Annotated in this window: 105 protein-coding genes, 1 tRNA gene and 3 pseudogenes (1 of these 109 running past the window's edge); 68 read left to right on the top strand and 41 right to left on the bottom strand. The window is 60.8% G+C overall.

The window, feature by feature from the left end; genetic code table 11:
- Nucleotides 1-1163, bottom strand: the 5' portion of a protein-coding gene (locus HX814_RS24005; protein WP_177009155.1) for an MFS transporter. Its footprint begins 139 nt before the window's first position; 1163 of the gene's 1302 nt are visible here — the first part of the coding sequence; the start codon lies at nt 1161-1163; its stop codon lies off the left edge, out of view.
- Between the two features lie 156 nt (nt 1164-1319).
- Nucleotides 1320-2465, bottom strand: coding sequence for a mandelate racemase/muconate lactonizing enzyme family protein (locus HX814_RS24000; RefSeq protein ID WP_177009156.1), 1146 nt, complete (start codon nt 2463-2465; stop codon nt 1320-1322).
- A gap of 154 nt (nt 2466-2619) precedes the next feature.
- On the opposite strand from HX814_RS24000, the gene HX814_RS23995 reads away from it, so the two are divergent.
- Nucleotides 2620-3300 carry a GntR family transcriptional regulator gene (locus HX814_RS23995; RefSeq protein WP_177009157.1) on the top strand — a complete coding sequence of 227 codons (681 nt, stop codon included), beginning with the start codon at nt 2620-2622 and terminating at the stop codon, nt 3298-3300.
- Between the two features lie 247 nt (nt 3301-3547).
- On the opposite strand, the pseudogene HX814_RS23990 reads toward HX814_RS23995, so the two are convergent.
- Both HX814_RS23990 and HX814_RS23985 read right to left on the bottom strand, forming a co-directional pair.
- Nucleotides 3548-4697: pseudogene (locus HX814_RS23990) on the bottom strand (IS3 family transposase).
- A 1468-nt stretch (nt 4698-6165) separates the two neighbouring features.
- A tRNA-Ser gene (locus tag HX814_RS23985) sits at nt 6166-6253 on the bottom strand.
- A 285-nt stretch (nt 6254-6538) separates the two neighbouring features.
- Between HX814_RS23985 and HX814_RS23980 the strand changes: the two genes are divergently transcribed.
- The 7 genes from HX814_RS23980 (at nt 6539) to HX814_RS23950 (ending at nt 10751) form a co-directional block, all read left to right on the top strand.
- Nucleotides 6539-7210, top strand: coding sequence for a Bax inhibitor-1/YccA family protein (locus HX814_RS23980; protein ID WP_003219636.1), 672 nt, complete (start codon nt 6539-6541; stop codon nt 7208-7210).
- 89 nt (nt 7211-7299) lie between these two features.
- Nucleotides 7300-7692 carry a sulfurtransferase complex subunit TusD gene (gene tusD / locus HX814_RS23975; protein WP_003219632.1) on the top strand — a complete coding sequence of 131 codons (393 nt, stop codon included), beginning with the start codon at nt 7300-7302 and terminating at the stop codon, nt 7690-7692.
- 1 nt (nt 7693) lies between these two features.
- Nucleotides 7694-8044 carry a sulfurtransferase complex subunit TusC gene (gene tusC, locus HX814_RS23970; protein WP_087693046.1) on the top strand — a complete coding sequence of 117 codons (351 nt, stop codon included), beginning with the start codon at nt 7694-7696 and terminating at the stop codon, nt 8042-8044.
- The gene (gene tusB, locus HX814_RS23965; RefSeq protein ID WP_003219628.1) at nt 8044-8337 is read left to right on the top strand and encodes a sulfurtransferase complex subunit TusB; all 294 of its coding nucleotides are present in this window, start codon (nt 8044-8046) and stop codon (nt 8335-8337) included. Before tusC ends, tusB begins: the two co-directional genes overlap by 1 nt.
- Entirely contained in the window at nt 8334-8669 is a 336-nt protein-coding gene (locus HX814_RS23960) for a TusE/DsrC/DsvC family sulfur relay protein (protein WP_102369434.1), read from the top strand. The genes tusB and HX814_RS23960 overlap by 4 nt, the downstream gene beginning before the upstream one ends.
- Nucleotides 8666-9667, top strand: coding sequence for a glycosyl transferase family protein (locus HX814_RS23955; protein ID WP_102369435.1), 1002 nt, complete (start codon nt 8666-8668; stop codon nt 9665-9667). Before HX814_RS23960 ends, HX814_RS23955 begins: the two co-directional genes overlap by 4 nt.
- Before the next feature lie 88 nt (nt 9668-9755).
- A complete protein-coding gene (locus HX814_RS23950) occupies nt 9756-10751 on the top strand; it encodes a glutathione S-transferase family protein (RefSeq protein ID WP_177009158.1) in 996 nt (331 codons plus the stop codon).
- 128 nt (nt 10752-10879) lie between these two features.
- On the opposite strand, the gene cysG is transcribed toward HX814_RS23950, so the two are convergent.
- Genes cysG through ftsK form a run of 6 tightly spaced genes read right to left on the bottom strand, consistent with a single transcriptional unit; the run spans nt 10880 to nt 18385 of the window.
- The gene (gene cysG, locus HX814_RS23945) at nt 10880-12274 is read right to left on the bottom strand and encodes a siroheme synthase CysG (protein WP_003219620.1); all 1395 of its coding nucleotides are present in this window, start codon (nt 12272-12274) and stop codon (nt 10880-10882) included.
- Nucleotides 12275-13555, bottom strand: coding sequence for a serine--tRNA ligase (serS, locus tag HX814_RS23940; protein WP_177009159.1), 1281 nt, complete (start codon nt 13553-13555; stop codon nt 12275-12277).
- Nucleotides 13556-13571: 16 nt separating this feature from the next.
- Entirely contained in the window at nt 13572-13946 is a 375-nt protein-coding gene (gene crcB, locus HX814_RS23935; protein ID WP_008431560.1) for a fluoride efflux transporter CrcB, read from the bottom strand.
- The gene (locus HX814_RS23930) at nt 13946-15268 is read right to left on the bottom strand and encodes a replication-associated recombination protein A (protein WP_003219616.1); all 1323 of its coding nucleotides are present in this window, start codon (nt 15266-15268) and stop codon (nt 13946-13948) included. Before HX814_RS23930 ends, crcB begins: the two co-directional genes overlap by 1 nt.
- A gap of 27 nt (nt 15269-15295) precedes the next feature.
- Complete coding sequence (gene lolA / locus HX814_RS23925) at nt 15296-15919, bottom strand: outer membrane lipoprotein chaperone LolA (protein WP_003219615.1); 624 nt, start codon at nt 15917-15919, stop codon at nt 15296-15298.
- A gap of 57 nt (nt 15920-15976) precedes the next feature.
- Nucleotides 15977-18385, bottom strand: a complete 2409-nt coding sequence (gene ftsK, locus HX814_RS23920; RefSeq protein ID WP_003219614.1) for a DNA translocase FtsK — start codon at nt 18383-18385, stop codon at nt 15977-15979.
- A gap of 487 nt (nt 18386-18872) precedes the next feature.
- Here ftsK and aat point away from each other — a divergent pair, with 487 nt between their 5' ends.
- The 3 genes from aat to infA all read left to right on the top strand — a co-directional run bounded on the left by aat (nt 18873) and on the right by infA (nt 20635).
- The gene (gene aat, locus HX814_RS23915; protein ID WP_177009160.1) at nt 18873-19553 is read left to right on the top strand and encodes a leucyl/phenylalanyl-tRNA--protein transferase; all 681 of its coding nucleotides are present in this window, start codon (nt 18873-18875) and stop codon (nt 19551-19553) included.
- 55 nt (nt 19554-19608) lie between these two features.
- Nucleotides 19609-20316: an arginyltransferase gene (locus HX814_RS23910; RefSeq protein WP_003219609.1), complete on the top strand. Its 708-nt coding sequence runs from the start codon at nt 19609-19611 to the stop codon at nt 20314-20316.
- A gap of 100 nt (nt 20317-20416) precedes the next feature.
- On the top strand, nt 20417-20635 hold the full coding sequence (infA, locus tag HX814_RS23905) for a translation initiation factor IF-1 (RefSeq protein ID WP_002553999.1): 219 nt from the start codon (nt 20417-20419) through the stop codon (nt 20633-20635).
- 174 nt (nt 20636-20809) lie between these two features.
- Here infA and clpA read toward each other — a convergent pair whose 3' ends face one another.
- Both clpA and clpS read right to left on the bottom strand, forming a co-directional pair.
- On the bottom strand, nt 20810-23080 hold the full coding sequence (gene clpA, locus HX814_RS23900; protein WP_003219606.1) for an ATP-dependent Clp protease ATP-binding subunit ClpA: 2271 nt from the start codon (nt 23078-23080) through the stop codon (nt 20810-20812).
- Between the two features lie 29 nt (nt 23081-23109).
- Nucleotides 23110-23478 carry an ATP-dependent Clp protease adapter ClpS gene (clpS, locus tag HX814_RS23895; RefSeq protein WP_003219604.1) on the bottom strand — a complete coding sequence of 123 codons (369 nt, stop codon included), beginning with the start codon at nt 23476-23478 and terminating at the stop codon, nt 23110-23112.
- A 224-nt stretch (nt 23479-23702) separates the two neighbouring features.
- Between clpS and cspD the strand changes: the two genes are divergently transcribed.
- Nucleotides 23703-23963: a cold shock domain-containing protein CspD gene (cspD, locus tag HX814_RS23890; protein WP_023658953.1), complete on the top strand. Its 261-nt coding sequence runs from the start codon at nt 23703-23705 to the stop codon at nt 23961-23963.
- Nucleotides 23964-24033: 70 nt separating this feature from the next.
- On the opposite strand, the gene icd is transcribed toward cspD, so the two are convergent.
- Nucleotides 24034-25290: an NADP-dependent isocitrate dehydrogenase gene (gene icd / locus HX814_RS23885; protein WP_003219599.1), complete on the bottom strand. Its 1257-nt coding sequence runs from the start codon at nt 25288-25290 to the stop codon at nt 24034-24036.
- 494 nt (nt 25291-25784) lie between these two features.
- On the opposite strand from icd, the gene HX814_RS23880 reads away from it, so the two are divergent.
- The 24 genes from HX814_RS23880 to HX814_RS23765 all read left to right on the top strand — a co-directional run bounded on the left by HX814_RS23880 (nt 25785) and on the right by HX814_RS23765 (nt 52947).
- On the top strand, nt 25785-28010 hold the full coding sequence (locus HX814_RS23880) for an NADP-dependent isocitrate dehydrogenase (protein WP_177009161.1): 2226 nt from the start codon (nt 25785-25787) through the stop codon (nt 28008-28010).
- A 228-nt stretch (nt 28011-28238) separates the two neighbouring features.
- The gene (locus HX814_RS23875) at nt 28239-28685 is read left to right on the top strand and encodes an NUDIX hydrolase (protein ID WP_008431568.1); all 447 of its coding nucleotides are present in this window, start codon (nt 28239-28241) and stop codon (nt 28683-28685) included.
- A 59-nt stretch (nt 28686-28744) separates the two neighbouring features.
- Nucleotides 28745-29869: a tRNA 2-thiouridine(34) synthase MnmA gene (gene mnmA / locus HX814_RS23870; protein ID WP_003219588.1), complete on the top strand. Its 1125-nt coding sequence runs from the start codon at nt 28745-28747 to the stop codon at nt 29867-29869.
- Nucleotides 29866-30489: a high frequency lysogenization protein HflD gene (hflD, locus tag HX814_RS23865; RefSeq protein ID WP_003219586.1), complete on the top strand. Its 624-nt coding sequence runs from the start codon at nt 29866-29868 to the stop codon at nt 30487-30489. The genes mnmA and hflD overlap by 4 nt, the downstream gene beginning before the upstream one ends.
- A gap of 123 nt (nt 30490-30612) precedes the next feature.
- Nucleotides 30613-31983, top strand: a complete 1371-nt coding sequence (purB, locus tag HX814_RS23860; RefSeq protein ID WP_003219584.1) for an adenylosuccinate lyase — start codon at nt 30613-30615, stop codon at nt 31981-31983.
- Nucleotides 31984-32067: 84 nt separating this feature from the next.
- Nucleotides 32068-33234, top strand: coding sequence for a cupin domain-containing protein (locus HX814_RS23855; protein ID WP_003219582.1), 1167 nt, complete (start codon nt 32068-32070; stop codon nt 33232-33234).
- Complete coding sequence (locus tag HX814_RS23850; protein ID WP_003219580.1) at nt 33227-33649, top strand: GNAT family N-acetyltransferase; 423 nt, start codon at nt 33227-33229, stop codon at nt 33647-33649. Before HX814_RS23855 ends, HX814_RS23850 begins: the two co-directional genes overlap by 8 nt.
- A 239-nt stretch (nt 33650-33888) precedes the next feature.
- Complete coding sequence (locus HX814_RS23845) at nt 33889-34626, top strand: secretin N-terminal domain-containing protein (RefSeq protein ID WP_003219578.1); 738 nt, start codon at nt 33889-33891, stop codon at nt 34624-34626.
- 494 nt (nt 34627-35120) lie between these two features.
- Nucleotides 35121-36446 carry an isocitrate lyase gene (gene aceA, locus HX814_RS23840; RefSeq protein WP_003219577.1) on the top strand — a complete coding sequence of 442 codons (1326 nt, stop codon included), beginning with the start codon at nt 35121-35123 and terminating at the stop codon, nt 36444-36446.
- A gap of 659 nt (nt 36447-37105) precedes the next feature.
- Nucleotides 37106-37519, top strand: coding sequence for an NADH-quinone oxidoreductase subunit A (locus tag HX814_RS23835; protein WP_003219575.1), 414 nt, complete (start codon nt 37106-37108; stop codon nt 37517-37519).
- 10 nt (nt 37520-37529) lie between these two features.
- The gene (locus HX814_RS23830) at nt 37530-38204 is read left to right on the top strand and encodes an NADH-quinone oxidoreductase subunit B family protein (protein ID WP_003219572.1); all 675 of its coding nucleotides are present in this window, start codon (nt 37530-37532) and stop codon (nt 38202-38204) included.
- A gap of 72 nt (nt 38205-38276) precedes the next feature.
- Nucleotides 38277-40061 (top strand): NADH-quinone oxidoreductase subunit C/D, encoded by a 1785-nt coding sequence (gene nuoC, locus HX814_RS23825; protein WP_003219570.1) that lies wholly within the window; start codon nt 38277-38279, stop codon nt 40059-40061.
- A 2-nt stretch (nt 40062-40063) separates the two neighbouring features.
- Entirely contained in the window at nt 40064-40561 is a 498-nt protein-coding gene (gene nuoE, locus HX814_RS23820) for an NADH-quinone oxidoreductase subunit NuoE (protein ID WP_003219568.1), read from the top strand.
- Complete coding sequence (nuoF, locus tag HX814_RS23815) at nt 40558-41913, top strand: NADH-quinone oxidoreductase subunit NuoF (protein ID WP_003219566.1); 1356 nt, start codon at nt 40558-40560, stop codon at nt 41911-41913. The genes nuoE and nuoF overlap by 4 nt, the downstream gene beginning before the upstream one ends.
- Nucleotides 41914-42048: 135 nt before the next feature.
- Nucleotides 42049-44763, top strand: a complete 2715-nt coding sequence (gene nuoG, locus HX814_RS23810; RefSeq protein WP_177009162.1) for an NADH-quinone oxidoreductase subunit NuoG — start codon at nt 42049-42051, stop codon at nt 44761-44763.
- Nucleotides 44760-45767 (top strand): NADH-quinone oxidoreductase subunit NuoH, encoded by a 1008-nt coding sequence (nuoH, locus tag HX814_RS23805; RefSeq protein WP_003219563.1) that lies wholly within the window; start codon nt 44760-44762, stop codon nt 45765-45767. The genes nuoG and nuoH overlap by 4 nt, the downstream gene beginning before the upstream one ends.
- An 11-nt stretch (nt 45768-45778) precedes the next feature.
- Nucleotides 45779-46327, top strand: a complete 549-nt coding sequence (nuoI, locus tag HX814_RS23800) for an NADH-quinone oxidoreductase subunit NuoI (protein WP_003174725.1) — start codon at nt 45779-45781, stop codon at nt 46325-46327.
- 9 nt (nt 46328-46336) lie between these two features.
- Nucleotides 46337-46840: an NADH-quinone oxidoreductase subunit J gene (gene nuoJ / locus HX814_RS23795; RefSeq protein ID WP_003219561.1), complete on the top strand. Its 504-nt coding sequence runs from the start codon at nt 46337-46339 to the stop codon at nt 46838-46840.
- A gap of 2 nt (nt 46841-46842) precedes the next feature.
- The gene (gene nuoK / locus HX814_RS23790) at nt 46843-47151 is read left to right on the top strand and encodes an NADH-quinone oxidoreductase subunit NuoK (RefSeq protein WP_003219560.1); all 309 of its coding nucleotides are present in this window, start codon (nt 46843-46845) and stop codon (nt 47149-47151) included.
- Nucleotides 47148-49001 carry an NADH-quinone oxidoreductase subunit L gene (gene nuoL, locus HX814_RS23785; protein WP_003219559.1) on the top strand — a complete coding sequence of 618 codons (1854 nt, stop codon included), beginning with the start codon at nt 47148-47150 and terminating at the stop codon, nt 48999-49001. Before nuoK ends, nuoL begins: the two co-directional genes overlap by 4 nt.
- Nucleotides 49002-49050: 49 nt before the next feature.
- The gene (gene nuoM / locus HX814_RS23780) at nt 49051-50583 is read left to right on the top strand and encodes an NADH-quinone oxidoreductase subunit M (RefSeq protein WP_003219558.1); all 1533 of its coding nucleotides are present in this window, start codon (nt 49051-49053) and stop codon (nt 50581-50583) included.
- Nucleotides 50584-50590: 7 nt separating this feature from the next.
- Nucleotides 50591-52054, top strand: coding sequence for an NADH-quinone oxidoreductase subunit NuoN (nuoN, locus tag HX814_RS23775; RefSeq protein WP_003219557.1), 1464 nt, complete (start codon nt 50591-50593; stop codon nt 52052-52054).
- Nucleotides 52055-52292: 238 nt separating this feature from the next.
- Nucleotides 52293-52643: a toxin gene (locus HX814_RS23770; protein WP_177009164.1), complete on the top strand. Its 351-nt coding sequence runs from the start codon at nt 52293-52295 to the stop codon at nt 52641-52643.
- Nucleotides 52633-52947 carry a DNA-binding transcriptional regulator gene (locus tag HX814_RS23765; RefSeq protein WP_003219555.1) on the top strand — a complete coding sequence of 105 codons (315 nt, stop codon included), beginning with the start codon at nt 52633-52635 and terminating at the stop codon, nt 52945-52947. The genes HX814_RS23770 and HX814_RS23765 overlap by 11 nt, the downstream gene beginning before the upstream one ends.
- Before the next feature lie 59 nt (nt 52948-53006).
- Here HX814_RS23765 and HX814_RS31790 read toward each other — a convergent pair whose 3' ends face one another.
- From HX814_RS31790 to HX814_RS23755, 3 genes and pseudogenes are all read right to left on the bottom strand, one after another.
- A complete protein-coding gene (locus tag HX814_RS31790; protein WP_371132964.1) occupies nt 53007-53762 on the bottom strand; it encodes a methyl-accepting chemotaxis protein in 756 nt (251 codons plus the stop codon).
- 102 nt (nt 53763-53864) lie between these two features.
- Nucleotides 53865-54686, bottom strand: a pseudogene (locus HX814_RS31785) (cache domain-containing protein); the annotation flags it as partial.
- A gap of 70 nt (nt 54687-54756) precedes the next feature.
- Nucleotides 54757-56076 (bottom strand): Na+/H+ antiporter family protein, encoded by a 1320-nt coding sequence (locus HX814_RS23755; protein ID WP_161635727.1) that lies wholly within the window; start codon nt 56074-56076, stop codon nt 54757-54759.
- A 374-nt stretch (nt 56077-56450) separates the two neighbouring features.
- Here HX814_RS23755 and HX814_RS31780 point away from each other — a divergent pair.
- Together HX814_RS31780 and HX814_RS31775 are read left to right on the top strand one after the other, a co-directional pair.
- Nucleotides 56451-57740 (top strand): annotated as a pseudogene (locus tag HX814_RS31780) (HAMP domain-containing protein); the annotation flags it as partial.
- A gap of 102 nt (nt 57741-57842) precedes the next feature.
- The gene (locus tag HX814_RS31775; RefSeq protein WP_371132963.1) at nt 57843-58598 is read left to right on the top strand and encodes a methyl-accepting chemotaxis protein; all 756 of its coding nucleotides are present in this window, start codon (nt 57843-57845) and stop codon (nt 58596-58598) included.
- Between the two features lie 89 nt (nt 58599-58687).
- Here the strand turns inward: HX814_RS31775 and HX814_RS23745 are convergent, their stop codons facing one another.
- Genes HX814_RS23745 through HX814_RS23730 form a run of 4 tightly spaced genes read right to left on the bottom strand, consistent with a single transcriptional unit; the run spans nt 58688 to nt 61300 of the window.
- On the bottom strand, nt 58688-60004 hold the full coding sequence (locus HX814_RS23745) for a sensor histidine kinase (RefSeq protein ID WP_008432791.1): 1317 nt from the start codon (nt 60002-60004) through the stop codon (nt 58688-58690).
- Nucleotides 60001-60669: a response regulator transcription factor gene (locus HX814_RS23740; protein ID WP_003219550.1), complete on the bottom strand. Its 669-nt coding sequence runs from the start codon at nt 60667-60669 to the stop codon at nt 60001-60003. The genes HX814_RS23745 and HX814_RS23740 overlap by 4 nt, the downstream gene beginning before the upstream one ends.
- The gene (locus HX814_RS23735; RefSeq protein WP_102369441.1) at nt 60669-60992 is read right to left on the bottom strand and encodes a PepSY domain-containing protein; all 324 of its coding nucleotides are present in this window, start codon (nt 60990-60992) and stop codon (nt 60669-60671) included. The genes HX814_RS23740 and HX814_RS23735 overlap by 1 nt, the downstream gene beginning before the upstream one ends.
- Nucleotides 60992-61300 (bottom strand): PepSY domain-containing protein, encoded by a 309-nt coding sequence (locus HX814_RS23730; RefSeq protein WP_003219548.1) that lies wholly within the window; start codon nt 61298-61300, stop codon nt 60992-60994. Before HX814_RS23730 ends, HX814_RS23735 begins: the two co-directional genes overlap by 1 nt.
- Before the next feature lie 159 nt (nt 61301-61459).
- Here HX814_RS23730 and HX814_RS23725 point away from each other — a divergent pair, with 159 nt between their 5' ends.
- From HX814_RS23725 to codA, 7 genes are all read left to right on the top strand, one after another.
- The gene (locus HX814_RS23725) at nt 61460-62539 is read left to right on the top strand and encodes a hypothetical protein (RefSeq protein ID WP_003219547.1); all 1080 of its coding nucleotides are present in this window, start codon (nt 61460-61462) and stop codon (nt 62537-62539) included.
- Between the two features lie 180 nt (nt 62540-62719).
- Nucleotides 62720-63076 (top strand): 6-carboxytetrahydropterin synthase QueD, encoded by a 357-nt coding sequence (queD, locus tag HX814_RS23720; RefSeq protein WP_003190259.1) that lies wholly within the window; start codon nt 62720-62722, stop codon nt 63074-63076.
- Nucleotides 63077-63165: 89 nt separating this feature from the next.
- Entirely contained in the window at nt 63166-63618 is a 453-nt protein-coding gene (locus HX814_RS23715) for a GNAT family N-acetyltransferase (protein WP_177009167.1), read from the top strand.
- A 10-nt stretch (nt 63619-63628) separates the two neighbouring features.
- The gene (locus HX814_RS23710) at nt 63629-64252 is read left to right on the top strand and encodes an NUDIX hydrolase (protein ID WP_177015432.1); all 624 of its coding nucleotides are present in this window, start codon (nt 63629-63631) and stop codon (nt 64250-64252) included.
- Between the two features lie 201 nt (nt 64253-64453).
- A complete protein-coding gene (codB, locus tag HX814_RS23705; protein WP_003219542.1) occupies nt 64454-65722 on the top strand; it encodes a cytosine permease in 1269 nt (422 codons plus the stop codon).
- Nucleotides 65719-66936: a PucR family transcriptional regulator ligand-binding domain-containing protein gene (locus HX814_RS23700; protein ID WP_177009168.1), complete on the top strand. Its 1218-nt coding sequence runs from the start codon at nt 65719-65721 to the stop codon at nt 66934-66936. Before codB ends, HX814_RS23700 begins: the two co-directional genes overlap by 4 nt.
- 27 nt (nt 66937-66963) lie before the next feature.
- Nucleotides 66964-68199, top strand: coding sequence for a cytosine deaminase (gene codA / locus HX814_RS23695; RefSeq protein WP_003219538.1), 1236 nt, complete (start codon nt 66964-66966; stop codon nt 68197-68199).
- Nucleotides 68200-68201: 2 nt separating this feature from the next.
- Here the strand turns inward: codA and HX814_RS23690 are convergent, their stop codons facing one another.
- From HX814_RS23690 to HX814_RS23665, 6 genes are all read right to left on the bottom strand, one after another.
- Nucleotides 68202-70352 (bottom strand): lipase family protein, encoded by a 2151-nt coding sequence (locus HX814_RS23690; RefSeq protein WP_177015431.1) that lies wholly within the window; start codon nt 70350-70352, stop codon nt 68202-68204.
- 11 nt (nt 70353-70363) lie between these two features.
- Nucleotides 70364-71158, bottom strand: a complete 795-nt coding sequence (locus tag HX814_RS23685; RefSeq protein ID WP_177009170.1) for a hypothetical protein — start codon at nt 71156-71158, stop codon at nt 70364-70366.
- Entirely contained in the window at nt 71151-71993 is an 843-nt protein-coding gene (locus HX814_RS23680) for a DUF4123 domain-containing protein (protein WP_177009171.1), read from the bottom strand. The genes HX814_RS23685 and HX814_RS23680 overlap by 8 nt, the downstream gene beginning before the upstream one ends.
- Entirely contained in the window at nt 71993-74035 is a 2043-nt protein-coding gene (locus HX814_RS23675) for a type VI secretion system tip protein VgrG (RefSeq protein ID WP_177009172.1), read from the bottom strand. Before HX814_RS23675 ends, HX814_RS23680 begins: the two co-directional genes overlap by 1 nt.
- A gap of 311 nt (nt 74036-74346) precedes the next feature.
- Nucleotides 74347-75336, bottom strand: coding sequence for a diaminopimelate epimerase (locus HX814_RS23670; RefSeq protein ID WP_177009173.1), 990 nt, complete (start codon nt 75334-75336; stop codon nt 74347-74349).
- Nucleotides 75333-76094, bottom strand: coding sequence for a FadR/GntR family transcriptional regulator (locus HX814_RS23665; RefSeq protein WP_087693068.1), 762 nt, complete (start codon nt 76092-76094; stop codon nt 75333-75335). Before HX814_RS23665 ends, HX814_RS23670 begins: the two co-directional genes overlap by 4 nt.
- A 234-nt stretch (nt 76095-76328) precedes the next feature.
- On the opposite strand from HX814_RS23665, the gene HX814_RS23660 reads away from it, so the two are divergent.
- Genes HX814_RS23660 through HX814_RS23630 form a run of 7 tightly spaced genes read left to right on the top strand, consistent with a single transcriptional unit; the run spans nt 76329 to nt 82525 of the window.
- On the top strand, nt 76329-77069 hold the full coding sequence (locus tag HX814_RS23660; RefSeq protein WP_008432765.1) for an SDR family oxidoreductase: 741 nt from the start codon (nt 76329-76331) through the stop codon (nt 77067-77069).
- A gap of 28 nt (nt 77070-77097) precedes the next feature.
- Nucleotides 77098-77943 (top strand): ureidoglycolate lyase, encoded by an 846-nt coding sequence (locus HX814_RS23655; protein WP_008432763.1) that lies wholly within the window; start codon nt 77098-77100, stop codon nt 77941-77943.
- Between the two features lie 20 nt (nt 77944-77963).
- Entirely contained in the window at nt 77964-79241 is a 1278-nt protein-coding gene (locus tag HX814_RS23650; protein WP_003219522.1) for an L-fuconate dehydratase, read from the top strand.
- A 37-nt stretch (nt 79242-79278) separates the two neighbouring features.
- Complete coding sequence (locus HX814_RS23645) at nt 79279-80139, top strand: amidohydrolase (RefSeq protein ID WP_023658957.1); 861 nt, start codon at nt 79279-79281, stop codon at nt 80137-80139.
- Nucleotides 80136-80909 carry an SDR family oxidoreductase gene (locus tag HX814_RS23640; RefSeq protein ID WP_177009174.1) on the top strand — a complete coding sequence of 258 codons (774 nt, stop codon included), beginning with the start codon at nt 80136-80138 and terminating at the stop codon, nt 80907-80909. Before HX814_RS23645 ends, HX814_RS23640 begins: the two co-directional genes overlap by 4 nt.
- Nucleotides 80906-81253, top strand: a complete 348-nt coding sequence (locus tag HX814_RS23635) for an L-rhamnose mutarotase (protein WP_003219515.1) — start codon at nt 80906-80908, stop codon at nt 81251-81253. Before HX814_RS23640 ends, HX814_RS23635 begins: the two co-directional genes overlap by 4 nt.
- 51 nt (nt 81254-81304) lie before the next feature.
- A complete protein-coding gene (locus tag HX814_RS23630) occupies nt 81305-82525 on the top strand; it encodes a sugar MFS transporter (protein WP_177009175.1) in 1221 nt (406 codons plus the stop codon).
- On the opposite strand, the gene HX814_RS23625 is transcribed toward HX814_RS23630, so the two are convergent.
- Nucleotides 82467-83288, bottom strand: coding sequence for a helix-turn-helix domain-containing protein (locus tag HX814_RS23625; protein ID WP_177009176.1), 822 nt, complete (start codon nt 83286-83288; stop codon nt 82467-82469). The two genes, HX814_RS23630 and HX814_RS23625, sit on opposite strands and share 59 nt — an antisense overlap.
- Before the next feature lie 92 nt (nt 83289-83380).
- Here HX814_RS23625 and HX814_RS23620 point away from each other — a divergent pair, with 92 nt between their 5' ends.
- Nucleotides 83381-83626 (top strand): hypothetical protein, encoded by a 246-nt coding sequence (locus HX814_RS23620; protein ID WP_102369456.1) that lies wholly within the window; start codon nt 83381-83383, stop codon nt 83624-83626.
- A 278-nt stretch (nt 83627-83904) separates the two neighbouring features.
- Entirely contained in the window at nt 83905-85056 is a 1152-nt protein-coding gene (locus HX814_RS23615; RefSeq protein ID WP_087693074.1) for an MFS transporter, read from the top strand.
- A gap of 46 nt (nt 85057-85102) precedes the next feature.
- Here the strand turns inward: HX814_RS23615 and HX814_RS23610 are convergent, their stop codons facing one another.
- From HX814_RS23610 to HX814_RS23580, 7 genes are all read right to left on the bottom strand, one after another.
- Nucleotides 85103-85717, bottom strand: a complete 615-nt coding sequence (locus HX814_RS23610) for a hypothetical protein (RefSeq protein WP_008432744.1) — start codon at nt 85715-85717, stop codon at nt 85103-85105.
- A 497-nt stretch (nt 85718-86214) separates the two neighbouring features.
- Complete coding sequence (locus HX814_RS23605) at nt 86215-86559, bottom strand: hypothetical protein (protein WP_023658960.1); 345 nt, start codon at nt 86557-86559, stop codon at nt 86215-86217.
- Between the two features lie 84 nt (nt 86560-86643).
- The gene (locus HX814_RS23600) at nt 86644-87615 is read right to left on the bottom strand and encodes a type III secretion protein (protein ID WP_177009177.1); all 972 of its coding nucleotides are present in this window, start codon (nt 87613-87615) and stop codon (nt 86644-86646) included.
- A 222-nt stretch (nt 87616-87837) separates the two neighbouring features.
- Nucleotides 87838-90243, bottom strand: coding sequence for a TonB-dependent receptor (locus tag HX814_RS23595; protein WP_177009178.1), 2406 nt, complete (start codon nt 90241-90243; stop codon nt 87838-87840).
- A gap of 96 nt (nt 90244-90339) precedes the next feature.
- Nucleotides 90340-91314: a FecR family protein gene (locus HX814_RS23590; RefSeq protein ID WP_087693093.1), complete on the bottom strand. Its 975-nt coding sequence runs from the start codon at nt 91312-91314 to the stop codon at nt 90340-90342.
- A gap of 32 nt (nt 91315-91346) precedes the next feature.
- The gene (locus HX814_RS23585) at nt 91347-91847 is read right to left on the bottom strand and encodes a sigma-70 family RNA polymerase sigma factor (protein ID WP_003219490.1); all 501 of its coding nucleotides are present in this window, start codon (nt 91845-91847) and stop codon (nt 91347-91349) included.
- A gap of 67 nt (nt 91848-91914) precedes the next feature.
- Nucleotides 91915-93663, bottom strand: coding sequence for a helix-turn-helix domain-containing protein (locus tag HX814_RS23580; RefSeq protein ID WP_003219488.1), 1749 nt, complete (start codon nt 93661-93663; stop codon nt 91915-91917).
- A gap of 189 nt (nt 93664-93852) precedes the next feature.
- Between HX814_RS23580 and HX814_RS23575 the strand changes: the two genes are divergently transcribed.
- The 13 genes from HX814_RS23575 (at nt 93853) to HX814_RS23515 (ending at nt 107234) form a co-directional block, all read left to right on the top strand.
- Nucleotides 93853-94452 (top strand): amino acid synthesis family protein, encoded by a 600-nt coding sequence (locus HX814_RS23575; RefSeq protein ID WP_003219487.1) that lies wholly within the window; start codon nt 93853-93855, stop codon nt 94450-94452.
- Nucleotides 94453-94750: 298 nt separating this feature from the next.
- Nucleotides 94751-95698, top strand: a complete 948-nt coding sequence (locus tag HX814_RS23570) for a flavin reductase family protein (protein ID WP_003219486.1) — start codon at nt 94751-94753, stop codon at nt 95696-95698.
- 22 nt (nt 95699-95720) lie between these two features.
- Nucleotides 95721-97232: an aldehyde dehydrogenase gene (locus tag HX814_RS23565; RefSeq protein WP_177009179.1), complete on the top strand. Its 1512-nt coding sequence runs from the start codon at nt 95721-95723 to the stop codon at nt 97230-97232.
- An 18-nt stretch (nt 97233-97250) separates the two neighbouring features.
- Nucleotides 97251-98327: an LLM class flavin-dependent oxidoreductase gene (locus HX814_RS23560; RefSeq protein WP_177009180.1), complete on the top strand. Its 1077-nt coding sequence runs from the start codon at nt 97251-97253 to the stop codon at nt 98325-98327.
- The gene (locus HX814_RS23555) at nt 98327-99139 is read left to right on the top strand and encodes an alpha/beta fold hydrolase (RefSeq protein WP_102369460.1); all 813 of its coding nucleotides are present in this window, start codon (nt 98327-98329) and stop codon (nt 99137-99139) included. The genes HX814_RS23560 and HX814_RS23555 overlap by 1 nt, the downstream gene beginning before the upstream one ends.
- Complete coding sequence (locus tag HX814_RS23550; RefSeq protein WP_003219479.1) at nt 99132-99527, top strand: carboxymuconolactone decarboxylase family protein; 396 nt, start codon at nt 99132-99134, stop codon at nt 99525-99527. The genes HX814_RS23555 and HX814_RS23550 overlap by 8 nt, the downstream gene beginning before the upstream one ends.
- Nucleotides 99528-99706: 179 nt before the next feature.
- Nucleotides 99707-100903 (top strand): glycine betaine/L-proline ABC transporter ATP-binding protein, encoded by a 1197-nt coding sequence (locus tag HX814_RS23545; RefSeq protein ID WP_173883048.1) that lies wholly within the window; start codon nt 99707-99709, stop codon nt 100901-100903.
- On the top strand, nt 100896-101792 hold the full coding sequence (locus HX814_RS23540) for a proline/glycine betaine ABC transporter permease (RefSeq protein ID WP_177009181.1): 897 nt from the start codon (nt 100896-100898) through the stop codon (nt 101790-101792). Before HX814_RS23545 ends, HX814_RS23540 begins: the two co-directional genes overlap by 8 nt.
- Before the next feature lie 71 nt (nt 101793-101863).
- Nucleotides 101864-102889 carry a glycine betaine/L-proline ABC transporter substrate-binding protein ProX gene (gene proX, locus HX814_RS23535; protein ID WP_023842851.1) on the top strand — a complete coding sequence of 342 codons (1026 nt, stop codon included), beginning with the start codon at nt 101864-101866 and terminating at the stop codon, nt 102887-102889.
- Between the two features lie 226 nt (nt 102890-103115).
- A complete protein-coding gene (locus HX814_RS23530) occupies nt 103116-104603 on the top strand; it encodes an NAD-dependent succinate-semialdehyde dehydrogenase (protein ID WP_087693083.1) in 1488 nt (495 codons plus the stop codon).
- Complete coding sequence (locus tag HX814_RS23525) at nt 104600-105985, top strand: aspartate aminotransferase family protein (RefSeq protein ID WP_177009182.1); 1386 nt, start codon at nt 104600-104602, stop codon at nt 105983-105985. The genes HX814_RS23530 and HX814_RS23525 overlap by 4 nt, the downstream gene beginning before the upstream one ends.
- A 139-nt stretch (nt 105986-106124) precedes the next feature.
- Nucleotides 106125-106613 carry an Lrp/AsnC family transcriptional regulator gene (locus HX814_RS23520; RefSeq protein ID WP_003219468.1) on the top strand — a complete coding sequence of 163 codons (489 nt, stop codon included), beginning with the start codon at nt 106125-106127 and terminating at the stop codon, nt 106611-106613.
- Between the two features lie 39 nt (nt 106614-106652).
- The gene (locus tag HX814_RS23515; protein ID WP_003219466.1) at nt 106653-107234 is read left to right on the top strand and encodes a GNAT family N-acetyltransferase; all 582 of its coding nucleotides are present in this window, start codon (nt 106653-106655) and stop codon (nt 107232-107234) included.
- On the opposite strand, the gene HX814_RS23510 is transcribed toward HX814_RS23515, so the two are convergent.
- Entirely contained in the window at nt 107212-108096 is an 885-nt protein-coding gene (locus HX814_RS23510; RefSeq protein WP_177009183.1) for an EamA family transporter, read from the bottom strand. The two genes, HX814_RS23515 and HX814_RS23510, sit on opposite strands and share 23 nt — an antisense overlap.
- A gap of 115 nt (nt 108097-108211) precedes the next feature.
- Here HX814_RS23510 and HX814_RS23505 point away from each other — a divergent pair, with 115 nt between their 5' ends.
- Nucleotides 108212-109018, top strand: coding sequence for a helix-turn-helix transcriptional regulator (locus tag HX814_RS23505; RefSeq protein WP_177009184.1), 807 nt, complete (start codon nt 108212-108214; stop codon nt 109016-109018).
- 589 nt (nt 109019-109607) lie between these two features.
- On the opposite strand, the gene HX814_RS23500 is transcribed toward HX814_RS23505, so the two are convergent.
- From HX814_RS23500 to fmdA, 6 genes are read right to left on the bottom strand one after another with little or no spacing between them, the layout of a single operon-like run.
- A complete protein-coding gene (locus tag HX814_RS23500; RefSeq protein ID WP_087693088.1) occupies nt 109608-110963 on the bottom strand; it encodes an MATE family efflux transporter in 1356 nt (451 codons plus the stop codon).
- 21 nt (nt 110964-110984) lie between these two features.
- On the bottom strand, nt 110985-111548 hold the full coding sequence (locus HX814_RS23495) for a DUF2239 family protein (protein WP_177009185.1): 564 nt from the start codon (nt 111546-111548) through the stop codon (nt 110985-110987).
- Between the two features lie 50 nt (nt 111549-111598).
- Nucleotides 111599-112555 (bottom strand): AAA family ATPase, encoded by a 957-nt coding sequence (locus tag HX814_RS23490; RefSeq protein WP_087693090.1) that lies wholly within the window; start codon nt 112553-112555, stop codon nt 111599-111601.
- Between the two features lie 3 nt (nt 112556-112558).
- A complete protein-coding gene (locus HX814_RS23485) occupies nt 112559-113602 on the bottom strand; it encodes an aliphatic amidase (protein WP_003218599.1) in 1044 nt (347 codons plus the stop codon).
- 15 nt (nt 113603-113617) lie between these two features.
- Nucleotides 113618-113965, bottom strand: a complete 348-nt coding sequence (locus tag HX814_RS23480; RefSeq protein WP_008432727.1) for a zinc ribbon domain-containing protein — start codon at nt 113963-113965, stop codon at nt 113618-113620.
- Nucleotides 113966-113967: 2 nt separating this feature from the next.
- Nucleotides 113968-115197, bottom strand: coding sequence for a formamidase (gene fmdA, locus HX814_RS23475; RefSeq protein ID WP_003218608.1), 1230 nt, complete (start codon nt 115195-115197; stop codon nt 113968-113970).
- Nucleotides 115198-115343: the final 146 nt, after the last annotated feature.

The raw sequence follows: 115343 nt of genomic DNA, 5'->3' as shown, positions 1-115343 counted from the left end.
CTGCCCACGATGTAAGGCCCTGCGAAGCCACCCAGATTTCCGATTGCGTTTATAAATGCGATACCTCCGGCCATGGCTGTGCCACTCATGTGCATAGAAGGCAGCGCCCAGAAAGGCCCCTTGCATCCCAAAATACCAATGGCAGCAATACTCAACGCCCCGATCGACCAAGGTGAAGCTCCAAGGTATCCAGCCATTGCGAGACCGCTTGAAGCTAGCAACATGGTGAGGGCCAAAAAGCCACGGCGCTCGGCAAAACGATCAGAAAGTTGACCAATTACAATCATCCCGACGCAACCCGCGATGTATGGTATCGCTGTGATCAAGCCCACGTGCAGCGTGTCGTACCCCTGGCTTTTGAGAATCTGCGGCAGGAAAAAGGAAAGACCAAGATTCGCGCTGATGGCGCAAAAGTAGATAGCGGCCAGCGTCAAAACTGCTGGATTGGTAAAAGCCTGTCTCAGCGCACTAACACTGTGTCCCTCGTTCGCCTTCGACTCTTCAGCTAGCTTGTTTATGAGCCAGTTTTTTTCCTCTGGCGCAAGCCACGTCGCTTGATCAGGGCGATCCGTGAGGAGTCGTAGTACGAAAAAGGTGCCAATGACTGCCGGCAATCCTTCAATAATGAAAAGCCACTGCCACCCTTTAATACCCAGAAGACCATCAAGCTGGAGCAGCGCGGTCGAAAGTGGAGCCCCGATCGCAATCGCCAACGGAATCGCTAAGCTGAACGTTGCGATGATGCGGGCTCGGTAATGAGAAGGGAACCAGAAGGTAAGGTAAAGAATTACTCCAGGGAAAAAGCCAGCCTCTGCAACGCCGAGCAAAAATCTGAGAATTAGGAAACTGGTGGGCCCTTGCACCAAAGCCATTGCGCAAGAAAGTACGCCCCAGGTTATGAGAATCCTGGCGATCCAGCGACGGGCTCCGAAACGCATTACGCACAAATTACTGGGGATTTCAAAAAGGCAGTAGCCTATAAAAAATATACCTGCACCCAAACCATATGCATAAGACGAAAGTCCTATATCTTGATTCATAGTGAGCGCAGCAAAACCAACATTAATTCGGTCGATGTAGGAAATTATGTATAGGATCATTAAGAGCGGTATCAAGCGCCAGAAAACCTTGCGCATGATTAACTTTTCGTTAGGCTGTTCCATATGTACTCCGAAACTAATTTATGTTTATTTTGTTCGGGCTTTACAGCGTAAACTTAATTCATCCAGCCTGGCGAGCTAGCGCCGACTGGATGAATTTTCTAAACTGTGCGTCAAGGCGAATACAATGCGTCCAACATAGCGCACTAAAAGTAAAATTTACTCAAGAACCAACCACGGCCCCTCAGCTCCTTTGACCAAAGAGCGTTTGGCAACAACGCTTTCTTCAAAGTTAAAACCTAAGCCTGGAGTTTGGTGCAGGATTACGTCGCCATTCTCATGATCAAGCTGACGGTCGATCAGCTCTCGGAAGTTCAGAACCTGGTTGTCCCAGAAGAACTCCACGAAACGAGCATTCGGAGTAGCCGCAACCAGCGGTGCGTGCAGGTCATGGAACCAGTGAGGATACATAGGCACGCCATAACCAGCGGCCATGGCTGCAATGCGACGCCACTCGGAAATACCACCACATACCAGCGCATCCGTTTGCAAGATTGCCGCTCCGCCTTTATCCAGGAGCTCCTTATGGCGCCAGCGGCCAGCTTCGATTTCACCTGTCGCCACTGGAATCGAGGTTGCCCTGGCTAGCCTGGCGTGGCTATCAATGTCGTCAGGTGAAAACGGTTCTTCAATGAAGCTAGGAGCATATTTTTCAAAGCGTCGAACCGTTTGCAAAGCCTCTGTCACGTCGCTCCAAGCGTTATTCGCATCGAGCATGACCTCAATGTCGTAACCAACCCGCTCGCGTACTGCCCGCAGACGGTCTTCTTCCTGCGCAGGCGTGCCGCGACCAGTCTTCAATTTGACGGCTTTGAAACCTAAAGAAACATAGTGAGCCATCTCAGCAGCCAAATCGTCAGGCGTCTTTCCGTCGACATAGTAACCACCGCTAGCATAAGCCGGGACTTTGTCAGCATTGACCGCACCCAAATATTTATGGAGCGGGAGGCCAGCTGTGCGGGCGTTCAAATCCCACAACGCCGTGTCAAGGATGCTGATAGCACGCATGACGGTACCAGCTCGCCCTTGCAGCAACGCTTCCTGGTACATCTCTTTCCACAACCCTTCAACTTCGAGCGAATCGCGGCCAATCAGTAGCGGTGCCAAGAGATGCTCGATTATCACAGGCAGAATTTCTCCTGCGCGATTGCCTACGTAGCAAAACCCGATGCCTTCGATACCATCGGTAGAGCAAATTTTGACCAACCCGTAATCGCGGTGAGAAACCGTGCGGCTGGAGAGATAGGTAACGTTGTCGAGCGGAACGCGCGCCGCAGTTACAGAGATAGATGCGATCTTAGGCATGAGTGCCTCCGTTGTGTTTGTTGTGTCTTCAATCTGCTCCAAGAAAAAAATGATGTCAACAAGATTATCGATAATCTAATCAACAACAAAATCGATGAGAAATGTGCTATTTTTTGCGGTACCGGGGTCTTATCGGATTGGTGGGGACTAGGAATTGACTGAATCGAAACGTGATACAGATGTAGATCCGACGCCTGGGCTTGACGGCTGGATCGCCCTGACTAGACAGCTAGAACAAGATATCGCCTTGGGTCGCCTTAAACCTCGTGAGCGGTTGGTGGAGGGTGAGCTGATGTTGAGGTTTGGCGTCAAACGCAATGCTGTAAGGCAGGCACTCTTGGAGCTGGAGAGTATGGGGGTGGTGTTACGTCCACCGAACAAAGGTGCGATCGTCCGGGATTTTAACGCTAAAGAAATTGAAGACCTTTACATGGTACGAGAGTTACTTGAGACGAAAGCCCTCGAAATAATCCCTTTCCCGGTGCCAATTGAATCGATCCAGGTGTTGAGAGATATTCAAGCAAGACACCGTCAGGCCGTGCATCAAGGCGAGTTGGAAAAAGTCTTCAGAGAGAATCTAGCTTTCCATCGCAAACTTTTCAGCTTTTGCGAGGTGCCAGATTTAGTTGAGGCAATAGAGATTTTTCAGATGAAGTCACACGCAATACGTTCTTTCAGCATTTCTAGCTCCAAACTCTTAGCGCGAGTGACTGAAGAACATGAAGCAATGATCGACGCACTGGAAAGGCAAGATCGAGAGTCGTTGGTGAGCCTATCTAAAGCTCATATCCAGCCGGCAAAGAACCTTTATCTGGAAATGAACGTCCGACAATGATACCGCGCTGGGCAGTCAAGCCACACCCGAGTGACACAATCAACGTTTTGGTGCCCCAAGACGCGATGATCGAGAGCTACGCCTCAACCTACCGGATCGATATGCTTGCTAAATCCAGTGTTTTGTAGCCGCCGAATTCACGGTGTTGATTGAATGCAAAAAATCCCGTATCGCAGTTGCACGAGAGTTGGCCCAGGTACAGCACGACAAAGTCAGATCTGTGGGTACTTGAATCGCCCCGGGTTTTCTAGACACTCCCCAGGCTCGCTGCGTAACGCTTTTCAAACTCTACCGGTGACAGCTGATTGTTGAAACTGTGGCGTCGTTTTGGGTTGTAAAACATCTCGATATAATCGAACACATCATCCCGAGCATCCTGGCGTGTAGTGTAGATTTTACGCTTGATCCGTTCCCGCTTTAGCAACTGGAAAAAGCTCTCTGCCACAGCGTTGTCGTGGCAGTTACCTCGACGACTCATGCTGGCTACCAGGTTGTTAGCTTTCAAGAAGCTTCGCCAGTCTGAGCTGCTGTACTGACTTCCTTGATCCGAGTGGATCATCACCTCTTGCTTCGGCTTGCGTCTCCAAACCGCCATCAGCAGTGCATCAATCGCTACGTCGCTGGTCATCTGCGACTTCATTGACCAACCAATGATCTGGCGTGAAAACAGATCGAGCACCACGGCCAAATACAACCAGCCTTCATATGTTCGGATGTAGGTAATGTCTGTGACCCAGACTTTGTTGGGTTCTCTGACATCGAATTGGCGCTTCAGTAAGTTCGGTGAGGCAACGGCTGGTTTACCGCCATATTTTCCCGGCCTCCGTCGATACCCAGTCTGAGAACGTAAACCTTCAATGCGCATCAACCTAGCCACCGGTGACGGCCACAGCTCTCTCCAACCTCTCGCAGGTCATCATGGATCTTGCGATAGCCATAAACACCACCGCTTTCCAGCCAGGAGTGTTTGATCAACCCAAGCAGTCGCTGATCGTCCTTGGCTCGCGCAGATTTTGGTTCTGATAGCCACGCGTAGTAGCCGCTGGGATGAACCTTGAGCGTCAGGCAAAGCCGTCGAATCGCGTAGTGATCCGCTTGCTGCTTAATAAAGGCGTACTTCAGCCGCACTCCTTGGCAAAGTACGCGGCGGCCTTTTTTAAGATGTCTCGCTCCTCCGTGACCCGTTTCAGCTCGGCACGTAGACGACGAACCTCTGCGCTCTGATCATCCTCTTCAACGCGCTGTTCCTGGGGCTTGGTGTAGCGCTTAACCCAGGCATAGAGGCTGTGCACGGACACACCCAATCGTGCAGCCACCTCCGAGACAGGAAGCTGCTTTTCGGTCACTTGCTTGACCGCCTGGATTTTGAATTCTTCGGGATAACGCTGGTTGCTCATGGCACCTCCTAATGGGCCTCATTTTAAGGCTTGGAGGTGTCTACGAAACTAGGGGCGATTCAAGTTGATACGCCCACTCATCGAAGAACTCTGTCATCGTGTAATCAGGACAAATCATTCGGAACGTAAGAGTCCCATTGCGTGTCGTCTCAAACAGCTCGACATGGTTCATACGTAAAGAGACGACCGCATTCAAAGGATCATATCCTTGTTTGAAACATCAACACGCACCTGAAGTCTTTCAGTTGATTTCGAATTCACTATACCATCCTGTTTAATTTCGTCTTCTTCTAAGCTTTAGATCAGGCACTGGCATTCGACAGCGTATTTTTCACACAGGATGCCGACCATATAGTGCGTCACACCCCTCGAGAAAGGGCGGATCATTAACGTATCAACTGCGGAGTCAGGGCTGAAAGATCTTAAACTTTCCAACTAGCATCGTAATTTTATCGGCCTAGCGCGCAGTCAATAAAATCCGCTAACTTCCTGATGCAAATATACTCTGTTCAGAGTTGCAATCCTTCTGTGCAGTTTCAGCGATTACTGACGCTAAAGTGGCACGCATCCTGCCACACTAAAAACAGCTGATCAACAAGGTGCAACAAACTTTATTGCATCTTAGAGTATGCTCGTAGCATACCGATTCTAGATCGGCCGCATTGGTACCTTACATTCGATATCGACCTCCGCCGCTGTACCCCAAAGCAATTGCCCCAGAATGGCGGCCAAGGAGCTATCACGCTGTGACAGCGCCAATTAAAGATACAACTTGCTGAATGATCGCGTCCCCGCGTTGCTCCCCCACTGCTGAAAGGCTTCGAAAGACTTGAGACCGTTGGACAATCACCACCCTCACCTAACACTTACGACCTTAAGAGCATTCCCCCCAGGCGCAAGAGCTTTACAGTTGAGCGCGGAGCAAGGCGTGGAGACGACCAGAACGCCGAGACGCTGAAGAAGATGGGAAGCTATGGGGCTAGCTGAATCGTTCAACATTGAGTAAGCAAGCTAGCTTTCGATCATGATGGCCAAGGGTGAGCTCGGAGGGTTCGCAGCACAGAACTTCCCGGCCAGGTGAGGTATCACGTTCGCAAAACGTTGGCATCCACCTATAAACGATTAGCTTGCGAATGCCCGATGAGAGATCTCAGACATCCGCTGACTGAGCAGTTTTTATGATTTCCTAAGGCTTAGGATGAGGACGCGCGCGCACATCGTAAGCGCCACCCGTCACCGCTGTGCGCAAGGAATGTAGGGGAGCGGATATCAGAGAGACGTCGGAAAGCTGCAATTGCCAGGATCGTTCTCTCTGAGAACGGATCACGCGTCATAAGGCGCATCTAGGTTGTTGCGCCTTTATGATGGTGTCGCAAGGGAGAGAAGCTCCTTACGAGAGATCGGTGCAAAAAGCCATAAAAAAAGGGCCTAGAATTAACCTAAGCCCTTGATTTTGTTGAGTTCGCGGCGGGAAACCAGGGATTCGAACCCTGGGAACGCTATTAACGTTCGCCGGTTTTCAAGACCGGTGCATTCAACCACTCTGCCAATTTCCCGTGTATTCCGATGACGCGATGAAGCGGTACTGCAAGGTGCAACTGGAGATAGCCTTAGATAAGAACCCTGGAGACGCTATTAACGTCCGCCGGTTTTCAAGACCGGTGCATTCAACCACTCTGCCAATTTCCCTTGTGCAACACAGGATTAGCGTAGCTCATCCTGCCTCAGCGGGCGCCATAATACCCGAATGAAACACACTGTCAAACTCTCGCCATAGCTTGTTACAGAGCGTCTGTTATGATCCTTGCGACTGAATGTTTCAAAACTGAAGGAGTGTCGCCATGCGCGAACAAAATTACGCAGTGAATGGAAACGCGCAGGCTGAGCAGCTAGAAGTTAGCCGCGTCCTGCGCAATACGTACGGCTTGCTCGCTCTCACCCTCGCGTTCAGCGGCGTGATGGCCTTCGTAGCCCAGCAAATGCGCGTCGGCTACCCGAATATCTTCGTCGTGCTGATCGGCTTCTACGGTCTGTTCTTCCTGACCAACAAGCTGCGCGACTCGGCCTGGGGCCTGGTGTCGGCGTTTGCCCTGACCGGTTTCATGGGCTTTATCCTCGGCCCGATCCTTAACCGCTACCTCGGCATGGCCGGCGGCGCGGAAGTGGTCAGCTCGGCATTTGCCATGACTGCCCTGGTATTTGGCGGCCTGTCGGCCTACGTGCTGATCTCCCGCAAGGACATGAGCTTCCTGGGTGGTTTCATCACCGCCGGTTTCTTCGTGTTGCTGGCTGCGGTACTGGCAGGCATGTTCTTCCAGATCAGCGGCCTGCAACTGGCGATCAGCGCAGGTTTCGTGCTGTTCTCCTCGGCCTGCATCCTGTTCCAGACCAGCGCAATCATCCAGGGTGGCGAGCGTAACTACATCATGGCCACCATCAGCCTGTATGTATCGATCTACAACCTGTTTATCAGCCTGTTGCAGATCTTCGGCATCATGGGCCGCGACGACTGATCGCAGCCGCATGCAAAAAGCCCGCTTCGGCGGGCTTTTTGTTGCCTGCGGCTTTATCATTGCCACAGGTTTTGCCTTCAGAGTGTTCCATGAAGTTCGCGATTGCGCTTTTTTCCGCCGCCCATGCGCCCTCCTCGCGCCGTGCCTTGCTGTTCGCCCAGGCGGCGCTGGCGGGTGGACATGAGATTGTGCGGCTGTTTTTTTATCAGGATGGCGTCTACAGCGCGTCCACTAACATTGTTGCGCCGCAGGATGAGCAGGATATCGCCCGTCAGTGGCGCGAGTTTGTCAGCGAGCATCAACTCGATGGCGTGGTGTGCATCGCCGCGGCCCTGCGCCGTGGCGTGCTGAATGCCGAAGAGGCCACCCGTTATCAGCGCAGCGCAGTGAACCTGGACGCGCCTTGGGCATTGTCCGGGCTTGGGCAGTTGCATGACGCCGCCCAGTCCGCTGACCGCTTGATCTGCTTCGGAGGGCCGTGACATGTCGAAATCCTTGCTGGTGATCAGCCGACAGGCGCCGTGGTCCGGCCCCAGCGCCCGTGAAGCGCTGGATATCGTATTGGCTGGCGGCGCGTTTGATTTGCCGATTGGCCTGTTGTTTCTGGATGACGGCGTGTTTCAACTGGCCGCGAGCCAGGACGCCAGGGCCGTGCAACAGAAAGACCTGAGCGCCAACCTCCAGGCCCTGGAATTATTTGGCGTCGAAGAGGTGTTTGCCTGCAGCCATAGCCTCGCCGTGCGCGGGCTGGCCACCTCCGGCAACGCACAGCCGCTGAGCAGTGAACAAATTTCACAGATGATTGACCGTTACGACCAGGTGATTACCCTCTGATGTCGACCTTGCATGTGGTATCCCACTCGCCTTTTACCGACAGCCGGCTGGACAGCTGCCTGCGCCTCTGTGGCACCCAGGATGCGATCCTGCTGTGCGGCGACGGCGCCTACGCCCTGCAACCCGCCAGCGCGCCTTGCCAGGCCCTGCAGGCCAGGGGCGTGAAAGTGTTTGTACTGGCCGAAGACAGCCAGGCGCGTAACCTCGCCGTGCCTGAATGGGCCGGCAGTGTCGATTACCCGGCGTTCGTCCAGCTGTCGATCGACTATGACAAGGTCAATACCTGGCTATGAACACTTTGACCGTAGGTGAACGCACCCTCGAACTGGACAAGGACGGCTACCTCGTCGACCTGACCGAGTGGTCCAGCGACGTGGCCAACGCCCTCGCCACCGCCGAAGCGCTGGAGCTGACCCCGGAACACTGGGAAATCCTCGAACTGCTGCGCGGCTTTTATACCGAATTCCAGCTGTCGCCCGCCACCCGCCCGCTGATCAAGTACACCGCCTTGAAGCTGGGCCCGGAAAAGGGCAACAGCCTGCACCTCAACCGACTGTTCAAAGGCACTCCCGCCAAACTCGCCGCCAAGCTGGCGGGCCTGCCCAGGCCGACGAATTGCTTATGACTGATTTTGCCCCGTTGATCACTGAAACCCCTGCTGAGCATCCGTTCGCGCCGTTCGTGCGCATCCTCGGCAAAGGCAAGCGCGGCGCCCGCAACCTCACCCGTGAGGAAGCCCGGGAAGCCATGGGCATGCTGCTGGACGAGAAGGTCGAAGACACCCAGCTCGGCGCCTTCCTCATGCTGCTGCGGCACAAGGAAGAAAGCCCGGAAGAACTCGCAGGCTTCACCGAAGCCGTGCGCGAGCGCCTGAATGCACCGTCGCTCAATGTGGATGTCGACTGGCCGACCTACGCCGGTAAAAAACGCCACCTGCCGTGGTACCTGCTGGCAGCCAAGTGCCTGGCACAGAACGGCGTGCGTATCCTGATGCACGGCGGCGGCGCGCATACGGCAGGCCGGCTCTACACCGAGCAGTTGCTGGATGGCTTGCAGATTCCGTTGTGCCGCAATTGGCAACAGGTGGAAGCGGCCCTTGAACAGGGCAACCTGGCGTTTATTCCCCTGGGGGACTGGGCGCCGCAACTGCAGCGCATGATCGACCTGCGCAACACCCTGGGCCTGCGCTCGCCGATCCATTCACTGGCGCGCATCCTCAACCCGTTGAGCGCCCGCTGCGGCCTGCAAAGCATCTTCCACCCGGGCTACCAGGGCGTACACCGCGATGCCAGCGGCCTGCTTGGCGACAACAGCATCGTGATCAAGGGCGACGGCGGCGAGATCGAGATCAACCCGGACACCATCAGCCACCTGTACGGCACTACCGGCGGCGAAAGCTGGGATGAAGAGTGGCCCGCCCTCTCCGCCCAGCGCCACGTCAAGCCTGCGGCCCTGGAGCCCGAGCATTTGAAGGCGCTATGGCGCGGTGAGGTGCAGGACAGCTACCCGCAACTGGCACTGATCGCCACCATGGCCCTGGCCTTGCGCGGCCTCGGCCACCCGCGGGAACAGGCGTTCGAACTGGCCCAACAGTACTGGGATGCCCGGGACAAATCGATTTAGTCGATCATTAACCCCCAGCCTTTGCGCTTTTTGTTCGAACTCAGACCTTTAGACTGCACTCCAACGCTTATTAGCCAAGGAGTCAGTCATGGGTTTGCTGATCGAAGGACGCTGGCATGACCAGTGGTACGAAAGTAGCGCAGACGGCGCCTTCCAACGGGAGCAGGCGCAACGCCGCAACTGGGTGACCGCCGATGGTGAACCCGGCCCGACCGGCGAAGGCGGTTTCGCGGCTGAAGCCGGTCGTTACCATTTATACGTATCCCTCGCCTGCCCCTGGGCGCACCGCACATTGATCCTGCGCAAGCTCAAAGGCTTGGAAAGCCTGATCGACGTGTCGGTGGTCAGTTGGCTGATGCTGGAAAACGGCTGGACCTTCGACAAGGCCCATGGCTCCAGCGGCGACAAGCTTGACGACTTCACCTTCATGCACCAACGCTACACCGCCGACACCGCCAGCTACACCGGGCGGGTCACGGTGCCGGTGTTGTGGGACAAGAAGCGCAAGCGGATTGTCAGCAATGAGTCGGCGGAGATTATTCGCATGTTCAACAGTGCGTTTAATGAACTGACCGGCAATCAACTGGATTTCTATCCCGAAGCCCAGCGCTCGACCATTGATGCACTGAACGATCGAATCTATCCCGCCGTGAACAACGGTGTGTACCGCGCAGGCTTTGCCACGTCACAAAAGGCTTATGAGGCCGCATTTGATGATGTGTTTGCCGAACTGGATCACCTTGAGCAGCACTTGGGTGAGCATCGTTACCTGGCGGGAGAATACCTGACTGAAGCCGATATAAGGCTTTTCACCACGGCGATCCGGTTTGATGCGGTGTACTACAGCCACTTCAAATGCAACCTGCGGCGAATTGCGGATTATCCGAACCTGTCGAACTGGCTAAGGGAGTTGTATCAGTGGCCGGGGATTGCCGAGACGGTGGATTTTGCTCACATCAAGGGGCATTACTACGCCAGTCACCGCACGATTAATCCGACGGGGATTGTGCCGAAGGGGCCGTTGCAGACGTTTGAGGCGGAGCATGACCGCGCGAGACTGAGCGGAAAAGGCATCTTGAGCTGACAAACCCTGTGGCGAGGGAGCTTGCTCCCGCTGGGCTGAGCAGCGGCCCCAAAATCCTGGGAGCGCTTCGCACTCCAGCGGGAGCAAGCTCCCTCCCCACAGCAAGCTCCCTCGCCACAAGAGACGTGTCAGACTTGCGACTGAGCGCCTTCAAACCACTTCAGCTTCTCACGCAACTGCACCACTTCTCCCACAATCACCAGTGTCGGCGCATGAACCTCATGCTCCGCCACCATGCGTGGCAGGTCAGCCAGGGTGCCGGTAAACACCCGCTGGTTGGACGTGGTGCCCTGCTGGATCAACGCCGCCGGCGTATCCGCCGAACGACCATGCTTGATCAGCTGTTCGCAGATGATCGGCAACCCGATCAAGCCCATGTAGAACACCAGGGTCTGCGAAGGGCCCACCAGGTCACTCCACGGCAGGTCCGAAGTCCCGTCCTTCAAGTGCCCGGTAATGAAGCGAACCGATTGCGCATAGTCGCGGTGGGTCAGCGGAATACCGGCATACGCCGCGCAACCACTGGCCGCGGTAATACCCGGCACCACCTGGAACGGGATGCCATGGGCCGCCAGCTCTTCGATCTCTTCACCGCCACGCCCAAAGATGAACGGATCGCCACCCTTGAGCCGCAGCACGCGCTTGCCTTGCCTGGCCAGGTCCACCAGTTGCTGGTTGATCTGGTCCTGCGGCACCGCATGGTCGGCGCGACGCTTGCCGACATACACCCGCTCGGCATCGCGACGGCACAGCTCAAGAATCGCCGGCGCCACCAGGCGGTCGTAGAGCACCACGTCGGCCTGTTGCATCAAGCGCAAGGCGCGGAATGTCAGCAGGTCCGGATCACCCGGGCCTGCGCCCACCAGGTAGACTTCGCCCGGTGCGTGCGGCGGTGCGCCGTTGATTTTCTCCACCAGCAAACGTTCGGCTTCATCACCCTGCCCGGCCAGTTGCCGATCAGCAATCGGGCCTTGGAAGACGTCTTCCCAGAACGCGCGACGTTGCTGCACATCCGGGAACAAGCCTTTGACCTGGCTGCGAAACCGCGCCGCCAGCCCGGCCAACTGGCCGTAAGTCGACGGAATCCAGGTTTCCAGCTTGGCCCGGATCAGCCGTGCCAACACCGGCGCATCGCCGCCGCTGGACACTGCGATCACCAACGGCGAACGGTCGACAATCGCCGGGAAGATCACGCTGCACAAGGCCGGCGCATCCACCACATTGACCGGTACGCAACGACGCCGGGCATCGCTGGACACTTGCGCGTTCAGCGGCTCGTCGTCGGTCGCCGCGATGATCAGGGTGCAACCGTCGAGGTCGGCCTCCTGATAACCACGCAAAATCAGTTCACCGCCACTGCCCTGCACCAGTTCACGCAACTGGTCTTCAATCTGGGGAGCAACCACCCGCAACAACGCGCCGGCGTCGGCCAGCAGCCGGGATTTGCGCAAGGCAATCTCCCCGCCACCGACGACCAACACACGACTGCCGCGCAGGTTATGAAACAGCGGCAGAAATTCCATTTAGCCGATGACCTCAACGCCCGCCATGTACGGCTTGAGCACTTCAGGCACGCGGATCGAACCGTCAGCCTGCTGGTAGTTTTCCAGCACGGCCACCAGGGTACGGCCTACTGCCAGGCCCGAACCGTTGAGGGTGTGGACCAGCTCGGGCTTGCCGGTTTCCGGGTTACGGAAACGCGCCTGCATGCGACGGGCCTGGAAATCACCGCAGTTGGAGCACGACGAAATCTCGCGGTATTTGTCCTGGCTCGGCACCCACACTTCCAGGTCGTAAGTCTTCACGGCACTGAAACCCATGTCGCCGGTGCACAGCGCCAGAACGCGGTACGGCAGCTCCAGCAGTTGCAGGACGCGTTCGGCGTTGGCGGTCAGGCCTTCCAGCGCTTCCATGGAAGTCGACGGCTCGACAACCTGCACCATCTCGACCTTGTCGAACTGGTGCTGGCGAATCATGCCGCGGGTGTCGCGGCCCGATGCACCGGCTTCGCTGCGAAAGCATGGCGAGTGGGCGACAAACTTGATCGGCAACTGCTTGGCGTCGAGGATTTCCCCGGCCACGATATTGGTCAGCGACACTTCGGCGGTCGGGATCAGGTACAAGTCGGCTTCGCCATCGCGGCTGATCTTGAACAGGTCTTCCTCGAATTTCGGCAGCTGGCTGGTGCCCATCAGCGCCGGAGCCTGGACCAAGTACGGGGTGTAAGCCTCTTCGTAGCCGTGCTCGCCGGTGTGCAGGTTGATCATGAACTGCGCCAGGGCGCGGTGCATGCGTGCAATCGGGCCACGCAGCAAGGCAAAGCGCGCACCGGACATTTTGGCCGCTGTCTCGAAGTCCAGGCCACCGGTCAATTCGCCCAGGGCGACGTGGTCCTTGATCTCGAAATCGAAGGTTTTTGGCGTGCCCCAGCGACGGACTTCGACGTTGCCGTCTTCGTCTTCGCCAATCGGCACGGACTCGTGTGGCAGGTTCGGGATACCCAGCAGGATCGAGTCCAGCTCAGTCTGGATCGCGTCCAGTTCGACTTTGCCGGAAGCCAACTCGCCAGCCATACGCTCGACGTCCGCCATCAACGGCGCGATGTCTTCGCCGCGCTGCTTGGCCTGACCGATGGATTTGGAACGCGCATTACGCTCAGCCTGCAGTGCTTCGGTGCGGGTCTGGACGGTCTTGCGCTGTTCTTCCAGCGCTTCGATGCGCGCAACATCCAAGGCAAAGCCACGGGATGCCAGGCGGTCCGCTACGTCCTGAAGGTTGCTACGTAACAGTTTGGAATCGAGCATGTCGGTCTCTCGTTTATCAAAGTTTGGTCAAGGACAGGCCAGCCCAAGTGGCGAGCAGCCCGCCGAACACGCTGATGGCCAGGTACCCGAAGGCGACCGGTGCCTGCCCGCTTTCCAGCAGGCGTAGCGTGTCCAGTGAAAAGGATGAAAAGGTCGTCAGACCGCCTACAAAACCGACAATCAAGCCGGCACGAATCTCAATCGGCACTTCCGGGCGAAGCAGAAACCACCCGTACAACAAGCCGATGATCAAACAGCCCACCAGGTTGACCGCCAGGGTCGCCGCATAAAAATGCTTCGGCCAATTGGCGCTGACCCAGGTGCTGGTGGCGAAACGCAATAATGTACCAGCGATGCCGGCTACGGACACGGCAAGAATCGTTCTGAGCACTACTTTCTCCGCTGTTTCGGACTGAGCCGGTCAAGTTGGGCAAGGTGATTGAGCTTTTCGCCGATCTTCAGCTCCAGGCCGCGGGGCACCGGCTGGTAGAACGGCTGCGGCTCAAGGTCATCCGGGAAGTAATCTTCGCCAGCCGCATAGGCGTCCGGTTCATCGTGGGCGTAGCGGTACTCATCGCCGTAGCCGAGTTGCTTCATCAGCTTGGTCGGCGCATTGCGCAAGTGCAGCGGCACTTCCAGGGAACCATGTTCGGCGGCAGCACGCAGGGCGGACTTGAAGCCCATGTACACCGCGTTGCTCTTCGGTGCGCAGGCCAGATAGGTGATGGCCTGGGCCACCGCCAACTCGCCTTCCGGGCTGCCCAGGCGTTCCTGCACTTCCCAGGCGGCCAGGCACAGGCTCAGCGCACGCGGGTCGGCATTGCCGATATCTTCGCTGGCCATGCGCACCACGCGCCGGGCCAGGTACAGCGGGTCGCAACCGCCGTCGATCATCCGCGCAAACCAGTACAGCGCGCCGTCGGGGTTGGAGCCGCGCACAGATTTGTGCAGCGCGGAAATCTGGTCGTAGAACGCTTCGCCGCCCTTGTCGAAACGCCGGCGGGTGTCGCCCAACAGGCTCTGCAGCAAGTCGACGCCGATTTCGCTGCCATCCTCGGCCAGGTCGGAAGCGTTTTCCAGCAGATTGAGAAAACGTCGACCGTCGCCATCCGCAGCAGTCAGCAGGATCTTGAAGCCTTCCTCACTGACACTCAACTGGCGCTTGCCCAGGCCCTTGTCTTCGTTCAGCGCACGCTGCAAGAGCTTCTGCATCGCGGCTTCGTCGAGGCTCTTGAGCACATAGACACGCGCCCGGGACAGCAAGGCATTGTTCAGCTCAAAAGACGGGTTTTCGGTGGTGGCACCAATAAAGATCAGCGTGCCGTCTTCGACATACGGCAAGAACGCATCCTGCTGCGACTTGTTGAAGCGATGCACTTCGTCGACGAACAGGATGGTGCGCTTGCCGTACTGCCCGGCCTGCTGCTTGGCGACTTCCACCGCCTGGCGGATCTCCTTGACCCCGGCCAGCACCGCCGAGACCGTCTCAAAGTGTGCATCCGAGACTTTTGCCAGGAGCCGCGCCAGGGTGGTTTTACCCACGCCCGGCGGCCCCCAGAAAATCATCGAGTGCAGCGCACCCTGCTCAAGGGCCTCGCGCAAAGGCTTGCCGCGGGCGAGCAGGTGTTCCTGCCCGACGTACTCGTCCAGGTTGGTCGAGCGCAGGCGCGCCGCCAGAGGCTGAGCAATCGGGTCACTTCGAAACAGGTCCATGGGCAGCGTTTGAAACCTCTGGGCAGTTTATTCCTGGATCACGTCGGCACCCTTCGGGATGTCGAACTTGAACTTGGATGCCGGTACCGGCTGGTTGGCCTTGACCCCGGAGAAAAGGATATCGGTGCGCTGGCCGACGCTGTCAATCAGACGCATGTTGTTGATCACGCCGTTGCCAAACGACAGGGACAGCGTGTCAAAGAGCGTGTCCTTGGATTTCGGCTTAAGGGTGAATTCAATCACGTTGCTGGTCTGCTTGGAGGTAATGTCGAAGCTGTCGTTGATCTTCGACACATCGCCCGACAGCAAGAGCGCTGGCGTCTGGTTCAGGCGCGGGTCGAGCTTCTTGATGGTCGCCTGCTCCAGGTCCGGGTCCCACAGGGTGACTTTTTGGCCGTCAGAGACGATGGTCTGCTCGGCCTTGCCTTCTGTGTGCCAGTAGAACAGCCCTGGGCGCTGCACAGCCATCTCGCCGGCGGTTTCCTGCAACTGGGTGCCACCGGCATCCAGCGTAAGCTGGGAGAAGCGCGCGGTCAGGGTCTGGGATTTGTCCAACAGGTTTTTCAGGCTGGCGACGGAAGCCGGGTCAGCATGAGCCGAAACAGCAGTCAGGGCCAATGCAGGCAACAACAGCATGCGGATAAGACGCATGGGAGTCCTCTTAGATTCGGTTGCAAGGCGTGCCGCGTGTTGCCACGCGGCACGTAATCAGTCACGCATCTGCGCTGGCGCAATCACTTCGCGCGAGCCGTTGGTGTTCATCGAGGTGACCACGCCGGCCATTTCCATGGCTTCGATCATGCGGGCAGCGCGGTTGTAGCCAATCTTCAGCTTGCGCTGTACGGCGGAGATCGAGGCGCGGCGGCTTTCAAGCACGAACTGCACCGCTTCGTCGTAGAGCGCATCGGTCTCGGCATCATCGTCGCCACCGCCGCTGCCACCGTCGAAGCCGCTGCCGGCCTCTTCGACGCCGGCGAGGATGTCGTCGTTGTATTCCGGGGCGCCACGCAGCTTCCAGGCCTCCACCACACGGTGCACCTCATCGTCGGAGACGAACGCGCCGTGAACACGGATCGGCAAACTGGTGCCCGGCGGCATGTAGAGCATGTCACCGTGGCCCAGCAGTTGCTCGGCGCCGCCCTGGTCGATGATGGTCCGGGAATCGATCTTGCTCGACACCTGGAACGCCATGCGGGTCGGGATGTTGGCCTTGATCAGGCCGGTGATCACGTCCACCGACGGACGCTGGGTCGCGAGGATCAAGTGGATCCCGGCGGCCCGCGCCTTCTGGGCGATACGGGCGATCAGCTCTTCGACCTTCTTGCCGACGATCATCATCATGTCGGCAAATTCGTCGACCACCACCACGATGGTCGGCAATTTGGTCAACAGCGGCGCTTCGTCGTGGATGCTTTCACGCTTGTACAACGGGTCGGTCAGCGGCGTACCGGCGTCCTGGGCTTCCTTGACCTTGGCGTTGAAGCCCGACAGGTTACGCACACCCATCTTCGCCATCAGCTTGTAGCGCCGCTCCATCTCGGCAACGCTCCAGCGCAGGGCGTTGGCCGCATCCTTCATGTCGGTCACCACCGGGCACAACAGGTGTGGAATGCCTTCGTAGATCGACAGCTCAAGCATTTTCGGGTCGATCATGATCAGCTTGGCGTCATCCGGGCCCGACTTGAACAGGATCGACAGGATCATCGCGTTCACACCCACCGACTTACCGGAACCGGTGGTACCGGCAACCAGCAAGTGAGGCATTTTCGCCAGGTCGGTGATCACCGGCTTGCCGCCGATGTCGTGGCCCAGGGCCAGGGTGACCGGCGATTTGAAGTTGTCGTATTCCGGGGTCGACAGCACTTCGGAGAAGCGCACGATCTGCCGGTCTTCGTTGGGAATCTCGATACCGACGGTAGTCTTTCCCGGAATCACTTCCACCACCCGCACGCTGGTCACGGCCAGCGAACGCGCCAGATCCTTGGCCAGGTTGGAAATGCGGCTGACCTTGACGCCGGCAGCCGGCTGGATTTCGTAGCGGGTAATCACCGGCCCCGGGTGGATCGAATCCACCGAGACTTCGACGCCGAATTCCTTGAGCTTGATTTCCAGCAGGTGGCCGACGGCCGCCAGGGATTCAGGGGAATAATTGAGCTGTTTCTTTTCCGCAGGATCAAGAATCGAGATCGGCGGCAAGGTGCCTTCCACGGCGCTGTCGACAAACAACGGCGCCTGTTTCTCTTTCTGCACGCGGTGGCTCGGCTCGGGGGCCTTCGGCGGCGCAGGGGCAATCACCGGCGGCACTTGCTTCTCGCGGTCCGACATGTGCTTGGTCAGGGCCTGCTCGCGTTCGATCAGGCGTTCCTTGACCTTGGCCTGCTCACGCCGGTCCGGCGTGCTCGGGGCTACCACCTCGTTGACGCGGGTATCCACCTCGCGCAGTTGCGCAACCATGCGTTTGCGGTCCACCCGGGCCGACCACCAGCGATTCGCGGCGCCCTGGAACAGTTCGAGCAGGTCGAGGGTGATCTTGCCGGTCACGTCCATGACCTTGAACCAGGACAGGTCGGTAAACACGGTGAGGCCGAACAGGAACAGCGCAATAAACATCAGGGTGCTGCCCTGGATATTCAGGGTCCTGCGGGCCAGATCGCCGAGGCTTTCGCCCAGAGCGCCGCCGGCACCGGCCGGCAGACCGGTAGGTGCATGGAAATGGATATGGGCCAGGGCCGCGCCGGACAACACCAGGAACACCAGGCCGATCAGGCGCCAGGAGAACAGCCAGCCGCTCCATTGCCACGGCTCGTGACGCTGGCGGAAGATCTGCCAGGTCTTGATGGCCAGCAGCAACGGGAAGATGTAAGCGAAGTAACCCAGCACCATGAACAGGATGTCGGCGCTGTAGGAGCCGGCCGGACCACCGAAGTTCTGCACGTCTTCGATCTTGCTGTTGTGGCTCCAGCCTGGATCGTCCTTGCCATAGGTAAGCAAGGCCATCATCAGGAACAGGCACAGCGCGCCGATGGCGATCAGTGCACCTTCCTTGAGTCGGTAGTGCAGGTGCTGGCGCCAGGCGGGCACGACTGCGGCTTTAGGTGTTGCGGCGGATTTCTTCAAAACGGGTCTTTTCCTGCGCCTTTAGCGCGTCCATCTGTTGAATGACTGCAAAACACTGCCCAATCCGGGCAGGTAAAAAATGAACGAGTGCCAGTGGAGCTACTTTTAACACCCTGCTACTGATTCATGAAACGGCGATAACGCCCCAATGGCCGCATTGTACGGGTTTGTGTGCGCGATGCCACGCACTTGCCCCTACGTTACACAGCATAGCCAATGTTCAATTTCATAACGTTCAATTTGAGCATGCATTGTCTTTACTGACAAAGGCTTATGAGCTGTTTTTGCCAATCCAGGCTAGCTTGCCGACCGACGTACGCGATTACGACCACGCCCCCGGCATAGAGTTGCAGAAACACCCGTTCATGCTTATCTGCATCGATCCCATGTTCGGGGTAGCCCCAGAGCGTTTCGTCGACAATAATCACAGCTCTTGCAACGGACAACATCGCCGTTACCGCCCTCCCCTTCCGTAAGCCTGGATGCCATGCTGACCTGGTTACAACGCAACACCCTGACCTTCCCACCGCTGGCCAAGGCCATGCGCGAACCCAATGGCCTGCTCGCTGCCGGTGGCGACCTGTCGGCCGACCGCCTGATCCAGGCCTACCGCCACGGCTGCTTTCCCTGGTTCTCGGAAGGCCAGCCCATCCTCTGGTGGTCGCCCGACCCACGCACCGTACTGTTCCCCGATGAGCTGCACGTTTCCCGCAGCCTCGGCAAATTGTTGCGCCAGCAGCGTTACACAGTGACCTTCGACCAGGACTTCGCTGCGGTCATCCAGGCGTGCGCGGCGCCGCGCAGTTATGCCGATGGCACCTGGATCACCGAAGCCATGCAGAACGCCTACCTGCAACTGCACCAGCGCGGTTATGCGCATTCGGTGGAGGTGTGGGACGCGGGCGAACTGGTGGGCGGCCTGTACGGCCTGGCGATGGGCCAGTTGTTTTTCGGCGAGTCCATGTTCAGTCGCGCCGACAACGCCTCGAAATACGGCTTTGCCACCCTGGTTCGGCAACTACAGGCCTGGGGCTTTGTGCTGATCGACTGCCAGATGCCCACCGATCACCTGCACAGCCTCGGCGCCCGCGCCATTCCCCGCAGCGACTTCGCCAACTACCTGCGCGACCATTTGGACCAAACCAGCTCTGCTCAGTGGGTTTCCTAGGCGACTTCCCCGCACCTGGCTTACACTTATTTCAAAGCTTATCCGAGGGTTGATCATGACCGAGCTGGCGCGTTTGAAGTTTTATGCCACTCAACCCCACTCATGCAGCTATCTGCCCGATGAGCAGGCCACCACGCTGTTCCTCGACCCCAGCCAGCCGATGGACGTGCATGTGTATGCCGATTTGTCGGAAATGGGCTTCCGGCGCAGCGGCGACCACCTTTACCGGCCGCACTGCCAGAACTGCAACGCCTGCGTACCGGCGCGCATCCCGGTGGCGCAGTTCCTTCCGGACCGCAACCAGAAACGCATCCTGAAGCGCAACGCCGACCTGACCGTTACCGCCACCAAACCCGGCTTCAGCGAAGAATATTTCGACCTTTACCAACGCTACATCGAACAGCGCCACGCCGACGGCGACATGTTCCCGCCCAGCCGCGACCAGTTTTCCACCTTCCTGGTGCGCGACCTGCCCTTCTCGCGCTTCTATGAGTTTCGGCTCGAGGGACGACTGGTGGCGGTCGCCGTGACTGACCTGCTGCCCAATGGCCTGTCGGCGGTCTACACCTTTTATGAGCCCGCCGAGGAACGGCGCAGCCTGGGACGCTTTGCGATCCTGTGGCAGATCGGTGAAGCCTTGCGCCTGGAATTGGAGGCGGTGTACCTCGGATACTGGATAAAAAACTGCAAAAAGATGAACTACAAGACCCAATATCGGCCCATTGAGCTGCTAATTAACCAAAGATGGGTCACGTTGAACTAGAACCTCTTGGCTTAAACACCCTTTTTCGGGCACAATGCACGCCGCTTTTGCCTGGCGCAGTTGCACCGGGCCATTCACTGGATACCGAGGGCTTTACTGCATGTCGAAAGAAGACAGCTTCGAAATGGAAGGCACTGTCGTCGACACCCTGCCCAACACCATGTTTCGTGTGGAGTTGGAAAATGGGCACGTCGTAACCGCGCATATCTCCGGCAAGATGCGCAAGAACTACATTCGTATTCTTACCGGTGACAAAGTGCGCGTCGAACTGACGCCCTATGACCTGAGCAAAGGGCGCATCACTTACCGCGCCCGTTAATCAAGTCAATACAAAACGCCCGGTTATGCCGGGCGTTTTTGTGTGCGCGCGATTTACCTGAAACCAGCAATCCCTTGTGGGAGCGGGCTTGCTCGCTCCCACATTTGATCTGCATCGGTTTCAAGACAGCAAAAAGGCGCCTCTCGGCGCCTTTTTGTTTTGTTGCGTCAGCTATCAGGCCATTTCAGCCGTGGTTTCGAAGTCGAAGGTCAACTCGCCGTCCTTCAGATCGATATGCACCACGCCACCATGGTCTGCCAGTTCGCCAAACAGGATCTCTTCCGCCAGTGGGCGCTTGATCTTGTCCTGGATCAGGCGAGCCATTGGCCGAGCGCCCATTGCCGCGTCGTAGCCACCTTCCGCCAGCCAGTTGCGCGCCGCGTCCGAGACTTCCAGCTGCACGCGCTTGTCTTCCAACTGCGCCTGGAGCTCGGTGAGGAACTTGTCCACCACGCTTTTGATGACCTCATGGCTGAGGCGACCAAACTGAATGATGGTGTCCAGGCGGTTGCGGAATTCCGGCGTGAAACTCTTCTTGATCACTTCCATGGCGTCGGAAGAGTGATCCTGATGAGTAAAGCCAATGGAAGCCCGCGCGGCCGTTTCGGCACCGGCGTTGGTGGTCATGATCACGATCACGTTGCGGAAGTCCGCCTTGCGCCCGTTGTTGTCGGTCAGGGTGCCGTGGTCCATGACCTGCAACAGCAGGTTGAAGACTTCCGGGTGCGCCTTCTCGATTTCATCGAGCAGCAGTACGCAATGTGGCTGCTTGGTGATCGCCTCGGTCAACAGGCCGCCCTGGTCGAAGCCGACATAGCCCGGAGGCGCACCGATCAGGCGCGACACGGTGTGACGCTCCATGTACTCGGACATGTCGAAACGCACCAGCTCGATCCCCATGGCCTTGGCCAATTGCCGCGCCGCTTCGGTCTTGCCGACGCCGGTAGGCCCGGCGAACAGGAACGAACCGACCGGCTTGTCCGGCGACTTGAGGCCAGCGCGGGACAGCTTGATCGCGGTGGACAGCGAGTCGATCGCCGCATCCTGACCAAACACGGTCAGCTTGAGGTCGCGCTCCAGGTTACGCAGCAGCTCCCGATCGGAGGTGTTGACGTGTTTTGGCGGAATCCGCGCGATCTTCGCCACGATATCCTCGACCTGAGGCACGTCGATGCGTTTCACACGCTTCTCTACCGGCTGCAGGCGCTGGTAGGCACCCGCCTCGTCGATCACGTCGATGGCCTTGTCCGGCATGTGCCGGTCATTGATGTAGCGCGATGCCAGCTCGGCGGCTGCACGCAGCGCCTCATCGGTGTACTCGATGCCATGGTGCGCTTCAAAGCGCCCCTTGAGCCCGCGCAGGATGCCAATGGTGTCTTCTACCGAAGGCTCGGACACATCCACTTTCTGGAAGCGGCGCGCCAGGGCGCGGTCTTTTTCGAAGATCCCGCGGAATTCCTGGAACGTGGTCGAACCGATGCAACGGATATCGCCCGAAGACAGCAGCGGCTTGAGCAGGTTCGACGCATCCATCACGCCACCGGAAGCCGCACCGGCACCGATGATGGTGTGGATTTCGTCAATGAACAGGATCGCCTGCGGGCGTTTTTTCAGCTCGCCGAGCAACGCCTTGAAGCGCTTCTCGAAATCGCCACGGTACTTGGTCCCGGCGAGCAATGCGCCCAGGTCAAGGGAGTAGACGACGCTGTTGGCAAGCAGGTCGGGCACCTGGTTATCAACAATGCGTTTGGCCAGGCCTTCGGCAATCGCGGTTTTACCCACGCCTGCCTCACCGACCAACAACGGGTTGTTCTTGCGGCGACGCGCCAGGATCTGCGCCACGCGCTCAACTTCCAGCTCACGCCCCACCAGCGGATCGATCCGCCCCTGGCGCGCCAGTTCGTTGAGGTTGCTGGCATAAGCGTCCAGCGGGTTGCTCGAAGAAGAAGACTCACCGCCCTCGTCATCCTGCATATCCTGCTCACCTTCCGAGTGATCGCCATGCCCCGGCACCTTGGAAATGCCATGGGCGATGTAGTTGACGACATCAATACGGGCAACGCTTTGCTGCTTGAGCAGGAACACAGCCTGGCTTTCCTGCTCGCTGAAGATCGCCACGAGCACATTGGCCCCTGTGACTTCGCGCTTGCCGGAGCTCTGTACGTGGAAAACGGCACGCTGCAGTACCCGCTGGAAGCCCAGGGTTGGCTGGGTCTCGCGGTCCTCGTCATGAACGGGGATCAACGGCGTGGTGGAGTCGATAAACTCCTGCAGGTCATGCTTGAGTTTGTCGAGATTGGCACCACACGCACGCAGTACGGTGGCGGCAGCTTCGTTATCCAAAAGTGCCAGCAGCAGGTGCTCGACGGTCATGAATTCATGACGCTTCGAACGGGCCTCCTTGAAGGCAAGATTGAGGGTGACTTCGAGCTCGCGGTTTAACATAGCTTCACCTCATACCCAAGTGGTCGGAGTTAACCGTCCTTCTCGATTTCACAGAGTAGCGGATGCTGGCTTTCCCTGGCGTACTGGTTGACCTGCATGGCCTTTGTCTCGGCGATGTCGCGGGTAAACACTCCACATACTGCCCGTCCTTCTGTGTGAACGGCCAGCATTACCTTGGTCGCCAACTCGCGGTTCAGGTTAAAAAACACCTCGAGTACTTCGACGACGAAATCCATCGGTGTGTAGTCATCATTGAACAAAACCACCTTGTACATCGGCGGCGCCTGTAAAGCAGGCTTGGCCTCCTGGACAGCAATGCCTGCAGAACCGTCGTCGTCTTCTTGATGATCCGGGCGATCCTGATTGAATGTTAGTCGAATCTGGCTGATTGCATGCATGGAAAGAAAGGTTCGTCAGTGGTTCAAATACAGTGGTGGGGGCGACCTGTCAGAATTTCAACTCTGACCGACTGGTCGCCTTGACTATCGGCAAATCAGTGTTACAACCAATAGAACCCACAGTGGGTAAAAAAGGTCCGCGCAGTCAACCTTATTTATTCGGGTTAGGACGGATAAACTGGATGATACTCCAGTGATGGAGTCTGGTGCAGAGGGATATGGGCATGGCGAGCGGTAAGGTCAAGTGGTTCAACAATGCCAAGGGTTACGGCTTCATCAACGAAGACGACAAGACTGACGACCTATTTGCGCATTACTCGGCTATCCAAATGGATGGCTACAAGACACTAAAGGCAGGGCAACCGGTTTCCTTCGACATCATTCAGGGACCCAAGGGCTTGCACGCAGTGAATATCAGCGCTCCAGTCAGCGCCACTACCCCCAAAGAGGGCGTCGCTCAAAAATCAAAAAGACAACTGGCCTGATCAGCCACTGAGCAAACGCTCTAAAAAAAACCGGCCCATCAGGCCGGTTTTTTTACGCCCCTGTATCAGCTTACATATGCGAAATCAGCGCATCCCCGAACGCCGACGACGACAGCAACTTGGCGCCGTCCATCAAGCGGTGGAAGTCATAGGTCACCGTCTTGGCCGAAATGGCGCCGTTGGTACCCTTGATGATCAGGTCCGCCGCTTCGGTCCAGCCCATGTGGCGCAACATCATTTCCGCCGACAGGATCAGCGAACCCGGGTTGACCTGATCCTTGCCGGCATACTTCGGCGCAGTACCGTGGGTGGCTTCGAACATCGCCACGGTGTCGGACAGGTTGGCGCCCGGCGCAATACCGATACCGCCCACTTCCGCCGCCAGGGCGTCGGACAGATAGTCACCGTTAAGGTTAAGGGTGGCGATCACGTCGTATTCGGCCGGGCGCAGCAGGATCTGCTGAAGCATGGCGTCGGCAATGGCGTCCTTGACCACCACATTCTTGCCGGTGCGCGGGTTCTTGAATTGCATCCACGGGCCGCCATCCAACAGGGTCGCGCCGAACTCTTCGGCCGCCACTTCGTAGGCCCATTCCTTGAAGGCACCTTCGGTGAACTTCATGATGTTGCCTTTGTGCACAATGGTCAGCGAGTCGCGGTCGTTATCCACGACATACTGCAAGGCCTTGCGCGCCAGACGCTTGGTGCCTTCCAGGGACACCGGCTTGATGCCGATCCCGCAGTTCTGGTCGAAACGGATCTTGGTGACGCCCATCTCTTCCTTCAGGAACTTGATGACCTTGATCGCTTCCGGGGAGCCGGCTTTCCACTCGATGCCGGCGTAAATATCCTCGGAGTTCTCGCGGAAGATGGTCATGTCCACATCGCCTGGCTTCTTGACCGGGCTTGGCACGCCTTCGAACCAGCGTACCGGGCGCAGGCACACATAAAGGTCGAGCTGTTGGCGCAGGGCCACGTTCAGCGAACGGATACCGCCACCGACTGGGGTGGTCAGCGGGCCCTTGATGGAAACCACGTAGTCCTTGACCGCATCCAGGGTTTCCTGGGGCAGCCAGGTGTCCTGGTCGTAAACCTGGGTGGCCTTTTCGCCGGCATACACCTCCATCCAGGAGATTTTGCGCTTGCCGCCATAAGCCTTGTTAACAGCTGCATCGACCACCTTGATCATCACCGGGCTGATGTCGACGCCAATACCGTCACCCTCGATGAAGGGGATGATCGGGTTGTCAGGAACATTGAGAGAATGGTCTGCATTGACGGTGATTTTGTCGCCGACTGCCGGAACCTGAATCTTCTTGTATCCCATGCTGAACTCCATCTATGGATTGAACATCTGGCTGCGTTCGAGCCTACTCCAGATAAATGAGGACTGAAACCTCAGGCCCTGCACATTTGCGTCGAAAACAGCACATTTAGCGGCCTACAAGCTTGAAAGCAAAGGGAAAAGCGCCAATCTTGAGCACATCATGCGACTTTAGGCGCAACCCGCTGCCTGCGACCTTTAGACCAATGGACGACACACCTTTTGTATGAAGGCTCGGCGTAAGCATAGCGACCTATGTATAATGCCGCCGCTGACCAAAGAGTCACGACGGCCGACCGCTCTAGACAGACGCCCTCCGCCAGAAAAGCCGAGCTACTACAGTAGCTCACCCGCTTGACGCTCGACTGATGCAACCCAACATCACCGCGAAGAAACTTCGACATTTCGCTCATGGATGACTTTGAACGAACGCGCTTTACCCGGCGCATCTCGAGTTTCTGCGCATGCTTTCAGCAAAGAAGAGAGTTAATCCGAATATGCCCACCCGCTCGAAGATCATCTACACCTTCACCGACGAAGCCCCAGCCCTCGCCACCTATTCACTGCTGCCTATCGTAGAGGCCTTCACCGCTTCCGCTGATATTGCCGTGGAAACCCGCGACATTTCCCTGGCCGCGCGCATCCTCGCAAGCTTCCCCGAGCAACTGGGCGCCAAGGCCGTGCCGGACCACCTCGCCGAACTGGGCGACCTGGCCGTTACCCCTGAAGCCAACATCATCAAGCTGCCGAACATCAGTGCCTCGACCCCTCAGCTGCAAGCTGCGATCAAGGAACTGCAGGCCCAGGGCTACGCCCTGCCGGACTACCCGGAAACCGTAACCACCGACGCGGAAAAAGAAACCCGTGCACGTTACGACAAGGTCAAGGGCAGCGCCGTGAACCCGGTACTGCGCGAAGGCAACTCCGACCGCCGCGCCCCGCTGTCGGTCAAGAACTACGCTCGCAAGCACCCGCACAAAATGGGCGCCTGGGCTGCCGACTCCAAGTCCCACGTTGCCCACATGAGCACCGGCGACTTCTACGGCAGCGAGAAAGCCGTTCAGATCGAAGGCGCTGATGCCGTCAAGATCGAACTGATCGCCAAGGACGGTACCGCTACCGTCCTGAAGGAAAAAACCAGCGTACAAGCTGGCGAGATCATCGACACCGCCGTGCTAAGCAAGAAAGCCCTGCGCAGCTTCATCGCCGCTGAAATCGAAGACGCCAAGAAACAAGGCGTGCTGCTGTCGGTTCACCTGAAAGCCACCATGATGAAGGTTTCCGACCCGATCATGTTCGGCCAGATCGTTGCCGAGTTCTATAAAGACGCACTGGTCAAGCACGCTGTGGTGCTGGAGCAGATCGGCTTCAACCTGAACAACGGCATCGGCGACCTGTACGCTCGCATCAAGGCCCTGCCGGCCGATCAGCAAGCGCAGATCGAAGCCGACATCCAGGCGGTATACGCTGCTCGCCCTTCCCTGGCGATGGTCAACTCCGACAAAGGCATCACCAACCTGCACGTGCCGAGCGACGTCATCGTCGACGCATCGATGCCTGCCATGATCCGTGACTCCGGCAAGATGTGGGGCACCGACGGCCAGCTGCACGACACCAAGGCGGTGATCCCGGATCGCTGCTACGCCACTATCTACCAGGCAGTGATCGAAGACTGCAAGGCCAATGGCGCCTTCGACCCAACCACCATGGGCAGCGTGCCAAACGTTGGCCTGATGGCGAAAAAAGCCGAAGAGTACGGCTCCCACGACAAGACCTTCCAGATCAAGGCTGACGGCGTAGTCCGCGTCACCGACAGCAAGGGCAACCTGCTGATGGAACAGGCTGTTGAAGCCGGCGACATCTTCCGCATGTGCCAGACCAAAGACGCGCCGATCCAGGACTGGGTCAAACTGGCCGTCAACCGCGCCCGCGCCAGCAACACCCCGGCCATCTTCTGGCTGGACCCACAGCGCGCGCACGACGGCGTCGTGGTCGAGAAAGTTCAGGCTTACCTGAAAGACCACAACACCGAAGGCCTGGACATCCGCATCATGTCGCCAGTCGACGCGATGAAGTTCACCCTGGAGCGCACCCGCAAGGGCCTGGACACCATCTCGGTGACCGGCAACGTTCTGCGCGACTACCTGACCGACCTGTTCCCGATCATGGAACTGGGCACCAGCGCCAAGATGCTGTCGATCGTGCCGCTGATGAACGGTGGCGGCCTGTTCGAAACCGGCGCTGGCGGCTCGGCTCCGAAGCACGTGCAGCAACTGGTTGAAGAGAACTTCCTGCGCTGGGATTCCCTGGGCGAGTTCCTCGCCCTGGCCGCATCCCTCGAGCATTTGGGTGTGACGTACAACAACCCGAAAGCCCTGGTACTGTCCAAGACCCTGGACCAGGCCACCGGCCAGTTCCTCGACAACAACAAGTCGCCATCGCGCAAAGTCGGCAACATCGACAACCGCGGCAGCCACTTCTACCTGGCGCTGTACTGGGCTCAAGCCCTGGCGGCCCAGACCGAAGACACTGCATTGCAAGCGCAGTTTGGCGAACTGGCCAAGACCCTGACCGCGAATGAGGCAACCATCGTTGCCGAGCTCAACGCTGTCCAGGGCAAGCCAGTGGACATCGGTGGCTACTACGCACCGAACGCCGAGCTGACCAGCAAGGCTATGCGCCCAAGCGCCACCCTCAACGCGGCAATCGCTGCGCTGGTGTAAGGTTGTAAGGATGCAAAGAAGCCCCGGCCCTGTGCCGGGGTTTCTGTTTCTGGACATGGCGCTTTTATTGAAGAAACCCAATCAAAATGTGGGAGCGGGCTTGCTCGCGAATGCGGTGGATCAGTCAATACCTCTTTAACTGACACGCCGTATTCGCGAGCAAGCCCGCTCCCACACTGAATGCAATCGCGCCTGAAGACAGCGTTACACCTTGAATCGAGGCACTTTATGACCTGGCTCCCCCACATCACCGTCGCCACCATCGTCGAAGACAACGGCCGCTTCCTGATGGTCGAAGAACTCAAGGGCGGCCGCGCCGTGCTCAACCAGCCCGCCGGTCACCTCGACCCGAACGAAACCCTGACCGAGGCCGCCGTGCGCGAAACCCTCGAAGAGACCGGCTGGGACGTCGAAGCCACCGGGATTGTCGGGATTTACCTGTACACCGCTCCCAGCAATGGCGTGACCTATCAGCGCGTATGCTTCATCGCCAAGGCCCTGCAACACCACCCGGACTACCCACTGGACGACGGTATTCTGCGCGCCCGCTGGCTGACCCGTGACGAATTGATGGCCCTGCGCGAAGACTGGCGCAGCGAGCTGATTATCCGCTGCATCGACGATTATCTGGCCGGCCAGCGCCACAGCCTCGAATTGATCCGCCCTTCTCTTTAGCCTTGCAGACGCGAGCCTGCTAGAATCGCGTCCTTTTTAAAGACTCCCGTTGAAATCCTATGCGTGATCCAGCCCCTTCTGACACACAAAAGAAGCGCGTCATCGTCGGTATGTCCGGCGGCGTGGATTCTTCCGTTTCCGCCGTTCTGCTCATGGAGCAGGGTTATGAGGTGGAAGGCCTGTTCATGAAGAACTGGGAAGAAGACGATGGAACGGAATATTGCACCGCCATGGACGACTTGGCGGATGCCCAGGCCGTCTGCGACAAAATCGGCATCAAGCTGCACACCGCCAACTTCGCCGCCGAGTACTGGGACAACGTGTTCGAGCACTTCCTGGCCGAATACAAGGCCGGTCGCACGCCGAACCCGGACATCCTGTGTAACCGCGAGATCAAGTTCAAGGCGTTCCTCGACTACGCGATGATCCTCGGTGCCGATCTGATTGCTACTGGCCACTACGTGCGCCGTCGCGACATCGATGGCCGCACCGAACTGCTCAAGGGCCTGGACGCCAACAAGGACCAGAGCTACTTCCTGCACGCCGTCGGCGGCGAACAGATCGCCAAGACCCTGTTCCCGGTGGGCGAGCTGGAAAAACCCGAAGTGCGCGCCATTGCCGAGAAACACGGCCTGGCCACCGCCAAGAAGAAGGATTCCACCGGGATCTGCTTTATCGGCGAGCGCCGTTTCAGCGACTTCCTCAAGCAGTACCTGCCGGCGCAACCGGGCGAGATCAAGACCACCGAAGGCGAGATCATCGGCCGTCACCACGGCTTGATGTACCACACCATCGGCCAGCGCCAGGGCCTGGGCATCGGCGGCTTGAAAGACGCCGGCGAAGAGCCGTGGTACGTGCTGGTCAAGGACCTGGAGCACAACGAGCTGATCGTGGGCCAGGGCAATGACCACCCATGGCTGTTCTCCCGCGCCCTGCTGGCCTCGGACATCTACTGGGTCAACCCGGTGGACCTCAGCAGCCCGCGCCGCCTCACGGCCAAAGTGCGCTATCGCCAAAGCGACCAGCCCTGCACCCTGGAAAAAACCGCCACCGGCTATCGCGCCACCTTCGACGACCCGCAGCGCGCCGTAACACCGGGCCAATCGGTAGTGTTTTACGACGGAGAGATTTGCCTGGGGGGCGGTGTGATCGAAGTTGCCGAACCCTGGAGCAGCCAGGCATGAGCCCGACCCAGGAGCAACTGACGGCACTGGGCGGCGTATTTCTCGCCGCGGTGCTGGTGGACAAGATCGCCAAGACCGGCCAGGTCACCGAGGCAGGCCTGACCTGCATGCTCGGCAGCCTGCTGATCCGCGACCCGAAGGACACCCTGGAAGTGTACGGCGGCGACGACCTGGCCCTGCGCGAAGGTTATCGCGCACTGGTCGGCGCCCTCGAGCGCGACCCAAGCACCTTGCAGCGCGAGCCGCTGCGCTACGCCCTGTCGATGCTCGGCCTGGAGCGTCAATTGGCCAAGCGCGACGACCTGCTGGACACCATCGGCAAGCGCCTGCCGCAGATCCAGTCCCAGGTCGAGCATTTTGGCCCGGCCCACGAAAACGTGATCGCAGCCTGTGGCGCCCTGTACCAGGACACCCTGAGCACCTTGCGCCAGCGGATCCAGGTGCACGGCGATATGCGCAACCTGCAACAACCAAACAACGCCTCGAAAATCCGCGCCCTGCTGTTGGCCGGTATTCGTTCGGCGCGGTTATGGCGCCAACTGGGCGGTCATCGCTGGCAGTTGGTGGTCAGCCGACGCAAATTGCTGAAAGAGCTTTACCCGTTGATGCGCAACGAATAAGTCGCAGCAACCGATTTTTTATAGCCCCACGCGTAATACGCCGGTCAGTTGGCAACGGACCGGCGGATTTTTTCATGTATGATACGCGCCCCATTTCGTTGCCCGACTGTCCGAGAACACCCCATGCAGCTTTCTTCGCTCACTGCGGTTTCCCCTGTTGACGGCCGCTACGCCGGCAAAACCCAGGCCCTGCGCCCTATTTTCAGCGAATACGGCTTGATCCGTGCTCGTGTTCTGGTTGAAGTGCGCTGGCTCCAGCGCCTGGCCGCTCACCCTGGCATCAGCGAAGTGCCGGCGTTCTCTGCCGAAGCCAACGCTGTGCTGAACGCCCTGGCGGAAAACTTCGCTCTGGAGCACGCCGAGCGTGTCAAAGAGATCGAGCGCACCACCAACCACGACGTTAAAGCCATCGAATACCTGCTCAAAGAGCAAGCGGCCAAGCTGCCGGAACTGGCCAAGGTCAGCGAGTTCATCCACTTTGCCTGCACCAGCGAGGACATCAACAACCTGTCCCACGCCCTGATGCTGCGCGAAGGCCGTGATGACGTGATGCTGCCACTGATGCGCCAGACTGCCGACGCCATCCGCGAACTGGCGATCCGTTTCGCCGACGTTCCGATGCTGTCGCGCACCCACGGCCAGCCGGCTTCGCCGACCACCCTGGGGAAAGAACTGGCCAACGTGGTGTACCGCCTGGAGCGCCAGATCGCTCAAGTTGCAGCCGTACCACTGCTGGGCAAGATCAACGGCGCCGTAGGCAACTACAACGCCCACCTGTCAGCCTATCCTGAGATCGACTGGGAAGAAAACGCCCGCGCCTTCATCGAAGACGAACTGGGCCTGGGTTTCAACCCGTACACCACGCAAATCGAACCCCACGACTACATCGCCGAGCTGTTCGACGCGATTGCGCGCTTCAACACCATCCTGATCGACTTCGATCGCGATATCTGGGGCTACATCTCCCTGGGCTACTTCAAGCAGCGCACCATTGCCGGCGAAATCGGTTCATCGACCATGCCGCACAAGGTCAACCCGATCGACTTCGAAAACTCCGAAGGCAACCTCGGGATCGCCAACGCCCTGTTCCAGCACCTGGCCAGCAAGTTGCCAATTTCCCGCTGGCAGCGCGACCTGACCGACTCCACCGTACTGCGCAACCTCGGCGTGGGCTTCGCCCACAGCGTGATCGCGTACGAAGCCAGCCTCAAAGGCATCAGCAAACTGGAGCTCAACGAGCAGAAGATCGCCGCTGACCTGGACGCTTGCTGGGAAGTCCTGGCCGAGCCGATCCAGACCGTGATGCGCCGCTACAACATCGAAAACCCGTACGAGAAGCTCAAAGAGCTGACCCGCGGCAAGGGCATCACCTCCGAAGCGCTGCAAACTTTCATTGACGGCCTGGATATGCCAGCCGCCGCCAAGGCCGAGCTGAAACTGCTCACCCCGGCCAACTACATCGGCAACGCTGTGGCCCAAGCCAAACGCATCTGATAGAAGCTTGACCCTTTGAGACGCCCGGCAGCGCCGGGCGTTTTTATTCCCGTCTGAAAAGTGCTTTTTTTCAATAGGTTACACATGAATCCTGACATTCCTCTTCAACTTCTGGGCGGCATCACGGCACGGGAATTCCTGCGCGACTACTGGCAGAAAAAACCCCTGCTGATCCGCCAGGCCATCCCTGACTTCGAAAGCCCGATCGACGCCGACGAACTGGCCGGCCTGGCGCTGGAAGAAGAAGTCGAGTCGCGCCTGATCATCGAACACGGCGAACGCCCGTGGGAGTTGCGCCGCGGCCCGTTCGCCGAAGATGCCTTCAGCACCCTGCCCGAGCGCGAGTGGACCCTGCTGGTGCAGGCGGTCGACCAGTTCGTGCCGGAAGTGGCCGAACTGCTGGAAAACTTCCGCTTCCTGCCAAGCTGGCGCATTGACGATGTGATGATCAGCTACGCCGCCCCGGGTGGCAGCGTGGGCCCGCACTTCGACAACTACGACGTGTTCCTGCTGCAAGGTTCCGGCAAGCGCAACTGGAAGATCGGCCAGATGTGCAACTCCGAAAGCCCGCTGCTGCAACACGCGGACCTGCGCATCCTCGCTGAATTCGAAGAGACCGCCGAATGGGTGCTGGAACCGGGCGACATGCTCTACCTGCCGCCCCGCCTGGCCCACTGCGGCGTGGCCGTGGATGATTGCATGACCTACTCCGTAGGCTTCCGCGCCCCGAGCGCCGCTGAAGTGCTGACCCACTTCACCGACTTCCTCAGCCAGTACCTGACTGACGAAGAGCGCTACACCGACGCCGATGCCCAGCCGGTCAGCGACCCGCACCAGATCCAGGGCGACGCCCTCGACCGCCTGAAAAGCCTGTTGGCCGAGCACATGAGCGACGAGCGCATGCTGCTGACCTGGTTCGGCCAGTTCATGACCGAGCCGCGCTACCCGGAACTGGTCGCCGGCCCGGAAGTGGAAGAAGAAGACCTGCTGGGCAGCCTGGAAAACGGCGCCGTGCTGATCCGCAACCCGAGCGCCCGCCTGGCCTGGTCCGAAGTCGACGACGACCTGCTGCTGTTCGCCAGCGGCCAGAGCCGCCTGTTGCCGGGCAAGCTGCGGGAACTGCTGAAGCTGGTGTGCGCCGCCGACGCCCTGCACATCGACAACCTCGGCCCATGGCTGGCGGATGAAGATGGCTGCGCCCTGCTGTGGGAACTGGTCAAGCAAGGGAGCCTGGGGTTTGCCGATGAATAAGATTCACGTAAGTGTCGCGGACTGGCAAAAGGATATCGCCGAGATACGGCGCATTCGTGAAGCGGTATTTATCGCTGAACAATCGGTTCCACCGGAGCTGGAATGGGATGCAGACGACGCGAGTGCCGTGCATTTCCTGGCGTTCGAAGGCGACTTTCCCATCGGTACTGCACGCCTGCTGCCTACCGGCGAGATCGGCCGCGTGTCGGTTCTCAAGGACTGGCGCGGCCTGAAGGTCGGCGACAAGCTGATGGAAGCGGTGATCGGCGTGGCCGAGAAACGCGGCCAGACCCGGCAGATCCTCAGTGCACAGGTCCATGCGGCGCCGTTTTATGAGCGCCTGGGCTTCAAGATTGTCAGCGATGAGTTCCTGGAAGTCGGGATTCCTCACGTTGATATGGTGCGCGAGGGCTGATCCGAGACCGCGCCGCGCCCTTCGCAGGCAAGCCAGCTCCCACATTCGATCCAGTACATCCTTTGGAATGAGGTCAAATGTGGGAGCGGGCTTGCTCGCGAAGGCGCCATCAGCAACACCTCAAAAGGCCCTGCCATCCCCCGATGCCAGGGCCTTTTGCCGTCCAGGATTCAACTTGCACCCCGCCAGGCCGACAAACTGGCAATATCTAGCCTAAATGACTCGCAGAGATAACGGACATGTCCCTACGCACCCTGCTCACCCTGTTGCTCCTGGCCACCAGTTTCTCGGTGATGGCCGCCACCGAAGTCGTGCCCCTGAGCAACCGCACCAGCGCCGACCTGCTGCCGGTGGCGCAGAACTTTATCGGCAAGGACGGCACCGTCAGCGCCTACGGCAACCAACTGATCGTGAATGCCGAGCCCGACAAGATCCAGGGCCTGCGCGCCCTGCTCGCGCAACTGGATACGCCTTCCAAACGCCTGTTGATCACCGTCGACACCAACGAAAACAACCAGCAGAGCAACGGCAACAATCAAACACAGGTCATCACCTACAGCACCGAAAGCCGTGACGGCGGGATCCAGCAGATCCAGGCCAGCGAAGGCGTGCCTGCGCTGATCCAGGTCGGCCAGAGCGTGCCCCTCACCACCACCCAGCCCGATGCCTACGGCCGCCCGCAGAACCAGACCCAGTATCGCAACGTAACCCAGGGTTTCTACGTGACGGCCAGCGTCACCGGCGAGACCGTTCACCTGAGCATCAGTACCAATCGTGACCGCATGAGCCAGGAACGTCCCGATGTAGTGAACGTGCAAAGTACCGACACAACTGTCAGCGGACGCCTGGGCGAGTGGATCACCCTGGCCGGGATCAACCGTCAGACCCAGGCCGACAAAAGTACTACAACCCGTAGCTACTCTACTCAAGGGCGCGATGACCTGACATTGCGGGTCAAAGTCGACACGCTGAACTGAAGCACCAAAAACTGACTGGCGAGTCGTATTAGACTAAAGATGTAGTGCTTTAAAAAAAGCACTACAAAACATTTGACGATCCAAAAAAGCATGGGCATGATGGCCTCGCTCCCGCTAATCAGGGGCCCTGGCAAGGGCCTTCGGATCGTCGCTCAAAGCCACCCACCTGAGCCGATTCGTGTCTGTACCGCCCACAAGGTGTGTTTGACGAGGTTGCGACTGGAACGAAGTTGTCCCGAGGGACGGAAGCTAACCAGGTAACCCGGCAACACACTGATGGATCGTACAAAGGCCCACGACGCCCGAAGACTGTTCGCAGTTCGCCCTTACCTGCTCAACTCCCCCTTGAGCCACTCGTTCATCCCGTCGCCTTCCCCGCCAAGCCTGACTTGACCGCCTAAGCTTCTGGTCAGCGAGCAGCCATAACCACGCACTGATTACGTGGCTGGCAAATGGAATTTTCCACCTAGACCTATGCGACGAGGTTTTTCCCCATGGCACTGACACGCGAACAGCAAATTGCAGCCCTTGAAAAAGACTGGGCTGAAAACCCACGCTGGAAAGGCGTGACCCGCGCTTATTCCGCTGCTGACGTCGTCCGCCTGCGTGGCTCGGTTCAACCTGAGCACACCTTTGCAAAACTCGGCGCCGAGAAGCTGTGGAAGCTGGTCACCCAGGGTGCCAAGCCGTCCTTCCGTCCCGAAAAAGATTTCGTCAACTGCATGGGCGCCCTGACTGGCGGCCAAGCGGTTCAACAGGTCAAAGCCGGTATCCAGGCGATCTACCTGTCTGGCTGGCAAGTGGCAGCGGACAACAACTCCGCTGAATCCATGTACCCCGACCAATCGCTGTACCCGGTGGACTCCGTGCCAACCGTGGTCAAGCGCATCAACAACTCGTTCCGCCGTGCCGACCAGATCCAGTGGAAAGCCGGTAAAGGCCCGGGCGATGAAGGCTACATCGACTACTTCGCACCGATCGTTGCAGACGCTGAAGCCGGTTTCGGTGGCGTACTGAACGCCTACGAGCTGATGAAGAGCATGATCGAGGCAGGCGCTGCCGGCGTTCACTTCGAAGACCAGCTGGCTTCGGTGAAGAAATGCGGCCACATGGGCGGCAAGGTACTGGTTCCAACTCAGGAAGCGGTTCAAAAGCTGACGGCTGCTCGTCTGGCTGCTGACGTTGCTGGCACTCCGACCATCATCCTGGCCCGTACCGATGCCAACGCGGCTGACCTGCTGACCTCGGATTGCGACCCGTACGACCAGCCGTTCGTGACTGGCGAACGTACCCAGGAAGGCTTCTACAAAGTGCGCGCCGGCCTCGACCAGGCGATCGCTCGCGGCCTGGCCTACGCGCCGTACGCCGACCTGATCTGGTGCGAAACTGCCAAGCCGGACCTGGACGAAGCTCGCCGCTTTGCCGAAGCCATCAAGAAGGAATACCCGGATCAACTGCTGTCCTACAACTGCTCGCCTTCCTTCAACTGGAAGAAGAACCTGGACGACGCGACCATCGCCAAGTTCCAGCGTGAACTGTCTGCCATGGGCTACAAGCATCAATTCATCACCCTGGCCGGCATTCACAACATGTGGCACAGCATGTTCAACCTGGCGCACGACTACGCCCGCAACGACATGACTGCCTACGTGAAGCTGCAGGAACAAGAGTTCGCTGATGCTGCCAAGGGTTACACCTTTGTGGCGCACCAGCAGGAAGTGGGCACCGGTTACTTCGACGACATGACCACCGTGATCCAGGGCGGCACCTCGTCCGTGACTGCGCTGACCGGTTCGACCGAAGAAGAGCAGTTCCACTAAGTACTGAGTACACGGCCACTGCGGCCCCACGGAAGACCTAACCGCAGTGCCGCACAGCAATCACGCCCCGACTGGTTCGGGGCGTTTTTTTTGCACTGATGAAACCCTGCCTGACACAACACAGATCAAAATGTGGGAGCGGGCTTGCTCGCGAATGCGGTGTATCAGTCAACAGATTCATTAGCTGACCCACTGCATTCGCGAGCAAGCCCGCTCCCACAAGGGGAATGTGTGCATTCTGAAAATTTGTGCAAAACATTGATCTAGAGCGGTATCTGCATCAACCAGATCGGTTAAAAGATCTCCGTCAGCAACTAAGCGACAATCTAGCAAGTAACGGCAACTTCCCCCGCCACACGAGAAACATTCGCTTAAACCCCACGCAAACAATATTCATTATCATTTAGAGCATGAAAACTTCTTTACCGGTTAAACAAAACACAATTCGTGAAAAGCCCGCTAATGCCCGCAGCACAAGGGCTACAGCCCCAAGAAGGTGCACTATGTGCTTATTCCATCGAATAATTTCGCTATAGGAATTTTACTTGCCCGGTGTTTAGCCATAAAATCACCGCGATTGATTGCGCTGCGACATATCGTCACTGCATCGTTACTTTTTCGAGCTCAGAGACCTTTGCTCTCTGTTAAGGATTTCCAGCATGACCGAAGCGACAGGACTCATGGCCCACAACTGGGGCTTTGCCATTTTCCTCCTCGGTGTAGTCGGCCTTTGCGCCTTCATGCTTGGCGTCTCCAGCCTCCTCGGGTCAAAAGCCTGGGGCCGCAGCAAAAACGAACCGTTCGAGTCCGGCATGCTACCTACAGGTGGCGCCCGCTTGCGGCTCTCAGCCAAATTCTATCTGGTCGCGATGCTCTTCGTGATCTTCGACATCGAAGCCCTTTTTCTCTTTGCCTGGTCTGTGTCCGTCCGCGAAAGCGGCTGGACCGGATTCGTCGAAGCCCTCGTTTTCATAGCAATTCTGTTGGCAGGCCTTGTCTACCTATTTCGAGTGGGCGCCCTTGACTGGGCTCCGGAAGCTCGTCGCAAGCGGCAAGCGAAGCTGAAACAATGAGGCTTTGGCGATGCAATACAATCTCACCAGGATCGACCCGGATGCTCCTAACGAGCAGTACCCAATCGGCGAACGGGAAACCGTTTCCGACCCGTTAGAAGACCAAGTCCACAAAAACATCTACATGGGCAAGCTGGAAGACGTGCTGAGTGGCGCGGTCAACTGGGGACGTAAGAACTCCCTGTGGCCGTACAACTTCGGTCTGTCCTGCTGCTACGTGGAAATGACCACCGCCTTCACGGCGCCCCACGACATCGCGCGCTTTGGCGCCGAAGTTATCCGGGCATCGCCGCGTCAGGCGGATTTCATGGTTATCGCCGGTACCTGCTTTATCAAGATGGCGCCGATCATTCAGCGTCTCTACGAGCAAATGCTCGAGCCAAAGTGGGTTATCTCCATGGGTTCGTGCGCCAACTCCGGTGGCATGTACGACATCTACTCCGTGGTTCAGGGGGTGGACAAGTTCCTGCCCGTGGACGTCTACGTGCCTGGCTGCCCGCCCCGCCCTGAAGCATTTCTGCAAGGCTTGATGCTGTTGCAGGAATCGATTGGCAAGGAGCGTCGCCCACTTTCCTGGGTTGTCGGAGATCAAGGCGTATACCGCGCCGAGATGCCGTCACAAAAGGAACAGCGCCGCGAACAGCGTATTCAGGTAACCAACCTGCGCAGCCCCGACGAAGTCTGATCCAGAACCGCTTCTTTTATAGAACGAAAACCTGGCTTCATTCTTTACGTTGACCGAAAGCGATAAAAAACCATGACTACAGGCAGTGCTCTGTACATCCCGCCTTATAAGGCAGACGACCAGGATGTGGTCGTCGAACTCAACAACCGTTTTGGCCCTGACGCCTTCACCGCCCAGGCCACACGCACCGGCATGCCGGTGCTGTGGGTGGCGCGTGCCAGGCTCGTCGAAGTCCTGAGCTTCCTGCGCAACCTGCCCAAGCCGTACGTCATGCTCTATGACCTGCATGGCGTGGACGAGCGCCTGCGCACCAAGCGCCAGGGGCTGCCGAGCGGCGCCGACTTCACCGTGTTCTACCACTTGATGTCGCTTGAACGTAACAGCGACGTGATGATCAAGGTGGCCCTCTCCGAGAGCGACCTGAGCGTTCCGACCGTGACCGGTATCTGGCCCAACGCCAACTGGTACGAGCGTGAAGTGTGGGACATGTTCGGCATCGATTTCCCGGGCCACCCGCACCTGTCGCGCATCATGATGCCGCCGACCTGGGAAGGTCACCCGCTGCGCAAGGACTTCCCTGCCCGCGCCACCGAATTCGATCCATTCAGCCTGACCCTCGCCAAGCAACAGCTTGAAGAAGAGGCTGCGCGCTTCCGTCCGGAAGACTGGGGCATGAAGCGCTCCGGCACCAACGAGGACTACATGTTCCTCAACCTGGGCCCGAACCACCCTTCTGCTCACGGTGCCTTCCGCATCATCCTGCAACTGGACGGCGAAGAAATCGTCGACTGCGTACCGGACATCGGCTACCACCACCGTGGTGCCGAGAAGATGGCCGAGCGTCAGTCGTGGCACAGCTTCATCCCGTACACCGACCGTATCGACTACCTCGGCGGCGTGATGAACAACCTGCCGTACGTGCTCTCGGTCGAGAAGCTGGCCGGCATCAAGGTGCCGGACAAGGTCGACACCATCCGCATCATGATGGCCGAGTTCTTCCGGATCACCAGCCACCTGCTGTTCCTGGGTACCTATATCCAGGACGTCGGCGCCATGACCCCGGTGTTCTTCACCTTCACCGACCGTCAGCGTGCGTACAAGGTCATCGAAGCCATCACCGGTTTCCGCCTGCACCCGGCCTGGTACCGCATCGGCGGCGTCGCCCACGACCTGCCACGTGGCTGGGAACGCCTGGTCAAGGAATTCATCGACTGGATGCCCAAGCGTCTGGACGAATACCAGAAAGCCGCCCTGGACAACAGCATCCTCAAGGGCCGGACCATCGGCGTCGCCCAGTACAACACCAAAGAGGCCCTGGAATGGGGCGTCACCGGTGCTGGCCTGCGTTCCACCGGTTGCGATTTCGACCTGCGTAAAGCACGCCCGTACTCCGGCTACCAGAACTTCGAATTCGAAGTCCCGCTGGCGGCCAACGGCGATGCCTACGACCGCTGCATCGTGCGCGTCGAAGAAATGCGCCAGAGCCTGAAGATCATCGAACAGTGCATGCGCAACATGCCGGAAGGCCCGTACAAGGCGGATCACCCGCTGACCACGCCGCCGCCGAAAGAGCGCACGCTGCAACACATCGAAACCCTGATCACGCACTTCCTGCAGGTTTCGTGGGGCCCGGTAATGCCGGCCAACGAATCCTTCCAGATGATCGAAGCGACCAAGGGTATCAACAGTTATTACCTGACGAGCGATGGCGGCACCATGAGCTACCGCACCCGGATTCGTACGCCAAGCTTCCCGCACCTGCAGCAGATCCCTTCGGTGATCAAAGGTGAAATGGTCGCGGACTTGATTGCGTACCTGGGTAGTATCGATTTCGTTATGGCCGACGTGGACCGCTAAGCATGAATAGCACGCTTATCCAGACAGACCGTTTCACCTTGAGTGAAACCGAGCGCTCGGCCATCGAGCACGAGCTGCATCACTACGAAGACCCGCGCGCGGCGTCGATCGAAGCCTTGAAGATCGTCCAGAAGGAACGTGGCTGGGTGCCGGACGGCGCCCTCTACGCCATCGGCGAGATCCTCGGCATCCCCGCCAGCGACGTTGAAGGCGTGGCGACGTTCTACAGCCAGATCTTCCGCCAGCCGGTCGGCCGCCACATCATTCGCGTGTGCGACAGCATGGTCTGCTACATCGGTGGCCACGAGTCCGTGGTCAGCGAGATCCAGAGCAAGCTGGGCATCGGCCTGGGCCAAACCACTCCGGACGGGCGCTTCACGCTGCTGCCGGTGTGCTGCCTGGGCAACTGTGACAAGGCGCCGGCGTTGATGATCGACGACGACACATTCGGCGACGTGCAGCCTGCTGGCGTCACCCAATTGCTCGAGGGCTACCCATGACCCTGACTTCCTTCGGTCCTGCCAACCGCATCAAGCGGTCGGCCGAGACTCACCCGCTGACCTGGCGCCTGCGTGACGACGGCGAGCCTGTTTGGCTTGACGAGTACCAGGCCAAGAACGGTTACGCGGCCGCGCGCAAAGCCTTTGCCGACATGGCCCAGGACGACATCGTCCAGACCGTGAAAGACGCAGGCCTTAAGGGCCGCGGCGGTGCAGGCTTCCCCACCGGTGTCAAGTGGGGCCTGATGCCGAAAGACGAATCCATCAACATCCGCTACCTGCTGTGCAACGCGGATGAAATGGAGCCGAACACCTGGAAAGACCGCATGCTGATGGAGCAACTGCCCCATCTGCTGATCGAAGGCATGCTGATCAGTGCCCGCGCGCTGAAAACCTACCGTGGCTACATCTTCCTGCGTGGCGAATACACCACCGCCGCCAAGCACCTGAACCGTGCCGTGGAAGAAGCCAAGGCCGCTGGCCTGCTGGGCAAGAACATCCTTGGTTCGGGTTTCGACTTCGAACTGTTCGTGCACACCGGCGCCGGGCGTTATATCTGCGGTGAAGAAACCGCACTGATCAACTCCCTCGAAGGCCGCCGCGCCAACCCGCGTTCCAAGCCGCCCTTCCCTGCCGCCGTGGGCGTGTGGGGCAAGCCGACCTGCGTGAACAACGTTGAAACCCTGTGCAACGTGCCGGCAATCATCGGCGACGGCGTGGAGTGGTACAAATCGTTGGCCCGCGAAGGCAGCGAAGACATGGGCACCAAGCTCATGGGCTTCTCCGGCAAGGTCAAGAACCCGGGCCTGTGGGAACTGCCTTTCGGCGTGACCGCACGCGAGCTGTTCGAGGACTACGCCGGCGGCATGCGCGATGGCTACACCCTCAAGGCCTGGCAGCCAGGCGGCGCCGGTACCGGCTTCCTGTTGCCAGAACACCTGGACGCTCAAATGTACGCCGGCGGCATCGGCAAGGTGGGCACCCGTATGGGTACCGGCCTGGCCATGGCCGTGGACAACACCGTGAACATGGTGTCGTTGCTGCGCAACATGGAGCAGTTCTTCTCCCGTGAATCCTGTGGCTTCTGCACCCCGTGCCGCGACGGTTTGCCGTGGAGCGTCAAGCTGCTGATGGCCCTGGAAAACGGCGAAGGCCGTGAGGGCGACATCGAGACCCTGCTGGGTCTGGTCGGTTTCCTCGGCCCAGGCAAGACCTTCTGTGCTCACGCACCGGGCGCCGTGGAGCCATTGGGCAGCGCGATCAAATACTTCCGCTCGGAGTTCGAAGCCGGCATCGCGCCTACCAGCGCCGCCGTCCCGCCTCTGGCGAGGCCGATTGTAGTCGGCGCGTAACGCTTAACAAGGCGAAGGGTCCGTGCCCTTCGCCTTCTCATGTGCTGACGCCTTCAAGGCTGTGTTGATGCACATGAATAACAAGATTCCATTAGCCACGCCCGCTGACACCGGGCCAACGAAGAACTTTGAACCATGGCCACTATCCACGTAGACGGCAAAGAGCTCGAAGTCGATGGGGCAGACAACCTGTTACAGGCGTGTCTGTCGCTAGGCCTCGACATTCCATATTTCTGCTGGCACCCCGCCCTTGGCAGCGTTGGCGCTTGCCGCCAGTGCGCGGTCAAGCAGTACACCGACGAGAACGACACCCGTGGTCGTATCGTGATGTCCTGCATGACCCCTGCCACCGACGGCAGCTGGATCTCCATCGAAGACGAAGAAGCGAAAGTGTTTCGCGCCAGCGTCGTCGAATGGCTGATGACCAACCACCCGCACGACTGCCCTGTGTGTGAGGAAGGCGGCCACTGCCACCTGCAAGACATGACCGTGATGACCGGCCACAACGAGCGCCGGTATCGCTTCACCAAGCGTACTCACCAGAACCAGCAACTGGGCCCGTTCATCTCCCACGAGATGAACCGCTGCATCGCTTGCTACCGCTGCGTGCGCTTCTATAAGGACTACGCCGGCGGCACCGACCTCGGTGTGTTCGGCGCCCACGACAACGTGTACTTCGGTCGCGTTGAAGACGGCACCCTCGAAAGTGAATTCTCCGGCAACCTCACCGAGGTCTGCCCGACCGGTGTGTTCACCGACAAGACTCACTCCGAGCGCTACAACCGCAAGTGGGACATGCAGTTCTCGCCGAGCATCTGCCATGGCTGCTCCAGCGGTTGCAACATCTCCCCGGGCGAACGCTACGGCGAACTGCGTCGGATCGAAAACCGCTTCAACGGTTCGGTCAACCAGTACTTCCTGTGCGACCGTGGCCGTTTCGGCTACGGCTACGTCAACCGCGAAGACCGCCCGCGTCAGCCACTGCTGGCCGACGGTGCCAAGCTGAGCCTCGACGAAGCACTGGATAAAGCCGCTGACCTGCTGCGCGGTCGCAACATCGTCGGTATCGGTTCACCCCGCGCCAGCCTCGAAAGCAACTACGCGTTGCGCGAGCTGGTAGGCGCCGAACACTTCTACTCGGGTATCGAAGCCGGTGAGCTGGAGCGTATCCGCCTGGTGCTGCAAGTTCTGAACGACAGCCCGCTGCCGGTTCCGAACATGCGCGACATCGAAGACCACGACGCGATCTTCGTCCTCGGTGAAGACCTGACCCAAACCGCTGCACGCGTGGCCCTGTCCCTGCGCCAGTCGGTAAAAGGCAAGGCCGAAGACATGGCCGACGCCATGCGCGTCCAGCCATGGCTCGACGCTGCGGTGAAAAACATCGGCCAGCACGCGCTGAACCCGCTGTTTATCGCCAGCCTGACCGCCACCAAGCTCGACGACATCGCAGAAGAATGCGTACACGCCGCGCCTGACGACCTGGCCCGCATCGGTTTCGCCGTGGCCCACGCCCTCGACGCCAGTGCGCCTGCCGTAGAAGGCCTGGACGCTGAAGCCGCTGAACTGGCCAAGCGCATCGCCGACGCCCTGCTGGCCGCCAAGCGTCCATTGATCATCGCCGGCACCTCGCTGGGTTCCAAGGCGCTGATCGAAGCCGCTGCCAACATTGCCAAAGCCTTGAAGCTGCGCGAGAAGAACGGTTCCATCAGCCTGATCGTGCCGGAAGCCAACAGCCTTGGCCTGGCCATGCTCGGTGGCGAGTCCCTCGACGCCGCTCTGCAAGCCGTGACCGACGGCAGTGCCGACGCGATCGTGGTGCTGGAAAACGACCTGTACACCCGCACTGATTCGGCCAAGGTCGACGCAGCGCTGAACGCGGCCAAAGTGGTGATCGTTGCCGACCACCAGAAAACCGCCACCAGCGACCGTGCCCACCTGGTACTGCCCGCCGCCAGCTTTGCTGAAGGCGACGGTACCCTGGTCAGCCAGGAAGGCCGCGCCCAGCGCTTCTTCCAGGTATTCGATCCGAAGTACATGGACGCCAGCATCCTGGTTCACGAAGGCTGGCGCTGGCTGCATGCCCTGCGCGCCACCCTGCTGAACCAGCCGATCGACTGGACCCAGCTCGACCACGTGACTGCCGCCACAGCCGCAGCCGCACCGCAACTGGCGCGCATCGTCGACGCTGCACCGTCCGCCGCGTTCCGCATCAAGGGCATGAAACTCGCCCGTGAACCGTTGCGCTACTCCGGCCGTACCGCCATGCGGGCTGACATCAGCGTGCATGAGCCACGTACACCGCAAGACAACGACACCGCGTTTGCCTTCTCCATGGAAGGTTACTCGGGTTCGGTCGAGCCACGTCAGCAGGTGCCTTTCGCCTGGTCGCCGGGCTGGAACTCGCCGCAGGCCTGGAACAAGTTCCAGGACGAAGTCGGTGGCCACATCCGTGCCGGCGACCCGGGCACCCGCCTGATCGAAAGCACCGGTGACTCGCTGAACTGGTTCGCCAGCGTTCCGCGTCCGTTCAACCCGGCCCAGGGTACCTGGCAGGTTGTGCCGTTCTTCCACTTGTTCGGCAGCGAAGAGACTTCTTCCAAAGCCGCGCCGGTACAAGAGCGCATTCCAGCCGCCTACGTGTCCGTAGCCAAGTCCGAAGCCGACCGCCTGGGCGTCAACGACGGTGCCCTGCTCAGCGTGAACGTCGCCGGCAAGACCCTGCGTCTGCCGCTGCGCATCGACGAAGAGTTGGGTGCTGGCCTGGTTGCATTGCCAAAAGGCCTCGCGGGGATTCCTCCGGCGATCTTCGGCCTTACCGTTGACGGTCTGCAGGAGGCAGCTCAATGACCTGGTTCACCCCTGAAGTGATCGACGTGATCATCGCGGTGGTCAAGGCCATCGTGATCCTGTTGGCCGTGGTCGTGGCGGGCGCCCTGCTCAGCTTCGTCGAACGTCGCCTGCTGGGCTGGTGGCAGGACCGTTACGGTCCGAACCGCGTTGGCCCGTTTGGTATGTTCCAGATCGCCGCCGACATGCTGAAAATGTTCTTCAAGGAAGACTGGACCCCGCCGTTTGCCGACAAGGTGATCTTCACCCTGGCACCGGTCGTGGCCATGAGCGCCTTGCTGATTGCCTTCGCAATCATCCCGATCACCCCGACCTGGGGCGTGGCGGACCTGAACATCGGCTTGCTGTTCTTCTTCGCCATGGCCGGCCTGTCGGTCTACGCGGTGCTGTTCGCCGGTTGGTCGAGCAACAACAAGTTCGCCCTGCTGGGCAGCTTGCGGGCTTCGGCCCAGACCGTGTCCTACGAAGTGTTCATGGGCCTCGCGCTGATGGGCATCGTGGTGCAGGTGGGCTCGTTCAACATGCGCGACATCGTCGAGTACCAGGCGCAGAACCTGTGGTTCATCATTCCGCAGTTCTTCGGCTTCTGTACGTTCTTCATCGCTGGCGTCGCCGTGACTCACCGTCACCCGTTCGACCAGCCGGAAGCGGAACAGGAACTGGCCGACGGTTACCACATTGAATACGCCGGCATGAAATGGGGCATGTTCTTCGTTGGTGAATACATCGGCATCATCTTGATCTCGGCCCTGCTGGTCACGCTGTTCTTCGGCGGCTGGCACGGTCCGTTCGGCATCCTGCCGCAGCTGGCGTTCTTCTGGTTCTTCCTGAAGACCGCGTTCTTCATCATGCTGTTCATCCTGCTGCGCGCTTCCATCCCGCGTCCACGGTATGACCAGGTGATGGATTTCAGCTGGCGATTCTGCCTGCCGCTGACCCTGATCAATTTGCTGGTGACTGCTGCCGTTGTGTTGTTGAACACGCCAGCGGGCGCGGTTCAGTGAGGATTTGACCCATGTTCAAATATATTGGCGACATCGTTAAGGGTACCGGTACCCAGTTGCGAAGCCTGGTGATGGTGTTCGGTCACGGCTTTCGCAAACGCGACACCCTGCAATACCCGGAAGAAGCGGTGTACCTGCCGCCGCGTTATCGCGGCCGCATTGTCCTGACCCGCGACCCCGACGGCGAAGAGCGCTGCGTGGCCTGCAACCTGTGCGCCGTGGCGTGCCCGGTGGGTTGCATCTCGCTGCAGAAAGCTGAAACCGAAGACGGTCGCTGGTACCCGGACTTCTTCCGCATCAACTTCTCGCGCTGCATTTTCTGCGGCCTCTGCGAGGAAGCTTGCCCGACCACCGCGATCCAGCTGACACCGGATTTCGAGATGGCCGAGTTCAAACGTCAGGACCTGGTGTACGAGAAAGAAGATCTGCTGATCTCTGGTCCCGGTAAAAACCCTGATTACAACTTCTATCGTGTTGCAGGTATGGCCGTTGCCGGTAAGCCGAAAGGCGCCGCACAAAACGAAGCCGAGCCGATCAACGTGAAGAGCTTGCTGCCTTAAGGAAGAAAGATGGAATTCGCTTTCTATTTCGCATCGGGTATTGCAGTGGTGTCCACGCTTCGCGTGATCACCAACACTAACCCCGTGCACGCCCTGCTCTACCTGATCATTTCGCTGATCGCCGTGGCCATGACCTTCTTCAGCCTCGGCGCACCGTTCGCCGGTGTACTGGAAGTGATCGCCTACGCCGGCGCCATCATGGTGCTGTTCGTGTTTGTGGTGATGATGCTCAACCTGGGGCCGGCGTCTGTCGCCCAGGAACGCGTCTGGCTCAAGCCCGGCATCTGGCTCGGCCCGGTGATCCTGGCAGCCCTGCTGCTGGGTGAACTGCTGTATGTGCTGTTCGCTCACCAGAGCGGCCAGGCCATCGGCCACACCACCGTAGACGCGAAAGCCGTGGGCATCAGCCTGTTCGGCCCGTACCTGCTGGTGGTCGAACTGGCTTCGATGCTGCTGCTCGCTGCAGCCATCACCGCCTTCCACTTGGGCCGCAACGAAGCCAAGGAGCAATGACGATGCCTGCTATCCCTTTGGAGCATGGTCTGGCGGTCGCCGGCATCCTGTTCTGCCTTGGCCTGGTCGGCCTGATGGTTCGCCGCAACATTCTGTTCGTGTTGATGAGCCTGGAAATCATGATGAACGCCGCGGCACTCGCGTTCATCGTGGCCGGTAGCCGTTGGGGCCAGCCGGATGGACAAGTGATGTTCATCCTGGTGATCAGCCTGGCAGCCGCCGAGGCCAGTATTGGCCTGGCGATCCTGCTGCAACTGTATCGTCGCTTCCACACGCTTGATATCGACGCTGCCAGTGAGATGCGCGGATGAACATGATCTTTCTGACTTTCGTATTTCCCCTGATCGGTTTCCTGCTGCTGTCGTTCTCCCGTGGACGCTGGTCGGAAAACCTCTCGGCCCTGGTCGGCGTGGGTTCCATCGGCCTGTCGGCAATTGTCGCCGCCTACGTCATCTGGCAATTCAACGTCGCACCGCCTGAAGGCGGTCACTACACCCTGGTGTTGTGGCAGTGGATGTCGGTGGAGGGCTTCAAGCCCAACTTCGCCCTCTACGTCGACGGCCTGTCGATCACCATGCTCGGCGTGGTGGTGGGTGTGGGCTTCCTGATCCACCTGTTCGCGTCCTGGTACATGCGCGGTGAAGCCGGTTACTCGCGCTTCTTCGCCTACACCAACCTGTTTATCGCGAGCATGCTGTTCCTGGTGCTGGGCGATAACCTGTTGTTCCTGTACTTCGGCTGGGAAGGCGTGGGCCTGTGCTCGTACCTGTTGATCGGTTTCTACTACAGCAACCGCAACAACGGTAACGCCGCACTCAAAGCCTTTATCGTGACCCGGATCGGTGACGTGTTCATGGCCATCGGCCTGTTCATCCTGTTCCAACAGGTGGGCACGCTGAACATCCAGGAACTGCTGGTGCTGGCACCGCAGAAATTCCAGGTCGGCGACTTCTGGATCACCCTGGCGACCCTGATGCTGCTGGGTGGCGCGGTCGGTAAATCCGCGCAACTGCCGCTGCAAACCTGGCTGGCGGATGCGATGGCCGGTCCTACCCCGGTTTCGGCACTGATCCACGCCGCGACCATGGTAACCGCCGGTGTCTACCTGATTGCCCGTACCCACGGCCTGTTCACCCTGGCGCCGGAGATTCTGCACCTGGTGGGCCTGGTGGGTGGCGTGACCCTGGTACTGGCAGGTTTTGCTGCCCTGGTTCAGACCGACATCAAGCGTATCCTCGCCTACTCGACCATGAGCCAGATCGGCTACATGTTCCTGGCCCTGGGCGTTGGCGCCTGGGACGGCGCGATCTTCCACCTGATGACCCACGCCTTCTTCAAGGCCCTGCTGTTCCTTGCTTCCGGTGCGGTGATCGTTGCCTGCCACCACGAGCAGAACATCTTCAAGATGGGCGGCCTGTGGAAGAAACTGCCGTTGGCCTACGCCAGCTTCATCGTCGGCGGCGCGGCCTTGTCGGCCCTGCCACTGGTGACCGCAGGTTTCTACTCGAAAGACGAAATCCTCTGGGAAGCCTTTGCCAGCGGTAACCACGGCCTGCTGTACGCCGGCCTGGTAGGTGCGTTCATGACCTCGCTGTACACCTTCCGCCTGATCTTCATCACGTTCCACGGTGAAGCCAAGACTGAAGCCCACGCAGGCCATGGCATTTCCCACTGGCTGCCACTGTCGGTGCTGATCATCCTGTCGACCTTCGTCGGCGCCATGATCACCCCGCCACTGGCCGGTGTTTTGCCGGAAAGCGCCGGCCATGCCGGTGGTGCAGCCAAGCACAGCCTGGAAATCGCCTCGGGCGCCATCGCCATCGCGGGTATCCTGCTGGCGGCCCTGCTGTTCCTCGGCAAGCGCCGCTTCGTCACCGCCATCGCCAACAGTGGCATTGGCCGCTTCCTTTCGGCCTGGTGGTTCGCTGCCTGGGGCTTCGACTGGATCTACGACAAACTGTTCGTCAAGCCGTACCTTGCGATCAGCCACGTACTGCGCAAAGACCCGCTCGACCAGACCATCGGTTTGATCCCGCGTGCCGCCAAGGCCGGTCACACCGCCCTGAGCCGCAGCGAGACCGGCCAATTGCGCTGGTATGCAGCTTCCATGGCGGCCGGTGCCGTCCTGGTAATCGGCGCCATCATCGTGGTCGCGGTCTGACTATGCACATTGCGAACTTTGCGAACTTGCGAAAGGAAACGAGCCCGTCATGATTCTGCCCTGGCTAATCCTGATCCCCTTTATCGGCGGCCTGCTCTGCTGGATGGGTGAACGCTTCGGCGCCACCCTCCCCCGCTGGATTGCGTTGCTGACCATGTCCCTGGAACTCGCGCTCGGCCTCTGGCTGTGGGCCCATGGCGACTATTCATTTGCTCCGGCACCGGGTGTCGATCCCACCTTCGCGCTTGAATTCAAGCACGTGTGGATCCAGCGCTTCGGCATCAACGTGCACCTGGCCCTCGACGGCCTGTCGCTGTTGATGATCCTGCTGACCGGCCTGCTGGGTATCCTCTCGGTACTCTGCTCCTGGAAAGAGATCCAGCGTCACGTGGGCTTCTTCCACCTGAACCTGATGTGGATCCTGGGCGGCGTTGTCGGCGTGTTCCTCGCTCTCGACCTGTTCATGTTCTTCTTCTTCTGGGAAATGATGCTGGTGCCGATGTACTTCCTCATCGCGCTCTGGGGTCACAGTTCTTCGGACGGCAAGAAAACCCGGATCTACGCGGCGACCAAGTTCTTCATCTTCACCCAGGCTTCCGGCCTGATCATGTTGGTGGCGATCCTGGGCCTGGTACTGGTCAACTTCAACAGCACGGGCGTGATCACGTTCAACTACGCCGACCTGTTGAAAACCAAGATGTCCCTGACCACCGAGTACATCCTGATGCTGGGCTTCTTCATCGCGTTCGCGGTGAAGCTGCCGGTGGTGCCGTTCCACTCCTGGTTGCCTGACGCTCACGCCCAGGCGCCGACTGCGGGTTCCGTCGACCTGGCCGGTATCCTCTTGAAGACGGCGGCCTACGGCCTGCTGCGTTTCGCCCTGCCGCTGTTCCCGAATGCCTCGGCCGAGTTCGCGCCGATCGCCATGACCCTCGGTCTGATCGGGATCTTCTACGGTGCGTTCCTGGCCTTCGCCCAAACCGACATCAAGCGTCTGATTGCCTTCTCGTCCGTTTCCCACATGGGCTTCGTACTGATCGGCATCTACTCCGGCAGCCAACTGGCGCTGCAAGGCGCAGTGATCCAGATGCTGGCTCACGGTGTGTCGGCAGCGGCACTGTTTATCCTCAGCGGCCAACTGTACGAGCGCCTGCACACTCGTGACATGCGCGAGATGGGTGGCGTGTGGTCACGTATCGCCTACCTGCCGGCCATCAGCCTGTTCTTCGCCGCCGCATCCCTGGGCTTGCCGGGTACCGGCAACTTCATCGGCGAGTTCCTGATCCTGATGGGTGCCTTCGTGCATACGCCGTGGGTCAGTGCGATCGCTACGTCTGGCCTGGTGTTCGGTTCGGTCTACTCGCTGATCATGATCCACCGCGCATACTTCGGTCCGGCCAAGTCCGACACCGTGTTGCACGGCATGGACGGTCGCGAACTGATCATGGTGCTCGGCCTTGCGGTACTGCTGGTGTTTATCGGCGTGTACCCGCAACCGTTCCTGGATACTTCTGCCGCAACGATGCATGGCGTGCAGCAGTGGTTCGGCACCGCCTTCTCTCAACTCGCTTCGGCCCGGTAAGAGCGCTATGGAATTCACGATCCAACACTTTATCGCGCTTGCGCCGCTGCTGATCACCAGCCTCACCATCGTGGTGGTGATGCTGGCGATCGCCTGGCGCCGCAATCACTCGCAAACGTTCCTGCTGTCCTGTGCGGGCTTGAACCTGGCCCTGCTGTCGATTATCCCGGCACTCAAGGTCGCGCCACTGGCCGTGACCCCGCTGATGATGGTCGATGACTTCGCGCTGCTGTATATCGCGCTGATCCTGGTTGCCACCCTGGCCTGCGTCACGCTCGCCCACGCCTACCTCGGCGAAGGCGGCACCGGCTACCCGGGCAACCGCGAAGAGCTGTACCTGCTGATCCTGCTGGCTGCGGCCGGTGGTATCGTGCTGGTCAGCGCGCAGCACCTGGCCGGCTTGTTCATCGGCCTGGAACTGCTGTCGATCCCGGTCTACGGCCTGGTAGCGTATGCCTTCTTCAACAAGCGCTCCCTGGAAGCCGGCATCAAGTACATGGTGCTGTCGGCTGCCGGTTCGGCATTCCTGTTGTTCGGTATGGCCCTGCTCTACGCAGAAGCCGGCAGCCTGAGCTTCAGCGGTATCGGTCACGCCCTGGCAGCCTCCGGCAGCCCTGCGCCAATTGCCCAACTGGGCCTGGCCATGATGCTGATCGGCCTGGCGTTCAAGCTGTCGCTGGTGCCGTTCCACCTGTGGACCCCGGACGTGTACGAAGGCGCCCCGGCGCCGGTGGCTGCTTTCCTGGCTACCGCGTCGAAAGTCGCCGTGTTTGCCGTGATGGTGCGTCTGTTCCAGATCTCCCCTGCGGCCAACACCGGTGTACTCAGCAACGTGCTGACCATCATCGCCATCGCTTCGATCCTGTTCGGCAACCTGCTGGCGCTGACCCAGAACAACCTCAAGCGTCTGCTGGGTTATTCGTCCATCGCGCACTTCGGTTACCTGCTGATCGCCCTGGTGGCGAGCAAGGGCCTGGCGATGGAAGCCATCGGCGTGTACCTGGTCACCTACGTGATCACAAGCCTGGGTGCATTCGGTGTGATCACGCTGATGTCCTCGCCTTACAAAGGCCGCGACGCCGACGCCCTGTACGAATACCGCGGCCTGTTCTGGCGCCGTCCGTACCTGACCGCCGTACTGACCGTGATGATGCTGTCCCTGGCGGGTATCCCGCTGACTGCGGGCTTCATCGGCAAGTTCTACATCGTGGCCACCGGTGTTGAAGCGCACGAATGGTGGTTGGTTGCTTCCCTGGTACTGGGCAGCGCCATCGGCGTTTTCTACTACCTGCGCGTGATGGTGACCTTGTACCTGATCGAGCCAAACCTGCGCCGTGTGGACGCCGAGTTGCACTGGGAACAGAAAGCAGGCGGCGTGATGCTGCTGGCAATCGCCCTGCTGGCGTTCTTCCTGGGTGTGTACCCACAACCGTTGCTCACCCTGGTGCAGCATGCGGTGATGGCGGGTTGATCGCTTAGTTAAACGCAGCAAGCAAAACGGCGCCTTCGGGCGCCGTTTTGCGTTTCTGGCGTATTAATTTGTTGTCTGACACACAAAGGGAATTTTCCTCGTCGAGATGCCTCCCCTTCCGGCATCACCCTGCCTGGGTCGCTCGTATCGTGGTTGCGTTTTAGGAAACATCCCACAGCAGGGTCACTTGACCCACCGCAGATGGGCCACCAAACTATACGCAGGCTACGTACAGAACATGGATGCTCTATTTATCGAATTGCCAGCCTTTGAGCGGCACCGCAGGGATTATCTGAGTGATGAGTTATTTCACGGCTTTCAACAAGAGTTGATGAGAAACCCGCAAGCGGGCAACGTGATAGAGGGAACCGGCGGGTTACGCAAGGTGCGCTTTGTCGACGAGCGACGCAACAAGGGCAAACGGGGTGGCCTGCGAGTCATCTATTACTGGTGGTCGGGCGGTACGCAGTTCTGGCTGTTCACCCTTTATGGCAAACACGAACAGGACGACCTGAGCGTTCAACACAAAACGGCGCTCAAACACCTGCTGGACAGGGAAATCAAAGCGAGAAAATCTTATGAAACGTGACATCTTTTCCGAACTGGTCGAAGGCTTCGACGCGCTGGCAGATGAACGAGAAGGCAAGGTAACGCTGCGCAGCCACAAGGTGCAGTTGAGCAAGCTGGCACCGCTCACTGCCGACGAAGTAGTCGCTGTGCGTCAACAACTCAATCTGTCGCGCTCGGTGTTTGCGATGTACCTGCGCACCAACACCCGGACCCTGGAAAATTGGGAGCAAGGCCGGGCCACACCCAATGCTCAGGCGGCAACCTTGATTCGGCTGGTGTCGAAGTTTCCGGAGACGGTGGAACGTTTGGCGCTGTTGACCTGATCGATCAATCCAGCCAAGCCCGTCGGCAACGGGACGTTGCCGATGGCTCAAGCCTGCAATCAAATCCTGAACTGCCCCACCAACTGACCCAACCGCTGCCCCAGGTCCGCCAGGCTGCGAGAGGTCTCGGCACCCTGTTGGGTTTCATCGGCCACGCTGTCAACCGCCACCGCGATCTGATGCACGCTGCGGTTGATCTCTTCGGCCACGGCGGTTTGTTCTTCCGCCGCGCTGGCGATCTGCGCGTTCATCGAGTTGATGGTGCCGATCAGCTGCGCCATGGTGTCCAGGGACGCTCCGGCTTCGTTGGCCTGGGCCGATGTGCCGTCACCGGCGTCACTGGAACGGCGCATGGACTCCACGGCGGCTTCGGTGCCTTTTTGCAGGCGGTCGATCATGCCCTGGATCTCCTGGGTGCTTTGCTGGGTGCGGCTGGCCAACGCCCGTACTTCGTCGGCGACCACGGCAAAACCACGACCGGCCTCCCCTGCCCGCGCGGCTTCAATGGCGGCGTTGAGGGCGAGCAAGTTGGTCTGTTCGGCAATCGAGCGGATCACGCCAAGCACGCTGACAATCGACGACACATCCTGCTGCAAGCTGTCCAGGGACACGCCGCTGCTGCGGATGTCGTTCACCAGCGCGTGAATCTGCGCGATGCTGCCATCCACGACTTTTTTCGCGGCCTGGCCTTCGGCGTCGGTTTGCTGCGCAGCGACGGCTGCGCCTTGGGCACTGCGCGCCACTTCATGGGCCGCGGAGGACATTTCGTTGATCGCGGTAGCCACCTGGTCGGTCTCGTGTCGCTGGCGCTCCATGGCCTTTTCCGAGCGGTTGGCTTGCTCGGCGACCTGGCTCACCAGGCCGGTAAGCTGGGAGGTCATCTCGGTGATCTGGCGTACCAGGCTGTGGATCTTGTCGACAAAGCGGTTGAAAGAGCCTGCCAGTTCGCCAAGCTCGTCCTGGCTGGTGATGGCCAGGCGGCGGGTCAGGTCACCCTCACCGGCGGCGATGTCGTCGAGGTTGATCTTCATCAGGTGCAACGGCCGCAGGATGGTATTGGCCACCAGCATGCCCACGGCGGCAATCACCAACAGCACCACCACGGCAATGCCGATGATGCTCAGCACCACGCCTTCCATGCGTTTCTCCACCTTGGCCTGAACCTCGGCAACCTGGGCGTCGATGCCGTCCAGGTTCACCGAGGTACCGATCACCATGTCCCACTTGGGCAAGTATTCGGTGTAGCCAAGCTTGGGCACCAGCTCGGTCTGGCCGGGCTGCGTCGAGCTGTATTGCAAGTAGTGGGTGCCGTCCTTGCCGACTTTCACCAAGTCGCGGTTGACGTAGACGCCGTTCGGGTCGCGGTTGTCCTTGAAGCTTTTGCCGACGCCGTCCGGGCTGTTGCCCTTGAACAGGCGAATGGTCTCGGAGTCGTAGCCGAAGAAATAACCGTCCTTGCCATAGCTGATGTTGGACAGCAGCTTGACCACTTGCGCCCGTGCGGCCGTATCGCCTTGGGTGGCAGCGTCGTACAGCGGCTTGATGGTGGTCATCGCCACCTCGACGTAGCCGCGCAAGGTGGTCTTGGCGTCGTTGAGCAGGTTCTGACGGGTTTCTTCGACCTCGTTGCGGGCCTGCTCCCGAAGGATCCACACCGTGGTCAGGCTGATGATCACGGCAAACAACAACACGGGCAGGACAGCAAGGGACAGTACTTTGGCCTTTAGACTCAGACGCATGGCTCTTCTCTCTTGAGGGACAACTCAAGAGGTTAACGGCTAGTTACAATAAATCTGTAGGACAATCCCGTCAGAGCGTCATCGCGGCAAACCAGCCAAACGCCAGCAGCGGAATGTTGTAGTGCAGGAAGGTCGGCACCACGGTGTCCCAGATATGGTGGTGCTGGCCATCGATGTTCAAACCGGAAGTCGGGCCCAGGGTGGAGTCCGACGCAGGCGAGCCGGCATCACCCAATGCCCCGGCCGTGCCGACGATGCACACGATCGCCAGCGGGCTGAAGCCCAGCTGCACGCACAGCGGCACAAAGATCGCCGCCAGGATCGGCACCGTGGAAAACGACGAGCCGATGCCCATGGTCACCAGCAAGCCCACCAGCAGCATCAGCAGCGCGCCCACACCGCGGCTATGGCCGATAAACGCCGCGGAGGCTTGCACGAGTGTCTGCACTTCACCGGTGGCCTTGAGCACTTCGGCAAAGCCTGACGAGGCGATCATGATGAAGCCGATCATCGCCATCATCTTCATGCCTTCGGTGAACAGGTCATCGGTGTCGCGCCAGCGCACGATGCCCGACACCGAAAAGATCAGGAACCCGGCCAGGGCGCCAATGATCATCGAGTCCAGCCACAGCTGGATAATGAACGCCGCCGCAATGGCCAGGCCGGCCACCAGCAGGGTCAGCGGGTTGTAGTGCACCGCCACCTGCTCGACTCGCTCGATCTTCTCCAGGTCGTACACACGCTTCTTGCGGTAGCTGACAAACACCGCCACCAGCAAACCGACCACCATGCCCAGCGCCGGTAGGCCCATGGCATGGGTGACATTGACCTGGCTGATGTCGACACCGCTCTTGGCCACGTTGGCCAGCAGGATCTGATTCAGGAAGATGTTGCCGAAGCCCACCGGCAGAAACATGTAGGGCGTGATCAGGCCGAAGGTCATGACGCAGGCGATGAGACGGCGGTCCAGCTGCAGTTTGGTCAGCACGTATAAAAGCGGCGGTACCAGCAGCGGGATAAACGCGATGTGGATCGGCAGGATGTTCTGCGAGGCGATGGCCACCACCCAGAGCAGACCGATCAGCAGCCATTTGACGTGACTGCCGCCCGTGGCTTCCTGCCGATCCACCAGCAGCAGGGCTTTATCGGCCAGCGCATGGGCCAGGCCGGATTTGGCAATCGCCACGGCGAACGCGCCGAGCAGCGCGTAGGACAACGCCACCGTCGCACCGCCACCCAGGCCGCTGTTGAACGCCTTGAGCGTCGCGTCGATACCCAGGCCGCCGGTCAGGCCACCCACCAGGGCGCCGACAATGATCGCGATCACCACATGCACGCGGGACAAGCTGAGCACCAGCATGGTGCCGACCGCGGCGATTACTGCATTAATCATCGTTACCTCAAGACAGAAAACATGAAAAAAGCACGCACCTGCCCGGGCTGCTGTCGGGAACGGCTGCCGCAAACCAGGTTTTAAGGGAGTTTTATTAGAGGGCGCGCACTTTGCAGCACCCGGCCTGCCTTGTCAAAAAAGTGGGGAGAAGGTTTGTCAGTGGTTAGGGGATTTGTCTGTGGCGAGGGGGCTTGTCCCCCGTTGGAGTGCGCAGCGCTCCCGCTTTTCTTGGGGCCGCTAAGCAGCCCAACGGGGGACAAGCCCCCTCGCCACACAAACAGGTTTAAATTGATCGTTTGAATAAAGAAAATTTCCGAGCGGCCGATACAGGCAGATCGTCTCTGTCGTATCGAAAGGTTAAGGAAGGCTCCATGTCGCTCAGACAGCTGTCCATTCAATGGAAAATTACCCTGCTGGCCGGTCTTTGCCTGCTGGGCATCGTGACCTTGCTGGTAGGTCTCTCGCTGTACCGCATGGCGCAGAGCTCCGACCTGGTCAAGGCTTCCAGTATGGAAATGCTCGACGAAGCCGCCCAGGCGCGCATCGAAGCCCAGGGTGAGGTCCAGGCCTTGGGCATTCGCCAGCAGTTCATGGACGCCTATCAATACGGCCACGGTTTTTCCCGGCAGGTGTTGTTCCTGCGCGAACAGGCCGAGAAACGCTTCCTGGATGCCTTCGACCTGCGCGAAGACCTGACCCGGCAGGTCAAGGCCGCGCTGCAGGCCAACCCTGACCTGCTGGGCCTGTCCCTGGTATTCGAGGCCAACGCACTGGATGGCAAGGACGAACTGTTCGCCAACCAGCAAGAGCTGGGCAGCAACGACAAGGGCCGCTTTGCGCTGTACTGGTCCCAGCCGACTGCGGGCAAGCTGACTTCAATGTCGCTGCCCGAAAGCGACATGTCCGACACCAGCGTCGGACCCAGCGGCGAAAAAGCCAACGCCTGGTTCACCTGCCCGCGCACCACACTCAAGCCCTGCGTGATCGAGCCGTACTTCTATGTGATCGATGGGCAAAAGGTGCTGATGACCAGCATCGTCTTTCCGCTGATGGTCAACGGCAAAGTCATCGCCTCGCTGTCGGTGGACATCAACCTCAACAGCCTGCAAGCCGTCAGCCAGGGCGCCAGCCAGAAACTATACGACGGCCAGACCAGCGTCAGCATCATCAGCCCGGTGGGCCTGCTGGCCGGCTACAGTCCGGACGCCGGCAAACTCAGCCAGCGCCTGGATGCCGTCGACACCGCCAACGGCGCGCAATTGATCAGTTCGCTTTCCACCAGCACCCAGACCCGCAGCGTGCGCACCGACCACCAACTCAAGGTGCTCGCGCCGTTCCAGCCGATCCCCGATGGCAAGCCGTGGGGCGTGTTGCTGGATGTTCCGGAAAAAGTCCTGGTGGCTCCGGCTGAAGCCCTGAAGTCCAAACTGGACGCCGATAACGCCAAGGGCACTCTGCTGGAACTGAGCCTGGGCCTGCTGGCAGCAATCGTCGGCCTGTTGCTGGTGTGGCTGATGGCCCGCAGCGTGACCCGGCCGATCCTCGGTGTGGCGCGCATGCTGGAAGACATTGCCAGTGGCGAAGGTGACCTGACCCGCCGCCTGGCCTACGACAAACACGACGAACTCGGCGAATTGGCCGGCTGGTTCAACCGCTTCCTCGACAAGCTGCAGCCGATCATTGCCCAGGTCAAACGCTCAGTGCAGGACGCCCGTGGCACCGCCGACCAGTCGGCCGCCATCGCCACTGAAACCAGTGCCGGCATGGAGCAGCAATACCGTCAGGTCGACCAGGTGGCCACCGCCTCCCACGAGATGAGCGCCACCGCCCAGGACGTCGCCCGCAGTGCCGCGCAAGCCGCCCAGGCTGCCCGCGATGCCGATCAGGCGACGCGGGAAGGTTTGACCGTGATCGACCGCACCACCACCAGCATCGGCCACCTGGCGGCGGATATGAGCACCGCGATGACCCAGGTTGAAGGACTGGCGGCCAACAGCGAGAAGATCGGTTCGGTACTGGAAGTGATTCGTGCAATCGCCGAGCAGACCAACCTGCTGGCACTGAACGCCGCTATCGAGGCCGCCCGCGCGGGTGAAGCCGGTCGTGGTTTTGCGGTGGTCGCCGATGAAGTGCGCAACCTGGCGCGACGTACCCAGGAGTCGGTGGAAGAAACCCGCCTGGTGATCGAGCAACTGCAAAGCGGTACCCAGGAAGTGGTCGGCTCCATGAGCAACAGCCATCGCCAGGCCCAGGGCAGCGTCGAACAAGTGGGCCAGGCCGTGACCGCCTTGCGCCAGATCGGCGATGCGGTAACGGTAATCAGCGACATGAACCTGCAGATCGCCAGCGCCGCCGAAGAGCAAAGTGCGGTGGCCGAGGAGATCAACAACAACGTGGCGACGATTCGCGATGTGACGGAGTCGTTGTCCGAGCAAGCGAATGAATCGGCGCGGGTCAGCCAGGCGTTGAACAGCCTGGCGAATCAGCAGCAGGGCCTGATGGATCAGTTCAGGGTTTGATGAGTTGCGGGATACTCCGGCAATCAGCCCGAGTATCCCGTAGCAGCTGTCGAGCCTTGGCGAGGCTCGACAGCTGCTACGGTTTGTTTTCAATGGCGGCGTGGCAGGTCGATGATGACCTTTAACCCGCCCAGCTCGCTCTCCTGCAACAGAAGCACCCCACCCCACACCTCGACAATATCCCGCACGATCCCCAGCCCCAGACCATGCCCGTCAGTCTGCTCATCCAACCGCGTGCCTCGGCTGAACACCTGATCACGCTGGCTCTCGGGAATCCCCGGCCCGTCATCTTCGACAGCCAACCGAAAGCCTTCCGGGGTTTCGCCGATGCTCAACACAATCTCCGCGTCCGCCCATTTACACGCGTTGTCCAGCAGGTTGCCCAACAGTTCCAGCAGGTCTTCGCGGTCCCACGGCAATTGCAAACCGGGCGGCACGCGGTAACTCAAATCCAGGTGTTCGCCGTGGATCATGTTCAGGGTCGCGAGCAACCCCGGTAATTCGCCGTCGCAATCGAACAAGGCACCCGGCAGTGTCTCTCCGGCCAGGCGGGCACGATTGAGTTCACGATTAAGCCGTTGCTGCACCTGCTCCAACTGTTCCCGCAGCAGCTTGCTCAGTTGCGGATGGTCCTTGAGCTGTTCGCTGGATGCCACGCTCAGCAACACCGCCAACGGGGTTTTCAAGGCATGGCCGAGATTGCCCAGGGCATTGCGCGAGCGCTTGAGGCTGTCTTCGGTGTGGGCCAACAGATGGTTGATCTGCGCCACCAGCGGCTCCAGCTCCACCGGCACCTGGGTATCCAGTTGCGAGCGCTGGCCCTGCTGCAGTTGGGCGATCTGGTTGCGCGCGGTCTCCAGCGGGCGCAAGGCGCGGCGCACGGTGACCCGTTGCAGAATCAGGATCAGCAACAGCGCCGCCAGCCCCAGCACCAGGCCGATCTGGCGCATCAGCCGAAAGCTTTCTCTGACGGGTGTGTAGTCCTGGGCCACGCTGATGGAAATCGACTGGCCAAACCGTTTGTAGTCCGAACGCAGTACCAACAACTGCTGGCCTTCCGGCCCCAACTGCAGGTTGCCCTTCAGCCCGGCGTGGGGCAACTGCGGCAGTTCCTGGTCCCACAGCGAGCGGGAACGCCAATGGGTGTCGGCAAAATCGATACGGAAATAGTGCCCGGAAAACGGACGCTGGTACGCAGGAGACAACCGCTGCTCATCCAGTTGCACACCCGCCGGCCCGCGCACCAGCGCCACCAGCAGGTTCTCGCTGTCGTTGCGCAAGCCGGACTCCAGGTAACGTTGCAGGCCCATTTCGAACAGCCACAGGCTGGTCTGCGCCAGCACCAGACCGACGATCACCATCACACTGATCAGCCCCAGGCTCAGGCGCCGCTGGATCGACTTCATGCCGGGCTGGCACCAAACCGGTAACCCTGGCCGCGCCGGGTCTCGATCACGCTGCGGCCCAACTTGCGGCGCAGGTGGTTGACGTGGACCTCCAACACATTGGAGTCACGCTCGGTCTCGCCATCGTACAAATGTTCGGCCAGGTGACTTTTTGAAAGGATTTGCTCGGGGTGCAGCATGAAGTAACGCAGCAGCCGAAACTCGGCCGCGGTCAGCTGGATCTCCTCGCCATCACGCATCACACACTGGCGACCCTCATCCAGGTGCAAGCCGGCAGCCTGCAAGGTGGGCTGATTGGCGTGGCCATGGGAACGACGCAGCAAGGCCTGGATACGCAGGTGCAGCTCTTCGGGATGGAACGGTTTGCTGAGGTAGTCGTCGGCCCCGGCCTTGAGCCCTTCGATGCGCTCGGCCCAGGAGTCGCGGGCAGTGAGGATCAGCACCGGCGTGGCCAGGCCGGCGGCACGCCATTGCGTCAACACCTCAAGCCCGGGCAAACCCGGCAGGCCGAGGTCAAGGATGATCAGGTCGTAGGGTTCGCTGCGCCCCTGGTACACCGCATCGCGCCCGTCCGCCAGCCAGTCGACGGCATAGCCTTGGCGATTGAGTCCGGCCATCAGCTCATCGGCCAGGGGTACGTGGTCTTCCACCAGCAGCAGGCGCATCAGTCGTCTTCCTTGTCTTTGAGCAGTTGACCGGTGTTGGCATCGAGTTCGATCTCGCGCACCACGCCTTCCACCGTCAATAGTTCGATTTCATAGATATAGCGCACAGGGCGATCCTTGTGCTCTTCAAGCTCGGCGTCCAGCAGCTTGGCGCCCGGGTAGCGCTCGAAAGCCGGGCCCAGCAGATGCTCAAGCGGCGCGATCACGCCCTTCTGGCGCAGGCGCAGCGCTTCATCCTGGCCCAGGTCCCGAGCGGCCAGGCCTGAGCAAAATGCCAGGAGCACCAGCGCCACTTGAACGCTGGTGCGTAGATTTACCTTCATTACGTATCCTGATGATCCTTGAGGACGGCGCCGGTGACAGCGTCCAATTCCAGGTCCCACTCGACGCCCTGGGCGTCGCGCAGTTCAACCTGATAAAGGTATTTGCCGTATTCCTCTTCAAGCTCGGTTTCATGCACGGTGGCGCCGGGATGTTTGGCCAACGCCGTGGCGTTGAGCTTCTCGAAAGACACAATGGTACCAGCGTCGCGCAACTTCAGTGCTTCGTCCGGCCCCAGGTCGCGAGCCTGGGCGACGCCTGCGGTGAGGGCGATGATACTGCTGGCGATCAAGGCTGTGAGGGTTTTCATGGTGAGTCTCCGTTTCGGGATATTTTGCCTACGGGGCTCACGGTACTGGATCCAACTTAACTGAAACTGAATTGCCACCATGGCAATTCTCTGCGAGACCTTTGCCTGCAACCGGGCAAGATTTTCTATACTGCCCTGCTCGCGGTAAATGAGACCGGTATGACTGCTATCCATATGAAGTTCCCCGCCTTGACCCTCAAGGCCGGTAAACGCGCTTTTGCACGCATTCGTGAGCAGGGGCTTGCGCCTGCGGACGTCGGCATCCTTCCCGGCGCTGCCGGCGGGCCCAAGGCGCTGGGCATCCAGGGTCTGGACCTGGCGCTGTTTGGTGACTGGCTGCCCCGGGCGCCCCGCGAGCGTGCGCTGATCGGCGCCTCGATAGGCTCCTGGCGGTTTGCCAGTGCGTGCCTGCCCGACCCGGTGCAAGGCCTGCTCGACCTGGGCCGGCTGTACAACGCACAAAGCTTTGCCAAAGGCGTGACCATGGCCGAAGTCAGCCAGAGCTGCGTGCGCATGCTCGATGACTTGCTGGCCGGCCGCGATGCCCGCGTGCTCGACAACCCGCACTACCGGCTGAACATCATGGTGGTCAAAAGCCATGGCCTGCTCGCCGACGATCATCGCGGTCGGCTTGGTTTGGGGTTGTCCTCGGTGATCGCCGACAACCTGAGGGGCCGCGCGCGGTTGTCCCGGCACTTCGAACGGCTGATCGTCCACGATCCACGCCAGGCGCCACCGCTGCATGCGCTCAAGGATTTCCCGTCGCGCTTCCTTGATCTGGAACTGGGCAACCTGCGCCAGGCCTTGCTGGCGTCGGGCTCGATCCCCATGGTGATGCAAGGCGTACGCGACCTGCCGGGTGCAGGCCAAGGCACTTACCGCGATGGCGGCCTGCTGGACTATCACCTCGACCTGCCCTACCACGGCGATGACATCGTGCTGTACCCGCACTTCACCGACCGGGTCATTCCCGGCTGGTTCGACAAGGGCTTGCCGTGGCGCCGTGCCAATCAACAGGGTTTGCAGGATGTCCTGCTGCTGGCGCCGTCGAAGGAATACCTGGCCCGCCTGCCCCACGGCAAACTGCCGGACCGCAGTGACTTCAAGCGCTTCATGGGGGATGACCCGGGCCGCAACAAGTACTGGCAAACCGCAATGAGCGAAAGCCAGCGGCTGGGGGATGAGTTTCTGCAACTGGCCGACAATGGCCAATTGGGCGAACGCCTGCTGGCTCTCTAGCGCCCTCTCCGTAGCAGCTGTCGAGCCCAAGCGAGGCTGCGTCGGCAGCACCTCGGTTTGTCAGACAAATCGCAAACGCAGCCTCGCCATGGCTCGACAGCTGCTACGCGGTATGCGCGCGGCCGCGACAAACTGTTAAACTCGCCGCCTGCCAGACACCTCACCGAGCTGAAAAACCCTGTGGAAATCTTCAAAGAGTTTACCTTCGAGTCCGCCCACCGCCTGCCCCATGTTCCGGAAGGCCACAAATGCGGGCGCCTGCATGGCCATTCGTTCAAGGTGGCGATCCACCTCAGCGGCGACCTCGACCCGCACACCGGCTGGATCCGTGACTTCTCGGAGATCAAGGCGATTTTCAAGCCGCTCTACGAACGCCTCGACCACAACTACCTCAACGACATCCCGGGCCTCGAAAACCCCACCAGCGAAGTGCTGGCCAAGTGGATCTGGAATGAACTGAAACCGCTGTTGCCGGAACTCAGCGCGATTCGCATCCATGAGACCTGCACCAGCGGCTGCATCTATCGCGGCGAATAAGCCGGCGATGTAAAAAACCACCCTTGCGGTGGTTTTTTTATGCCGGTGACTCCCTTACAGTCGTGGCCTCTTGTACAGGAAGCGCTGCGATGCCAACCCATATCCGCCCCGCTACCGTCGACGATATCGCCGCAATTGAAGCGATCGTCCACGCCGCCTACTCCCCTTACATCCAGCGAATCGGGCGCAAGCCAGGGCCGATGCTGGATGACTATCGCCAGCAGGTCGCTGCCGAACGGGTGCATGTGCTGGAGAGTGCGGGCCAGGTCCACGGCTTTGTCGTACTGATTCATCACGATGAGTACCTGCTGCTGGATAACCTGGCCGTCGACCCCGGTGCCCAGGGCTTGGGTTACGGGCGCCTGTTGCTGGGCTTCGCGGAACGCCAGGCCAGGCATGGCTCCATCCGTCTCTACACCAATGAAGCGATGACCGAAAACATCGCGCTGTACACCCGCAAAGGCTATGTGGAAACCCACCGGGCCGAGGAAAACGGCCTGCGTCGGGTCTACATGCAAAAAGACCTCACCGCCTCGCACTGAAGGAGCTCCCATGGAAAACACCTGGCTGGCCCAGGCCAAGCGCCTGCAAGCATTGGCCTCCACGGGGCTGCACTTCTGCACCGATGACTTCGAGCGCGAGCGCCTTGAGGAAATCGCCCAGATTGCCCATAGCATGCTGGCGCAATTGGGCGAAGTACCGCTGGAGCGCATCACCGGGCTGGTGCCGGATTTTGCCAAACGTTATTCGACGCCCATGATTGATGTGCGGGGCGCAGTGATTGACGGTGACCGGATCCTGTTGGTCCGCGAGCTCACGGATGGCTGCTGGGCATTGCCCGGCGGTTATGCGGATATTGGTTTGTCGGCGGCTGAAAACATCGTCAAGGAAATTCGCGAAGAGGCCGGGCTGACGGTCACGGCCAAGGCGCTGTACAGCGTCACCCACAAGGCCAAAGGCTTGTACCGGCCGGATATCCGGGACTTCTACAAACTCTACTTTCTGTGCGAACGGGTTTATCAACTGGCGCCGGCGGCCGGTTTCGAAACCACCGAAGTTGGCTTCTTCAGCCTGGACGATCTGCCGCCGCTGTCCCGTGGCCGCACCATTGAAAGCGACCTTGAGGCCGCTTTTGCCTTTCATCGCGGGCAGACCACTCACACCCTGTTCGATTGAATCACGGGTGATCCAATTTGTATCACCCTGCACCGCTTTCGCGCCTGAGTGGGCAGAAAGACCAATCCCGCCTGCGTGTTTCCCCTGTTTGGCTATAAATACTGTGCAACCTGCACAGTCCTGACCGTGCGCCCGTCACTGCCTGGCACTTGGCACGACGGGTGCAATAGGCCTGCGTCACTCATTCAGGGAGAACGGCACATGACGCAGAACGAACCGGGCAATGACTACCCTCTCAGCGAGGTGCCCATGCATGCCCGCAAAGGCCTGGCCTCCACCGCCATGGTGCTGCTGGGCTTTACCTTTTTTACTGCGACCATGTTCGCCGGCGGCAAGCTGGGGGTGGCCTTCAGCTTTACCCAGATGCTCGGCGTCGTGGCCCTGGGTAACCTGCTGTTGGGTATCTACGCCGCAGGCCTGGGTTACATCGCGTTCAAGAGCGGTTTGAATTCAGTATTGATGGGGCGCTTCTGCTTCGGTGAAGTGGGCAGCAAACTCAGCGACTTGATTCTCGGTTTTACCCAGATCGGCTGGTACGCCTGGGGCACCGCCACCGCAGCCGTAGTACTGGGCAAGTATTTCGAGTTGAGCCAGGGCAGCGTACTCGGGCTGATGGTGCTGTTTGGCATGGTGTTCTGCGCGACGGCCTACGTGGGCTATCGCGGGTTGGAGATTCTGTCCTACATCGCCGTGCCGGCCATGGGTATTTTGTTGTTTCTGTCGATGTGGGTCGCCACCGTCAAGGTCGGCGGGCTCGATGGACTGCTGGCGGTGGTGCCGACCGGTGAGCTGGACATGTCCACGGCTATCACGCTGGTGTTCGGCACCTTTGTCAGCGGCGCGACCCAGGCCACCAACTGGACGCGGTTCTCACGCTCGGCCAGGGTCGCGGTGCTGGCCAGCCTGATCGGCTTCTTTATCGGCAACGGCTTGATGGTGTTGATCGGTGCCTATGGCGCCATCGTCTACCAGCAGCCCGACGTGGTCGAAGTGTTGCTGCTGCAAGGCTTCGCCATGGCGGCCATGGCGATGCTGTTGCTGAATATCTGGAGCACCCAGGACAACACCATCTACAACTTCGCCGTCGCCGGCTGCAACCTGCTGCGCACCAAGCGCCGCAAAACGGTGACCCTGGCCGGTGCGGTGATCGGCACCCTGCTGGCGTTGCTGGGCATGTACGACATGCTGGTGCCCTACCTGATCCTGCTGGGCACGGTGATCCCACCGATTGGCGGGGTGATCATGGCGGATTTCTTCTATCGCTACCGCGGCCACTATCCGCGCCTGGCCGATACACGCCTGCCGGCCTTCAACTGGCCAGGGCTGATCGCCTATGCCGTGGGTACGGTGCTGGCCTTTCATTCACCCTGGGTGGCGCCGTTGGTGGGGATCGTGGCGGCGTCCCTGACCTACATCGTGCTGACCAGCGTATTGCGGGTGCGGGCACCTTTGGCTGACGTCCAGGCATGAGCCTGACAGTCGCCGACGTGCTGGCCTTGCCCGGCCTTGAATCGATGTGCCTGCGGGCCGGGGAAGCCGGCCTGGAGAACACGGTGCGCTGGCCCTATGTCGCAGAAAACAGCGGCATTGCCGAATGGGTGCTGGGGGGCGAACTGGTGTTCGTCAGCGGCATCAATCACCCACGGGACGAGGCCAATCTGTTGGTGCTGCTGGACGAAGCCTGTCAGCGCCAGGTCGCCGGCCTGGTGATCCTCACGGGGCTGGACTATATCCAGGCGATTCCCCAGCGTTTGCTGGAAGCGGCGCAAGCGGCGGGCATGCCGCTGATCGAACAGCCTTACTCGTTGAAGATGGTACTGGTGACCCAGGCCATCGGTTCGGCGTTGATCCAGTCGCAGCAGTTGGGGCGCTCGCGACACGATGTGCTGGAGCGCCTGCTGGCCGGTGATTATCAATCCCTGGATTTGCTGCTGCACCGCGCTGCGCAGTTGGACATGCCGCTGGCCGGCCATTGGCAACTCGTCCAGTTGCAACTGGACGGCAGCGACGCGCTGTTTGCCCAAGGTGAGGCGCCAGTGGTCGAGGCGCAGCTTGCCCGACAACACGATGCGATTACCCGCCGTCTGCGCCAGTTTTCTGCGCAGCATCCGTCGCGCCCGCCCGTGCTGGGGCGTGCCGGACAATGGACGTTGCTGCTGCCTGCGATAGACGCGGGTGCGGCATTGGCCAACCGTCAGTTGTTGGCGGGTTGGTTGAAGGCACTGAATCTGCGCCTGGCACCGTTGAAACTGTTTATCGGCCTGAGTGCTGCCGCGCACCCACCCGCGCGCCTGGCCCAGGCCCTGGATGAGGCGCGCCAGGCATTGGCCGCTGCGCGACGGTTCAGTGAACGCGCCGGGCTGTGTGTCTACGATGAATTGGGCGTGCTCAAGCTGCTCAGTGGCGTACGTGATCGCGCCCTGCTCGATCAGTTCCTCAACGAACGCCTGGGGCCGCTGCTGCGCCACGACCTGCACCATGGCCCAAGCCTGATGCCGACCCTGGAGGCCTGGTTCCACGAGAATGGTAACCTTGTGGCCGCAGCCCAACGGCTGGCGGTTCACCGCAACACCCTGACGCATCGCGTCCAGCGTATCGAAGCCCTGTGCGGGCTGACGCTGGACAATGCTTATGACCGCCTGGACATCGGCATCGCGCTGATGATCTGGCGGCTGTCTGCCTGACTGTTTTTTGCCAAGAGGAACTTGCCCATGCACATCATCAACGCCCGCCTGCGCAACCGTGAAGGCCTGCATGATCTGCACCTGGAACACGGCCGGATCGCCAGCATCACCCAACAAGGCGCTGCCCCCCTGGCAGGCCCCGACGACCTGGACGCCGCCGGCAACCTGGTGGTCCCGCCTTTCGTCGAGCCGCACATTCACCTCGATGCCACCCTGACCGCCGGCGAGCCGCGCTGGAACATGAGCGGCACCCTGTTTGAAGGCATCGAGTGCTGGGGCGAGCGCAAGGCCACCATCACCCTGGAAGACACCAAGACCCGCTCCAAAAAAACCATCCAGACCCTGGCCGCCCATGGCATCCAGCATGTGCGCACCCATGTCGACGTCACCGACCCGGACCTCACCGCGCTCAAGGCCATGCTTGAAGTACGCGAGGAAAGCGGCCACCTGATCGACCTGCAAATCGTCGCGTTCCCCCAGGAAGGCATCGAGTCCTACCGCAATGGCCGCGAGCTGATGGAAGAGGCCATTCGCCTGGGCGCCGACGTGATCGGCGGCATCCCGCACTTTGAATACACCCGTGACCAAGGGGTGAGTTCGGTGAAGTTCCTGATGGACCTGGCCGAACGCACCGGTTGCCTGGTCGATGTGCACTGCGACGAAACCGACGACCCACACTCGCGCTTTCTTGAAGTGCTGGCCGAAGAGGCCCGCAGCCGTGACATGGGCGCCCGCGTGACCGCCAGCCACACCACGGCCATGGGCTCCTACGACAATGCTTACTGCGCCAAACTCTTCCGCCTGCTGGGGCATTCGGGCATCAGCTTTGTCTCCTGCCCTACCGAAAGCATCCACTTGCAGGGCCGCTTCGACACTTTCCCCAAACGCCGCGGCGTGACCCGGGTCAACGAACTGCTGGAGGCTGGCATGAACGTCTGCTTCGGCCAGGACTCCATCGTCGACCCTTGGTATCCCTTGGGTAACGGCAACATTTTGCGGGTGCTGGAAGCCGGGTTGCATATCTGCCACATGCTTGGCTACCGCAACCTGCAAAGTGCCCTCGACCTGGTCACCGACAACAGCGCCCGGGCGATGGCTCTGGGGGATCGTTATGGCCTGGAACCGGGACGCCCGGCGAACCTGTTGATCCTGTCTGCAGACAGCGACTATGAAGTGATTCGCAGCCAGGGCTTGCCGTTGTATTCGATTCGCGCGGGCAAAGTGTTGATGAAACGCCGGCCGGCGCAGGTGGAGTTTTTGTAGGCTCATACGATTGAATCTATATCGAGGGTTTGTGGCTTTCCCCAGCCATCATCCGACTGTGGCGGGATGCTCGCCACTTGGGTGAGTACGCGATTTTGCGGGTGAGCGAACCAGCGTTTCAGGCTGGATTGCAGGGATGGGGATGAAGCGTGGCTGCCGTAGACGTCGCGGGCCTGGAGGCGGCGCCAGCGGAGGGTTGCCAGGCGGTCGCGACTGTCTTTCAGCCGGTCGACTTCCTGGCTCAAGGGGTCGTGGTGTTCGTAGCCACGCTGGTTGGCAGGGCGATGCAGATCCAGTTTCTTTCGTTGCTCCCGTAGCTGGTGCTGCATGGTGAATAGGGCTTCGTCGATCAGTTCAAACTCACGGGCAGTTACGAGGGTGCCATGGGTGTCGAGTGTTTGTTGCCAGCGGCGCAACGTGGCCCAGGCGGCGGGGATGTAGCTGACGACCATGGAGTGATGGGCACTCTGAACAAGCTGTTTGATGAGGTTGGCGCGATCCGGCATATCGCCATTGAGCCTCAATGCGCGTTTGCAGGCTGCGTCCTCAATGGATTCACAGCCAGGGGTCCACAAAACGGAGGACCGTGTACCGTCCGGTAGGAGTATCGGCATGAAGTGCTGCTGCGCGCCGTGATGCTGGTAAGGGTTGCCGGTCAGCCGTACCAGGCCCAAGGCAAACAGCAGGCCCCCGGGCGCAGGGTTACTGAATAGCACCACGGCGCCAGGAATCCAGATTTTGGCGGTGGTGTTCATCCAGGGCGCAGGCACACTCGGGACAGGGTCACTGTGATTGACGATGCGGTGGTGCACCAGAGCGGAGGCACCGTCGGTGAATTCGGAGTCGGCAGCTCGGGGGGCTCCGTAGGTGTATAGGAGGATGTTGTAGTGGGTATCTTCGGTTCGACGTAATCCCTCAGCCAGTAACAAGGCAATCGCACCGCCGAGGCTGTGCCCGCAAATCACGATGCGCTGCCCTGTATAAAATTGGTCAAGGTAGCGCCGTACAAAATCATGCATGGCTTGATAAGCCTGGTAAAAGCCTTCATGAGCCTTGCCGACACCATCAATGAAATTCACTTGATGGGCATTTACATCCCTCAGTATGTCGACTCCGCTGGCCGTGCCCCTTACGGCAATAATGATCACTTCATCGTGATGACTGATAAATGCCTGAGTATCAGTGCCATCCTTTTCGTCGTCGAAAAAGTGCAGACGTGCTGGATGTTCCTGCTCTTCACCCAACTCGGAGCGATTTTGCTGATACAACTCAGGATCGAAGGGCAAAATTTCGAAACGCAGGGAATACGGTACCTCTTCCAATAACGGATAAAAGTGTTGTACTTGCTTAGCATCGACCTTCCAGGGTTCCTGATAGCCCGATAGTCTGTCGGCAAAGAAATGACCGACGCTAGGGTCCCGTTGAAAGCTGACTTGGTCTATTGGTTTTGCTGGGGGTTCCTGTCCAAAATCGCAATAGCTCAACGTGGACATAAGTGCCAACTGATAGAGGTTCAAGGCACAGAATTGATCCTCGATGGACAGCATAGGGCGCAGTGCTCGCAATGGGCGAACCTCAAGTACTGTGTGCCGGTTGGGAAATAAAACGACACCAACCAACGTCGGCTGGGGTGGCCCGAATCCAAGGTCGGCCATCATTTTTAGTGCATGTCGCGGGGGCCGATGAGTACGGGATACGATGCGTGGCAAGTGAGCGGCGTATCGGACCAGATCACGTACTTCGACCTGATAGAACAGGTCCGTCTGATTCTTCGAAAGGCTTCGTTCGACACGCTGGCCATCGGCCCGGAGAAAGCGGGTTTGTTCCGCACGAACCTGGAGCTCGGTGATGGGTAGCTTGTAAGCCAGACGCGTCATCAAATCGGTATAAGGCTTTTCTGAACCGGAGTAGTGTTCATCCAACTTAATGACGAGCGGACCACAGTAAAAATCATCTCGCCTGGCAAAGCCCTCACCATCCAAACGACCGAAGTACTCACGCCCCGCACTGTCATAAAATGTGTAAGGCAGACCGCCGTAGGCCTTTCCGTCCCCAAACTCATCTACTAGGCAGAAACTTGCCCAATGTCCTCTTAACGAACAAGCAGGTGCCTTGTCGCTAAAAAACGGTTGCTTCCATGCATCCTGTTTCATGAATAAGCCTCCTATTCTGTACACGTTGGATAGACGTCGCATACGCGTCCATCCGGCATTTTGATAGCTTTGAAATCAGTAGTATTCCCACGGCAATACGCAAACACATCGCCCAAGCTTTCCCCCATACAGCGTCTCCAGCCTCCCGGAACGGCAACCCAGTTGTCGTCTACAGCGGGTAGCTCCTCGCTTGCTACTGCCAGCACCATCCTCAGTGTTTTCCCCTCTAACTGATCCCGTTGTACAAAGCCTCCTGCTCGTGACTTACTCGGCTGTCCAATGGCGTCCAACGAATTACACATAAGGATTTTCCTGATCGCATGCAGCGGTCCGATCGTCCTGAAAAACCACTGACACCGCCCCCATAACTCCTGAACACCCGGTTCAGGCATTCCGGCCATACCCTCTTCCAACCGATCCCGCACATTAATAATTGCGAAATCCCCCCCGACATCCGCCGACCGCTCCCCCCACTTCGCGTACATATCAAACGTAATACTGCGTAACACCAACGGGCACCCATCCACCACTTCCGTCAGTGGTACTTCAAAGCTCACCCGATTGGCGACCGGCTTGCCGAGGGCTTCAAAAACCTTGTCCTCCGGCCGCTTGCCCCGTCGTTTGGGCAGGGTGCAGGTCTCACCCGTTGCGGGCCGGTAAGCCGCATCACTCTTGAAGCGAAAATTTGCCGGCAAATCGACTTCCAGGATGAAACTGTCCGCCGGCTTCATCGCACAGCCAGAAACAGCCAGCCCGCCACAAACGAACAGCCCTCGCCACACGCCCGACATAAATCCCCTACGCATCCTGCTGCTCCCGCTCCACCCGACGCCACTCCCCAACCACCCGCTGAAAATGATCCTCCGCCACTTCCCCACGCATCGGCTGCCATCGAATAAGCACGTCCCCAGTGGTTTCCAACAACCGCCGCACGACCAAAAACTCCAGCTGTTCCGGCCTGTCCCATTGCCAGGCCCGCGCTTGCTCCAGCACCTGCGCCAACCAGATTCTCGGGTCTTGAAATTCAACCAGTGCGCTCAACGCCTCGCTGTACTCGGCCAGCAGGTAACGCAGGATATTGGCTTGCAGAATCACTCCCGCCTGGGGATTGGGCACCTCCAGCCACGGCGCAGGATCGGGTACCGGATACGCCCCCGGAGCCGGGTTATCGACACAACTCCAACGCTCACCCTGCCAGTAACACACGCCGATCAGCGGCCCGAGAAAAACAGGCCAGTCCCGAGCAGGCAGGTGAACCAAGGCCCGCGCCAAGGTGCGGTTATCGTGGAAGCGGTACAGCGCCTGACTGCCCGCCGCTCCCACCACCAACCTGTCGCGCCAGTGCCGGGTAACACCCGATAAATCATCACCAGGCAGGCTGCCCAACCAGCCCCAATTACGCTGGGGGTTTTGCAGCAAACCCACCAATGCGGGCTCGCTGACATGGTCGAGCAACAGGAGCATCGGCCCATCCGCTGCCATTTCCGATGCGACGGTTTCACCAAAGAGGCAGCGATACTCAGCGACCGTGCGTGTCGCCAGCAGTACCCCACGCGCATCGCTTTCACCCTGTAGAACCAGGCACAGCCGGCGCCCTGCCTGCTGCTGTTCAGCCATCCACTGGCCAGGCGCGATCTCCATCAAGCCGCCCTCCCCGTGGATTCGCACAGGCCTTCACGGCAGCGCTCGCACACTGGACAGAAGTCCGCATCCAGTCTTCTGGCCAGCTCCATGACTGCGCCTTGGATAACCGAAACCTTCGGCCCATCCGCTGCAAATGCGGACGAAGCAGCCACGTCACCCGGTCCAACTGGGTTGGCTGTGCGAATCACGGCAGGCGCACCGCCCAACGTGATCGGCCGACTGCTGAAAATCCCGCCGGCCTGAATCAGCAAATGCTCACCACCGGCCTTGAAGCTCAACTGCGCACCGGCATCGATAACCAGATTGGCCCCCGCCTTCAGATGGACCTGTTGCCCCGCTTCGATCACCAGGGTCTGGCCGACAAGGGTCTGGCTGTTGCCCTGCACGTGCAAGTGATCATCAGCCCCAAGCCGAACCTTGCGGTCGCCGGCGATGCTGCGGTGTTCCTCGTCTTCCAGGGTGGTGGCACTCAAGCCGTGGATGGTTTCCCGACGTTCGCCCACCACCTCCAGCCGACTGTCGTGGCCGACCTGCTGCTCCAGATCGCGTTGGGCGCGCAGGTAGATGAGTTCCTGGCCGCTGCGGTCCTCGAGGTGCAGCTCGTTGGCCCCCGCCCCGCCCGGCGAACTGCGGCTGCGTAGCACACTGCGGGTCTTGTGTTGGGGCAACGGATAGGCAACAGGCTGCAAGGTATTGGGCAGGCAACCATTGATCACTGGCCGATCTGGATCACCTTCCAGGAACGTCACCAGTACCTCCATGCCCACACGCGGGATCATCACCGCGCCATAGCTGTCACCCGCCCATCCGGACGCCACACGCACCCAGCAACTGCTCTTGTCGTCGTGCTGGTCCAGGCGGTCCCAATGAAAGCGAATTTTCACCCGGCCGTGAGCGTCGCAATGCACGTCTTCACCCTCGGGCCCGGTGACGGTTGCGGTCTGGCTGCCACTGATACGCGGTTTGACGTGCTTGAGCGGCGGGCGGTAAGCAGCGCGCCAGGGCGTTGCGGTAAATCGATTGCGGTAGCCGTGGAATGCCTCGACATCCACCACCGCCTCCTCCAGCACCTGCGGTTGATAGCCTTCGTGACGCACGCCGGTGATCAGCCACAAGTCATTACAGGTGCGGTCCGGATGGCCGCGCAGTTCCAGGAAATGCCCGCTGCGCAAAGCCGGCTGGTCACTGCGGCCCAGGGCCCGATGACGGTCGCGTTGATGACGTTCCAGGCCACGCCGGGCCAACTGCGAACCTCGCAGATGCCCCGTGAATCCCGCAGGGTATTGATAGTCTTCAAGTGCCGGGAAAGATCCGGCCTGCTCCTGCAAGCGCAGCGACGGATGTTCGAAGTCGTAGTCACGCAGAACAACCTGAGCACTGCGCGTGGCCAGGCGCACATCGAAACGCTGGATCACCAGCGTCTCGGCAGCCGGGCCTCCGGCCGGGCAGTAGCGTTGCGCCGGCAAACGACGAAACACCGTCTGGTCATCACCCAACACCAATACATGGGCGTCTGCACTGTGGCGAAAGTGGTAGTGAATGCCCTCTTCCTCGCACAGCCGCTGGATAAAGTGCAGGTCGGTTTCCGCGTATTGCACACAGAACGTACGCGGTGGGTAAACCACCGGCCCCAGTTCGAAGGTATAGGCATCAGCAAGGATGCCGTGCTGCTCAAGCACTGCCGCGATAATTTGCGGCACGCTGCGCTGCTGGAAAATCCGCTGGTCGCAACGATGGGCCAGGTACGCCACGCGCGGCGCAAGGGTGAGGTGGTAGCGGGTCAGCCGCTGCCCCGGGCCTTCCCGGCCAATGCTGTAGATTTGCCCGTGCAGGCCTTCACCGGGCTCGCCAAAATCCAGATAGGCCGGTTGGTGAAGTAACTTCTCCAGATCCAGGCTGGGGTTTTCACTGACCCACTGCACTTCAATGAAAAAAGGCTGGTCAATCGTTTCGCTGCCTTTAAAAGCCAGCACCTGAAATGCCTGGTTCATTCCTGCAACGACCAGTTTGAAACGTGACGAAACAAGCGTATTGAACATCCGTTGTTACCCGCCATTCATTGTCGAGCTGAAATAACTTCTCCCGTAAAACGCAGATAAAGCCACTCAATTCGAAGCCGATAAAAAGTGCCTGAAGCCCAGGAATACTAGCGATTTCAGGCGAAATTCGGCCGCCTCAAAATAAAAAAGAAGAGTCGTACATTGATATTGGAAGGGTCTTTTATAAATACAGAAATGCAGTTAAACAGCCAGTACTGACCAACGGGAATACTCTTACACCACCATTCACCAGAGCTGCTTATTAATAGAGAAACAGCTGACAAAGATGATTAAGCCCGCCACTGCCTTTTTCAAACTTCCTGCAGCCGCGCAGTCCCGAACAGGCTAACGCTCGGCAACTCACCCGGCCCTGCTTGCAACCGTACGGGTGCGGTACCGCCCGGCATCACCACCGCCACCTGACCCGCCGTCACCCATCCTACAGACCAGGCGGCGCATGCCACCGCACTGGCGCTGGTCCCGGAGGACGCCGTGGGCCCCTCACCACGCTCAAACACCCGCGCGATCACGCGATTGCCTGAATCCCGGGCGACCCATTGCAGGTTGACCCCGGAAATACAAGGTTGGCCGGCCCCGGCAGGTGGTGCGAAAGCAATCGCCCTCAGCGGATCGAACCAGGCTGATCGATGCAGCTGGGCGTTGTCCGGCAACGCTGACGCGTCCTGTACCAGCGTCACACAATGCGGGTTGCCCACACGCACAAACTGGCTGTGATTCCACTCGGGGTTGAGCGCAGCCAGTGGCGAAACATGGCTCACCTCAGTTCCCTCAAGCGAGACCGCGCCCACACCAACAGCCCCTACCGCCAAAGGCCCGAACTCGGGACGCCCGAGCGCCAGCCAAAAGCCCTGCACCTGTTCGTACTCCGCCGGCTCAACCCGCGTAACCACCGGCGACAGTGCGTCTGTCTTGTCGTGATGCACCCGCAACTCACAGCCTTGCGCCATCAATCCCTGGTCGGTCAACGACTGGGCAAAGATCGTCAGGCCATTGCCACTGCGTTCGGCCAGGGAACCGTCGGTGTTGACGATCAACAGGTCAAAAGGCGGCGCGGCCTGGAACGGCCCCACCAACAAACCGTCACAACGATGCGCCTTGGCCTCTGCCGGGCGCGGCAACTCATCCCAACCGCACTCGGCGGCAATCGCCGCCAATGCCCAAACACCTCGGGTGCCAGCGGCCAAGTCGGCACGGTCCGGCACGTCGATACCCTTGCTGCGTAACCGCGCCGGGCTTACCACCCCGTAGATATTCCCGCGGGCGTCGTAGAACAGGGTCATTGCGCAGTCCGCATAAAGATTCGTACCACCTCTTCCAGGTGCTTGCGCATCGCCTGTCGCGCCCCCTCCACGTCTCGCTGTTCCAGTGCATCGAGGATCTTGCGATGCTCGTCTTCCGAGCGATGGGGCATGTCGTCCGAGGTGTAATGCGCCTGCAACCGCTGGAACATGCTGCCGTAACGATGCCCCAGCAAGTGCGCAATCATCAACGCATACGCCGGATTGCCCGAGGCCTGGGCGATGCGAATGTGAAACAGGCGATCGCCCGGATGGGTATGGGAGCCGTCGCGGTTGTCCTGCACATTACGCTCGAAGGCCTCGCGGATCCCCGCCAGCTCTTCGTCGGTGGCATGTTTGGCGGCCAGGGCGGCGGCTTCCGGCTCAATCAGGCGACGGGCCTGGAGCAGGGAAAACGGTGGAATCTCGGCATTGAAGTCGACGTGCAGGTTGAGTTCCGGATCGAACTCTTTCCATTGATCCCGGGTGGCCTGGGCCATCACCGGTTCCTGGCTGACTGTCGGTTGCACGGGTTCGCACACCAGCACGCCGTTGCCCACCCGCACGTCTACCAGGCCGATCACCTCCAGGGCAATCATCGCCTCACGCACGGAAGCGCGACTCACGCCCAGCAGTTTGGCAAGTTCACGCTCAGCGGGAAGTCGACTGCCCGGCGGAAATTCTCCGCTGTCGATCAACGCCCGCAACTGGTCGGCAATCTGTCGATAAAGACGTTGGTTATCAATTACTTGAAATGGCATCTAGGCTCAGCTCGATTCATGCACAGCACGGTCAAAGCGATCAACCCGCAAAAAAGCCGCTTGTTGACCGGGATGACCCATGCTAAAAATTGGATCAATGGCCTGACCATTGGATCGTTTCCAGTGTGCTGATCATAGCAAACCCACCAGGGTTCGCTATGCCGCAGATGCAGGTGTTTCACGCCCTCAATGGCCTGACCATTGAGCCAATAACAATAATCAAGGGAGTCTGTCATGGACCTCACCGGTAAACGCGTGCTGATCACCGCCGCCGCCCAGGGCATTGGCCGCGCCAGCGTCGAAGCCTATCTGGCGGCAGGGGCCGAAGTGATTGCAGCCGATATCAATCAACAGGCGCTCGCTGACTTGTCGGGCGCGCAAACGGTCTTGCTCGACGTCACCGACGCCAGCGCTATTCAACGCCTTGCTGCCGAGATCGGCCCGCTCGATGTGCTGTTCAACTGCGCAGGCGTGGTGCACGCCGGCAATATTCTCGAATGCCCGGAAAGCGACTGGACGTTTGCCCTCGACCTGAACGTCACCGCCATGTACCGCATGATCCGCGCGTTTCTGCCGGGGATGCTGGCGGCGGGCGGCGGCTCGATCATCAACATGTCGTCGGTGGCCTCCAGCCTCAAGGGCGTGCCCAACCGCTTTGCCTATTGCGCCAGCAAGGCGGCCGTCATCGGCCTGACCAAATCCGTCGCGGCCGACTTTGTTACCCAGCGCATCCGCTGCAACGCTATCTGCCCGGGCACCGTGGAGTCGCCTTCGCTGCAGCAACGCATCGTCGAACAAGCCCGCCATGAAGGCCGTCAACAGGACGAGGTGTACGCCGCCTTCACTGCGCGCCAGCCGATGGGACGCCTGGGCACGCCCCAGGAAATTGCCCAGCTGGCGCTGTACCTTGGCTCCGATGCCAGCGCGTTTACCACCGGCACCACCCAGATCATTGACGGCGGCTGGAGCAACTGACCGCCCACTTCCAATAAGAGGATTGCTCATGAAATTGCTGCGCTATGGTGAAAAAGGTCAGGAACGCCCGGCCCTGCTGGACGCTGATGGTCGTCTGCGTGACCTGTCCGCCCACATCAGTGATATCGCCGGTGACGCCCTGCTCCCGCACAACCTCGCTCGCCTGCAAGAACTCGACCCCGCGAGCCTGCCCCTGGTACCGGGCAATCCGCGTTTGGGCGCCTGTGTCGGCCAGGTAGGAAAATTCATCTGCATCGGCCTGAACTACGCCGATCACGCTGCCGAAACCGGCGCCCCCATCCCTGACGAACCGATCATCTTCAACAAGTGGACCAGCGCCATCGTCGGCCCCAACGACACCATCGAAATCCCCCGCCACTCCACCAAGACCGACTGGGAAGTGGAGTTGGGCGTGGTGATCGGCCAGGGTGGCCGCTACATCGAGGAAAGCCAGGCCATGCAGCACGTGGCCGGCTACTGCGTGATCAACGATGTCTCCGAGCGCGAGTTCCAGCTGGAACGCGGCGGCACCTGGGACAAGGGCAAGGGCTGCGACACCTTCGGCCCGCTCGGCCCCTGGCTGGTCAGCCGCGATGAGATCGCCGACCCGCACCAACTGTCGATCTGGCTGGAAGTCGACGGCCACCGCTACCAGAACGGCAACACCCGCACGATGATTTTCCAGATCCCCAAACTGATCAGCTACCTCAGCCAGTTCATGAGCCTGCAACCGGGGGATGTGATTTCCACCGGCACCCCGCCCGGTGTCGGCCTGGGGATCAAGCCCACGCCGGTCTACCTCAAGCCCGGGCAAAAAATCCGCCTGGGTATCGAAGGCCTCGGCGAACAGAACCAGACCACGGTCGACGCCTGACAAGAGACTAGGAGCCGTTCATGACTACCATTACCGCGATTCGCGTCGAAGATATCCGCTTTCCTACGTCCCAGTCCCTGGACGGTTCCGACGCCATGAACCCGGACCCGGACTACTCGGCCGCCTATGTGATTTTGCAGACCGACAACCCGGCCCTTGAAGGCCATGGCCTGACCTTCACCATCGGCCGTGGCAACGAGATTTGCTGCGCGGCGATCCAGGCCATGCAGCCGCTACTGGTGGGCTTGACCCTGGAATGGATCGCCGAAGACATGGGCCGCTTCTGGCGGCATGTCACCAGTGACAGCCAGTTGCGCTGGATCGGCCCGGACAAGGGCGCAATCCACCTGGCCACCGGCGCGATCGTCAATGCCGCGTGGGACTTGTGGGCCAAGGCCGAAGGCAAACCCCTGTGGCGCCTGGTCGCCGACATGAGCCCGGAACAGCTGGTGCGCTGCATCGATTTCCGCTACATCACCGACTGCATCACCTCCAGCGAAGCCCTGGCCTTGCTGCGCCAACGCGCCGAAGGCAAGGCTGAACGCCTGGCCGACCTGCAAGCCAATGGCTACCCCTGCTACACCACCTCCGCCGGCTGGCTCGGTTACGGCGACGAAAAGCTGCGCAGGCTGTGCCAGGAAGCGGTGGATGCCGGCTTCAACCACGTAAAGCTCAAGGTCGGCCACGACTTGCAGGATGACCTGCGGCGCGTACGCATCGCCCGCGAAGTATTGGGCCCGGACCGCCAATTGATGATTGACGCCAACCAGGTGTGGGAAGTCGACACCGCCATCGATTGGGTGCGCGAATTGGCGTTTGCCAAGCCGTGGTTCATCGAGGAACCCACCAGCCCCGACGATATCGAGGGCCATCGCAAGATTCGCCAGGGGGTGGCGCCGGTCAAGGTCGCCACCGGCGAGATGTGCCAGAACCGGATCATCTTCAAGCAATTGATCATGCGCGAAGCCATCGACGTGGTGCAGATTGACGCCTGCCGCCTGGGTGGGGTGAACGAGGTGCTGGCAGTGATGCTGATGGCGGCCAAATATGGCCTGCCCGTGTGCCCGCATGCCGGCGGTGTCGGGCTTTGCGAGTACGTGCAGCACCTGTCGATGATCGACTACCTGTGCATTGCCGGCACCCACGAAGGCCGGGTGATCGAGTATGTCGACCATTTGCACGAGCATTTCGAGGAACCTTGCGTGGTGCGCGGTGCGGCCTATCTGCCGCCGAAGGCGCCGGGCTTTTCGATCCAGATGAAAGCCGCGTCCCGGGAGCAATACCGCCACCGGCCGTGAGCTGAACCGCAATTTGAATGGACGGAGCACAATAACAATGTCGTCCCCATCACCTTTGAGGCTCGATGCGCACCAGCATTTCTGGCGCTACCGGGCCGCTGATTATCCGTGGATCGGTACGGCTGAGGCTGACCTGCGGCGGGACTTTCTCCCACAGGACTTGCGGCCGTTGCTCGACGCTGCCGACCTGGATGGCTGCATTGCCGTGCAAGCCCGCGCCGGTGAGCAGGAAACCGACGCGCTGCTGGAAATGGCGCGGCAGCACCCATGGATACTCGGCGTCGTCGGCTGGGTCGACCTGTGCGACCCACGCCTGGAACAGCACCTGGAACAGTGGCGCGACGCACCGGGACTCAAGGGCTTTCGGCATCAGATTCAGGATGAGCCTACGCCTGCCAGCTTTATGGCCGATGCCAGGTTCTCCCGTGGCCTGCAACACCTGCAGCAACAAGGCTACGTCTACGAGGTGCTGATCCGCTGCGCCGACCTCGACGCCGCGACAGCCCTGTGCCAGCGCCACGACCGGCATCATCTGGTGCTGGACCACCTGGGCAAACCTGACATCGCCAACGGCCCCGTCGGTTGGGCCGAACACCTGGCGCCACTGGCCGCCCTGCCCCACGTCAGTTGCAAGCTGTCGGGCCTGCTCACCGAAGCCGGGCCCGAGCAACGCAACGCCCGAGCCCTGCGCCCCTACATCGAACTGGCGCTGGAATTGTTCGGCGCCGAGCGCCTGATGTTCGGTTCGGACTGGCCGGTGTGCCTGCTGGCCGGGGAATACCAGGGCACCTGCCAATTGCTGCAACAAACCCTCGGCCCACTGTCGCCCGATGAACAGCAGGCCATCTGGGGCGGCACGGCCCAGCGGGTCTATCACCTTGAAGGAAACTGCCCATGAATCTGCATTTGCAGGACCGCGTGATCATCGTCACCGGCGGCGGCTCGGGGATTGGCGCCGCCATTTCCCTGGGATTGATTGCCGAAGGCGCAATCCCGGTAATTTTCGGCCATCAACCGTTGTCGCCGGCCTTCGCGGCCGAGCTTGAGCAGCACGGTCAAAGCCACTTCATCCGTGTCGAGTTGCGCGATGAGGACGCCTGCCGCGCAGCCGTCAACGAAGTGTTGCAACGCTTCGGACGCATCGACGGCCTGGTGAACAATGCCGGGGTCAACGACGGCGTGGGCCTGGATGCGGGCCGTGCAGCGTTCGTCGAATCCCTGGAAAAGAACCTGATTCATTACTACTTGATGACCCACTTGTGCCTCGATGCCCTCCAGGCCAGCCGCGGGGCAATCGTGAATATCAGCTCCAAGACGGCCCTCACCGGCCAGGGCGGTACCAGCGGTTATACCGCCGCAAAAGGTGCGCAGCTGTCACTGACCCGGGAATGGGCCGCCTCCTTGCTGGAGTTCGGCATCCGGGTCAATGCCGTGGTGCCCGCCGAGGTGCTGACGCCGCTGTATCAACGCTGGATCGACGGCTTCGACAACCCCGAGGCCAAGCTCGCCGCCATCGTCGAAAAAATCCCCTTGGGCAAACGGATGACCACTCCCGAGGAAATTGCCGACAGCGTGCTGTTCCTGCTCTCACCCCGCGCCTCCCACACCACCGGACAGTGGCTGGTGGTGGATGGAGGCTACACCCACCTCGACCGGGCGCTGACATGAGCGGCCAACGTTACTGCCTGGCCCTGGACCTGATCGACGATGCGGCATTGATCGCCGAGTACCAGCAGCTGCATCGACGCATCTGGCCTGCCGTGGCAGAGCATCTGCGCAGCCAGCAAATCCTGGAAATGCAGATCTGGCGCCTGGGCACGCGGCTGTTCATGGTCATGGACACCGCGGCCGGGTTCAGCTTCGAAGGGCTGGACCACGCTGCACGCGCCAACCCCGACGTGCAAGCCTGGGAAACCCTGATGTGGCGCTTCCAGGCCCCCACGCCGTGGACTGACCCCGGCGGCAAATGGCAGCCCCTGGAGCAGATTTTCTGCCTTACCGACCAACCCTGATACCCGCTGCATCGCACGCCTTGATCCCATAAAAACAACAGGAGAAGCGTCATGTTAAGCAAAGATACACACCTGCCAGGCACCCGTGCCGTGCCGACCTATCGCTGGGCGCTGATGCTGGTGACCAGTCTGTTTTTCCTCTGGGGCTTGTCCTACGGTTTGCTCGACGTACTGAACAAGCACTTCCAGGAAGTCCTGCACGTCAGCAAGGCCCAGTCCGGGCTGTTGCAAAGCGCCTATTTCGGCGCGTACTTCCTGATTGCCTTGCCGGCCGGGTTGTTGATGGACCGCCACGGCTACAAGGCCGGGATCCTGCTGGGCCTGTGCCTGTATGCGGCGGGCGCGCTGCTGTTCATGCCGGCGGCTGCGGCGGCGAGCTTTCCGTTTTTCCTGTTCGCGCTGTTTGTCATCGCCTGCGGCCTGGGCTGCCTGGAGACCGCTGCCAACCCCTATGCCACCGTGCTGGGCGAACCCCAGGGCGCCGAGCGGCGGTTGAACCTGGCGCAATCATTCAATGGCCTTGGCCAGTTCTTCGGCCCGCTGATTGGCGGCGCGATGTTCTTCAGCGCCGGCAGCACACCGGCCTCGGACATGAGTTCGTTGCAGACCACCTACGTGGTGATCGCGGTTCTGGTACTGCTGGTGGCACTGCTGATCGCCCGCACGCCGCTGCCGGATTTGCGCGCGCAGGAACAGGCACTGCAACCGACGGCCGACAAGGGTCTGTGGCAGCACCGGGAGTTCGTCGGTGGGGTGATCACGCAGTTTTTCTATGTGGCGGCCCAGGTCGGAGTCGGCGCATTTTTCATCAACTACGTCACCGAGCATTGGGCACAGATGGGCAATCAGCAAGCCGCCTACCTGCTGTCGATCGCAATGCTGGCCTTCATGTTCGGGCGCTTCTTCAGTACCTGGCTGATGGGCCGGGTCAGCGCGCAGAAGCTGCTGCTGATTTATGCGCTGATCAATATCGCGTTGTGCGGCCTGGTGGTGATCGGCCTGGAAGGTATCTCGGTGATCGCGCTGATCGCGGTGTTCTTCTTCATGTCGATCATGTTCCCGACGCTGTTCGCCATGGGCGTGAAGAACCTCGGGCCGCACACCAAGCGCGGCAGTTCGTTCATGATCATGGCGATCGTCGGCGGCGCCCTGATGCCCTACTTGATGGGCAAGGTGGCGGACAACAGCACAGTGGCGCTGGCTTACCTGTTGCCTATGGGGTGTTTCGTGATTGTGGCGGTATATGCCCGTAGTCGCTTGCGCCATCCGTGAAGTACCGCCCCGGCGTCGTCCCGAACGTACGCCGGAACATCGCAATAAAGGCACTGACGTTTTCATAACCCAGGTCCAGCGCAACCCGGGTCACGGGTGCATGCGCCGCCAGCAACTCCAGGGCGCGCAACAATCGCGCGCGCTGGCGCCACTGGCTGAAGGTGAACCCGGTCTCGGCAACAAACCGCCGGGCCAGGGTGCGCGGCGAGACACCGGCCCACTGCGCCCAGTGTTCCAGCAGGCGGTTGTCGTCGGGACTGTCGGCCAGCGCCTGGGCGATGCGCAACAGGCGCGGGTCCCGGGGCAGCGGTAAGCCGAATGGCTCCTGAGGCAACCCGGCGATTTCATCAAGGATCACCTGGGCGATCCGTGACTGAGGCGGCTCGAGCAGCGGCTGGCTCCAGGTTGCCGCGCGCCTGACGGCTTCCAGCAACAAGGCCGACGTGGCGATAACGCACGTCTGTCGGGGCAGCCCTGCACACGCCTGGGGTTCGACATACACGCTCCAGCCATCAAACGGCCCGTGGGAACGCAAGGCGTGGGAACAATCGGGGGCAATCCACACCGCGTGGGTGGCCGGTACTACCCAATGCTGGTGCGCCGCCTGCACCGACAACAACCCGCGCTGGGCTCCGAGCAATTGCCCGCGGGCATGCTGATGAAGGGCCGTGGTGCGTGCTACCGGACTGCTGCGCAACGTCGCCACCAGCAACGGACCGCCGGTCGCATTGGCGAGCTGGGCTGAAACGAGTGTTGACGGCATATGGCAGCTTTACCGTATTGAATGACCTGGATAAGGCAGTGTAGCCATTTGCGCACGCCCAGACTGCGGATTCATTCATTGAGGGCTCCGCCATGCGTGCAGAAGACGTGCTTCCCGACCATCTCGACCAAGGCCAATTCAATGGCGTGACCGTGCGCAAGGGCACGGTGGGCGCATTCCTCGCCAACGCCAGAACCTGGTGCGATCCGGCCACCCCGGACGAGCAGCGCTTGCTGGCCGAACAGGACATCCTGCAAGCCCTCCCCGCCCTGCAGGCCCTGGGCTTGTTTGAAGTGTTGCAGGTGCGGGATGCGAAACTGGCGCGGCTGCTGAAGTGAGAGGATCGGCCTGGAAGGTGGTAATCCGTCGCTGGAAGCCCGGGGTTCACCAGCTCTCGCGGGGATTACGCACCTTCCAGGCCACCTCGCACCTCAAGTGGTTACTTGTCCTACGAACTGATAGTGGTTGGAAAGGCCCGTCGCGTTCCATGATCCTGGAAAAAATGTTTGGCCCTGTGTTCAGGCATGCCAAGGGAACCCGGCTCGCTCGATACGGCCTGATGTGCAAGGATGTTGCGCTGCACATCGTTCGTTGAACGCAAAACCAAGGATTTTTCATGACCGCCATCAGCACCCCAGCGCCCGTGGTACCCGGGCGGCTGGAACAAATGTCGACCCGCATCGCGTTTTTCATCGCCGGCTTCGGCATCGCCGCCTGGGCACCACTGGTGCCTTATGCCAAGGCCCGCGCCCAACTCAATGAGGGCACCCTCGGCCTTTTGCTGTTGTGCCTGGGGGTGGGCTCGATGATCGCGATGCCGGTCGCCGGGGCCCTGGCGTCGCGCTACGGTATCCGGCGAGTGGCCACCGGCGGCACCCTCCTGATCTGCCTGGGCCTGCCGATGCTGGCCACCGTCACCTCGATTCCCTTGCTGATGGCCGCGCTGTTTGTGTTTGGTGCCGGCCTGGGCACGGTGGACTCCACGGTCAACCTGCAAGCGGTGATGGTCGAACGGGCCAGCGGCAAGACCATGATGTCGGGCTTCCACGGGCTGTTCAGCCTGGGCGGGATCGTCGGGGCGGCAGGTGTCAGCGGGCTGCTGGGGTTGGGCTGGTCGCCGTTGCAGGCCACCCTCGCGGTGATCGTCGTCATCGTAGTGGCCTTGCTCAAGGCCGGGCCACACCTGCTGCCTTACGGCAGTGAAAGCTCCGGGCCGGCCTTTGCCGTGCCCCACGGCGTGGTGCTGTTTATCGGCTGCCTGTGCTGCATCGTGTTTCTTGCCGAAGGCGCCGTGCTGGACTGGAGCGCGGTGTTCCTGAGCGCCGAGCGCGGCCTTGACGAAGCCTATGCGGGCCTTGGCTACGCAGCCTTTGCCTTGACCATGACCGTCGGGCGCCTTACCGGCGACAGGATAGTTCGCCGCCTGGGCGCAACCCGGGTGATTGTATTCGGCGGCGCGCTCGCCGCCGGCGGCATGCTGTTGGCGACGCTATTCCCTGCGTGGGAAACCGCCCTGCTGGGGTATGCATTGGTCGGTGCCGGGTGTTCGAACATCGTACCGGTGCTGTACACCGCCGTCGGCAAGCAGACCGTCATGCCGGAACACATTGCCGTGCCCGCCATCACCACCCTGGGCTACACCGGCATTCTCGCCGGCCCTGCGGTGATCGGCTTCATCGCCCATGGCAGCAGCTTGAGCACTGCCTTTGTGCTGATTGCCGTACTGCTGATCGGTGTGGCGATCAGCGGGAAAATACTGCGGGTCTGACCACCCAGCCCCATCACGCCTCGTACATTGAGGCGTCAACCCGGGGTCATTTGGCTTTCTGGAGTTCCAGCCAGCGATCAAGGGTTTTGTTGCTGAGCCAGCCCGCCTGGTGATGGCTGCCGAAAATTCGCCGACCGCTGTCGGCGGTGTTTTCCAGCGACCGCAACAAGCCCGGCCGGTCCACAAGGTTTTTCGCCATATACACCTGCTGTTCGTCGTATTTCTTCTTCGGTAGCCCCGTGGCCGGGTCCAGTACAACTTGGCCATGGCTGTCGAGCTCATCCGGGTCTTTGCTCATCATCGCCAGCACCTCGATATTGACGTAGCAGATCTGCTCGAAAAACCCCATGCGGTCCCGCGACCGGTCCCGTAACTCGGTGAACATTTCCTTGAACAGGCGGACGAGATCGGCATTGTTTTTTGTGTGGAAAGGGTCCGGGCTGAAGGCACTGGGATCGCTGTTGCCGAACACGACGTTCTCGGCCTGTGCCAAGCTTTCGCGGGTGATGTAGCCGTCCTGGTCGAGGATCGCATCGATCAGGCGCGGGCGCTGGATGATCGCCTTGGCAAGCAGGATAGCGCTGTCGGCCTCTCGGCTGGCACCGAGCTTTTTACTGGCGATTCGTTGCAGTGAAGACAGCTTCAGTCCGTCAGTTCTCATGGAGTTTTTTCAGCATGGCAAATTGGGCGTTCGCCGCGCTCACCAAATCGCTGTCCGGCAAACGAATGTAGGGATTGGGCCCGCGGAGGCGGCTGGCCACTTCGTTCTGAAGCCCCAGGTGTTGCAGCAGACTCCTGCAGTGACTCTCCCCCCGCAAAGGAGGCCGATAGCCTGATGAGCGGACAGGCGCCCCGCCGGATTGATGGCTGTGCTTTCGCGCAGCCTCACCGGGTTCACTTGAAGCGGCGTGAATTGCCCGTGTACCGCCGTCCAGTGCCGGGGCAATACAGGGTGTAGCACCGAGGTGCTGGCAGACCGACCCGCCGTTGATTGTCATGATTCATCTCCACCATTTTCCGGTTCCACATTGACCTGGTCATCATCCCGGCAATCGCCGTATCGCTCAGGTGAAAACAGGCCAAAGGTGTGTGGTGTGCCGGTGGCAATGGTTCCGAGATAGAGCAGCGTTCCAATGACAACATGTAAAAACCGAAGAATCAGTCGGCTTTTCGAGACCCTGGCGAGGTCGGTTTTGTCTCCTGCCAAAGGTCTTTGATCGCTGCGACCATAGCGCCCATCACCGCGCGCAACGGGCGTAACCCAGGCGCGTGGGAGGCAGGCAACTGCCCGTGCGGCAACATGCCTTTGATGAAGTCGTCAGCCGCCGGCGCCTGGAACGTGTGCTGCCCGGTGAAGTTCTTCACTCGCCGGGCTTCGGCGCCCTCTTCGCACCGTTTGCCCGGTGCGGCAACGGGGGGCGGTTGCAGGGTATCGCTGCCCGTCGGCGCAAGACAGGCTGGCTGATAGCCAGGATTGTGCGATCCACACGAAGGTGTAGCCATGTCTGAGCCCTGGCTGAGAGTTTGAAAGCAGCGAATTGAGCAAGGCAGGTCATCACGCCGCGAGAGGGTCGCGGCGTGATCGAGCTAAAACAGGTTCAGAGAGAGGTGGCGCAGGGCGGCTCTGCCGATCTTGCCGTCATACCGGTCAAGAGAGTCCATCAGCGTTAACAGGCTTGAGCGCTGAGTGACTTCCTTGGCCAACTCGATGAGCCGCTGTTGCTTTGGGTCGCTCGACGACGATGCGGCCAATTTTTTCAAATCCTTGATACTGATGGAGCGGCTCCAGATACCCTTCAGGGCGTCGAAGTCCTTCAACATCTGTTCGGCGAGCTGTTTGTCGGTCTTGTACTTCAAGGCGTTGCCGGAGTCGAGCACGGCGTTGAGGTCCCGCCGGGAGATTCGACCATCCAGATCACCGGTCCTGCCGGCTCGGTCAAAGGCTTGTATTACGTCTGGGCGTCGCAGCAGTTCCCGGGCCAACAGAATGTTCTCATTACGGTCCTGGTCGTTGGTCAACCGTCTGCCCGCCATCTCCTCCAGGCTTTGTTTTGTGATGAAGGGCTGGCCCGGCACCGTGAACGCATCAAATTTGTTCTTGAGGAGGTTCCCCAGTTGATCGGGGGTTTGCCTCGAAAAGTGTGGGTCCGGGCGACCGTATCCCGGGTCAGGCTTGCAGGGGGTCGGACGGCAGTGTCCGGGAAGAGGCCTGAGTGGAATGGAAGGATCAGGACGACCATAACCGGGGTGAGGCCGGAACGGATTCAACAGTTTATGCAGAAAGTCCTGAAGCTGTCCGATCAGCCCGCCCAGGAACGAGTTTGCATAGGACGCCCGGAATGAGTTGTTGGCGGCACCATGGCGATCCATCGTGCTCTGCGTCGTCGTCCAATTCGAATATCCCGGGCCGATCCCATTCTGTGGCACGTTGAAGCTGATGTGGATCGACCCCTGCCCGGAGCGTGAGCGTGACTGCGTCGATGTGGCGGCATCAGTATGCGGCTGCGCGGCGTTATCAGAGGGGTTGGCAACAGTTGAGTTGGATAAGGTTACCGACATAGGCATCTCCAGTTCGGCGTATTGACACGATTCACTCCCGGCTCAAAGACACCTCGGCGATACAAGGTATCCCATGGAAAGTGGGCACCTCCTTGTGTGGTAGACCTGTCGGATTCAGTTCCTGCGGACGCAGAAAATCGTTAGAAAAAGAGTAGGAAGAAGGGCTATGGCGAGGGGGCTTGCGCCCCCTCGTCACTGTCGATACCTGGGATCAGGCACGCATCAGAAGCCGACGCTGGCCTGCACGAAGAACGTGCGCGGTTCACCCAGGTAGATCCCGGAGTTGTTGTCGCTGGAGCGGGTGTAGTGTTCCTGGTTGAACACGTTTTTTACCCCGACGCCCAGCTTCAGGTTCGACAGTTGCGCACCGAAGTCATAACCGCTGCGCACGTTGACCGAGACGTAGCCGGGAATATCCCCGTACTGGCCATCAGCAGTCGGCTGGGTGATGTAGGTGGTACCGGTGCCCGGCGCACGCTGGCCGGACTGGGCATAGACGTCCAGGTTGTGGGTCCAGTGGTTGATGTCGTAACGCAGCCCCAGGGTGGCCACTTCACGGGAGTACAGCGGCAAGTCGCGGCCCTTGAAGGCAACGTCGCCTTCGGAGGTGGCCCTGGTGTAGGTGAAGCCGGCGTTGGCGGTCAGGCCGTCCAGGCGCGGGTCGAGGTTCGACAGGTCGTAATGGGCCGACGCTTCGATGCCCTCGTGCTTGGTAGCGCCGAGGTTGGTCCAGCCCACATCGTTGCTGACGTATTGCAACTCGTCCGAGAAGTCGATGTAGAACAACGTCACTTCGCCGCCCCAGACGCTGTCGTTGTAGCGGGTACCGATTTCGTAGGTCTTGGCTTTTTCCGGGTTCAGGCCGTTCGCGGTCTGGTCGCCGTTACCGCCCTGGCCCAGCTGGAAGTATTGCAGGCTGCCGAAGGAGGTTTCGTAGTTGGCAAACAGCTTCCAGGCATCGGAGACGTGGTACATCACGCTCAAGGCCGGCAGCGGTTCGTTGTTGTGGATCTCGCGACGTTTCTCCTGAACCGTGGCGCCATTGAGGCCTACCACCGGACGGTCGTGCCATTCGGTGCGAATCTGCTCAAAGCGAATGCCCGGGGTGACGGTCCATTTGCCGATATCAATCTTGTTGTCGATATAGAACGAGTTGGCCTCGGTGCCACCGGTACGGTCCTGGTACACGTGGCCGTCACTCTGGCCCACGGGCGTCGGCACGTTGTTGACCAGCGCCAGGCTGGTGGCCTGCTCGTGCATGCCTTCCTTGAGGTAGCGATAACCGACGCTGACTTCCTGGGTGCTCGGCCCCAGGTCAAATACATGGGACACACGCGGCTCGATGCCGAAGGTGTAGTAGGTGCGCGGGTAGGAACCCAGGGTCTTCAGGTCGCGGTTGGCGATGTTGCTGCCGCGGAAACTGTCGGAGTAGTAGGTCAGCACTTCCGCCTGGGTGCGGTCGTCGATCTGCCGGATGTACTTGAAGGACATATCCTTGCGCCGGCCATTGAAGTTGTCCCAGTCACGTACCGATTGATACGGGTTGGCGTCGTACTGCTTCTGGGTCAGGCCGCCGGGCATGTCGGCGCTGGCGTCGTAGTAGTGGAAATTCAGCGAGAAATCGTCTTGATCGGTCGGCGCCCAATGGGTCTTGAAGATCACGTCGTCGATGTCGTTGGAGTTGTTGCGGTCGCGGTAACCATCGCCCTTGGTCCCGGAATACAGCAACGCAGCACCGATACCGTTGTCGGCGGTGCCGCCGATGAAGGCGTTTTCAATGTGTTTCCAGCCGCCGTGGGCCGCGGTTTCCAAGGTGGTGCCGACTTCGCCGGAGAATTTTTCCGGGATGGCCCGGGTGACGAAGTTGATCACGCCGCCGACGTTCTGTGGTCCATAACGTACGGAGCCTGCGCCACGCACCACGTCGATGCTGTCGAGGTTGCCGGAGGAAATCGGCGCCATCGACAACTGCGGCTGGCCGTAGGGTGCAAACGCTGCCGGTACGCCGTCGATCAATACCGTGGAGCGTGGCGACAGACGCGAGGTCAGGCCGCGTACCCCGACGTTGAGGGAAATATCACTGCCACCGGTGCCGTTGGCCTCCTGCACCTGCACCCCGGGAATGCGCCGCAGCACGTCACCGACGTTCATCGCGCCCTGCTCCACCATGGCTTCACGGCGCACCACGGTGCGCGCCCCCGGGTGGTTCTGCACCACTTGGGCATTCGCGTCGCCGAGCCAGTCGCCGACCACCTTGATGTCGGTGGCACCCAACTCCAGCGGCGAACCGGCTTCGCCGGTGCCCTTGCCCAGCGGGCGCAGGGTCACGGAGCCCGCATCGATCTGGTAATCCAGGCCGCTGCCCTGCAGCAACTGGCGCAGCGCTTGTTCGGGCGACAGGTTGCCGTCGACGGCCGGGGCTTGTTTGCCGGCCACCATGTCGGGGCTGAAGAACACTTGCAGCGACGTCTGCTGACCCAATTGGCTCAAGGCCGAACCCAGGGACTGGGCCTGGATATGAATGCCATCGTCAGCATAGGCCGCCGGCAGTGCGGCGCTGACGGCCAGCGCCAGGGCGAGGGGTGCCCAGCGGGATGATTTATTGTTTTTCATGGCGAGTTTTTTCACGTCGAACGTAGTCCTGTGATCGCAAGAGAGTGCGGCTGTTAATGCAAACCAGTTGCAGTTGCACAAGAAGACGAAGAACTCGAAAAAAACCTGAATCTATCGCGAAATTATTTCCTGGCTACCGTCCGGCAAGGTGCGCAAGGCCACCGGAAGAATGTGCGGCAAGGCCTTGAGCAAAGCGTCGGTGTCGGTGGATTTGAACACGCTGGTCAAGCGCAGGTTGCTCACCGCGGGCGCGCTGACCCGCAAAGGTTGCTCGCGGTAACGTGAGACCTCCCGAGCCACTTCGCCGAGAGTGGCGTTGTTGAACACCAGTTTGCCGGTGCGCCAGGCCGTGAGCTCTTCAGGGTTGACGGCGTAGGCAGCCGCCACCTGGCCCCGGGTATCCACATGGGTGCCCCGGCCGGCCGTGAGCATCACGATGTCATCGGATGAGCGCCCTTGCACTTTGACCGTACCGGCCTCGACCACCACGCGGGTCTGGTCGTCATCGCGGCGCACGTCGAAACGCGTACCGGTGACCGTCACCTGCCCTGCCCCGGCGTCCACCACGAAGGGCCGGCTGGTGTCGTGCTCGACGCTGAACATGGCCTCGCCCTGCTTGAGCTCGATGCCGCGCTGGCCTTTTACATAGTGCACGGCCACCACGCTGCGGCTGTTCAAGTCCATCAGCGAGCCGTCGGGCAATGCCACCTGCCGGTGCTCCCCCAATGCAGTGCGGAACTCGGCGTTATACGTCGCCGGATGATCCAGGCCACTGAACAACCCCAGGCCCAGGGCCACCGCCAGCACACTTGCAGCCACTGCATAACGCAGCACGGGCCGGCGCTTCGCACGCGGCTGCGGGGCGTCGCACAACGCCTGCAAGCGCGCCTTGGGCACCAGGTCGGTGGCACTCCACAAACCTTGCAGCACATCAAATTCGTACTGGTGCTCGGCATGCTCTGCACGCCAGGCATCAAAACGCTCGCGTTCTTCTGCGCTCAATGGGCTGTCCTGCACACGCACAAACCATTGCGCCGCCTCGTCGCGGGCCGTCGCACTGCCGCAGGCACACTCACGGGTATCCATCATGGAAGATCCTGTTTCAAAGCGGGCATTGGTCATGGTGCCATCGCATCCAGGCGGTCACGTAGATGCCGCAGGGTGCGGATCATATACTTTTCCACCATGTTTTTAGACAGGCCCAGGCGTTCGGCGATTTCCTGCTGGGTCAGGCCCTCGATTTTCTGCCAGATAAAAATCTTGCGGCAATTGAGCGGCAGCTCGGCCAGGGCTCGCTCGATGGAATCCGCCAGCTGGATCGCGTGCATGAAATGCTCCGGGTCGCCACTGTGGGGCGAGCTCTGATCAAAGGCTTCCAGGGCCATCGCCTCCCGCCGGTCCTCGCGGCGATAGGCGTCAACGGCGATATTGCGCGCCGTTTGATGCAGATAGGCGCGAGGTTGCTCAACCTTGGTGGCGCTGGATTCAAGCACCCGCACAAAAGTGTCGTGGGCCAGGTCTTCGGCCTGCTGACGGTTTCTCAGGCGGCGCGTCCAGGTCCCGATCAACTCTTCGTAGTGCTCGAAAAAGCCTGTTCTGCGGGGCGGCTGAGGAGTCATCAAGGAAGCACTGGGGAGGCGGGGTGTGAATAGTAATGCTTCCTATTAAGTGGAGCAATGCTACCCGTCAGCTATCAATCACCCGCTGCAAATGAATCGCCAACTCCGTGGCAAACCGCCGTTCCGGCGTTTCCACATCAATCCCGAACAACTCCTGGATCCGCGCCAGCCGATAGCGCAGCGTCGTCACATGCACCCCCATCGCGTCCGCGCATGCCTGGCTGCGGCAGCTCTCCCGCAGATACGCCGTCAGGGTTTCCAGGTACGGCGTCTGGTGCTTGCGGTCATGGGCGAGCATGGCGCCAACGCTGTCGTTGACGAAGGTGCGGATGTCTTCTCCGCCCACGGCCGCGACGAAGATCGGGATCGGCCCGAAATCCTGATCGGAGATCGGCCCGCTGCGGCCGAACGAGCGGGCAATCTCGATCAGCCGCCGGCAGCGCTCCCACGCGGCAGGATAATCCGCCAGCGCCCGGCACACCCCGCTGGCCAGCAGGATCGGCTCGGCACCCAGGTAGTGCGCCAGGTCATCGGTAATCTGCCGTTTGATTTTGCTCAAGCGCTCGCCTTCCGCCGGCACCAGGCACACCAAACCGTTGTCGACAATGATCACCGTGGCCTGCATCCCTGCACGCTGCAGGATGCGCGCGACGTTGTGGTGCAGGTTCTTCGCCTCCCGGGCCTTGGCGCCGTAGTCGACGATGATCATCTGCTGCGCGGTGCTGAAGCTGATGCCCAGCCGCTGGGCGCGCTGCTGGATGTCATCGGCATCGCGCCAGCGGCCCTCGAGCACTTCGAGCAGCAGCTCGGTCTGGGTCCGGGTTTCAAAACGAAAGCGGATAAAACTGCGCATCATCTGCACGCTCAAGGCGAACTTGGCGCTTTCCAGCATCAGCAGGTCCAGCTCGTTGACCGGCGCCGCCACCGGGAACAGCACCAGCGCGCCCACCAGTTCGTGGTCGACCATCAACGGTTCGATCTGCGCCCGCAGGGTGAACTGGCGCTGGCCATCGTCGAGGAACAGGTTGACCGTACTGCGCAGGGCGCTGCGCAAACTTTCCTGGGCGGCCTTGGTGATCTGCACGCTGAGCACCCCGGCGACTGCGGCCTGCCAGGCATTGTCGTCAAACAATGCGGGATCCGGGGAACGCCCCGCCACCACTTGGTTGGCGGTGAAGTCCACGGCGATCACCGGGTTGGGCAACTGGTCGCCGACCATCAGCGACAACGATGTCACCGAACCGCCGCCCAATACGTGTTCAAGCATCGTGGTATGCACATGCAACGCCTGCTGCAGGCGCTCGGCGGCGCGGCGTTCGGCTTCCAGCTGGCGCTGGCGCTCCACGGCAATGGCGCCCAGGTGGATGATCATGCCGAGGAACACCCGGTCTTCTTCCGAAACGTCCATCAGCGTGCGGGAAATCACACTGAGCACCATGGGCCGGCCGTCGAAGTCGGTGCAGTTCATCGGCATCACCATCACCGTGCGGTAATCGCGCTCCAAGGATTCGCGGCGGTAGCCGGGGTACTCGCATTCGCGCACGTCGCGGATGAACACCGCCTCGTTGCGTTGCAGGGCGGTCATCACCGGGCTGGAAGACAGCTCCCAGCAATCCACCAGCGGGCGCTGCACCAGGGTCGGGTCATGGCGGGCGATCACGTGGCCGAAGCCGGCGTCCATGTCGATGGCCATGATCGAACTCATGGTCCAGTGGGTGTGGCGGCAACTGGCGTACACCAACTGGTGCAGCATCGACTGCAGGTCACCGCCGGAGTTGATCTGACTGGCCACATCGCGCAACGACAGTATCTGCATTTCTCGATTCAAGGCGCTCACCCGAACATGGAGGTCACGGCAGCCACGTTGCCTGCCAGGCCCGCCTGATACTTGCTCCGGTTCAGAGCAATGTCCAGTGGATTTGCACTGCGTAACCACGGAAGACGCTGCTGCCCAACGCTCCTAGCCTAAGGCCACAACCAACAGCCAAAAGGGCGACGAGTGATCATGAATCTGGAAAATCTGGGCGTCAGGAAGTACTGCACCTTTATCGAAGAAACCTTTATCGAAGGCGGCAAGGACGCCGGCAAACCGATCACCCTGATCGTGGTGGCAGCCGTGTTGAAAAACCCTTGGGCCGGCCAGGGCTTCGTCGAAAACCTGCGTCCGGAAATCCTGCGCCTGGCCCCCGGCCTGGGCCATGAGATGACCCGTCGCCTGATCGCCCTGATGCCCGGGGGCAAGGTCGAAGCCTTCGGCAAGGCGGCGGCTGTCGGGGTCAACGGCGAAATCGAACACGCCTCGGGCCTGATCCACACCCTGCGCTTCGGCAACCTGTTCCGCGAAGCCGTGGAAGGCACCGCCTACTTGAGCTTCACCAACACCCGCAATGCACCGGGCGCCCTGCTTTCGCTGCCGATGGTGCACAAAAGCGAAACCGGCAAGCGCTCGCACTTTCTCACCGCCAACTTCCAGGTCGCCGATGCCCCGGGCCCCGACGAAGTGCTGATCGCCATCGGCGCCAGCGACGGCTCCCGTGCCCACCCACGGATTGCCGACCGCTACCAGGACATGGCCGAGATGGAAGCGGAACAACCCAAGGACTGACGTCTGGCTGAAGAACGACGCTCAATTGTGGCGAGGGAGCTTGCTCCCGCTGGGTCGCGGAGCGGCCCCATGAGCCCCGCCATGGTCCGCCTGAAAGAACCCGGTTGCCGTTGTGGGGCTGCTTCGCAGCCCTGCGGGAGCAAGCTCCCTCGCCACAGGGTTGATGTTTGCCACAGAAATGCCGGAGCACTGCGAAACGAAGCAAAACTTTCACCTTCGCTACCATTTTTCGACGCAAGCCCACGGTTTCCCTTGCTCGTAGGCTTGCTTCACACCACAAGAACAAAGGAGTACCCCGATGCCGAGCACCGCGATCAGCGCCAACGTTGCAGCCGTCGATCCGGGCGCCTTGCGCCAGGCCTTCGGCACCTTCGTCACCGGCGTCACCGTCATCACCACCCATGACACCGATGGCAACCCGCGCGGCATGACCGCCAATTCGTTTACCTCGGTGTCCCTCGACCCGCCGCTGCTGCTGGTGTGCGTGGGCAAGTCGGCCGCCAGCTACACCGCGTTTGCCAGCACCGAACAGTTTGCCGTGAACCTGTTGCACGAAGGCCAGGTGGACGTCTCCGGGACCTTCGCCTCCAAGTCGCCAGACAAATTCCACACCGTCAACCACGACACCGTGCACACCGGCGCACCGATCCTCACCGACAGCCTGACCTGGTTCGACTGCAGCGTGCACCAGCGAATCGAAGCCGGCGACCACCTGGTGCTGATCGGCCAGGTCCGCGCCTTCGGCACCAGCCCCAAGCTGCCGCTGTGCTTCTGCCGGGGCCGCTACGCGAACATCCAGGACCCGCTGCCGGCCAGTTGGCTGGACTCCCACAAGATGATCATCGGCTACCTGATCGAAGCCGGCGACGCGATCCTGTTTCGCGCCGATGGCCAGGGCGGCTGGACGCTGCCGGTGGCCGGCAAGCGCAAGGGTTTTATCGACGCCGGCGACAGCTCGCTGCCGGTGGAACTGGAATCGACCTTCCTGTACTCGGCGTTCGATGTCGACGACACCGACCCCGGCTACCTGATCTACCGCGCCCAGCTCGGCCCGTTCGACGCCGAGCTGCCCGACACCCTGCGCTTCTTCCCGCTGGACGCGTTGCCCATCGAGCAGATGCCGGTCAACGAACTGCGCTCGGTGGTGCGCCGCTATGCCCGCGAGCGCCAGAACCAGCAGTTCGGCATCTACACCGGCTCTGCCGCCAGCGGCCGCATCGCGATGCTCGAAAACGCGCCCCTTTGACACGCACCTACAGGACTCTTGCATGAAAACCACGGTCAGCGCCCTTGAGGGCAACCGCCTCAACCTGTTTATCGACGGTCGCTTTGTCGCTCCCGACAGCGGCAGCTATGTCGACAGTTTCGACCCCACCACCGGCCAGTCCTGGTACCAGTTCGCCCAGGCCGATGCCGGCGACGTGGCCCGCGCCGTCGCTTCCGCCCACAAGACCTTCAACGACCCGCAGTGGCGCAACATGACACCCACCGCACGCGGCAAATTGTTGTATCGCCTGGCCCAGCTGGTGGCCGAGCACGCCGAAGAACTGGCGCTGCTGGAAACCCGCGACAACGGCAAGCTGCTGCGGGAAATGCGCGCGCAAATGAGCGCCCTGCCCGATGCCTACGTCTACTTCGCCGGCATGGCCGACAAGCTGCAAGGCGAGGTGATCCCGGTCAACAAGCTCAACCAGCTCAACTACAGCAGCCGCGAGCCGTTGGGCGTGGTCGGCATGATCACCCCGTGGAACTCGCCGCTGATGCTGCTCACCGGCACCCTCGCACCGTGCCTGGCCATCGGCAACACGGTGGTGATCAAGCCCTCGGAACACGCCAGCGCCTCCACACTGGCGCTGGCCGAACTGATCATCGAAGCCGGCTTCCCGGCGGGTGTGGTCAACGTAGTCACCGGCAACGGCGCCGTCACCGGCGAGGCCCTGACCCGCCATCCCGACATCGCCAAATACGTGTTCACCGGCAGCACCGAAACCGGTCGGCGTATCGCTGGCAACGCCGCCAATAACCTGGTGCCGTGCCAGATGGAACTGGGCGGCAAATCGCCCCACGTGGTGTTTGCCGATGTGGATATCGAGAAGGCCGTGAACGGCGTGGTCTCCGGGATCTTCGCCGCCGCCGGGCAAAGTTGCGTGGCCGGTTCGCGCTGCTTTGTCGAAGCGCCGATCTACGACAAGTTCGTCGAGGCCCTGGTGGCCCGCACCCAACAGATCAGCGTCGGCCACCCGATGGAAGAACACACCGACATCGGCCCGCTGGCCCTGCAAGCCCAACTGCAAAAGCTCGAAGGCTACATCGCCAGCGGCGCCCAACAAGGCGCGCAGATCGCCGTCGGCGGCAAACGCCCCAGCACCGCGCACCTGTCCGAAGGCTGGTACTTCGAGCCCACGGTGATGGCCAACGCCACCAACGACATGCCGTTCATGCGCGACGAATTGTTCGGCCCGGTAGTGGGTGTGATGCCCTTCACCACCGAAGAGCAAATGCTCAGCCTGGCCAACGATACCCACTACGGCCTGGCGTCCGGAATCTGGACCCAGAACATCGACCGCGCGATGCGCTTTGCCAACCGCATCGACGCCGGCACGGTGTGGATCAACACCTACCGCAGCTCGGCCTACATGTCCGCCAACGGCGGCTTCAAGCACAGCGGATATGGCCGTCGCGGCGGCTTTGACGTGATGCGCGAGTTTTCCCGGGCCAAGAACGTGGTCATCGATTACTCCGGCGAAATGCAGGACCCCTTCGTCATTCGCCTGCGCTGATTATTCAAGGAGCATCTTATGAAATTCGCCGTATCCCTGAGCATGGAACGCTTCTCGCCAGACGTGCCGATGCAGACCGTCATGGCCAACCTGCTGGAGCTGGCAAAGATCGCCGATGCCGGCGGCTTTGAAACCCTGTGGACCTCCGAACACCACACCCTGGAATGCACCATCGCGCCCAACCCGTTCCAGACCCTGACCTGGCTCGGCCAGCACACCGAGCGTATCCGCCTGGGCACCGCTACCCTCGCTGCCGCCTATTGGCATCCGATCCGCCTTGCCGGTGAAGCCGCGCTGTGTGATCACCTGACCCACGGCCGCCTGGAATTCGGCATCGCCCGCGGTTCCTACCAGTACGAGTTCGACCGCATGACCCCCGGCCTGCAACAGCAGGAAGGTGTGGGCTACATGAAGGAACTGGTGCCGGCGGTGCAAAAGCTCTGGACCGGCGACTACGCCCACGACGGCCACTACTGGAAATTCCCGCAGACCGCCGCCGTACCGAAGCCGCTGCAAAAAGGCCACCCGCCGATCTGGGTCGCCGCACGGGACCCGGGCACCTTCGACTGGGCAGTGAGCATTGGCGCCAACATCCTGTCCACCCCGCTCTCGCTGCCGGCGGCCGAAATCGCGGTGCTCGGCGAAAAATTCAACAAGGCCGTGGCCGACAACCCCCACGTGCCACGCCCGCGCTTCATGATGCAGCGCCGCACCTGCGTGTACGCCAACCCCAACGACTGGGAACTGCCGGTCAAGCACAGCATGGATTTTGGCCGCGCCTTCGAGAACCTGATGCAGAACATCGGCACCGTGCACAACGGCTTCCCCGAGCCGGTGCCGTTTGAAAGCGTGCGCGGCAAAGACAACTACAACCCGGAAAACCTGCGGCGCAACTTGATGTTCGGCACCCCGGACGAAATCATCGAAAAGCTGCTCGACTACGAAGCCGCCGGTGTCGACCAGTATTGCCTGGGCCTGACCTTCAACTTGCCGTTCGAACTGCAGAAGCAGACCCTGCGCCTGTTCATCGATGAAGTGATGCCATTCTTCGCCGAGCGCGAGCGCGCCAGACAACGCGACCAGGTCAGCGCGTGATGGGCCAGGCACAACGTTTCAGCGTGGCCAACGTCACGCTCAATTATCGCCTGGACGGGCATGGACCGCGCCCGCTGGTGTGCATCCATGGCGTGGGTTCCAGCCTTGAGGCGTGGGCTGAAACGGTGGCGGGTCTGCAGGAGCAATTCACCGTGCTGACCTTCGACCTGCGCGGCCACGGCCAGTCGTCCCGCACGCCCGGGCGTTATGAGATTGATCATTTGGTGGGTGAGGCGCTGGCCCTGGCGGATCACGTGGGCTTCAAGCAGTTCGACCTGGCCGGGTTCTCGTTGGGCGGGCTGATCGCCCAACGCATGGCCCTGACTCATCCGTCGCGGGTTCACCGGTTGGTGCTGCTGTCGACCGTCGCCGGGCGTAACGCCGAGGAGCGCGAGCGGGTACACGCGCGCCTCGCCGCCTTGCAGGCCGGGGAGCCGGTGGCTCACTACGAGGCATCGCTGTCGCGTTGGCTGACCGAGGATTTTCAGGCGCGCAATCCCGAGGCTGTTACCCGTCTGCGCCAACTGAATGCCGACAACGACCCGGGCTGTTATGCCGCGGCGTATCGCATCCTGGCCGAGTCGGATTTCGGCGAACAGCTGTCACGGATCCGCTGCCCCACGCTGATTGCCACCGGTGCCGAAGACGCCGGCTCCAACCCACGGATGGCGACGTTCATGCACGATCGCATCGAGGGTTCGCAACTGCGGATTCTGCCTGGGCTGCGCCATTGCATCCTGATCGAGGCGCCGCAACAGGTGGCCGCCCTGATACGCGATTTTCTAACCCCTTCGGAGACTCACCATGGATAAATCATTGCAGGCCCAAGGCGAAAGCGTTCGCCGCCAAGTCCTCGGGGATAGCTACGTCGACCAGGCCCTGGGCCGCGCCGACGACTTTTCCCGGCCCTTCCAGGCGGTGCTCAACGAGTACTGCTGGGGCATGGTCTGGACCGACGACAGCCTGGACCTCAAGCAACGCAGTCTGCTCAACCTGGGAATGCTCGCGGCGCTGGGGCGCATGGACGAATTCGGTACGCATTTCTGCGGCGCCCTGCGCAACGGACTGAGCGACGACGAACTGCGCGCCGCCCTCGTGCAGATCGCGGTGTACTGCGGCGTGCCGGCGGGTGTCGAGGCGTTTCGCGTGGCCCGCAAAGCCCGGGAAAGCATGGCTCCATCGGATTCAACGACCGGTTGACGCCCAACCCTTGCACTCGCCACACCGCTCATGCTGTAAGTGCCTTGGCACCACAACAAGAAATTTTTGCGACTGCGCCTTGCGTCGCCTTAGCTCGAAGATTTTTAACTGCCAGTAGCCCAAAAATTTCTATTGATGAAGTTTTCCGCAGATTGCAAAACAACAATTGGAGGCAATTGGTGAGCGAACGACTAAAGATTGAGAACCTCTACAAGGTCTTTTCCTCAACCCCGGACAAGGCCATGCAGCTCTTGACCGCCGGGGCCAGCAAAGACCGGATCCTGGCCGAGACCGCCACCGTGGTCGGCCTCAATAACGTATCGCTGTCGATCCCCAGCGGGGCGATCTACATGATCATGGGCCTCTCGGGCTCGGGCAAATCCACCCTGGCGCGCTGTATCAACCGCCTGAATGAACCGACCGCGGGCAAGATCCTGCTGGACGGCGAAGACCTGGTGAGCCTCGACGAAAACCAACTGCGGGAAGTGCGCCGCACGCGTATCTCCATGGTGTTCCAGCACTTCGCGCTGCTGCCGAATAAAACCGTGATCGAGAACACCGAGTTCGGCCTCAAGCTGCGCGGTGTCTCGGCGGCCGAGCGGCGCAAGCGGGCCCTGGAAGTACTGGCGATTGTCGGCCTGGCCAAGTGGGCCGACCACCATCCCCACGAGCTGTCCGGCGGCATGCGCCAGCGCGTCGGCCTGGCCCGCGCACTGGCCACCGACGCCGACGTGCTGATCATGGACGAGGCCTTCAGTGCCCTCGACCCATTGATCCGCACCGAGATGCAGGACGAGTTGCTGCGCCTGCAACGCACCCTGAAAAAAACCATCCTGTTCATCACCCACGACTTCCAGGAAGCCCTGAAGCTGGGCACACGCATCGCGATCATGGCCGACGGCCAAGTGGTGCGCGAGGGCACGCCCCAGGAAATCGTGATGGACCCGGGCAGCGATTACGTCGCGGCGTTCACCCGGGAGGTGGACCGTTCGCGGCTGTTCGATGCGCGCTCGATCATGGAAAAAGCCCACACGCTGCTGGTGCAGGGTGACACCCGGGTGGTGGGCAATGACAGCACGGCTGCATTCGTACTGAACACCAGCGGCAAGGCGGTCGGCGTGCTGGACTCGGCAGCGCTGCTGGCCGTGGGCGGCGGCGCCGACGCACTGCAACGGCTGTCGAGCCAGTTCGTTTGCGTGCCGGCCAGCGCCAAGCTGGTGGAAGCCGCGCGCCTGCTCAAACCGGGTTTGCCGGTGGCGGTGGTGGATGGCGACGGGCAGTTCGTCGGCACCCTCAACAGCGCGCACATTCTTGATTGCATAGCCAGCGTCCCGGCCCCGCGCCCTGCCGCTGCGGAGGTTGCACAGCATGCTTAGTTCAGAAGACCTCGCGGTTTTACCCGTAGACCAGTGGATCAGCCAGGGTGTGGAGTGGCTGGGGATTCACCTGCGGCCAATGTTCCAGGCGATTCGCTGGCCGGTGGAGCATTTGCTGGGGCTGAGTGACACGGTGATCCACGCGATCCCGTTCCCGGTCATGGTGTTGCTGATGTTCCTGATCGCCTACCGTGCGGCGAGCCTGGGGGTGGCGGTGTTCAGCGCCGTGGCCCTGGTGATGATCGCCGCGTTGGGGGTGTGGGACGAGGCCATGACCACCTTGTCGCTGATCACCACGGCGATTGTGATCTGCATGGTGGTGGGCATTCCGGTGGGCATCTGGTGCGCCCGCAGCGAGCGGGTGTGGGGCGTGATGCGGCCGATCCTCGACATCATGCAAACCACCCCGACCTTCGTGTACCTGGTGCCGGTGGTGATGCTGTTTGGCGTCGGCACGGTGTCGGGTGAAGTGGCGGTGGTGATCTCCGCCTGCCCGCCGCTGATTCGCTTTACCTACCTGGGCATCCGCATGGTCGACACCGAACTGGTGGAAGCCGGCCACGCCTTTGGTGCGGACAAGCGCCAATTGCTCTGGGAAATCCAGCTGCCCCTGGCGATCCCGACGATCCTCGGCGGCCTCAACCAGACCGTGCTCACGGCTATGGTGATGTCGGTGGTGGTGGCGATGATCGGCGCCGAAGGCCTCGGCCTGGTGGTGCTGCAAGGCCTGGGTCGGATGGACGTGGGTCGCGCGGCGGTGGGCGGGATTGCCATTGTGCTGCTGGCGATGATGCTCGACCGGATCACCCAGAACCTGGCGCAACCGACAATGCGCAAGCGCAAGTCGCTGTTCAAGCGACTGCTCAATCCGAACCCGGTAAACGCATAACAAAAAGAACCTCATGAATGCCCGTTGTTGACTGCCAACCCTAACCATAACGAGAAAAAAAAGAGGAAATCATGATGCATCCATTCAAAGCCTTGCTTGGATTTGCAGCAGTGTTGTACCTGGCAAGTACGCAGGTGTGGGCCGAGGATTTGCCGGGCACCGGCAAGACCATCCGCTTCGTGCAATCGGAAAGCACCGGCGGCAACTACGTACTGACCAAAATCGCGATCGAGGCCACCAAGCGCCTGGGCTACGCGAGCAAGTTGAGCACCGTCAACACCACCCTGTTCTTCCCCGCCGCGGCCCAGGGCGACCTGGACCTGTCGATGGACGTGACCTTGCCGATGCTGCAACCGAGCTTTGACAAGGTGAAGGACCGTACCGAAGTGGTGGGCTCGGGCTTCATTACGGGCGCTGGCTATAACGGCTACATGATCGACAAGAAAACCGCCGACGCGTACGGCATCACCAGCCTGGAACAAATGAAGGACCCGAAAATCGCCGGGCTGTTCGGCAAGGACGGCAAGGCCAACCTGATCAGTTGTGATCCGGGCTGGGGCTGTGGCGATGTGGTGGATTACCAGCTCGACAAGTTCGGTCTCAAGGACACGGTTAACCCGGTACGCGGCAAATACGAAGCACTGATGTTCGAAAACGTCGCCCGGCTGAAACGTGGCGAGCCGGTGTTTTTCTATGCGTGGGCACCGTCGTGGATGACCAACACCATGGTGCCGGGCAAGGACGTGGTGTGGCTGCCGACGCCGTTTGATGCGTTGCCGGGCAATGTGCCGAGCACCACTTCGGCACTGACGCCCGGGGTTGCCGGGTGCGCCGGCGGGGCTGATCCATGCCGCATGGCGATGGCGGCGTGGAACTGGTATGCGATTGGCAACAAGCAATTCATCGCGGCGAATCCGGCGATCAAGAAGTTGGTGGAGCAGATGACGTTTTCCCAGGCAACCTGGAGTTATTGGGAAAAAACCATCAGCGCCGACGGCTCCAGCGAACGCAACATTCGCAAGCTGGCGGAGGACTGGATGAAGGAAAACAAAGCGACGTTTGACGGCTGGGTGGCCACCGCAAAAACCGCCAAGTAGCACCGATTCAATGTGGGAGCTGGCTTGCCTGCGATAGCGATGTTGAATTCACCGTCGCCATCGCAGGCAAGCCAGCTCCCACAGTCGATTTTCACCCGCCGCAAAAATAACTGTTTTGGCGGGCGCAATCAGAAAAAACCCACTGCCCCACCCCCACCAAACCACCAATCCCGCGCCTGCCCCTGCCCTAGCATTGCACCCACTCAGCCCATCCGGAGTGACCCCGATGACCTACAAACACCCGCTGCTGTTCAAAGCCCTGTGCTACGTCGACGGCCATTGGGTCCACAGCGCCAGTGCCAGCACCATCGCCGTACATGACCCGGCGAACCAACAGTTGATCGGCCACGTGCCGATGCTGGAAAAACCGCAAATTGTCGCCGCAATCGACGCCGCCCACCGCGCGTTTTCCGCCTGGCGTGAACAGAACCTCGATGCCCGCGCCACGATCCTGCGGCGCTGGGCGGCACTGATCCTCGAACACCAGGAGGACCTCGCCCGCATCCTCAGCCAGGAACAAGGCAAACCGCTGGCCGAAGCCCGCGGCGAAATCGCCTATGCCGCAAGCTTCATCCCGTGGTTCGCCGAAGAAGCCCGCCGCCTGTACGGCCAGAATATCCCCAGCCATATCCCCGGTGCACACCTGGGCACAGTCAAGGAACCCGTAGGCGTCTGCGCCCTGCTGACCCCATGGAACTTCCCCTCGGCCATGATCACCCGCAAGGCCGCCGCCGCCCTCGCCGCCGGGTGCACGGTGGTGGTCAAGCCGGCCCATGAAACGCCCTACTCGGCGTTGGCCCTCGCGCAACTGGCCGAAGAAGCCGGCTTCCCGCCGGGCGTGTTCAACGTGGTGCTGGGCGAGCCACAGATGGCCATGCAAACCCTGGTGCAGGACACCCGCGTGCGCTCGGTAAGCTTCACCGGCTCGACCCGGGTCGGCAAGCTGGTACTGCAGGCGGCGGCCCAGGACGTGAAGAAGGTCTCGCTGGAACTGGGCGGCAATGCGCCATTTATTGTCTGCGCCGACGCCAACCTTGAGCTGGCAGTGAGAGTCGCGGTCGAGGCCAAGTTCCAGACCTCCGGCCAGGACTGCTGCGCGGCCAACCGGATCATGGTCGACCGTTCGATCTACTCCGAATTCCTCAGCCGCTTCGCTGCCGCCGTGCGTGAGTTACGGGTCGGCCCGGCATTGGTCGACGGGCAAGAGCAAAGCGTCGACATCGGCCCGTTGATGCACCAGGCCGCCTTCGACGTCACCGCCGAACGCGTGGCCGACGCCCTGGAGCTGGGCGCGCAACGCCTGGTGGGCTGCGAAGGCCACGCCCTGGGCGGGCTGTTTTACCAGCCAACGGTACTCGCCGACGTGACCCCACAAATGCGCATCTACCGCGAAGAAAACTTCGCGCCGATTGCCGGGGTGCTGCCGTTCGACTCGATTGACCAGGCCATCGAAATGGCCAACGACACCGAGTACGGCCTGGCCGCCTACATTTGTTCCAACCGCCTGGACCTGATCTACCCGCTGATCCGCCGCCTCGACCACGCCATGATCGCGGTCAACGGGGTGAAATTCACCGGTCACCCGATTCCCTTCGGCGGCATGAAAGCCTCGGGCCTGGGCCGTGAAGGCGCCGCCGAGGGCTTCGAAGCCTTTGTCGAAACCAAATACTTTTGCCTGCATCACCAAGGCCAATTCCAAGGAGAGCAACCATGAGCCAAGCATTCAACAGCCTGTTCGAACAAGACCGCGCGCACTTCATGCACCCGTCCACCCACGCCCATGATCACGCCAGCGGCGCACTCAAGGGCCGCATCATCAAGAGCGCCTCGGGCATCCGCATTCGCGACCAGGAAGGCCGCGAATTCATCGATGCGTTTGCCGGCCTGTACTGTGTAAACATCGGCTATGGCCGCACCGAAGTTGCCGACGCCATCTATAAGCAAGCCAAGGAGCTGGCCTACTACCACACCTATGTCGGTCACTCGACCGAGGCAATCATCGAGCTGTCGAGCCGCATCATGGACTGGGCGCCCAAAGGCATGAAAAAGGTCTACTACGGCCTGTCCGGCTCAGACGCCAACGAAACCCAGATCAAGCTGGTGCGTTACTACAACAACGTACTGGGCCGTCCGCAGAAGAAGAAAATCATCTCCCGCGATCGCGGCTATCACGGCTCAGGCATCATGACCGGCAGCCTCACGGGCCTCGCCGCCTTCCATCAGCATTTCGACCTGCCGGAAAAAGGCATCCAGCACACCATTTGCCCGCACTGGTACCGCAAGGCACCGGCGGGCATGGACGAGGCTGCGTTCGTGCGTTACTGCGCCGATGAGCTTGAAAAAATGATCCTCGCCGAAGGCCCGGACACGGTCGCGGCGTTCATTGGCGAACCGGTGATGGGCACCGGTGGCATCGTGGTGCCCCCGGCCGGTTACTGGGCGGCGATCCAGGCGGTACTGAACAAGTACGATGTGTTGTTGATCGCTGACGAAGTGGTCTGCGCGTTCGGCCGGCTGGGCTCGAAAATGGGCAGCCAGCGCTACGGCATGCGCCCGGACCTGATCACCACGGCCAAGGGGCTGACCAGCGCCTATGCCCCGCTGTCAGCGGTGATCATCGGTGAGAAGGTGTGGGACGTGATTGAAAAGGCCTCGACCCACGAAGGCGCCATGGGCCACGGCTGGACCTACTCCGGGCACCCGATCTGCGCCGCGGCGGCGCTGGCAAACCTGGATATCCTGGAACGGGAGAACCTCACGGCGAACGCCGACGAAGTCGGTGGGTACCTGAACCGTCGCCTGCGGGAAACCCTCGAAGGTCACCCGCTGGTGGGCGAAGTACGCGGCGACGGCCTGCTCGCCGCCGTGGAATTCATGGCCGACCGTGAGCAACGCACGCCGTTTGATCCTGCGCTCAAGGTCGGCCCCAAAGTCTCGGCGGCCTGCCTGGAACGCGGGATGATCGCCCGGGCCATGCCACACGGCGACATCCTCGGCTTTGCGCCGCCGCTGATTTTGACCAGGGCGGAGGCAGACCTGATCGTCGACATCACCAAAGGCGCGATCGACCAGGTGGCCGGGGAAGTGTTGGGCTGATGAGTTTCCCTTAGGAGCAAGCTTGCTCGCGATGGTCGTGAACGATAACGTGCTAATCCTGAATTAACGCGTCGTCCTCAGGCTCATCGCGAGCAAGCTCGCTCCTACAGGGTCCGTGCGCCTTTGGAGTTCGTTGCCGATGCACAAGCTTGACCGCTACGACCTGAAAATCCTGCGTATCCTCTCCGAGGACGGGCGCATCACCAAATCGAGCCTGGCCGAGGCCATCAACCTTTCGGTAACGCCCGCCTGGGAGCGCGTGCGCAAGCTGGAAAGTGCCGGCCTGGTCAAGGGCTACCGCGCGGTGATCGACTGGAATCAGGTGTTCAAGAGTCAGCAACTGCTGGTGGAAATCACCCTCGCCCGGCACACCGCCCAGGACATGCGCCGCTTCGAACAACGCATGAGCGACGCCCCCGACGTGGAGTTCTGCTACGCCACCGGCGGCGGCGTGGACTACATCGCAATGATCCGCGCAGCCGACATCGACCAGTACCAGCGTTTCATCGATCAACTGCTGATGGAAGACCTGGCCATCGAGCGCTACTTCACCTATATCGTCACCAAAACCATCAAGACCACCGGCGCGCTGCCGGCCCAGGCGCTGGACGATACGGCCTGTTCCTGATGCTTGTATAACGCCCGTAATCCCGGCAGGATTGCGCCCGTGATCTTCACGGACGAGCACATGATGACCCTGCCCTTTTTCGCCCCCGTACTTCTCACCACCGAACGCCTGGGCCTGCGCCCTCCCCATCAGGATGACTGGCGCGCGCTGTTTGCCATTTGGTCCGACCCCGAGGCCATGCGCTACTTTTCCTTTCCCACCATGACCCGCGCCGAGCAGGCCGTTGAACGCTTCGGCCAACTGATGGAAGCCTCGATTGCCGGTGAAGACCTGGTGTGCATGGTGGAGTTGCTGGCCACCGGCGAGGTGATCGGCAGTTGCGACCTGTTCAATGTCGACGAGCAATGCCGCCGCGCTGAAATCGGCTTTACCCTGGGCCGCCAGCATTGGGGCAAGGGCTACATGAGCGAAGCCGCCCGCGCCGTGATCGACCATGGGTTCAACACCGCCGGGCTGCGCCGCCTTGAAGCCGACATTGACCCACGCAACCTGGGCTCCGCGAAGCTGCTTGAGCGCCTGGGTTTCGTCCGCGAAGGCTTGCTGCGCGAGCGCTGGGTGGTCGGCGACGAGATCTCGGACAGCGCGCTGTATGGCCTGCTCAAGCGTGACCGTCCTGCCTGACCCACAACGGGCGCCCCTTCTTCAGGCCGACGATCAGGGCCAAGAGGATCAAGCCCATGGCCTGCCACTGCGAAACCCCGGGGCGCTCACCCAGGATCAGCATTGAGCTGACGATGCCGAACACCGGGATCAGCAGTGACAGGGGCGCCACCCGGGAAACCGGGTACTCGCGCAACAGCAGGTTCCAGCCCCAGTAACAGAAGTGCGTCGCGCCATACACCTGGAACGCCAGCGAGAACAACGCCACGCCGTTCAGTTGAGCAGGCAAAGCGATAAAGGCTTGCGAGCCATCCAGCAGCCACGTCAACAGCACCAGCGGCAACGGCGCAAACAGGCTGGCCCAGACTACGAAGGCAAAGATCTCCCGCACCCCGGAGACCTTGATGATGATATTGCCGATGCTCCAGGCCAACGCGCTGAACAGCACCAAGGCAAACCCCAGCATCGTGGCCGCGCCCTGCACACTCAACAGCATGCCCACCAGGCCCATGGCCGCCAGCGCCACGCTGATCAATTGCGGCACGGACAGGCTTTCACGAAACAGCAGCACGCCCCAGCCCATGGTGAAAAATGCGCTGAACTGGATCAGCAACGACGCGCTGCCGGGCGGCACGCCCATGGCGATCCCGAGGTTGATCAAGGCCCACATCGCCACCCCGAATATCAAGCCATAGGCCGCCAGCCACTTCACCGCGACCTGGGGCCGGCGCACCAGAAACACCCAGGGCAACGCCGCCAGGGTGAACCGCAGGGCCGTCAGCAACAGCGGGTTGATCTCGGCCAGGCCGAGTTTGGTAATGGGGAAATTGAGTCCCCACACAGCCGTCACCAGGACGGCCAGTAACAGGTGTTTTTGCTTCATCGTGACGGGTCCATTGACTCGGTGGCACGACAGGAGGCCGTGCATCCGACAGATTTTTTCGTAAACCGCGATGGCCCGCCTGCGATTGTGGGTCAACAAAGGCTAGAATCAGGCCATGCCCGATATTCATCCCTACGAAAACACCCCGCGCGACGTGGTCGTGACCGCCATCGACTATGCCGACGGCGAGCTGTTCCCCGCCCACGCGCACCCGCGAGGCCAGTTGGCCTATGCCAGCCAGGGTGTCATTACCGTCTACAGTGCCATCGGTAACTGGGTGGTGCCGCCCCGCCGCGCGATCTGGGTGCCGCCGCATGTGTCCCACGCCATGCTGATGCGCGGGCCGGTGACGATGCTCAACACCTACATTCGCCCGCAGGCGGCGCGGCGGCTGGAGTTGCCGCAACAGTGCCAGGTGCTGGATGTGTCGCCGCTGCTTGGGCAGTTGCTGGAGAAGGCCGTCGAGGTACCTGCGCGTTACGCGATGGGTGGCCGCGACAGCTATTTGATGGGCTTGCTGCTGCACGAGATCGCCCGGATGCCGGTGCTGCCGCTGTGTGCGCCGTTGCCGGCCGAGCCTCGATTGGCGAAGGCCTGCGAAGAGTTCCTGGCTGGGCCTTCGTTGGAAATCGGCATTGATGCCATGGCCCTCGGCGCGGGTATGAGCCGCCGGACTTTTACCCGCCAGTTCCGCCAGGCCACGGGGATCAGTTACCTGCAATGGCGCCAGCAAGCCTGTTTGCTGGCGGCGATTGTGCGGCTGGGCAATGGGGAACCGGTGACCAGGGTGGCGCTGGATCTGGGGTATAGCAGCCCGAGTGCGTTTGCCACGGTTTTCAAGCGTGTGTTGGGTGAGGTACCGAGCCGTTATTTCACCAGGGAGTTGCGGGGGGGTGGGTCGCGGTACATATCCGTTATTTAGGTAACGACCACCTAGGATTCCGCTCTTACAGCGGGTCACTTTTGAACAGCCGGAATGCCGGCCCAGTCAAAAGCAAGCAAAACGCTCCTGCCCCACCACTCGGCACCTCGCCTAGGCTCGGTGTGCCTAAGATCAAAATCAAAAGCTAAAGCGGGCACGGTTCAAATGTGGGAGCTGGCTTGTCGGGTCGCCGCATCGCTGCGATGGCATCAACTGGGTGTACCTGATGCACCGAGGTGTCTGCATCGCCGGCAAGCCAGCTCCTACAGAAGAGCAGCTCCACCTTCGCTCTGGCTTTTGATCTGGCTTTCAACACTCAGGTCGGCTTTCAGGCCGCCGTGCTTTTGATCTTGATCTTGATCTGACTGCCCCAATAAGCCCGAGGCCGAACGCAGGTATTGCGCAGCGGGTAAACCGGCAGGACGCCGGTTTAGCCGCGCCGGGCCATGGATGGCCCGTCGCGGCGGCCCGCTTCGCGGTGCCGGAGTGAGGGAACACCGAGCCTAGGCGAGGTGCCGACAGGCGGGGCAGAGCGCTTTGGTTACTTTGCCGCTTTTTGTACACCCCGCCCCGCCCCGCCAAAAAAACCTCACACCAACCGCTTGATCTGCTTATGCCGCCAAACCAGCCGGTAATACGCCGTCTGCAACCCCAACATCGCCAGATACGTCACCGGAAACGCCATCCACACCCCTTCCAGCCCAAACCGCGTATTCAGCAGATACGCCACCGGCAACTCCACCCCCAACACGCAAACGATCGAGATCCCCACCGGCACCAGCACCACCCCGCTGGCCCGCATGATCCCGCCCACCACGGCCTGGAAACCGAACACCAGGATGCTCCAGAGCATGATATGCAGCAGGTGCTCGGCCTTGACCCGCGCATCCACGTCGGTAATGAACAACCCCAACAGCCAGTGCGACAACACATACCCCAGCACTATCAACCCACCCGTCAGGCACAGGTTGATCAAAATCCCCGTACGCAGGATCGGCCCGATCCGCTCCAGGCGCCCCGCCCCGATCGCCTGCGCCCCCAGAATCGACGCCGTGATCGCAATCGACAACGCCGGAAACTGCACATAGTTGACGATCTGCGTCACCGCCCCATACGCCGCCGTCGCCTGGGAACCATGGCTGTTGACCAGCGCCAGAATCACCAGCTCCGACAACGACAGCACCACCATCTGCAACCCAGTGGGCAACCCGATACGCAGGACCTTGCCCAGGATCACCCGATCCAGCCGCAGCGCCGCCATCAACTGGCGATCCGGCGCCATCACGTGGTTTTTATGGCGCAGGCGCAGCACCAGGAACGTCATCGCCAGGGCATTACCCACCAACCCCGCCACCACCGCGCTCTGGATACCCATCGGCGGCAGGCCCAGCCAGCCCTTGATCAGCGCAGGGGTCAGCACCAGGCCCACGGTGGTCGACACCATCAGCGCCAATAAGGGCGACACCGTGTCACTCACGCCCCGCAGCAGTTGGGTGAACAGGATGAACACCAGCAACAGCGGCATGATCAGCATCATCATCTGCGCATAACCCACCGCGTCATCCAGCACATCCACCGGTGTGCCCAGGGCCTGCATTGCCGGGCGCGCAAACACGCTGCCCAGCACCGCCGCGATCACCCCGATCAGGGCGCCGAGGGTCAGGGTGGCGCCGGTGATCGACTTGACCATCGAGGTTTCCTGCGCGCCCCACGCCTGGCCGATCAGCACCGAAGCGCCCGCCCCCAGGCCGATCACCAGGGCGATAAAGAAAAACACGATGGGGAACATCCCCGACACCGCCGCCAACGCCTGGGTGCCGAGCATCTGCCCGACATAGATCCCGTTCAGCGTGCCGGAAAAGCTCTGGAGGAAATTGGACAGCACCATGGGTGCCAGAAAGATCAGGTAGATCTGCCACAACGGTCGTTGCTGGGTGACTTCCATGAGGTTCGGATCTCAATGCAATTAGGCAGGGAAAGCGTTGCGTGACAACCAGGCCAGGTACAACTTCACATCCACCGGCCAGTGCGCGATCCTGTTGGAAAATTCCGCGCCGTCCTGGGCAAACAACGCCCGCGAGGCTTCTTCAAAACCTGGCAGGTCGCCGCCGATGGCGCTCATGAAACGATAGCTGGACTCCTTCGCCTGGCGCCGCTCATCGTGCTCGGCATGGGCGTTGCGCGCTTCGTCCACCAACCGGCGCAAGGCCGCCGAGGCGCCGCCGCGTTGTTGTCCGAGCCACTCCCAGTGCCTCGGCAGCAAGGTCACTTCACGGGCGACCACCCCCAGCTTCGGACGGCCTACAGCAGGTGACGCCGGCACGTCGGCCTCCGTCACCGCGAGGGTCGGTTGCTGCGGTGCGTAACCGGCGGGCCAGGGATAGTCGACTTGAACACCGCTGGCGTCATCAAACACCAGCAAGCTGCCCGTCGCCAGGTCGAGGCTTTTCAGGTTTTTGGCGACGTCGGCATAAGAGCCGGCAGCCACGCGTTGGTGGCCAAGGAAGGCGGTGCACTGTGATGCGCTCATGACTTTTACCCGGATTATTTTATTTTACCCGGGTTATATTAGTCTGAAATTTATTGGATGCAAGCCGCTTGTTGCGAAACCACCAAACGATCACTGTCGACAGTCGCGCCCATGGGGCCCACACCCGGGTCGCGCAATACGCATTCGGCAATCGCCGGCTCCAGCTCCACCCGCAATCGGCGGCCCAAGGCGCGGGCGCCGAACCGTACGTCATGGTCGCGGCACAGCCAGGCACGTGCCGATTCATCCAGCACCAATGATCGGTGCTGCGCCGCCAGGCGTTGATTGAGTTTGCCGAGTTCCACCTTGAGCAGCGCCTCAAGCCACTGATGGTCGATGGGCTCGAACATCAGGATACGATCGATGCGATTGAGAAATTCCGGCTCGAAGTGGCGGTGCAAGGCGTCCTCCAACACCCCCGCTTCACCGCGCCCCCACCAGCGCAACGGGGCAAAGCGTTGCCGGTGCCGACGCGCCTGCTGGGCGCCGATATTGCTGGTCATGAAGATCAGGCTGTTGCGAAAGTCCAGCGTACGAGTGCCGCCCGCCAGCGTCAGCTGGCCGTTTTCAAGGATGCCCAGCAGGCTGCGCACCACCTCCTGGCTGGCTTTCTCCAACTCGTCGAACAGCACGATACCAGGGCGGCTGTAGCTACCCTGGATCAGTTCGCTGTTGAACAGGCTGATGCCCTCCTTGCTGCCGACATAACCCGGCGGTGCACCGGTGAGTGCGGCGGCATAATGCTCCTGGGCCAGGGTGTGCATGTCGATACGGCAGAACCCGTCGGCACGCCCGTGCAACGCCTGGGCCAGCAGCCGGACGATTTCCGTCTTGCCGACCCCGGTAGGCCCCATGAACAGGTTGACGCTCAACGGCCGCTCACGCTCACCGATATCGGCCTTGACCACCTTGAGCAACCCTTCCATTTGGGCCAGGGCTGCGTCCTGGCCAACGATACGGCTGCGCAGCAAGGCCATGACCTGGGCCGGTTCAAAAGTAAACCGCATGCCTCAACCCGCCGTTTTTTCTTTACCGCCATGGGGCAACTGCCCCACCGGGCATTCGGCGACACCGACGGTGCTGCGAGTGAATGCCTCGACATTCTCTTGGGCCTTTTGCGCGTCCAGCACCCAGGTGCGATAGAACTCGAATGGGCAATCCGCCACGCCCTTGTCCCCATCGCCCGAGGCATGCATGCCGGTGTAGCCACGGTGCAGCAACTTGAACAGATGGTTCTGCGACTGGTCGTTGGCCCGCGCATCGCGGATCTGCGACACCGACAGCTGGGCGTACTGAATGCCCATCTCTTCCTCGCCGCACTCGCCCAGGGTACGGCCATCGAAGCCGATGATCGCCGAGTGCCCGAAGTACGAATACACCCCGTCGAACCCCGCCGCATTCGCCACCGCCACGTAGCAGTTATTGGCCCAGGCCATGCTCTTGGACATCTGCACCTGCTGCTCCTTGGCCGGGTACATATAGCCTTGGCAGCGCACGATCAGCTCGGCGCCTTTCATCGCACAGTCACGCCAGATCTCCGGGTAGTTGCCGTCGTCGCAGATGATCAGGCTGACCTTCATGCCCTTGGGCCCGTCGCACACGTAGGTGCGATCGCCCGGGTACCAGCCCTCGATCGGGCACCACGGAATGCATTTGCGGTAACGCTGGACGATCTCGCCGAGGTTATTGATCAGCACCAGCGTGTTGTACGGCGCCTTGTGCGGGTGCTCCTCGTGGCGTTCACCGGTCAGGGAAAACACGCCCCAGGTATTGGCCTGGCGGCAGGCCGCGGAGAAAATCGCCGTCTCCTCGCCGGGAATACTCGCGGCGGTCGCCATCATCTCGTCGTGGTCGTACATGATCCCCATGGTGCTGTATTCGGGGAACACCACCAGGTCCATGCCGGGCAAACCCTGCTTCATGCCGACAATAATCTCGGCAATCTTCTTCGCGTTATCGATGACCTCGGCCTTGCTGTGCAGGCGCGGCATCTTGTAGTTCACGACAGCAACGCCGACCGTATCCGGGCTGCTGGAAATGTCGCCATGGCGCATTGCAAATCTCCTCGGTCAGTGACTGATCATCCAGGGCCGTGGCCCGGTCCTGGTCTTGAGCCCCAGCGGGTTGGCCTTGCTCGGCACCACCGGCTTGCTGGTGCCACAGCAACTGCAGCCCGCCGGGTGCTTGCGCGCTGCCTGATATTCGCCGACGGTTTGCGGCGCATGGGCGCTGCGCTCGTTACCGGCTATGGCCTTGCGCTGATTGGCCGACAGCGTGGTCAGCGCCGGCGCCGACAGCAGCAACTGCCCGCCCGGGCCGTCGCAATACGGGCATTGGCTGGGTTCGTGACGCTGGGCCATGGGCCGCAGCATCGTGAAGGTGCCGCAGGACTCACAGGCATATTCGTAGGTCGGCATGGCTACAGGTCCGGAGCGATGGGCAGGTCGATGCTGCCGTCGAGGAATTGGGTCGGGCCGCTGGCATTGGGGTTGATGTCGAACTCGAAGATTTCAGTCGGCAGCCACAACGTCGCGCAGGCGTTGGGGATGTCCACCACGCCGCTGATATGCCCCTGCACCGGCGCCGAGCCGAGCAACGCATACCCCTGGGCCGGCGAGTAGCCGAACTTGGTCAGGTAGTTGATCGCATTCAGGCAGGCCTGGCGGTAAGCGACATTGACGTCCAGGTAATGCTGCTGGCCCTGTTCGTCGACGGAGATGCCTTCGAAGATCAGGTAGTTCTTGTAGTTCGGGGTGATCGGGCTTGGCTTGAACACCGGGTTCTTGATCCCGTATTTGGCCATGCCGCCCTTGATCAGCTCGACCTTCATGTGCACCCAGCCGGCCATTTCGATGGCGCCGCAAAAGGTGATTTCGCCGTCTCCCTGGCTGAAGTGCAAGTCGCCCACCGACAGGCCAGCGCCGTTGACGTACACCGGGAAATAGATCTTCGAGCCGCGGGACAAATCCTTGATATCGCAGTTGCCGCCATGCTCACGGGGCGGCACGGTGCGGGCACCGGTGGCCGCGGCATCGTCACGGGCCGAGCCCTTGAGTTTGCCCATGTGCGCGGTGGCGGCCAGCGGGGCGTTGGCCAGGGGTGGGACGCGGGTCGGGTTGGTGTCGATCAGCTCCTGCTCGCGACGATTCCAGTCGGCGAGCATCACCGGGTCGGGCAGGCAGCCGATCAGGCCGGGGTGGATCAGGCCCGCAAAATTGACGCCCGGGATGTGCCGGGAGCTGGTGAACATACCCTTGAAATCCCAGATGGCTTTTTGCGCGCTGGGGAAGTGATCGGTGAGAAAGCCGCCGCCGTTCTGGCGGGAGAAGAAGCCGTTGAAGCCCCACTGGGAGTCGGCCTTGGCGCCGATGTCGAGCAGGTCGACCACCAGCAAGTCGCCGGGTTCGGCGCCGTGTACGCCCACCGGGCCGGAGAGGTAATGTACGGTGGAGAGGTCGACGTCGCGCACGTCGCTGGCGTCGTCGTTGTTCTTGATGGCGCCGGCGGTCCAGTCGTAGGTTTCGAGGATGAAGTCATCGCCGGGTTTGACCCAGCAAGCCATCGGGATGTCCGGGTGCCAACGGTTGTGGATCTGTTCGTTTTCGGTGACGGGTTGGTTGAGGTCGACTTTGATCAGGGTGTCGGTCATCGAGGTGCTCCCGGAGGGTGGGTTGGCTGTCGGGAGCAGTCTCACGGGGATGGGGTTGGGCGGGGAATACGTTGGATGACGTATGCGTCTTTGGGGTTGGGGGGCATATCCGTTTTTTGGGTGATGGCTGATATCGGTTCCGCTCT

Source organism: Pseudomonas sp. C8002, assembly GCF_013385765.1.
GTDB lineage: Bacteria > Pseudomonadota > Gammaproteobacteria > Pseudomonadales > Pseudomonadaceae > Aquipseudomonas.
The sequence above is the reverse complement of the archived record's forward strand: the minus strand, read 5'-3'. Positions and strand labels throughout refer to the sequence as shown.

Coding starts and splice junctions, on each gene's coding strand:
- HX814_RS24000 (WP_177009156.1), bottom strand. CDS start 2,465: ATGCCTAAGATCGCATCTATCTCTGTAACTGCGGCGCGCGTTCCGCTC.
- HX814_RS23980 (WP_003219636.1), top strand. CDS start 6,539: ATGCGCGAACAAAATTACGCAGTGAATGGAAACGCGCAGGCTGAGCAG.
- tusD (WP_003219632.1), top strand. CDS start 7,300: ATGAAGTTCGCGATTGCGCTTTTTTCCGCCGCCCATGCGCCCTCCTCG.
- tusC (WP_087693046.1), top strand. CDS start 7,694: ATGTCGAAATCCTTGCTGGTGATCAGCCGACAGGCGCCGTGGTCCGGC.
- tusB (WP_003219628.1), top strand. CDS start 8,044: ATGTCGACCTTGCATGTGGTATCCCACTCGCCTTTTACCGACAGCCGG.
- HX814_RS23960 (WP_102369434.1), top strand. CDS start 8,334: ATGAACACTTTGACCGTAGGTGAACGCACCCTCGAACTGGACAAGGAC.
- HX814_RS23955 (WP_102369435.1), top strand. CDS start 8,666: ATGACTGATTTTGCCCCGTTGATCACTGAAACCCCTGCTGAGCATCCG.
- HX814_RS23950 (WP_177009158.1), top strand. CDS start 9,756: ATGGGTTTGCTGATCGAAGGACGCTGGCATGACCAGTGGTACGAAAGT.
- cysG (WP_003219620.1), bottom strand. CDS start 12,274: ATGGAATTTCTGCCGCTGTTTCATAACCTGCGCGGCAGTCGTGTGTTG.
- serS (WP_177009159.1), bottom strand. CDS start 13,555: ATGCTCGATTCCAAACTGTTACGTAGCAACCTTCAGGACGTAGCGGAC.
- HX814_RS23930 (WP_003219616.1), bottom strand. CDS start 15,268: ATGGACCTGTTTCGAAGTGACCCGATTGCTCAGCCTCTGGCGGCGCGC.
- lolA (WP_003219615.1), bottom strand. CDS start 15,919: ATGCGTCTTATCCGCATGCTGTTGTTGCCTGCATTGGCCCTGACTGCT.
- aat (WP_177009160.1), top strand. CDS start 18,873: ATGCTGACCTGGTTACAACGCAACACCCTGACCTTCCCACCGCTGGCC.
- HX814_RS23910 (WP_003219609.1), top strand. CDS start 19,609: ATGACCGAGCTGGCGCGTTTGAAGTTTTATGCCACTCAACCCCACTCA.
- infA (WP_002553999.1), top strand. CDS start 20,417: ATGTCGAAAGAAGACAGCTTCGAAATGGAAGGCACTGTCGTCGACACC.
- clpA (WP_003219606.1), bottom strand. CDS start 23,080: ATGTTAAACCGCGAGCTCGAAGTCACCCTCAATCTTGCCTTCAAGGAG.
- clpS (WP_003219604.1), bottom strand. CDS start 23,478: ATGCATGCAATCAGCCAGATTCGACTAACATTCAATCAGGATCGCCCG.
- cspD (WP_023658953.1), top strand. CDS start 23,703: ATGGCGAGCGGTAAGGTCAAGTGGTTCAACAATGCCAAGGGTTACGGC.
- icd (WP_003219599.1), bottom strand. CDS start 25,290: ATGGGATACAAGAAGATTCAGGTTCCGGCAGTCGGCGACAAAATCACC.
- HX814_RS23880 (WP_177009161.1), top strand. CDS start 25,785: ATGCCCACCCGCTCGAAGATCATCTACACCTTCACCGACGAAGCCCCA.
- HX814_RS23875 (WP_008431568.1), top strand. CDS start 28,239: ATGACCTGGCTCCCCCACATCACCGTCGCCACCATCGTCGAAGACAAC.
- mnmA (WP_003219588.1), top strand. CDS start 28,745: ATGCGTGATCCAGCCCCTTCTGACACACAAAAGAAGCGCGTCATCGTC.
- hflD (WP_003219586.1), top strand. CDS start 29,866: ATGAGCCCGACCCAGGAGCAACTGACGGCACTGGGCGGCGTATTTCTC.
- purB (WP_003219584.1), top strand. CDS start 30,613: ATGCAGCTTTCTTCGCTCACTGCGGTTTCCCCTGTTGACGGCCGCTAC.
- HX814_RS23855 (WP_003219582.1), top strand. CDS start 32,068: ATGAATCCTGACATTCCTCTTCAACTTCTGGGCGGCATCACGGCACGG.
- HX814_RS23850 (WP_003219580.1), top strand. CDS start 33,227: ATGAATAAGATTCACGTAAGTGTCGCGGACTGGCAAAAGGATATCGCC.
- HX814_RS23845 (WP_003219578.1), top strand. CDS start 33,889: ATGTCCCTACGCACCCTGCTCACCCTGTTGCTCCTGGCCACCAGTTTC.
- aceA (WP_003219577.1), top strand. CDS start 35,121: ATGGCACTGACACGCGAACAGCAAATTGCAGCCCTTGAAAAAGACTGG.
- HX814_RS23835 (WP_003219575.1), top strand. CDS start 37,106: ATGACCGAAGCGACAGGACTCATGGCCCACAACTGGGGCTTTGCCATT.
- HX814_RS23830 (WP_003219572.1), top strand. CDS start 37,530: ATGCAATACAATCTCACCAGGATCGACCCGGATGCTCCTAACGAGCAG.
- nuoC (WP_003219570.1), top strand. CDS start 38,277: ATGACTACAGGCAGTGCTCTGTACATCCCGCCTTATAAGGCAGACGAC.
- nuoE (WP_003219568.1), top strand. CDS start 40,064: ATGAATAGCACGCTTATCCAGACAGACCGTTTCACCTTGAGTGAAACC.
- nuoF (WP_003219566.1), top strand. CDS start 40,558: ATGACCCTGACTTCCTTCGGTCCTGCCAACCGCATCAAGCGGTCGGCC.
- nuoG (WP_177009162.1), top strand. CDS start 42,049: ATGGCCACTATCCACGTAGACGGCAAAGAGCTCGAAGTCGATGGGGCA.
- nuoH (WP_003219563.1), top strand. CDS start 44,760: ATGACCTGGTTCACCCCTGAAGTGATCGACGTGATCATCGCGGTGGTC.
- nuoI (WP_003174725.1), top strand. CDS start 45,779: ATGTTCAAATATATTGGCGACATCGTTAAGGGTACCGGTACCCAGTTG.
- nuoJ (WP_003219561.1), top strand. CDS start 46,337: ATGGAATTCGCTTTCTATTTCGCATCGGGTATTGCAGTGGTGTCCACG.
- nuoK (WP_003219560.1), top strand. CDS start 46,843: ATGCCTGCTATCCCTTTGGAGCATGGTCTGGCGGTCGCCGGCATCCTG.
- nuoL (WP_003219559.1), top strand. CDS start 47,148: ATGAACATGATCTTTCTGACTTTCGTATTTCCCCTGATCGGTTTCCTG.
- nuoM (WP_003219558.1), top strand. CDS start 49,051: ATGATTCTGCCCTGGCTAATCCTGATCCCCTTTATCGGCGGCCTGCTC.
- nuoN (WP_003219557.1), top strand. CDS start 50,591: ATGGAATTCACGATCCAACACTTTATCGCGCTTGCGCCGCTGCTGATC.
- HX814_RS23770 (WP_177009164.1), top strand. CDS start 52,293: ATGGATGCTCTATTTATCGAATTGCCAGCCTTTGAGCGGCACCGCAGG.
- HX814_RS23765 (WP_003219555.1), top strand. CDS start 52,633: ATGAAACGTGACATCTTTTCCGAACTGGTCGAAGGCTTCGACGCGCTG.
- HX814_RS31790 (WP_371132964.1), bottom strand. CDS start 53,762: ATGGAGCGCCAGCGACACGAGACCGACCAGGTGGCTACCGCGATCAAC.
- HX814_RS31775 (WP_371132963.1), top strand. CDS start 57,843: ATGGAGCAGCAATACCGTCAGGTCGACCAGGTGGCCACCGCCTCCCAC.
- HX814_RS23745 (WP_008432791.1), bottom strand. CDS start 60,004: ATGAAGTCGATCCAGCGGCGCCTGAGCCTGGGGCTGATCAGTGTGATG.
- HX814_RS23740 (WP_003219550.1), bottom strand. CDS start 60,669: ATGCGCCTGCTGCTGGTGGAAGACCACGTACCCCTGGCCGATGAGCTG.
- HX814_RS23735 (WP_102369441.1), bottom strand. CDS start 60,992: ATGAAGGTAAATCTACGCACCAGCGTTCAAGTGGCGCTGGTGCTCCTG.
- HX814_RS23730 (WP_003219548.1), bottom strand. CDS start 61,300: ATGAAAACCCTCACAGCCTTGATCGCCAGCAGTATCATCGCCCTCACC.
- HX814_RS23725 (WP_003219547.1), top strand. CDS start 61,460: ATGACTGCTATCCATATGAAGTTCCCCGCCTTGACCCTCAAGGCCGGT.
- HX814_RS23715 (WP_177009167.1), top strand. CDS start 63,166: ATGCCAACCCATATCCGCCCCGCTACCGTCGACGATATCGCCGCAATT.
- HX814_RS23710 (WP_177015432.1), top strand. CDS start 63,629: ATGGAAAACACCTGGCTGGCCCAGGCCAAGCGCCTGCAAGCATTGGCC.
- codB (WP_003219542.1), top strand. CDS start 64,454: ATGACGCAGAACGAACCGGGCAATGACTACCCTCTCAGCGAGGTGCCC.
- HX814_RS23700 (WP_177009168.1), top strand. CDS start 65,719: ATGAGCCTGACAGTCGCCGACGTGCTGGCCTTGCCCGGCCTTGAATCG.
- codA (WP_003219538.1), top strand. CDS start 66,964: ATGCACATCATCAACGCCCGCCTGCGCAACCGTGAAGGCCTGCATGAT.
- HX814_RS23690 (WP_177015431.1), bottom strand. CDS start 70,352: ATGAAACAGGATGCATGGAAGCAACCGTTTTTTAGCGACAAGGCACCT.
- HX814_RS23685 (WP_177009170.1), bottom strand. CDS start 71,158: ATGCGTAGGGGATTTATGTCGGGCGTGTGGCGAGGGCTGTTCGTTTGT.
- HX814_RS23680 (WP_177009171.1), bottom strand. CDS start 71,993: ATGGAGATCGCGCCTGGCCAGTGGATGGCTGAACAGCAGCAGGCAGGG.
- HX814_RS23675 (WP_177009172.1), bottom strand. CDS start 74,035: ATGTTCAATACGCTTGTTTCGTCACGTTTCAAACTGGTCGTTGCAGGA.
- HX814_RS23670 (WP_177009173.1), bottom strand. CDS start 75,336: ATGACCCTGTTCTACGACGCCCGCGGGAATATCTACGGGGTGGTAAGC.
- HX814_RS23665 (WP_087693068.1), bottom strand. CDS start 76,094: ATGCCATTTCAAGTAATTGATAACCAACGTCTTTATCGACAGATTGCC.
- HX814_RS23660 (WP_008432765.1), top strand. CDS start 76,329: ATGGACCTCACCGGTAAACGCGTGCTGATCACCGCCGCCGCCCAGGGC.
- HX814_RS23655 (WP_008432763.1), top strand. CDS start 77,098: ATGAAATTGCTGCGCTATGGTGAAAAAGGTCAGGAACGCCCGGCCCTG.
- HX814_RS23650 (WP_003219522.1), top strand. CDS start 77,964: ATGACTACCATTACCGCGATTCGCGTCGAAGATATCCGCTTTCCTACG.
- HX814_RS23645 (WP_023658957.1), top strand. CDS start 79,279: ATGTCGTCCCCATCACCTTTGAGGCTCGATGCGCACCAGCATTTCTGG.
- HX814_RS23640 (WP_177009174.1), top strand. CDS start 80,136: ATGAATCTGCATTTGCAGGACCGCGTGATCATCGTCACCGGCGGCGGC.
- HX814_RS23635 (WP_003219515.1), top strand. CDS start 80,906: ATGAGCGGCCAACGTTACTGCCTGGCCCTGGACCTGATCGACGATGCG.
- HX814_RS23630 (WP_177009175.1), top strand. CDS start 81,305: ATGTTAAGCAAAGATACACACCTGCCAGGCACCCGTGCCGTGCCGACC.
- HX814_RS23625 (WP_177009176.1), bottom strand. CDS start 83,288: ATGCCGTCAACACTCGTTTCAGCCCAGCTCGCCAATGCGACCGGCGGT.
- HX814_RS23620 (WP_102369456.1), top strand. CDS start 83,381: ATGCGTGCAGAAGACGTGCTTCCCGACCATCTCGACCAAGGCCAATTC.
- HX814_RS23615 (WP_087693074.1), top strand. CDS start 83,905: ATGACCGCCATCAGCACCCCAGCGCCCGTGGTACCCGGGCGGCTGGAA.
- HX814_RS23610 (WP_008432744.1), bottom strand. CDS start 85,717: ATGAGAACTGACGGACTGAAGCTGTCTTCACTGCAACGAATCGCCAGT.
- HX814_RS23605 (WP_023658960.1), bottom strand. CDS start 86,559: ATGGCTACACCTTCGTGTGGATCGCACAATCCTGGCTATCAGCCAGCC.
- HX814_RS23600 (WP_177009177.1), bottom strand. CDS start 87,615: ATGTCGGTAACCTTATCCAACTCAACTGTTGCCAACCCCTCTGATAAC.
- HX814_RS23590 (WP_087693093.1), bottom strand. CDS start 91,314: ATGGATACCCGTGAGTGTGCCTGCGGCAGTGCGACGGCCCGCGACGAG.
- HX814_RS23585 (WP_003219490.1), bottom strand. CDS start 91,847: ATGACTCCTCAGCCGCCCCGCAGAACAGGCTTTTTCGAGCACTACGAA.
- HX814_RS23580 (WP_003219488.1), bottom strand. CDS start 93,663: ATGCAGATACTGTCGTTGCGCGATGTGGCCAGTCAGATCAACTCCGGC.
- HX814_RS23575 (WP_003219487.1), top strand. CDS start 93,853: ATGAATCTGGAAAATCTGGGCGTCAGGAAGTACTGCACCTTTATCGAA.
- HX814_RS23570 (WP_003219486.1), top strand. CDS start 94,751: ATGCCGAGCACCGCGATCAGCGCCAACGTTGCAGCCGTCGATCCGGGC.
- HX814_RS23565 (WP_177009179.1), top strand. CDS start 95,721: ATGAAAACCACGGTCAGCGCCCTTGAGGGCAACCGCCTCAACCTGTTT.
- HX814_RS23560 (WP_177009180.1), top strand. CDS start 97,251: ATGAAATTCGCCGTATCCCTGAGCATGGAACGCTTCTCGCCAGACGTG.
- HX814_RS23555 (WP_102369460.1), top strand. CDS start 98,327: ATGGGCCAGGCACAACGTTTCAGCGTGGCCAACGTCACGCTCAATTAT.
- HX814_RS23550 (WP_003219479.1), top strand. CDS start 99,132: ATGGATAAATCATTGCAGGCCCAAGGCGAAAGCGTTCGCCGCCAAGTC.
- HX814_RS23540 (WP_177009181.1), top strand. CDS start 100,896: ATGCTTAGTTCAGAAGACCTCGCGGTTTTACCCGTAGACCAGTGGATC.
- proX (WP_023842851.1), top strand. CDS start 101,864: ATGATGCATCCATTCAAAGCCTTGCTTGGATTTGCAGCAGTGTTGTAC.
- HX814_RS23530 (WP_087693083.1), top strand. CDS start 103,116: ATGACCTACAAACACCCGCTGCTGTTCAAAGCCCTGTGCTACGTCGAC.
- HX814_RS23525 (WP_177009182.1), top strand. CDS start 104,600: ATGAGCCAAGCATTCAACAGCCTGTTCGAACAAGACCGCGCGCACTTC.
- HX814_RS23520 (WP_003219468.1), top strand. CDS start 106,125: ATGCACAAGCTTGACCGCTACGACCTGAAAATCCTGCGTATCCTCTCC.
- HX814_RS23510 (WP_177009183.1), bottom strand. CDS start 108,096: ATGAAGCAAAAACACCTGTTACTGGCCGTCCTGGTGACGGCTGTGTGG.
- HX814_RS23505 (WP_177009184.1), top strand. CDS start 108,212: ATGCCCGATATTCATCCCTACGAAAACACCCCGCGCGACGTGGTCGTG.
- HX814_RS23500 (WP_087693088.1), bottom strand. CDS start 110,963: ATGGAAGTCACCCAGCAACGACCGTTGTGGCAGATCTACCTGATCTTT.
- HX814_RS23495 (WP_177009185.1), bottom strand. CDS start 111,548: ATGAGCGCATCACAGTGCACCGCCTTCCTTGGCCACCAACGCGTGGCT.
- HX814_RS23490 (WP_087693090.1), bottom strand. CDS start 112,555: ATGCGGTTTACTTTTGAACCGGCCCAGGTCATGGCCTTGCTGCGCAGC.
- HX814_RS23485 (WP_003218599.1), bottom strand. CDS start 113,602: ATGCGCCATGGCGACATTTCCAGCAGCCCGGATACGGTCGGCGTTGCT.
- HX814_RS23480 (WP_008432727.1), bottom strand. CDS start 113,965: ATGCCGACCTACGAATATGCCTGTGAGTCCTGCGGCACCTTCACGATG.
- fmdA (WP_003218608.1), bottom strand. CDS start 115,197: ATGACCGACACCCTGATCAAAGTCGACCTCAACCAACCCGTCACCGAA.